Source organism: Cupriavidus sp. U2 (assembly GCF_009663685.2).
Classification (GTDB): Bacteria; Pseudomonadota; Gammaproteobacteria; order Burkholderiales; family Burkholderiaceae; genus Cupriavidus; species Cupriavidus necator_C.
In genome coordinates, this window is sequence record NZ_RCOG02000010.1 from 1 (window position 1) to 92,905 (window position 92,905).

Here is a 92,905-nt window from a genome sequence, read left to right on the forward strand (position 1 = left end):
ATAACCAGTGTGTTTGACCTGGTGGGACCCGAGTCCGCGTGTGCCACAGGCATACAACACAACCCCCTTACTACACCCCAGATTCGCTGCGCTGATGCATCTCAGCGCGGCAACCCCTCATGCCTGGTGACCATAGCGAGTTGGAACCACCCCTTCCCATCCCGAACAGGACCGTGAAACGACTTTGCGCCGATGATAGTGCGGACTACCCGTGTGAAAGTAGGTCATCGCCAGGCTCTTATACCCAGAACCCCCAAGCCCTTAAAGCTTGGGGGTTTTGCTTTTGCGCGGGCGAAAACGCAAAAGCGGTACCGGAACGTGCGTCGCCCGGGGAGATATCGCGGCCCGCCTATGCCAGGCAATTGTCCATTTGGCAATTTGCCACTATCATGGAGGCAAATGCCGGAGCCCGCCATGCAGACCATCGCCTTCCGCCCCACCGGCGCGCAAGCGCCTTACGAGCGTTATCTCGATCGATTAAGTGTTTTTCTTAGCACAAAAGTGCGCACGGGGGCAGACCTTGCCACCTTGGCCAACGATCGGCTCCCGGTTGACATCCTGGAGCGTCTGCTGGAGGCCGGGCTGTCGTGGGAAGAGATCACGTTCATCATTCCCCGCCGGACGCTCAGTCATCGCCGTGAAAAAGGCCAATCTCTTACCGTCGAAGAATCGGACAAGGCCATTCGCCTCGCCCGGATCCTGGCTCAGGCCGCCAACACCTTTGGTGACATGGAGCGTGGTCTGCGGTGGCTGCGGTCCACGCAGCAGCGGCTAGGCGGCGTTGCGCCATTGTCGTTGGCCGGAACGGAGCAGGGCGCCCATCTTGTCGAGGAGCAATTGGTGCAGATCGACGAGGGGTACTTTGCCTGATGATCCTTTGGCGAATCAGTAACTATGCCGATCTCAAAGGCGTTGGCGGATTGCGGGCGGGGGGGCGCTGGCATTTCCCAGGTCAGCCCGTTGTGTACCTGGCCGAGCATCCGGCACTAGCGTTCCTCGAGGTGCTGGTTCACCAAGAAGTGTCGCGGATCGAGGACCTTCCCACGAACTATCAACTCCTGAAAGTCGAGATTGATGACGCAGTGGCGGTGGCGAACATCCCGGACCTGCCACATAACTGGAAGGAAGACGCGGGTTGGTCGAAAAACGCCGGGACCGAATGGCTCTCCGTCCGATCCAGTCTGCTCCTGAAGGTGCCGAGTGTCCTCGTGCCCTACGCGTCGAACTATCTCTTCAATCCCGCTCACCCGGACGTGACCAAGGCGCGGATCGTTGAAGCCCAGCGGGTCGAACATGATCCGCGCATTCTGTCGTTACTGTCGGAACCGCGGTCCTGAAGTCGGTCTGGGTCCGGCTCAGCGATCCCAGACAACCGGTACTTTGGCGGAACATGCGGTGATCTTGCCCAGCCAATTTCGACTGGTGGTCAGCTCCACGCGACTGTCGTCCACGGGCGCGAGCTTCCGGTTCCAACGCTCGGCAACGCTCGTCGCCACATTGCCAGCCACCGCTTTGCACTCGGCCGCCGCGGTGCTGCGTAGCATCGTGAATTGCTGATATCGGTGGTAGACCAGCAATGTGAACCCGTCCGGCGAGTACTCGGTCGCATATTCCGTCGACATATCGTAGGTCGATAGTTGGCGACCCGTATTGGGACCGGTATGGGACGGCGCTGTTGTTGCGCAGGCCACCGACAGCAAGCAGGCTGTTGCCGCCGGAAGCGTTAGAAATCTCACCGTCCAACCGTTTTTCTTGTCCATAGTGCCGCGTGCCCGAGTAATGCGTGCTGGTTTTGCGGCAGGATGGTACCAAAAAATGCGGGCCCGAAATTCGGGCCCGGCTCCTGGATGCTTGTGCGGGACGTTCCGTGCCCGGGGCCCCAACGGCGGAGGCGCCGCCTTAGCTCAGCGGTCGAGAAATGCCCTGAGCTTGTCAGCCCGGCTGGGATGCTTGAGCTTGCGCATGGCCTTGGCTTCAATCTGACGGATGCGCTCGCGGGTCACGTCGAATTGCTTGCCGACTTCTTCCAGCGTGTGCTCCATGCTCGTGTCGAGGCCAAACCGCATCCGCAGCACCTTCGCCTCGCGCGGCGACAGCTCATTGAGCGCCGAGTCGATCTGTGCGCGCAGCCCGGCCATGATGGCGGCGTCAGCCGGTGAGCTCACCGCGTCGTCCTCGATCATGTCGCCGAGCGTCGTGTCGCCCTCTTCACCCACGGGGGTCTCAAGTGAAATGGGCTGCCGCGCAATCTTGAGCATTCCGCGTACCTTTTCCTCGGACAACTCCATACGTTCCGCCAGGACCGCCGGGTCGGGTTCCTTCCCGGTCTGCTGCAGGATTTCGCGCGAGATGCGGTTGAGTTTGTTGATGGATTCGATCATGTGGACCGGTACCCGAATCGTACGCGCCTGGTCGGCGAGCGCCCGCGTCACGGCCTGACGGACCCACCACGTGGCGTACGTGGAGAATTTCCAGCCGCGCCGGTATTCGAACTTGTCCACCGCCTTCATCAGGCCGATGTTGCCCTCCTGAATCAAGTCCAGGAACATCATCCCCCGGTTCACGTACTTCTTGGCGATGGAAATGACGAGACGCAGGTTGGCTTCGATCATTTCCCGCTTGGCCTGGCGCATTTTCAGCTCTGCGGCGCTCATCTGGCGGTTGATCTGCTTGAGTTGCTGCAGCGGCAGCGCGACCGTGGCTTCGATGTCGATCAGTTTCTGCTGCCCGGCCTGAATGGCAGGTAGATGCCGTTCGAGCGCCGGGCCGAACTGTTGCGACGTCGCCGCGGCGCGGTGTGTCCATTCCAGGTCGGTTTCGCTGCCCGGAAAGGACTGGATAAAGGCTTCGCGCGGCATCCCGCAGCGTTCCACGGCAATATCCAGAATGCTGCGCTCGATGGTCCGCACCTCGGCCACCTTGTTGTGCACACTGGCGCACAGGCTGTCGATCATTTTGGCCGTGAAGCGGATCGGCGCCAGTTCGCGCTGGATGTCCTCGCGCACGCGCGCAATGGCGGCGGTGCGGGCCTCGCCTGTGACGGGGCCCTCGGGGAGCTGTTCGAACAGGGCACGGACGCGTGCAAAAATGGCCAGGCTGTCGGTCGTCAGCTGTTCAAGACGGGCAGCGTTCGCTTTTTCAGAATCGCCGCCACCCGCGTCCTCGTCTTCATCGTCGGACGCCTCGTCGGCGTCGTCCGAGGCGTCGGTGTCCGCGTCGTCGGCAACGGCCGCGGCGTCATCGGAGATGTCGCCATCGTCCGTGGCGTCGCCCTCCGTGGGTTCGCTGATGCCGTCGACCAGTTCGTCGATGCGCAGTTCGCCGGCGATGATGCGGTCCACATCGGCCAGGATCATGGCGACAACCGACGGACACGCGGCGATGGCCTGGATCATGTCTTGCAGCCCGCTCTCGATGCGCTTGGCGACGGCGATCTCGCCGGCGCGGGTCAGCAATTCGCTGCCGCCCATCTCGCGCATATACAGCCGAACAGGATCCGTGGTGCGACCAAATTCCGAATCGACGGTCGAGAGTGTCGCTTCCGCTTCCTCATCGGCCTGGTCGTCAGGTGTCGTCGTGGCGGCATCGTTCAGCAGGAGCGTCTCGGCATCCGGCGCCTGTTCGTAGACGGCTACGCCCATATCGCTGAACGTGCTGACGATCGTGTCCATCGCCGCCGGCGTCACATTGTCCGGCAGATGGTCATTGATATCCGCATGCGTGAGATACCCGCGTTCACGGCCGAGCGCGATCAGCGCACGCATCTGGCCCTGACGCTCTGCGTCCTGTCGGGCGATGGACGCCTTGTCCGACAGCGGGCCCGTTGCCTGGTTCTTGCCTGCGGGCCGGCGGCGGGAGGGCTTCGCACCGGCCGGGTTCAAGCTGGACGGTTCAAGGTCGCGATCCGGATGAGTCAATACGTGCTCCTGGGCTGATGGCCGACGATTGCCGCGGCGATGACACTGGCGTTGGGCCTGCTGACCCATCGTGGAGGGCATTGCAGACCGGCAGCCGGACTGTCGAGACTAGCATGCCTCCCGCAGCCACCAGTGTGCGCAAAAAATTTGAATCGCGCATGATACTGGTCGCGGTGTTGCGGTGCAATATGTGCCGAGGTGTTGTCGCGCCGGCCGAATGCGCACGATGCGGGCTACCCGCAGATACTTCGACACCACACGACCGGGATAGCGTCGTCGCCTCCAACTACTTTTGGCGCGCAGGAGACGCAGACTCCATGCTGTCCCAAAAAAGCAAATGAATGTCCCACTCAGGCAAGTCGGATCGCCGGGCGCTGCAGATACTGGTTGCACAGAACACGGTGAACCCACCCGCGGATTCGCGGACTGCAGGAGACAGGACAATGAAGATCAGGCAAATCACACCGGCTATCGGCGCCGAGATTGCTGGCGTACATCTGGGCGACGCGTCGCGCGATCCGGCGCTTTTTGCGGCAATCAAGCGCGCGCTCCTTGCGCACAAGGTGCTGTTCTTTCGCCGCCAGGCGATCACACGCGCCGAGCATGTGGCGTTCGCCGGACGCTTCGGCCAGCTGGAAGACCACCCGGTAGCGGGCAGCGACCCGGAGCATCCGGGACTCGTGCGCATCTACCGGAGCGACAACCCACACAGCTACGAGAACAATTACCACTGTGATGGTTTGTGGCGTCCAAATCCCGCCATGGGTGCGGTCCTGCGCTGCATCGAATGTCCCGAGATTGGCGGCGATACCATCTGGGTCAACATGGTCAAGGCCTACGAGGAACTCTCCGAAGACATCCGGCAGAAGATCATTGGCCTGCGCGCGAGGGCGAGCATCGAGCACAGCTTCGGTGCCGTCATGACCGCGGAGGCCCGGGCGAAGCTGGTCGAAGAACATCCTTCCGTCGAACATCCGGTGGTGCGCACCCATCCCGAAACGGGCGAGAAGATCCTGTTCGTTGGAGCGGGCTTCACCACGCATTTCACCAACTACAGCACGCCGGCCAATGTGCGTCACGGCATCGACAAGGCACCGGGCGCCGCCTTGCTGCTCAACTACCTGATCAGTCGCGCCACCATTCCCGAGTACCAGGTGCGTTGGTCCTGGCAAGAAGGCGATGTCGCCGTCTGGGACAACCGGTGCACGCAGCACTACGCACTGAACGACTACTGGCCTGCGCCGCGCAAGATGGAACGTGCCGGCATCGTGGGCGACATCCCTTATTGAACCGACGGCGCGCTCAAGTGCCCTGACGCATCCTGGCGTCCCGGAAGCCATTACCTGGAGCATCGACATGCATTTTCTCGACGGTCACCTGTTTCCCGAGAACCAGCCGCCTCTGATCATTACCGCCGCACCCTACGCACCGGGCTGGCTGCCTTCGGACTTTCCCGAAGATATCCCGCTCACCATGGACGAACAGATCCAGAAAGCCGTGGATTGCTATCGCGCCGGCGCGACGGTGCTGCACTTGCACGTGCGCGAACTAGACGGCAAGGGTAGCAAGCGGCTGTCCAAGTTCAACGAACTGATCGCCGGTGTCCGCGAGGCGGTGCCAGACATGATCATCCAGGTAGGGGGATCCATCTCGTTCGCCCCCGAAGATGAAGGGCAGGCCGCCAAATGGCTGTCCGATGATACCCGCCACATGCTGGCGGACCTGGATCCCCGGCCAGATCAAGTCACAGTGACGGTCAACACGGCGCAGATGAACGTCACCGACCATGCCGAGGATGCCGACTTCCGCGGCACCTCGCGCGAGGACATGGCGCTGTTCAATGCGTACAAGAATATGACCGTCCCCGCCAATCCAGGGTGGGTCGAGGAACATGTGCGGCGTCTGACAGCGGCCGGGATTCAGAGCCAGTTCCAGTGCTACAACATCAACAGCTTCGAGTCGGTCGAGCGCCTGATGCGCCGGGGGTTCTACAAGGGCCCACTCGTCCTGAACTGGGTTGCCATTGGCGGCGGCATGGACACACCCAGCATCTATAGCCTGGCGAACTTCATGCGCGCCGTGCCGGATGGCGCGGTGGTCACGGTCGAAAGCAACGTGCGAAACGTGCTGCCGGTCAACGTGATGGGTATTGCGATGGGTCTCCACGTGCGCTGCGGCACCGAGGACGTCCTCTGGAACCTCCGGCGTACGGCCAAGCAAGGCACCGTCAGTCAAATCGAGCAATTGGTTCGCATTGCGCGCGAGATGGGCCGGGAGATCGCAACCGCCAGGCAGGCGCGCGAGATCTGCCAGATCGGTGTGTTCCACGATTCCGTCGAGGCGTCCCTGCGAGCCAATGGCTTCGCGCCGAACCGTAACGGGGGTAGCCAGGGCTTCCTGCGTAAAACGCAATGACTAGAACGCAATGACTGGACGCAGTTGGAAGACGAAGCCGATGATCAGGAGACCGTCATGCAACACAGAACCATCCGGGCGCGCCGCGCCCTCAGGCGGGCGGCCGCGCTTGGTGCGGCGCTGCTCGCCGCCGAAACTGCCATCCATGCGGCCGACTGGCCAACGAAGCCGGTGCGGATTCTGGTGGGCGCGCCACCGGGCGGCACCGCAGACATCATCGCGCGCCTGCTCGCACACGCCTTGCAGCGCCCGCTCGGGCAACCGGTGATCGTCGACTACAAGTCGGGCGCTGCCGGCACGATCGCGGTGCAGTCCATGCTGTCGGCGCCGCGCGATGGTTACACCTTCCTGCTGATCCAGAAGGGCATTGCGTCGGAAGTGCCGCTGGCCATCAAGGTGTCCTACGACCCGTTTCGCGACATCGTGCCCCTCGCGCAGCTGACGCGGCAGGGACTGATACTGGTCGGCAACCCGGCGCTGCCTGCGAAAAACCTGGCGGAGCTGGTCCGCCATATCAAGGCCAATCCGGGCAAACTGGACTATGCGAACTTTGGCATCGGCCTGCGTGGCCAGACGATTGGCGTGCAGTTCAACCAGCTCGCAGGTCTTGAGACCGGTGCCGTGAGCTACAAGGGGTCGCCCCCCGCGCTGCAGGACGTTATGGGCGGGCAGGTGCCGCTGATGTTCGATGGTCCCGCCACGTCGTTGCCGTTTATCCAGTCCGGAAAGTTGCGCGCCTACGCGGTCGCCTTTCCGAACCGGATATCGGCGCTCCCCAACGTGCCGACGTTCGCCGAACTTGGTTATCCCGAACTCAATGAGGTGGGCTGGATGGGGCTATGGTCCGCGTCCGGCGTGCCGCCCGCCGTCGCAGCGAAGATGCGCGACGCGATACACACGGCCCTGCAGTCCCCCGAACTGCGACGCAGGATCCAGGATCTTGGCATGGAGGCCGGCACGGCAGCCACCCCGGAAGAATTGGCCGCGGATGTTCGCGCGTCCTATGAGCGCCAGGGCAAGTTACTTCGCGCCATGCATTTCACGGCGCAATGATGCGGGAGCACAGACAATGAGAGCAGCAGGGCCGGGTGCCGAAGGTGGCCTGCTGGTCATCGAGGACATCGACGTGCCCACTCCGGGCAGCCAGGAGGTGTTGATTCGCGTTCGCGCGTCGGGCATCAATCTGGGCGAGATCAAGTATCTGCGTGAGCATCGGACGGGTGACCCGATGACCGCCGGCGTCGAGTTTGCCGGCGAAGTGGCGGAAGTCGGTGACAAGGTCGAGGGGTGGCGGACAGGCGACAGGGTGATGGGGCATGGTCGGGGCTGCCATGCCCAGTACGTGGTGGCATCACCGTTCGCACTAATGCCTGTGCCCGACGACGTGTCATGGGTCGATGCGGCGGCGTTTCCCAACGTGTTCATCACGGCCCACGATGCGCTGGTGAGTAATGGGGAACTGAAACCGGGCGAAACCGTGTTGATCAACGGTGCGTCGGGCGGCGTCGGCATGGCGGCAACGATGACGGCGAAAGCCTTGGGTGCGGGACGCGTCATCGTCTCGTCGCGGTCCGCGCACAAGCTGGAGCGCCTGGCGGCGTTCGGTGCCGACGTGGGAATCGACGCGTCGCGCGAAGTCCAGCACGAGGCCATCATGGCGGCTACGGACGGCCGGGGTGTGGATGTCATATTGACACCATCGGCGGCACGGTTTTCGAAGACAACGTCAGCTGCCTTGCCGTGAAGGGACGGCTGGTGAACCTTGCGCGGCTGGGCGGCGGCCAGTTTGGGCGAACTGACATCAACCGGCTTTGGCTGAATCGACTCAAGCTGATGGGTGCCACGTTTCGCACACGCTCGGAGTCCGAACGCCTTGCCTGCATCCAGGCGTGCGCGCGGGATCTGCTGTCGCATTTCCGCGCGGGGGGCCTCCGGCTGCCCATCGACAGGACGTTCTCCCTGGACGCCATCGCGGACGCGTATGCATATCTCGCACGCAGCGAGCATATGGGAAAGGTTGTCCTTACGGCCGACTGAGGGCGGGCCGGGGGCGGCGGCGGCCAGTTGTGGCGATGGGAGATCCTTGCCCCGGGGGCTGCTGCCGCCGCCATTGCGTGACGCTGCAGCCAAACTCCGCCCGAAACCAATGGCTGAAGCTACTTTGGTTCGAAAAACCCAGCAGGCTGGCGATTTCGCCAATTGGCTGGTCGCTCTCGGCCAGATGCCGGATCACCAGTTCCGAACGGACCTCGTCCAGCAGGCCGGAGAACGTCGTCTGGCCATCGGCGCTCAGATACCGATGCAGCGTGCGACGATCCACCCGCAGATGGCGCGCGACCTGCTGTGCCGTGCATCGCCCGCCGGGCAGCAGCGCCATGATGAGCTCCCGGCAAGATTCGCGCGTCCCTTCGCCACGGTTCCTGAGGGCGGCTTCCAGGTAGTCTCGCGCAAGTTGTGTGGCCCCGGAATGGTCCGGCGTGCGGGGCTTCTGCAGATCGGCGCTTGCGCACACCAGGCCGTTGAACGGCTGATTGAACATTGGCTTGCGGCCAAAGAACGTCTGATGGGCAGTCAGGCTGGCCGGGGGGCGATGGGTAAAGCAGACCTGCAGCGGACGCCACTGCGGACCGATGAGCTCGCGCAGGATGCGAAACATCATGCCGACGGCCAATTCCATGGCCTGGCGGGTCGAGTAACCGGGACTTGGCAGCAAATCCTCCCGAATGATCACCGTCTGGCCGACATCTTCCACATGCGTGACGAGCGACGTGCTCAGCAGTTTCAGGTAACGGCATAGCGTTTCCAGCCCCTGCCGTGGAGAGGGCGCTTCCTTCAACACCAGGCTGATCGGCCCGAGATTGGAGAACGTGCGGCGCGCGGCCATCTGCAGCGCAAAATCTTCCCTGCCGGTGGCGTTGACGGTGGCTTCCAGCAGTTCACGCAGGGCACTGCTTGGAATGAGAGTCTCGGGATTCTTCAGGAGCCGCGCCGACAGGCCCGCCGCGCGCAGCAAGGCCACCGGATCCTGGCCAAGCGACTCCACCAGCTCGATGTAGCCGTTGAGCGTGGCGCTGCGGACGAGCCGCCCTACATTTGACATGACGTGACTTCCACGGTCGGACGGAAACGAGTATGCATCAACTCGCCGCCTGGCTCACACGCGCGGTGCAGGCCATCGACTGGACGCGGCCGGACGAAGACAAGCCTCTGCGGCCGCCGCCCGGAGTCGTCGTCATAGCTGGGATCTCAGCAATGCGGTCAGGCGGTCCGACAGCTTCTCGCGCCACGGGCGGCTATTCCACGATGCCAATGAGACCGGACGCGAACGGGCAAGATCGTCTTCGAAAATCCTGGTCTGCTGGGCGGCAAACTCCCGGTCCAGAATATTGAGGGTCGCTTCGTCATTGAGGCGGAACGAGCGGTTGTCGAAGTTTGTCGAGCCCACGGACACCAGCAATCCGTCCACGATGAGCACCTTGCAGTGATACATGGTGGGGCCGTACTCGGCGATGGTCGCGCCGGCTGCCAGAAGCGGGCCCCACATACCGCGGGACGCCGACCGGGAGGTCTCGGCATCGATGTGCGCGCCCGGGACAATGATTCTCAGTCGGACGCCGCGTTCCAGGGCGGCGAGCAAGGCTTTGCGGGTCAGGTCATCGGGTACGAAATACGCCGCGGAGAGGTCGATGGTGTGGCTTGCCGCAGTGATGGCGAGCAGATACATGAGCGCCATGCTTTCACTGCCGCCAGTAGGCGAACTGCTGAACATCTGGGCGCGACCGTCACCGACAGGGGCCAGGGCCGGAAAGTACCGCTCCCCATGTGGCACGTCCCCGGTCACCTTGATCCAGTTGTCCAGGAAGACGGATTGCATTTGCCCGACGACCGGTCCCTCGACGCGGAAATGCGTGTCGCGCCAGTGCTGCGGATCCTCGGCATGCCCGGTCCACTCGGGGGCAATGCCGACCCCGCCAGTAAAACCGACCATGCCATCTACGATCAGTAGCTTGCGATGGGTACGGTTGTTGAGCTTGCCGATCGTATACCAGTGGATCGGGTGATATCGCTCCACCTGGACCCCGGCCCGCTTCATCTGGTCGAGGATAGTCGGGTCGATTTTCGAGCTGCCTACCCAGTCGAGCAGAACCTTTACCGCCACGCCTTGCTCAGCACGGTCGGACAGGGCGCGGGCAAATTCTTCGCCGATCGGGCCAGACCAGTAGATATACGACTCGAAGTTAATGGTCTCTTTGGCGCTGCGAATGGCAGCCAGCATCGACGGGAAGATCTCGTCGCCATTGATGAGAACGCGGTAACGATTGCCTTCGAGAATAGGCGGCCCCAGGAGTACGCCGAGCTCGCGCGCAAAGCGCGGGTCATCGAGGGAATATTCGCGGGTAAGCCGGTGCTCGATGCGTTTCTCGCTGCCAATGAAGTTATAGGCGACGACGGCGCCAAGCGCCGTCAGCAGGCAGACGACAACCGCGACCCAGGCAGTGCTACGCCTGATGCGAATGAATGACATACCACCTCCCGGCCTCTGTTCGTGTTCTGCGAATAGCTTAGAGGGGCATGGCTCGCTCCGGCACCGGATACTGTCTGACACAAGGGGCGAGGGGCGTATCGCAACCGGGGCAACGCTCGCTGCCGTGATCGCGGTGATTGGTCGGTCCTGTCACGGTTGAAAAATGCAATTAGCCGCCATGCGATGTATTCAACCTCCATGTCGGCGCCCGCATTGCCTCGATCCGCTTCGGTACGCACAGGGATCGGCCAAGCAAAAGAAAACAGCCCGATCCACTTAAAGCCGATCGGGCTGTTTCGGTCAGACTCGCATCTCGTGCGAGACGTGCAAGGGCTAACCTTTTGCCCTGCGCAATGCGCAGGACATCGCACGCTTAGGCCGATGCAGGAGTAGCAACTTGTGCCGGCGCGGGCTCTGCCGACGACTTCACGCTGGCAGCCTTGGCACGAACGACTTTCGCAACCGGCTTCGCCGCGGGCTTGCGTGCGGCGGCCTTGGGCGCCTTTACTGCCTTAGCGGGCTTCACTGCCTTGGCCGGCTTGGCCGCCTTTGCCGTCTTGAGCGCCTTCACAGCTTGCGGCTTTGCGGCCTTCTTTGCCGGCGAACCCTTAACCGCCGGCTTGGCCTTCGCCTTTGCCTTGGCGGCTGCAGCCTTTTCCTTCGTGGCGGCAAGCTTTTCCTTGGCGGCGGCCTTTTCCGCTGCGATCGCGGCGCGAGCCGATTCCTTCAGCTTCTTCAGGTCGGCGGCTGCCTGGACGATGGCCTTCTTGCCAGCCGCAACTTGCTTGGCCAGATCTGCGCGGAACTTCGCCAGCTGCTTTTCGGCAGCCTTCACTTCGCGGGCGATGACGCTTGCCTTCTTCGCGGGCGTTGCAACAGCTTTCCTGGTTACGCGTTTCACTGCAGTTGCTGCGACTTTCTTGATGGCCATGTTGGCAAACTCCGTAAAATTGGTTTTCGACGGGGGCGGAGTGTATCAGCGAAAAGTTGCGGAGGCCATGCACGCGACAGATTTCCTCGTCACAAGACAACAACGGTTTTCACATCAGCAGGCAGATCGGCGAAGACCGCCACGCGATGCGCGCAGGGGTGCCGGGCGGTAGCCGAGCGAAAGCCGTTCGCTAAACGTCTCGCAGTCATTGGCTACGCTGCACCCGCAATACCTGTCCGCCGGCACTGGTTTCCGCCAGCACATAGAGCTCGCCCGCAGCATCCCTGCCGAACGAGTACACCGTCCCAGGCAGCGGCAAAGACCAGTCAATCGATTCGTTCACGGTGCCGTCTCGATACACAAAGCTCTTCAACCGGCCCGCGCAGAGATCCGTGTAAAAATAGCGGCCATTGAGCTCCGGGATGGCATTCCCACCGTAGACAAAGCCGCCCAGGATGGCGCACCGCCCGTCGGCGTGGTCGTACTCGAACGCGGGCGGCGTCAGCCCGGTCGTGTCGCACGTTGAAGCGCCCACGCATACCGACCCTTCCGTACGCGCCCAGCCGAAGTTCAGCCCGGGTGTCGTAGCCGGGACGATATTGACTTCTTCCCGAGCATCCTGCCCGACGTCAGCGATATAGATCAATCCGCTCGTGTCAAACGAAAAGCGCCACGGGTTACGCAGACCGCGCGCCCAGATTTCCGGGCGGCCACCCGATCCGGAGGCAAAGGGATTTTCCGGGGGCACACGATAGCCGCCGCCACTCACGTCGATGCGCAGCATCTTGCCCAGCAAAGAGCCTGTGTTCTGGGCATTGCCAGCGGGGTCATTGGCGCCGCCTCCGTCGCCGGTGGCCAGGTACAACATGCCATCGGGTCCGAAGGACAACTGTCCCCCATTGTGATTTGACTGGCCCGGATGCGGAATGGAGAGGAGTACGGTCCCATTCGTGTCGGCGATATCGGCATTAGTCGTCGACACCTGATAGCGGGCCACCGTGATGGCACCATCGCTTGCCGTGTAGTAGACAAAAAACCGGCCATTGGATCCGTAGCCGGGGTCGAAGGCCATGGAGAGCAGCCCCCGTTCGCCGTCGGTCGATGTCATCGACGAGATGTCGAGAAACGGCGTGCCCAGCAGCACGCCGTTGCGAATCACCCGGATCCGGCCGGCACGTTCGACGACAAACAATCGCGTATCGTTTGCCGGTGCTGTCAGATAGATTGGGGCGTCGAGTCCGTTCGCTACCGTGGCCAAGGACAAGCGCAACGTTTCTGGAGCGGTGTATGTCACATTGACTGACGAGGCCTTGTCTGCGCTGACAGTGACCAACTGCGTGGGCTGTGCCGGCTTGAAAACGGCATTGCCATTCAACACATTGCCTGCCGTGATCGTGTAGGTGCCGGCGGCAAGGTTCGCGAAGGTAGTGGCCCGGCTCACTGTCCGTCTAAAGTCCGCCGGCCCGGTGACCGACACGTTGGCGTCGGTGCCCGAGGGCAACCCTGAGACTGTCAGGGCGAGCGACGCCGTGCCACCGCCTGGACTGGCGCCCGTGCCAGATCCGTCTGTACTGCCGCTGCCCGAGCCGTCGCCGCCGCACGCCGAAAGGGCAACCAGGCATCCGGCCAGAAGAATGGACGCTACCCACTGAAATCGGTCAGCCATGACTTGCTCCCTGGATGCTTGTGGCAGCACGCTACGCCAGCCACCCTGCCGGCGAACCTCGCCGCGTTCGCGGCGATGGGATTGAGCAAGGAACCTGCCAGGCGCCAGGCCGGAGAGATAAGGAGAGCCCGCTGCGTCAACCCTGGGCCGGATGCCACTGTGCCAATGCTCCGTAGGCCAGCGGTGGCACGCACCGCCACCGGTCTCTGGCACACGGCACCATCAGCAGGGCAAGTCGTCCGCTTAATTGAAACGGTAGCCGGTCACGGCGCTGACGATCAGACGGCGAGGCGCGCCGGATCGGTGACTTTTACAACGGCGATCGCGCCTTCTACCATCCGCAGCGTAATGCCCGTGTCGGCAGTGAGGCACTTTGAAAGTGGTAGTCTGTGTTGGGCAACGCCAGCCATGAAATAGACGAGGCCGACTCAAGGAGATCGACATGCCCAGGAAAACAGACGAACAGGTACACGCCGAGATCGAGGCCTTGAAATCGCTCCAGCCCCGGCTTCCGCAACGCGCGCAACAGGCAGTCGCCGCGGCGCTAAAGGTGCTCGAAGCAGGGCTGTCACACGACAGCGTGTATGAGATGTTCGAGGAGGGCAGCGAGGAATTCGAAGACGCCTTTGCCGCGCGTATGTGGCGCGACGGCGTTGGGGGCAGCGATTCGCTATCGGCGCTTTACCGAGAGCTGATCTAGCGCTCGGCTGGCACAGACAGACGACGCCGTTGCCGAGTGCCCACGGCAGATGGCGACCCTGCCACGATCCGACGCTGCGACGAGGGGTTCGGGCTTGCCGATTCCCTCGAAGGGATTGCGCTGGACGCCCTGCAGCAGCAGGTTGATACGTTTGAGGGTCTTGCCATGTGATTTAACATAAGCTTTATTATGTCGCATAAATCACATTTACTGGACTGCCAGATGGCGCCGCGCTTCCTCCCGTACGAGATGGAGCGCGTGCGCCTTGATGTTGCGGCATACCGGATCTGAAGCCAATACCTCGACATCCCGGGGTCCAGCCGCGACGGGGACATTGATTTGCTCCCGGATACGTCCGGGCCGTGCCGACATGACCACGATCCGAGTACCAAGCAGGATGGCCTCGTCAACATCGTGCGTGACGAAGACCACGGTGGTGCGCAGGCGGCGCCAGGTTTCCAAAAGCAGTTCCTGCATCAGCGACCGTGTCTGCGCGTCCAGCGCCCCGAATGGTTCATCCATCAATAACACTTCCGGGCGCATGATCCACGCCCGCGCTAGCGCGACGCGCTGCTTCATGCCGCCAGAAAGTTCCCATGGATTTGCATCGTGATGGCGCTGCAACCCCATCTGCTGCAGCAATTCGGTCGCACGCGGGCGCCAGTCCGCTTCGGGCAACCCTTGCATGCGAGGCCCAAACGTTACGTTGTCAAAGACAGAAAGCCACGGGTACAGCAGCGGTTGCTGGAACACCATGCCACGCGAGGGCGACGGCCCGGTCACGAGCCGATCCTGGCTCAGGATTCGCCCCTGCTGTGGCGTCTCGAAACCAGCCATCAGGTTCAGAATCGTCGACTTTCCGCAGCCTGACGGGCCCAGCAGAACCACGAATTCGCCGCGCTCCACCTGCAGGCTCACGTCCTGCAACACCGGGAGCTGCGCGGCTCGAGACGAACCAAAAGCGAACGTCACGCGTTCGAGAGCAATGTCTGCCATGTCAAGTCTTGCCCGTCCAGGGAACGATGGCCCGTTGCAACGCCACCAGCGCTACGTCCAGGGCGTATCCGATGAGTCCGAGAATGACGATGCCGATCATCACGACATCGGTACGCAGGTAGGACCCCGCATTGATGATCATCCAGCCCACGCCGGACGTGGAAGCCACCAGCTCCGCGGCCACCAGCGCCGTCCATCCGATGCCTACCGACAGCCGGATCGTCGTGAACAGGTCCGCCGCGCAATGCGGAAATACCACGCGCCAGAAAATCTGCCGGCGACCCAGCCCCAGTGTTTGCGCCACGCGTATATAGCCCTGCGGCACCCCTTGCACGGCCGCGGCAGCCCCCACCAGTACGTTCAGAAACGTGGCGATGAAGATCAGGAAGAACTTCGAGGCCTCGTCGATGCCAAGCCAGACGATCGTCAGCGGAATCAGTGCGATCTTGGGCAGCGGGCGCAGGAACTGGACAAACGGATTCAGCGCTGCGTTGAGTCCGCTATGCAGTCCCATCGCGAGGCCGAGCGGCACACCGATCATCACAGCCATCACAAACGCCGACATTGCGCGTGCCAGACTGATGCCAATATGGCGCGCCAGCGGGATCTGCCCATACCCGTGTTGCCACAGGTCAGCCAGCGTCCCGAGCAATTCGCTCGGCGGTGGAAGGAACAGCGTATCGACCCAGCCCGATCCACCCGCAATCTGCCAGAGTCCCAGCACGGCAATCACCGCCAGGGCGCTGACCGCACCCTGACGCATACGACGCGACGCCACGACTACTTCGCCGCCTTCAGTTGTTCGGCCAGCTTCAGATAGCGGGGATTGATTGACGCCGAGAAAGACGCCGGAATATCGGTGCGGCGAATCTGGTCGATACTGCCCAGGAATTCCGCCGTCTTTCGCACGGCGCCCGCCAGCACTGTCTGGTCGGTGTTGCTGCCGTCACCGAGCCACTGAGGCTTCAGTTGCTCCTCGATGGATGGATAGTTGTTACCGTTGATCGATTCCTTCACCGCCGCCGGCGTGGCGCCCAGTTCCTTGGCAATGGCTTCGGCCACGGCGTCTGGGTTGCGGCGATAGTTGGCTACCTGCTGCTCCAGCACCAGCAATAGCTTGGCCACAAGCTCCGGGTGCTTTTCGCCAAACGCCTTGCTCACTGAAATGCCGTTGAAGATCAGGTAGCCGTCCTTCTTCAGGTCCTTGGTATAGAACACCGGCTGCCCGCCATTGGCTTCCAGCGTGGAGTTGAACGGCGCCCATACGTAGCCGGCATCGATGTCGCCGCGTCGCCATGCGGCCACCAGCTCATCCGGCTTGAGCGGCACGAACCGGATTTTCGACCGATCGATCTTGTTGAGTTGAATAGCCGTATCCAGCGCATATTGCGCCGTGGAGTTTGGCGGATAGCCCACCGTGTGGCCAGCCAGGTCCTGCAACGCGTGAATGTTCTTGGCCTTGCGGCCTACCAGGCGCTCATACGTGGCGATATCCGCAGAAATGCCGGCAAGTTCGATCGGTAGCTTGCGGACGATGGCCGAGACGGTTGGACTCGACCCGAAGTTGGCAATGTCGACGCTGTTGCTCGCGAACAGGTTCAGTACATCGGCACCCGTACCGAATTGCACCCACTTGACCGGCGCCCCCAACGCTTTTTCCAGCGACCCATCGACCTTGGCGTTGACGATAAGCTGCGCGCCGCCACTGTAGGCGATGCGCACTTCCTTTGGCAGAGGCTCTGCCGCGTTGCCAATGGACATGGCCAGGGCCAGACCCGAAAACAGGAGTATTTGTAGGGATTTGTGCATCGCGGTGGAAGGGTTCCATAGACAGGACGGCCATGTTAGGCGGCAACGCCTTCCGCACAAACGACCGATTACGGATATGGAAAAGCCACCCCGACGCATATGCAATGCAGATCGCCGCTCCTGCGCCTGCGGTTTAAATCCCGAATATCCATCAAAGGCTGACAGCGGCGCCTTCCGCCGCGGCGGCCTGCCATCCCCCACCCAGTGCCTTGAAGGCAGCAATGGCCGCACGGGCCGATTGCGCTTCCGCTCGCGCTTTTGCGTCGGACGTCTTCAGCAGGTTCTCGTCGGCCAACAGGACTTCGATCAGGCGTACCACACCCTTCTCGTAAGCCGCGAACGACGAATTCCGGGCCTGGCGCAGCGCCAGTTCGCCGCGTTCGAGGGTATTGGTTTGTTCCTCGCGCTTGACCAGCGCCGTGAAAGCGTTCTCCACATCTTCGGATGCGCGGAGCACGGTTAGTCTATAGCCAGCCAGCGCCTCGGCCTCCTGTCCCTTGGCCTGCTGGATCTGCGCGCCGATGCGTCCGAAATCGAACAGCCGCCAGCGCAGTCCGGCCACGCCGCCGGCCTGGTTGGCGCCGGCCGAGAACAGATTGCCGCTGGCCACGGTCGTCGCGCTGCCCAGCAGCCCGCTAAGTGTGACCTTCGGATAGTACTCGGCGATGGCGGCGCCGATGCGGGCATTCGATGCCGCCAGCCGGCGCTCCGCCACGATGAGGTCGGGGCGCCGCCGCAGCAAGTCGGCGGGCGTGCCCGTGGCCGCTATCCGTGGAGCGGCCGGGATCGCCTTGATGTCGGCAAGTTCGGCGCGATAGGTTCCGGGCGGGCTGCCAAGCAGCACGTCCATCGCATTCAGCGCGGCATCGAGTCCCGATTCCAGTTCGGGAATGGTGGCCTCCACCTGCGCGAGCGCGCCTTCTGCCTGCTGCACTTCGAGCGCGGCGGCAAGTCCCCTGGCGTAGAGAAGCCTGACGGTCGACACAAGTTTCTGCTGTGTCTCCACCTGCTGCCGCGCGATCGACAGCCGGGTCTGAAGGCCGCGGACGGTCACGTAGGTGTCCGCCGCCTTGGCCGCCACTTCTACCCGGGTGGCCACCAGCCCGGCCTCCGACGCCAGGTACTCCGCCTGCGAAGCCTCGCGCTCGCGCCGCAGGCCTCCGAAGATATCGATCTCCCAACTTGCGGAAAGGTCGGCCTCGTACAGGCTGCCATGCCGGTCGAAATTCGGCGCCGCGTTCAGCACCCGGCCTAGCGGCGTCTCGACGGATTGGTACTGCTTCGCGGCCTGGGCACTCACTGCGCCCGATGGCAACAGCGCCGCCGTGGCGTAGCGCAGCCCTGCCCCCGCCTGCGTGACACGCGCGGAGGCTGCCGCGAGATTCAGGTTCTGGTCCAGTGCCAGCCGCACGAATCGTGTCAGTTGCGGATCGCCAAAGCCTTCCCACCAGACTTCGAGATCCACCCGGGCGGCGGCCTGGCGCTGCTCCACGTCGCGCTGGCCAAGAAAACGTTCAGCGTGAGGCACATCTGGCTTGCGATAATCCGGACCGACGGCACAGCCGGCGAGCGCCGACAGGGCGATGGCGGTGACAACCGCCGCGTAGAGATGGCTTCGGGGACGCGAACGAAGGGACGGAGAATGCATAGGCGGGCGGAATGGCATGGGAGGTTGCTGTGCGTGACTTGTGACCATAATACAAACTGGTCACTCTTTGTCAATGCCAAATCAGCGTGTAAGCTCATGCCATGACCGATACCCCCATCGATACCTCCGCCCTTCCCCCCCTGCCCCGTGGTCCTGCGGATCACAGCGTGCGCAACCAGATCGTTGACGCGGCCACCGAGCATTTCAGCCTTTACGGATACGAAAAGACCACCGTGTCCGATCTGGCGAAGGCCATCGGATTCTCGAAGGCCTACGTCTACAAGTTCTTCGATTCCAAGCAGGCTATCGGCGAGGTGATTTGCGGCAACTGCCTGGCCCAGATGCGCCAGGCAGTGGACGAAGCCGTGGCCGGCGCGGATTCCGCCACCGAGCGGCTGCGGCGCCTCTTTGCCACGCTGGCCGAGGCCGGCAGCCGGCTTTTCTTCCAGGACCGCAAGCTCTATGCGATTGCCGTCGTGGCCTGCGAGGAACAGTGGGGCTCGGCCCGCGCGTATGACGCCCACATGCAGCAGCTGATTCTTCAGATCGTGCGCGAAGGGCGCGAAGCGGGCGAATTCGAGCGCAAGACACCACTCGACGAAACCGCTCACGCCATCTACCTGGTGATGAAGCCTTACCTCGACCCGCTACAACTCCAGTACAACCTCGACTTCGTCGAAGTGGCGCCGGCGCAGCTCAGCAACCTGATCTTGCGGAGCCTGGCGCCCTGACCCGCAGATATCTGTAAGCACCCCATCTAAAAAAGGGCGCAGTGACCATTGACTATTTTGGTCACTGTTTATACAGTGAAGGCCATTCGTATGGAGGCCTTCATGCTTCAGCGCCGCTTTTTTGTATCCGCCGTCACCCACACCGCCAGCCGGGCTTCCACCTTTGCGGCCATCTGCCTCCTGCCGCTTGTATTGGCGGCATGCGGCGGCAAACCACAGGCCGATCCCCGCGTGCTCGCGCCGCTGGTCAGAGTGGAAAGCGTCCAGGACGCAGCCGCCGTGCGGCGTGCCTTCACCGGGGTCGTCGCAGCCCGGGTACAGAGCGACCTGGGCTTTCGCGTATCGGGCAAGGTGCTGGAGCGCCTGGTCGACACCGGCCAATCCGTGAAGCGTGGCCAGCCTCTGATGCGCCTCGATCCCGTCGACCTGAAGCTCGCGGCACGCGCGCGGCAGGAAGCCGTGGCCGCCGCCAAGGCGCGTGCCACGCAACTGGCGGCCGACGAGGAGCGCTACCGCGACCTGGTGGCGGCCGGAGCGGTATCGGCGTCCGCGTATGACCAGATCAAGGCCTCGGCGGACTCGGCGCGCGCCCAGCTGCGGGCGGAAGAGGCGCAGGCCGATGTGGCACGAAACGCCTCCGACTATGCCGTGTTGCTGGCCGATGCCGACGGCGTCGTGGTCGAGACCGTCGCGGAACCCGGGCAGGTCGTGAATGCCGGCCAGGTGGTGGTGCGGCTGGCTCGCGCCGGCCAGCGCGAGGCGATCATCCACCTGCCCGAAACCCTGCGTCCGCCGACGGGCTCCTCGGCACGTGCCACGCTCTACGGCAAAGACGAGGCAGTCACCGCAACCCTGCGGCAGCTTTCCGACGCCGCCGACAGGCAGACCCGCACCTATGAAGCACGCTACGTGCTTGGCGGCGCGCTGACCGATGCACCGCTTGGCGCCACCGTCACGCTGCAGGTGACCGATCCGCATGAAGCATCGCCTTCCGGCCTGCAGGTTCCCATCGGCGCCCTCCACGATCCCGGCAAGGGCCCCGGGGTCTGGGTGCTGGCAGGCAATCCGGCACACGTGACGTGGAGACCGGTAACCGTGCGCGCCATCAGCGACGATACCGCGCGCGTGGAGGGCCCGATCCACCCCGGCGACCGTGTGGTAGCGCTGGGCGCCCACCTGCTGAGCGAAGGACAGCAGGTCAGATTGGCGTCTGACGTGAAGGTGGCGGCAACCGCGCAAGCCGCCAACACCGCCCCGCCCGGCAGTGCGCCCCATACCGGAAACGGCGCAGGGGTGCAGCAATGAGTGGCTTCAATCTTTCGGCACTCGCCGTGCGCGAGCGCGCCGTCACGCTCTTCCTGATCATCCTCATCTCCATCGCAGGCGTCGTCGCCTTCTTCCAGCTAGGCCGGGCCGAGGACCCGCCCTTCACCGTCAAGTCGATGATCTTCATCACGGCATGGCCGGGCGCGACGGCGCAGGAAATGCAGGACCAGGTCGCGGAGAAGCTGGAGAAGCGCATGCAGGAGCTACGCTACTACGACCGCACCGAAACCTATACACGTCCCGGGCTGGCTTTCACTACCGTCACGCTGCTCGACAGCACGCCACCCAGGGAAGTTCCTGAGGAGTTCTACCAGGCCCGCAAGAAGCTTGGCGACGAGGCGCGGTCCCTGCCAGCGGGCGTCGTCGGGCCCCTTGTCAACGACGAATACTCCGACGTGACCTTCGGCCTCTTCGCGTTGAAAGCCAGAGGCGAGCCGCAGCGGCTGCTGGTGCGCGAGGCGGAAACCATCCGCCAGCGCCTGCTGCATGTGGCGGGCGTGAAGAAAGTCAACATCATCGGGGAACAGGCCGAACGCATCTACGTGTCGTTCTCGCACGACCGGCTGGCAACCCTCGGCGTGACCCCGCAGGACATCTTCGCTGCGCTCAACAGCCAGAACGTGCTCACCCCTGCCGGCTCGATCGATACAGACGGGCCGCAGGTTTTTGTGCGGCTTGACGGCGCGTTCGACAAGCTTGAGCGCATTCGCGACACCCCCGTGGTGGCGCACGGCCGCACGCTGAAGCTGTCCGACATCGCCACCGTCGAGCGCGGCTACCAGGACCCGGCCAGCTTCGTCGTGCGCAACAAGGGCGAGCCGGCGCTGCTGCTCGGCATCGTGATGCGCGACGGCTGGAACGGCCTTGACCTCGGCAAGTCGCTCGACGCCGAAGTGGCGAACATCAGCGCCGAACTGCCGCTGGGCATGGAACTGAGCAAGGTGACAGACCAGGCCGTCAACATCAGGTCGGCCGTGGACGAGTTCATGGTGAAGTTCTTTGCCGCGCTGGTCGTGGTGCTGGTGGTGAGCTTTGTCAGCATGGGCTGGCGGGTTGGCGTGGTGGTCGCCGCGGCGGTGCCGCTGACGCTGGCCGCCGTCTTCGTCGTGATGGCCGCGACCGGCAAGAACTTCGACCGCATTACGTTGGGGTCGTTGATACTGGCCCTGGGCCTTCTGGTGGACGACGCCATCATCGCCATCGAGATGATGGTCGTAAAGATGGAGGAAGGCTATGGGCGCATCGCGGCGTCGGCCTACGCCTGGAGCCATACGGCCGCACCTATGCTGTCAGGCACGCTCATCACCGCCGTCGGCTTCATGCCGAATGGCTTTGCGAAGTCTTCCGCGGGTGAATACACCGGCAACCAGTTCTGGATCGTCGGGATCGCGCTGATCGCCTCATGGATTGTCGCGGTCGCCTTCACGCCCTATCTCGGCGTGAAGCTGCTGCCCGAGATGAAGCCGGTGGAAGGTGGCCATGGCGCCATCTACGCGACGCCGAATTACCAGCGCTTTCGCGGGGTGCTGGCGCGGGTGATCAGGCGGAAATGGCTGGTAGCGGCAATCGTCGTCGGTCTTTTCGCCGCGAGCATCGTCGGCATGGGCGCCGTGCGCAAGCAGTTCTTCCCCACTTCCGACCGACCCGAGGTGCTGGTGGAGGTGCAGATGCCCTACGGCACCTCCATCGAACAGACCAGCACCGTAACCGCGAAGGTGGAGGCATGGCTGGACAAGCAGCCGGAATCGAAGATCGTGACGGCCTATATCGGCCAGGGGGCACCGCGCTTCTACCTGGCAATGTCGCCGGAACTGCCTGATCCGTCCTTCGCCAAGATCGTGGTGCGAACGGACAGCCAGGAAGAACGCGACGCACTCAAGGGCCGGCTCCGTCAAGCCATCGCCGATGGCCTGGCGCCGGGCGGGCGCGTGCGCGTGACGCAATTGGTGTTCGGCCCGTACTCGCCCTTCCCCGTCGCGTTTCGTGTCATGGGCCCGGACCCGGACCAGCTGCGCGCCATCGCGAAGCAGGTGGAGGATGTGATGGGCGCCAGCCCGCTGATGCGCACGGTCAACACCGACTGGGGCCCGCGCGTACCGGCGCTGCACTTCTCGCTGCAGCAGGACCGGCTGCAGTCCGTTGGGCTGACCTCGCGCGATGTGGCGCAGCAGCTTGAATTCCTGCTCACCGGCGTACCCGTGACCGAGGTGCGCGAGGACATCCGTTCCGTGCAGGTGCTGGCGCGGGCCGGGGGCGACATCCGGCTGGATCCGGAGCGCATCGCCGGTTTCACGCTGGTCGGCGCCAGCGGCGAACGCGTACCGCTCTCGCAGGTCGGCACCGTGGACGTGCGCATGGAGGACCCCATCCTGCGCCGCCGCGACCGTACGCCAACCATCACCGTGCGGGGCGACATCGCCGACGGCCAACAGCCGCCAGACGTATCCCAAGCCATTCTGGCGCAACTGCAGCCGGTCATCCAGAAGCTGCCCGCCGGCTATCGTATCGAGATGGCCGGCTCCATCGAGGAGGCGGGCAAGGCGAACAAGGCGCTGGCGCCGCTGTTCCCCATCATGCTGGCAATCACACTGCTGATCATCATGTTCCAGGTGCGGTCGATGGCTGGCATGGTGATGGTCATCCTGACGAGTCCGCTGGGCCTGATCGGCGTGGTGCCGACGCTCCTGCTGTTCCATCAGCCATTCGGCATCAATGCACTGGTGGGGCTCGTGGCGTTGTCCGGCATCCTGATGCGCAACACGCTGATCCTGATCGGGCAGATCCAGGGCAACCTGAAGGAAGGCCTCTCGCCGTACGACGCGGTGGTGGAAGCCACCGTGCAGCGGGCCCGGCCGGTGCTGCTGACGGCGGCGGCAGCCGTCTTCGCCTTCATCCCGCTGACCCACTCGGTGTTCTGGGGCACGCTGGCTTATACGCTGATCGGCGGAACGCTCGCCGGCACGCTGCTGACACTGGCGTTCCTGCCGGCGATGTATGCCATCTGGTTCAGGATCCGTCCGCCGGCGCAGCAGATGGTGCCGCAAGCCCGTGCGGACGAGGTGGCACAGGTGTCTTGAAACAGCGGGGCGCCATGCGCAACCTGCGCGCGTGCCTATCTTCGTTACGTGGAAGGCGGCGGTTACTTTGTCGCCCCCCGCATGCGTCGGCTCGCCAGCAACCTGCTGGTCGATGCCACAACTCAATAGTCCCGGATTCCCAAAGCGGTGGGCTGTGGCCGCTCTCACACAAAGCAACGGGGCGCCTGGAAGTCGATAACGCCGCGGACGATTTCCCGCATGGCTCGAATCAGCGGTCGCGTGTCATCGCGACGCCATTGCACAGCGTAGTGCAGAGGCTCCAAAGCATCGCTATCCGGCAGGATGCGCAGCGCATCCCGCTCCACTAGCGCGTCAGCCCAGAGTCGGGGGACGAACCCGAAGCCCAGCCCCTCCACTACCATGCCGACAACGGCCCCCCAGCTGTTGCACATCAGGCGCCGGCTGACCATCAGTTCCCTGCGAGCCAGCCACTGGTCGAGAACCCGCGTCCCGCCGGCACCCACGGGCAGCGTGAGCAACGTCTGTTCGCCCATGAGCACCCGCGGGTCATCGGTACCGGCCATGTCGAGGAAAGACTGGCTGGCCACCCAAGCGAAATCCACCTGACCTATCCGCTCGGCAGCCAGGCTGCTGCGGGTGGAGGGTCCGGCCAGGACACCGATATCGAGCTCCCCATCATGCAGGCGCTGCTCCAGGACCTGTCCGATATCGACATGAGGCTCCAGCTGCAGGCCGGGATGGCGTGACGACACCTCGCGCACCAGCTTTGGCAGCCAGGTCAGTCCACTCAGTTCGCCCAGGCCGATACGGCACCGGCCAGTCAAACCATGGCGTTGCCCTGCCGACTGCTGCAGCTCCGCGGCGGCGTGCAACATCGCATGAATCTGGGGCAGCATCTGCTCGCCCTGGGCCGTCAGCTCGGCGCTTCGGCCGCTACGGTCGAACAGGGCCACGCCCAGCGACGCTTCCAGCTCGGCAATCCGCTTGGACAACGACGACACCGACAGGTGGACGCGCTCCGCCGCCACGGTGAAGTTGACGCAGGTTGCAGCCCAGTAGAAGGCCTCGAGTTGCTTGAGAGTCATGGCGAATCCGAACCGGTGCATCACCGATATTTTCCCAAAAGCGAAATTATATCTTCGTTATTTTTCGCTTTTATCGTTGAGTCCGGATTGCTAGATTGGCTCCACATTCTGGCCACTGCACCCATGTCAGCCGCTCCCCTCGACGAAACCGCTCAGACCGCTGCACTGCAATGCGGTGACAAGAAGACGGAGAACGCGTCCGTTGCGGCACAAGGCGAGAGGCAGGCGGCCTGGCTAAAACGGCGCGTGCTGTCGCTGAAAGATTTCGAGCCATTGGCACGCAAACGTCTGCCCAAGCCGCTCTACGCCTATGTGAGCGGAGCGGTCGAGGACAACATAACCTTGGCGCAGAACCGACAGTCTTTCGAAGACCTGGCACTGCGGCCTCGCGTGCTGGTTGGCGTGTCGACGCGCGACATGAGCTTCAATCTGTTCGGCCGGCAGTACGCTGCGCCATTTGGCCTGGCCCCGATGGGCATCTCGGCCCTGTTCGCCTATCGCGGGGACGTCGTCATGGCAGAGGCAGCCAGCCAAGCGCGCGTACCGGCCATCATGAGCGGCTCGTCGCTGATTCGGCTCGAAGAAGTCATGGAAGCGGCACCCGGTACCTGGTTTTAGGCCTACCTGCCCGGTGACATGCGGCAAATCGAAGGTCTGCTGGCACGCGTCGAAGCGGCCAAGGTCGAAACGCTCGTCATCACCGTCGACACGCCCGTCGCGGGCAATCGCGAGAACAACATCCGGGCCGGATTCTCCACGCCGCTGCGCCCAAGTGCTGCCCTCGCCTGGCAAGGCATCACCCATCCACGCTGGCTGCTTGGCACCTTCATTCGCACCGTGGTACGCCACGGAATCCCGCACTTCGAGAACGCGTATGCCCACCGCGGCACCCCTATCGTCTCGCGAAATGTGCAGCGCGACTTCTCGGACCGCGCGCATTTCACCTGGGACCATCTGGCCACCATCCGTCGTCGCTGGAAGGGGCAGCTCGTGGTCAAGGGCATCCTGACGGCGGAGGACGCGCGCCTGGCGCAACAGCATGGCGTGGACGGCATCGTCGTGTCGAACCACGGCGGCCGCCAGCTGGATGGCGTCATTGCCGCAATGCGCGCGCTGCCGGAGGTCGTCGAAGCCGTCCCGCAGCTGCCGGTGATGCTCGACAGTGGGGTGCGCCGCGGGACCGACGTCATCAAGGCGCTAGCCCTGGGTGCCCGCTGTGTCTTCATCGGGCGGCCGTTCGCCTACGCGGCGGCAGTGGGCTCCCGCCAGGGTGTTGCGCACGGCATCAACCTCATGCAAGCCGAGATTTCCCGAGACCTGGCCATGCTGGGGATCCCCCGCGCGACGGATGTGGACGCGCAGTGCATCTACCGCCCGCCTCCGCATTGAATACCAACCTTCAACGCATCCCAACAGAACCCTTACGGTCGATACAGGAGACAAAACAATGACTTCGCCGCACGGCTTTCGTATTCATCCGCGTCCTGCGCACCTTGTCAGCGCGTCGCTGATGGAGCGGTATCGCAATTTCCCGGTCGCCAATGTCAGCGATGCCATGAGCCGTACGACGGGAACCAGTCAGTTGCGCGCATTCCATCGCCGCGACGGCAATCTGGTCGGACGAGCACTGACCGTTCGCACGCGTCCGGGTGATAACCTCATGGTGCACAAAGCCATCGACCTCTCCGGCCCCGGCGATGTCATCGTAGTCGATGCCGGTGGCGTTGGTCCCAATGCCATCATCGGCGAAATCATGTTGGCGCTCGCCATTTCGCGCGGCGCGGCAGGCTTTGTCATCGATGGCCTGATCCGCGACAGCGACACGATCGGCAAGGAGCCGCTGCCAGTCTATGCGCGTGGCGTTTCGCACCGCGGCCCCTATAAGGATGGCCCTGGAGAACTCCACGTGCCGGTCTCCATCGATGGCATGGTGGTTCGGCCCGGCGACCTGATTATTGGCGATGGTGATGGCCTGCTGGTCGTTCCCGCCGAAGAAGCCGAAGCGATTGCGGTTCGCGTGGAAGAAGTCCAGCGCATGGAAGCTGGCGTGCTGGAATCGATTGCACAGGGCCGTGCCGACCGTACCTGGGTGGACCGCTCGCTGGCTGACAAGGGGGTCCTGTGAGCCAGGCCCTTCCGACAAAGCGCCAGGTCGTGCGCTTTGACCATTGGCTGGACCCCGCCTTCAACCGCATAGTGGGCGAAGCGTCAGATGTCGCGCTGCACACGTGCCAGCGCGAAGGCGCGGACGAAGAGGCATGGGCGCGCCTCTCCGAAGCCCACGTGTATCAGATTTCGGCCGCCAAGGACGAGCTGCCCCGACGTTGGTTCGTGACGGCAGAGCTTCTCGCGCGTTGTCCCAACCTTCTGGCCGTGTCATCGAGCGGCTCCGGTTGCGACACCATCGACATCGATGCCTGCACAGCCGCGGGTGTGGCCGTGATGAACCAGGCCGGCGGAAACGCCGATTCCGTGGCGGAAATGGCGATCGGGTTGATGCTCTCTGTGATGCGGCGCATCCCGGAGTCGGACCGCCGCATGAAAACGCATACCACCGGCAGCCGAGAAGACCTGATGGGCCACGAACTCCGTGGACGTACGCTGGGTCTGGTCGGTGTCGGACATGCCGGGAGCCGCGCTGCGGCGCTCGGCCGTGCCTTCGGCATGCGCGTGATTGGTCATGACCCGTATCTCGACAATGCAGAGATGGCAAAGCGCGGCGCCGAGTCCGTCTCGTTCGACCAGTTGCTGCGCACATCCGATATTGTGTCGCTGCACTGCCCGCGCGATGCCAGCACGCTTGGGATGATGGACGCTGCGGCCTTCGCGGCCATGCGCCAGGGCAGCATCTTCGTCAGCACGGCCCGGGGCGGCATCCACGATGAGGCCGCCCTGTACGAAGCGTTGTCCGGCGGACACCTCGCGGGCGCCGGCCTGGACGTCTGGGACCAGGAACCGCCTCCGCCCGGACATCCGCTTCTGACGCTCGACAACGTCGTCGCGACCTTCCACACGGCAGGCGTGACGCATGACGCCCGGCGCAGGAACGCTACCTTGGCCGCGACGCAAATTCTGGCGCTGCTCTCTACAGGAGAGAAGCCCGAACGCCTGGTGAACCCCGCCGCATGGCCCAGGGTACGCCAGCGCATGGAGGCAGCCTTGCTCGTTGCCGCGAGCTGACCACAAGCAGTCATCACAAAAATACGCCGGCCACATGAGGGCCGGTGAGGAGACAACACCATGCACAGCAATTCCGACTCGCGTCGTCGGCGTCTATCCCTTTCCCTTGCCGCGTCTTCGCTCGTCGGCCTGGTCGGCACGCTGTTGCCAGCATCGGCCCAGGCACAAGCCGCACCGTGGCCGAATCGCCCCATCGAGATGATTGTGGCGTACGCACCGGGCGGCGGCACCGACCTGGTAGCCCGCCTGCTCGCACGGCATCTGGAGAAGGAGCTGGGTGCAACCATCGTCGTGCAGAACAAGCCGGGAGCCGGCGGCGCCATCGGCTTCGCCGAACTGGCACGCGCCACGCCGCACGGCTACACCATCGGCTTCATCAACACACCGAACTTGCTGACCATTCCAATCGAGCGCAAGACGACATTCACCTGGAAGAGCTACGACCTCATCGGCAATCTGGTAGACGACCCGGGCGCATTCACCGTCAATCAGTCCAGCAACATCGATTCGCTGGCGACGCTCGTGAAGTATGCCAAGGCGAATCCGGGCGCTGTCACCGTTGGCACCACGGGCGTCGGCTCGGACGACCATCTCGCGATGCTGCTGTTCGAAAAGGCGGCCGGCGTCAAGCTGACACATGTGGGCTACAAAGGGGCCGGCGAAGTCCGTGGTGCGCTGGCTGGTCAGCAGATTACGATTGGCGCCATCAATGTCGGCGAAGCGCTGGCTTACCAGAAGAGCGGCACGCCGCTTAAATTCCTGGGGCAGATGGGACTGTCGCGCGCGGTACTCGCGCCGAACGTCCCGACGTTCCGCGAGCAGGGCTACAACATCGAGCTCGCTTCCTTGCGCGGCCTGGCCGCCCCCAAGGGCCTGCCTGAGCCGGTCAGGAAGAAGCTTGTCGATGCGATGGCCAAGGTTGCCGCGGACCCGCAGTTCAAGCAGCAGGCAGATGCCATGTTTGCGCCGCTGCGCTACCTGGCCCCAGCCGCCTACGCCGCCGAACTCGAACGTGGCGAAGCCGGCTTCCGCCAACTGTGGAAGGAAATGCCATGGCAGGAAAAGTGAAGACATCGTGCAGCAATTCTTGCCGCCGGTAATGACGCCTTTGCATGCCCCTATGCGGCTAGTGCGTGGCGCCGCCGCMGTCCTTGAGATCGGTGGAAACCTCGAGCGCCGTGGCCACCATGATCTCGATGGCCGCGATCAACGTGCGGGCTTGCATGCTCGGCGCGCCGGGGTGGGCGGCGGCCATCTGCGGCAAGTACGGTACATGAATGAAGCCGCCACGCAGGGCTGGACGCTCGGTTGCGATGCAATGCAGCAGCGAATAGAAAATGGCGTTGCAGTTGTAGGTGCCGGCGGTCTGCGAAACCGATGCCGGGATGCCCGATTCGCGTAGACGCCGGACCAGTGCCTTGATCGGCAGCGCGGAAAAGTAGGCGGCAGGGCCCCCGGCGATTACGGGTTCGTCGATGGGCTGCCGTCCGGCATTGTCCGGGATACGCGCATCCACCACGTTGATCGCCACCCGTTCGACCGATATGTCGCTGCGGCCGCCTGCCTGCCCCAGGCACAGCACGAGAACAGGATCGACCTCGGCAATGGCGCCCAGCAGCGCCTGCCTGACCTCGGCAATCACACACGGAAGCTGGCGCGCCACCACGCGCGCGCCGCCAATCACGCGTTCATCGACGGCGCGGGTCGCTTCCCAGGAAGGATTCAGGGTTTCGCCGTCGAATGGCTCGATGCCGGTGACAAGTACGGTCTGCATTTGGCGCTGTCCGAAGGATGATCAAAGGAAGAAGGAGACCACCCATCGTACCCACGCAATGACGATTCTTGAAATGGATATCCAATATCCGTTAAATTCACGGCATGAATCTGTCCCGGATCGACCTGAACCTGCTCGTGGCATTCGAGGCGCTGTATCAGACACGCAGTGTCACCCTGGCCGGCAAGCGCCTGAACCGCGCCCAGCCGTCGGTGAGCAATGCGCTGACGCGGCTGCGGGCGCTGTTTGGCGATGACCTGTTTGTACGAACCCACGCGGGGATGCAGCCGACTGAACTGGCGCACACGCTGATGCCCGGAATTTCCTCCGCCCTCGATCACGTGCGCCAGGCCGTGGGCCAGTCGGTGGCATTTGATCCGGCCATGCCTGCCGGACGCAGCTTTACCATCGCGGCCACTGACTACGCGGACATCGTCCTGCTGCCCCATTTGATTGGACGGCTCAGGCGGCAAGCACCGGACATCGACCTGCGAATCATGGCGCTCGACCGGGCGGCCATTTACGAGCAGCTCGATCAGGGCGTGGTCGACGTTGCCATTGGCGGGCATCTCACCGCACCGAAACGCATGGTGCGAACCAGGCTGTACGAAGAGGACTTCGTCTGCATTGCCAGCCGCTCGCATCCACAGTTGACCGCGCATGGCCAGCGGCGGAGTATCGACCTGGCGACCTATCTGCAGCTGCCCCATGCGCTGTTTGCTCCCGGCGATACCGGATCGCGGCGTGGGGTCATCGATGCCCGGCTCGACAAGCTGGGTCTGCAACGGCGTGTCGCGGCGACGTTCTCGCACATCGTGGCGTTGCCGCTGGCCGTCGCGCACAGCGACCTGGTGGCGACCGTTGCCAGGCGGGTGGCACACCGGCTCTCCTCCCCCGACGTGCAGATCTGCGAGGTACCCGAAGCGCTTGCCGATACTGCCTTCGACATCGAGTTGATTCACAACCGGCGGACGCAAGCCGATGCAGCGGCCGTGTGGCTCAGGCAGGAGATCCGGGCCGCGGTCGTGGCAATGCGTTGATGCCGCGTGCTGCGGCAAGCGGGGTACCCCCCGCGGCACGTGTCAGGCCAGGTGGCAGCGAACCCAGTGATCGGCGCCAAGCAGCCGCAAGGCAGGCGCGGACGCGCGGCACTGGTCGGTCGCGTGGGCACATCGCGTATGGAAACGGCACCCCGACGGCGGGTCCAGCGGGCTGGGCTGTTCGCCTTCCATGACAACCCTTGGCAAGCGCCGGTTTGCCGGGTGGGCCGAAGGCGCCGCCGACATCAGCGATCGCGTGTACGGATGCAGCGTGCGATGCCAGACTGCATCGCGCGGACCCTGTTCCACGACCTGTCCCAGGTACATCACGGCGATGCGGTCGGACATATGCCGCACCACGGCCAGGTCGTGCGAGATGAACAGATAGGCGATGCCGAGCGTTTCGCGCAGGTCCAGCAGCAGGTTCAGTACCTGTGCGCGCACCGAGACATCGAGCGCAGACACCGCTTCGTCGCACACGATCAACGCGGGATTCAGCATCAGTGCGCGGGCGATGGCCACACGCTGGCGCTGTCCGCCGGACAGTTCGTGAGGAAAGCGAACGGCCATGTCCGGATGCAGGCCCACGCTCCGAAGCACTTCCGCTACCCTGGCTTGGCGTTCGGCGGTATTGCCGCGCCGATGCACGATCAGCGGCGCCTCGAGCGCCTGGCCAATGGTCGTACGTGGGTTGAGCGATGCGGCCGGATCCTGAAACACCATTTGCACCCGCGGCCGCACCGCGTGCAGTGCGCGGCCGCGCGCCCTGGCGATGTCCTCGCCGTCCAGCCGGACCTCGCCTTCATCGACATCCGTCAACCGCATGGCAACGCGCGCGACGGTGGATTTGCCGCAGCCGCTTTCCCCCACCAGACCCAGGGTCTCGCCCGGCGCGATGTCCAGAGAGACGCGGTCCAGCGCGCGCACCACGCCGGCCTGCGTTGGATAGTGGCGAGACACGCCCCGGAGTGACAGCAGGGGCGCGCTCATGCCACGGCCTCTTCAAACGATACGGTCCGTCGGGTCACGGGGACCAGCGGCGCGTGGCACGCCACATCGCCATTGCCTGTGTGCCGAAGCGCGGGCGTGGTCGCGCGGCAGTTGTCCTGCACGAAGGCGCAGCGCGGGGCGAAGGCGCAGCCTGGCGGCATGGCCGTCAGCGGCGGCACGGTGCCGGCAATTTCCGGCAGGCGCGCGCCCGGGGGCAGCGTCTCGATGGCCAGCGACGCCAGCAATCCGGCCGTGTACGGATGCGCGGGCCGGGTGAGCAACGCATCGACCGGACCCTGTTCGACGATCCGGCCGGCATACATGACCGCCGCACGATCGGCTGTCTCGGCGACTACGCCGAGATCGTGGGTGATAAGCAGCATGGCCATGCCGGTTTCGGCCTGCAGGCGCTTGAGCAGGCTCAGGATCTGGGCCTGCGTCGTGACGTCCAGGGCCGTCGTCGGTTCATCGGCAATCAGCAGGTCGGGCTCGCCGGCCAGCGCAATGGCGATCATCGCGCGTTGCCGCATGCCGCCCGACATCTGATGAGGATAATCGTTGGCGCGCTCGCGTGGCGATGGCATGCGTACCTGTTCGAGCAGCGCAATGGCACGCTGTGCGGCATCGGCGCGACTGGTACGCCGATGCAGGCGGATCGTTTCTGCGATCTGGTCGCCGATCCGCATCACGGGATTCAGGGCCGACATCGGCTCCTGGAAGATCATGGCAATGCGGTGGCCACGTATCCCCTGCATGGCGCGGTCGTCCAGCGAAAGCAGCTCGGTGCCGTCGAGGAACACCTGGCCGCTGGTCCGCGCCAGGCGGCGCGGCAGCAGCCGCAGCAGGGCGCAGGCGGTGACCGATTTGCCGGAGCCGCTTTCGCCGACCAGGGCAAGGGTCTCGCCACGATCGATGGTCAACGAGACATCGTGCAGCGCCGTGACGGGGCCGTCCGGCGTGGCGAAGCTGGCGCGCAGGGCGCGTACATCGAGCAGCGTCATCGGTCAGCTCCGTCGTTGGCGCAGATGAGGGTTCAGCGCGTCGTTGAGGCCATCGCCGATCAGGTTGAACGCCAGCACCGTCAGGACGATGGCGAAGCCGGGCAGGCCGCAGATGTACCAGGCATCGGCTACCTGTTCGCGGCCGCCGCCAATGATGGTGCCCCAGCTCATCACGTTGGGGTCGCCCAGGCCCAGGAACGCCAGCGATGCTTCGGTCTGGATGGCCGTGGCAACCGTCAGCGTGGCCATGGCGATTACCGGTGGCAACGCGTTGGGCAGGATCTGGGTGACGATGATGCGCAGATGGCTCATGCCAATGGTTTCGGCCGCCAGCACGAATTCCCGCCCGCGCAACGACAGGAATTCGGCGCGCACCAGGCGGGCGGTGGCCGGCCACGACACCACGCCGATGGCGACTACCACGGTGGTCACCGAGGGCTTGAAGATCGCCACCAGTACCACGGCCAGCACGAACTTCGGGACCGTCTGGAAGACCTCGGTCAGGCGCATCAGCGTCGCATCGACGCGTCCGCCGAAATAGCCGCCTAGCGCGCCCACGGTGATGCCCAGCGACGCCGCCAGGGCGGTGCTGACGAGCCCGATCAGCAGCGACACGCGCGCCCCGGCCGCCATGCCGGTGGCCAGGTCGCGTCCCATGAAATCGGTGCCCAGCGGATAGGCGGCATCGTCCCCGGGCCACAGCATCGGCGGGCCGGCCATGTCCCACGGGTCGCCAGGAAAGATGAAGGGCCCGACGATGGCGACCAGCGCCACCGCCAGCATCAGCAGGACGCCAAGCGCGATCGAGGGATGCGCAAGCGCGGCGCGCCACAGCGCGCGGGGCGCGTGGCGCGTGGGGACCCACCGGCGCGCAAGCACGGCCGGCGCGTTCATGCCCGGCTCCTGCTGCCCGCCACCGAAACCCGGGGATCGATGGCTGCGTAAAGCAGGTCCACAAGGATGTTCACAACGGTCACCAGCAGCGAGCTCAGCAGCAGGATGCCGAGCAGCAGGTTGAAATCGCGCGCCAGTACGGACTCGAAGGCGAGCCTGCCCAGCCCAGGCCAGCTGAAGACGGACTCGACCAGCACCGCGCCGCTGAGCAGCGACGCCACCTGGTAGCCGGCCATCGTGACCAGCGGCAACAGCGCGTTGCGGAGCGCATGGACCACGGTCACGCGGACCTCGCCTGCACCCTTGGCGCGGGCGGTACGCACGAATTCCGCGCCATCGAGTTCAAGCATCGCGGTGCGTACCAGCCGCGTATAGACAGCCAGATAGAACGTGGCCAGCGTGCAGGCGGGCAGGATCGCGTGCAGCGCCACGTCGCGCAGCCACGCCAGGCCCCTGTAGCCAGCGCTGACATCGGTCATGCCGCCCGACGGCAGCCAATGCAGTCGGGCCGAGAACAGCACGATCGCCATCAGCCCGAGCCAGAACGTGGGCATGGCATAGGCGGCGAGCGTGAGGCACGACACCAGCCGATCGGGCCAGCGATGGACGCGCACGGCAGACAGTACGCCCAGTGCCAGACCCAACACCAATGCAATCGCCATGGCCAGTGCCATCAGCAGCAGCGTGGCGGGTAGCCGGCTCATGATCAGGTCGAACACCGGCATGTTCTGGCGATACGAGAAGCCGAGGTCGAGGGTGGCGATCTGCCCAAGGTAGCGCACGAGCTGCAGCGACAGCGGCTGGTCGAGGCCGAAGCTGGCGCGCAGCTGGGCCATGGTCTCGGGCGTGGCTGCACCGGCTTCACCTGCCAGGACGTCGACCACATCGCCGGGTGCCAGCTGCAGGATGACGAAATTCATCAAGGCGATGCCCACGACCACCGGCACCACCTGCAGCAGGCGCTGGCGCAGGAACGCAAGGGCGACACGGCGGCGCATGGCTCAGGCCCGGGGCGTGAGCCATGCATCGGCATACGATGCAAACAGGCCGTCACCCTGCGCCGTCGCCTTGCGGAAGCGCGCCGTGGACACGGTGACCCAGGTCTGTTCCACCAGATCGAGTACCGGCACGTCGTCCTGCACGATCTGCTGCCACTGCTTGAGCAGGGCCTTGCGTTTGCCCTCGTCGGCCTCGCGCCCGGCGGCTTCCATGACGCGGTCGAGCTCCGGGTTCGAGTACCCCGAGCCGTTGGTCCATGGCGCGCCCTTGATGATGTTCTTCGTCCAGAACAGCCGCTGCACGCCCAGCGTGGGATCGGGCAGCCGATGCAGGCTGGAGATCATCAGGTCGTAGTCCTGGTCGGTAAACACGCGGCGCAGGTAGGTGGCGGTGTCGCCAGCGCGCAGTTCCACGTCCACCCCGACGCGCGCCAGCGATTGCTTGATGAACTCCGCCGGACGGCTGGCGGTGACGCCCCCGCCGCCATCGTAGTCCAGCGTGACGCGCAGGCGCTTGCCGTCCTTGCCCGGCCTGTAGCCGGCCTCGTCCAGCAGCGCAGCGGCCTTCCTGACGTCAAACGGATACTGGCGCGTATCGGGCGAATAGTAGTTGACGACCGAAGACGGCACGGGCCCCGTGGCAGGCTTGCCGTAGCCCAGGAACACCACCTTCAGCAGCGCGTTGCGGTCGATGGCGTAGGCCAGGGCCTGTCGAACCCGCCGATCGGCGAAGTACGGCTTGCGGACGTTGAACTGCGTCAGGAAGATTGTGGCCAGGTAGCGGCCATCATCGGTGTTGATGCGGTAGCGTTGCTTGTCCTGGAAGCGGCCCAGGTTCGACAGCGGAATGCTGGACCCAAGAGCCACGTCGATCTCGCCCGCCTCCAGCGCCACCGTGCGGGCCGCGGCGTCGGGGATGAACTTGAATACGACGCCGTCCAGGTATGGCTGGTCTTTCTGCCAGTAGTTCGGGTTCCGCTCCAGCCGCACATGGCTGCCCTTGACCCACTCCTTGAACACGAACGGGCCGGTGCCCACCGGCGCATTGTTCAACGGGTTGCTCAACACGTCCTTGCCCTCGTAGAGGTGGCGCGGCAGGATCTGCGCGCCGTACGTGTTGATGTAGTTGATCAGGTAGGGGGCGGGCGACGACAGGCGAATGATGACCGTGTGCGGGTCGGGCGTATCCACGGCCGTGACGTTGGCAAAGGCCGCGCGGCCAAACGGATGGAGCTTCTTCCAGACTTCAAGCAGCGTGTACTGGACATCCGCAGCCGAGAAATCCTTGCCGTCGTGCCACTTGACGTTCTTGCGCAACTGGAAAGTCGTGGTCAGACCGTCGGCCGAGGTCTTCCACGACGTTGCCAGCGCAGGCACGGGACGCAGGTTCAGGTCGTAGGCAACGAGGCCTTCCAGCACCTTGCTGGATACCTGTCCGATGTTCATCGTGGTGATGAATGCGGAGGTCAGCAGCGTCGGCTCTGGCGAGACGGCCACGTTGAGCACGCCGCCGCGGACCGGCGACCCCTGCGCTGCGGAAGCGTCTGCGAGAACGTCCGCCGAGAACGGGACACCGATGGAAAACAGCGTGGAAGCAGCAAGGAAATCGCGACGGTTCATTTCGGGCGGCAGGATGGGCGGATGGTGACAGCCATCGAGTGTAGATATCGCCCGCCGGGCCGGGAACGAAGGATTTCCTCTTTGCTATCGCGTTTGGTGCATCGTCGCCCCTGATGGACGCCTCGCGCGGAGGCGGCGAAAGAGCAGCCGCGGCCCGCGCCATGGCGGCCGGCTGAAGATGAGCGACTACTTCCAGAAGCCCGCGTGCGCGCGGGCGGCTTCTTCCTCCAGCATCGGACCGGCCACCTTCACCTTGCGCTGACCGCGTTCGAACACTTCCCGGCAGGGTAGCGAGAACGTCGGGTTTTCGGGGTGGTCTCCCGTGAGACCGAGCAGGGAATGCTCCGACAGTGCGTAGACAACGCGACCGATTCCGGTCCAGTAGACCGCACCGGCACACATGCAGCACGGCTCCGCACTCGTGTACAGCGTGCAGCGGGCGAGTTGTTCCGGCGTCCGCACACGTGCTGCTGCGGCAGCGGCGGCCAGTTCGGCATGCTGGGTCGGATCACCTTCCGGTGGCATCGAGTTGTTGCCTGCGGCCGCGATGACGTTGCCGTTTTCGTCGGCAACCAGCGCAGCGAAAGGATGGCGGCCGCGCTGCCTGGCCTCATAGGACGCGGCAATCGACTGGCGCAGCAGGTCCATATCGAGCATCGACACGTCTTCGGAAGTTTCTTCAATGTTCAGGGTTGCCATGTAGTTCTCCAGGGGAATAGGACGATAGGACTTTGTTCACCAGCGCCGGAAATGGCATCGGCAGGACCCCCAACGCTGACCGATACCGCCACGACCAACGCACCGCGGGCCCGGCATCACGCGACGCCGCTCTATTGCTCCAGGTGCATCGGTGCGGCGTGAAGATAAGCATTCTTATCACAATGGCATCGATGAATACGAAAACTGCATTCCTGGACTACCGACCTTAGTGGTTTCGCCATAACCTCAACAAGAATGACGGAGAAATCCTGATTGTTATGGCCACGAGATCGCCGAACGCAAGCCAGTCCGCGCGTGGTTGCCGTTGGTGAGGGATCAAGCCTTGTGCTTTGGGAACTGAAGCGCGAATTCGGTGAACTCGTGCTCCACCGATTGGCAGGAGATCGAAGCCCCCCAACTGCGCAAGACATCCCTGCAAAACGCCAGTCCGATACCCGTGCCGCGATGCGCGGGATAGGAAAAAAACGGCTGGAACATCCGGGCCAGGACATGGGCCGGAACTCCCGGCCCTGTATCCCGGAACAGGACATAGACGTCGCTGCCTCTCGTCTCACAGCGGATCAGAATCTTGCCCTTCCCTGCCCGCTTGATCGCCTCGAGCGCATTCTTGGTCAGATTGGTAATGACCAATTCGAACAGTTGCGCGTTGCCCAGCACGTGCAGAGGTGCCGACGCATCGATCGTGACGATATCCTGACGCGCAGGTTCGAACGGAAACCGGTCAATACTCTGGCGCACGGCGTGGACCAGGTCGAACACCTCTTGCCTGGCCGCCTTCGGGTCCTTGGAGTTCGCCACCAGCAAATCGATGCTGCTGCTGACATGCGCGAGATCGGCCTGTAAGCGGGCAATGGCCTGGAGAAGCCCCTCTCGATGCGCTGCCTGCGGATCTAGCGCCGCGGGCAACCTGCTTTGGAGCCCCGCAGCGGTCATCGTCAGACTCGTCAGGGGCGTGCGCAATTCATGCGCGACCGTTGCCAGGGCGACGGCCATCCCCCGTCGCTTTTCTTCGACCAGCAACTGGCGATCCAATTTGATCACAACGAGCACGGCGATCACGAACGCAATGATCGGCAACTGCAACAGCAGCGGTTGCCATGGAATGCCTGCAATGGAGTGACCGGCCACCACGAACAATGCAAATGCGCCGGCTGCTCCCGAGAGCAGGGCCATTGTCGCGAACGCCGAACTGAAGTGGTATAGGACCACCACGGCGATGATGACCGACTCCGCCCATACCAGCGAGCCGTGGTTCTCCAGGTAGAAGAAGATAAAAGCGAAGGGCATCCCGACGGTAATGGCAAACAGCGCATAGGTCGGCAGCCATCGCTTGTGCGACAGTGCAGAAGCGAACAACAGCGGCACAAATAGTGCCGTGCAAATCAGTCGCAGCCACAGGTTTTCGTAAGCCTGCGGAAAGACATAGGACCAGATGACGTAGTAAAGCGGATGGCCAATGACCCCCAGCGCGCCCACCATCTGGATACGACGCAGGCGCACGACGCTTTCCTCGTCGAGCAAGGTGGTCCGGGAGGCCGTCTCAAATACGGCACGCCGGGCATCCTTGACGAGCCGAATCCACAACGATTCGTCCCCTGATTGCGCTTGCGTGGCTTCCATCTCGAGCGTCTGACCCCTGCAAGATTATGGCGCTGTGCTGCCTGGTGAACAGGTGCGGCCGCGATGCGCGCGGCGCGTCGATGACCACTCCGCCAGCCTGACCTCGTCCCGAATCTTCGCGAGAACGTCGATCAGCCGGTCCATGTCGGAAGGAGTGAGTTTCGCATGCAGCGTAAGGCGCATCAATGCCCTATTTTTGGGGGTAGCAGGGGAGCAAAAGACGGCGCCGAAGATGCCGTGCCGCTGCAGTGCGTTGCGCAGAACCATGACCTGGGGTTCCGTACCCGCCTCCAGCCCGATGATCTGCTCGCTCCCGTCGCTGATGTTGTAGCCAAGCTCGGTAATGGCTGCGCGTGTAGACCGGGTGATGGCATGCAGGCGCGCCCTGCGATCGTCTGCGCGCGCAATGAAATCCGCCGCGGCATCGAACCAGGCGATTTCATGGCGCAGCAGACCGGAACTGAAAATGGCCGGACGTGCCTCCACCGCGAAGAAATCCTTGAATCGGGTCGAACAGGCCACGAACCCGGCGCGCCCGGCAAACGCCTTGGCCAGCGACGCCGTCCGGAAATGGACCCGTTCGGAAAGCCCCAGCGCGGGGACAAGCCCGCCGCCCGCAGGGCCATGCGTGCCTAGCGAATGTGATTCATCCACCACCAGGACGCTGCCTGTCGCTTCCGCCATTTGCACGTACGCTTCCAACGGCGCCACGCTGCCCGTGGTGCTATAGACGGCATCCACCAGAATGACGCCCGGACCCATGCGCTCGATCTGGCGCGCGGCGTGAGCGAAGTCGTTGTGGCGCACTGGCACGGCCTGAGCCCCGGCCGCGCTGATGCCTTCCCACAGCGAGGCATGGCCGTTCATGTCGATGTAGACGGGCACCCCCGGCCCCGCAATACACTGCACCAGCCCGACGTTAGCCGCCCATCCTGACTGGGCGATCAGGCCATCCTCGGCCTGCATGAGCGTGGCGAGTTTCCGTTCGACCTGCTGTTGTGGCGTGTCGCCGTGCCGAAACACCGAAGACATCAGCAATTCGGGCGCCTCGTCGAGTAGCGCCCGCGCTTGCGCCTGGACCAGCGCAGTTTCCCCCAGCAGGCATAGATAGTCGTTGCTGCTCAGGTGCAAGGCATCTGGGCCCGGGACGCGTCCGTGCAGCAGGTGATCGCCCCCCCAGAGTTTTTCCATTCTGTCGACGAAATGGGCAGCCATCCGATCCGAGATCCATGCCGGTAACGGCGCGGATTGTATGCGACTGACAGATTTTGTCGGTTGTGAATGAAGATTGGCGGGCGACATCGGTTTTCCTCCAAAGAAATGAGCGCCAAAATCAAAAAACGAATGACTTGAAAACTTGAGGTCTGCAGCGGAGGCCTGCCCTCATTGGATGGGAGGAACACGGCAACCGCAGGCTAAGCCAAAGCCTGTCGCGAACCCGAAAGCTCGCGCCATGCGTCGGCCGTGACGACACCGGCTTGCCGCCCCCCTTGGTTTCGTTCGAAGGACGGTACGGCACAGCATGACAGTTTGCGTCATCTATTCGACGCCCATTGGGCACGCCCGCGCTATTGCCGGATACCCAAAATCGACCGCTTCTGGCATGAGAAACGCATGCCAGCATTTGTCCGTGGCAGCGCGGCACCATGCCCGGTGGTGAGGAAAAGCAGTAGCTAACGCCCGACGAAGAAGCAATCTGCTGGCCTGCTCCGCTGAGCACTGATTGGGCCTCGCTAAATAATATTGAGGCCCTACTTTCCTAAACGCACCAACGTGCGAAATCGGATGCCATCCGATAGGCGACTTTGGCACTCAGAACCACTTGCGCCACATATTTCGGACATTGCTTTGCAAGCAGATTTGCGGAGTTCGGATTTAGGGCGGTTAATTGCTTTTCAAGAGAACGCCGTTCACGTAAGTCGCTTAACTTTCGACGAACATTAGAAGGCGCGATCTGGACGAAAGAGTTTGGTGCCAAGTCCTTGTTTTTGCAGGATTTCTATTGGAAAGACAATGAGCACTTAGACTTCAAGTGTCTCATTCATCACTTACCCGTTACGACGACATGCCGCATTCCAGATCGGGTGACGTCTGATCGCCCTCCCCTGCACTCCCGCTACGCTTCCCACTTTCGAGACCTCGGCGTTCGCGAGCAGGGAATCGCTCTGCTTCGACCCAGTTCGCCTGCACGACCGCGACGACATTCGCGCGACTTTCTGCACTGGCCTACCCTGCTCTGCGCCGGGGCGGCGGCCGTTTCCTGCGATCCATGGATCGATGGCTGAGGCAACTTCCACAGCGTCAACACTGCTGGAGCGGCTGGTTCTGACGCTTACGCCCCATGCAGAGGCTTTCGCAGCGCAAGGGTTAGCAGCGATAATGAGGCACAACTGATCGGCTCAAGAGGCACAAGGAATGGACAAGCAGGGCTTCACCACCGCCATTGTTCACGGCGACAGACTCACAGGTACCGAGCATGGTGGCGTTCATCAGCCAATCCATACCTCTGTGCAGTATGGTTTCGATCGCGTCGAGGACCTCATCGGCGTATTCCAGGGCACGAAGAAGGGTGGCTTCAACTACGCGCGCCAGGGCACGCCCACGACCGCGGCGCTTGAGCGCAAGATCACTAGCCTGGAAGACGGCATTGGCACGATCTGCTTCAGCACCGGCATGGCCGCGATCACGGCAACGTTTCTCACGCTGTTGCGTGCAGGCGATCATCTCGTGGCGAGCCGTTATGTGTTCGGGAACACCAACAGCCTGTTCGGAACGCTGCGTACGCTCGGCATAGACGTGACGACGGTCGATGCGTGCAATGTCGAAGAGGTCAAGCAGGCCATCCGTCCGAATACCCGGATGGTGTTCGTCGAAACCATCGCGAACCCGGGCACACAAATTCCGGATCTGCAAGGCATCGGCAACGTGTGCCGCGAGCGCGGTATCGCGTATGTCGTCGATAACACGATCACCTCGCCGGCCTTGTTCCGGCCGAAGACAGTCGGGGCCAGCCTCGTCATTAGCTCGCTGACGAAGACGATTGGCGGTCATGGCACCGCACTTGGGGGCGCCGTAACCGATACCGGCTTGTTCGACTGGAGCACATATCCCAACATTGCCGAGGATTATCGGCGTGCAGTGGGCAAGGAGCAGGGGCTGCTGCAAATCCGCAAGAAGGGCTTGCGCGACATGGGCGCGGCATTGTCGTCCGAGCAGGCACATGCGATCGCCATCGGGGCCGAAACGCTCGCGCTGCGCGTGAAGCAAAGCAGCGACAACGCGCTCGCGCTCGCACAGTTTCTGGAGCGGCATCCGGCTGTCGGAAGGGTGTACTACCCGGGCCTGCCGAGCCATCCGCAGTATGAAATCGCGCAATCGCTTTTTTCCGGCGCATCGTGGCTCCTGTCTTTCGAACTGAAGAACGCGGACCGCATGATTGACATCGTCAACGCGCTTGCGCTGCCCATCAAGGCAACCGGTCTTGGCGACACCCGAACGCTGATCATTCCCGTGGCTCCTACGATCTTCTTCGAAGCCGGCCCCGAGACACGCAAGGCAATGGGGATTTCCGATGGCATGCTGCGCCTGTCGGCCGGCATTGAGGACATCGACGATCTGATCGCGGACTTCTCACAGGCGCTGAAACTGGCCGCGTAGAACGGCAGCGCCAGAAGAAAGTGGCACCGCTGTCTGCATGACCAGCATTGCGTGATGGATTCGGGCTCACCAGACGGTGAGCCCAACGTCATCAAGGTGCCCGAGCCTGCAGTCCGTTCCCTCCCGACCTCACCGGCCGAACCGCTGTACGACTTACTTGAAGGGCGTCTGCAAGATTCCCATGATGGTCTGGATGCCATCGCGGTAGTTGCCAAGCCGCATGTTCTCGTCAAAGCTGTGCTGATTATTGTCGGCATTGACCAGCGGCACGATCACGAACGGGGACTTGAGCGCCTGCACCGCAGCACCGGTGGGGACGGTTCCGCCCATCATCCGGATCTGCACGGGCGACTTGCCGTAGGTATCGTGCATCACGCCCTGTAGCCATTTGCTGATCGGCGCGTCCAGATCGGTACGGGCCGCCGAACTCGAAGCAGACACTTCACCGGCCGTGAGCGATGCCAGTTTCGGATAGCGCGCTCGCTCTTCTGCCGTCGGCTCGCCGTTCACCAGGTGGTAGCCCTGCTTCTCGATGTGCTTGCGCAGCAGCGCCACCAGCGACTCGGGCGGCGTCTCCGGTACCGTACGCAGATCGATATCAGCGATGGCCACTTCGGGAATGATGGTCCGCGCCTTGGGGCCGACGTCACCCGCGGCAATGCCGCGTACGTTCAGGCTGGGATACTGCATCGCCTCCTGGTAATTGGCGCCGACCTTTTCTGCGCTGGCAATGCCCAGCCGGCGCTTAAGCGCCGCCTCGTCGTCTGGCACCGCCGCCATGATCTTCCGGGCCCGCTCGTCGAACTTTACCGGTGTGTAATAGCCGGGGATGGTCACGCGGCCATTCTCGTCCTTCATCGACGCCAGCAAGCTCGCCAGGCGTTGCACCGGATTGGCGGAGTAGTTGCCGTAGTGTCCGCTGTGCAGTCCCTGGCTTGCACCGAAGACTTTCAGCTGCACGAGCTGGATGCCCCGGTTGCCGAATACCAGCGTCGGCTGATTGCTCTGGTGCATCGGGCCATCGAAGATGACCATGCCGTCATTTCGCAATAGCGCAAGATTCTGGGCAATGACCTGTCCAAGCGAGGGTGAGCCCTTTTCCTCCTCGGAATCGAGCAGCACCTTGATGTTGACGCCCGGCTCCACGCCCGCCGCCTTGAGCGCATCGAAGGCTGCCAGGAACATCACGATGGGTCCCTTGTCGTCCGATGAGGAACGTGCGAAGAGGCGCCACTCGGGGTCCACCTGGCCACCGTACAGTTTGTCGAGCGGCAGGGTTTCCCATTTGCCGTCGGCAGCGCGGGCCTTGAGCGTGGCTTCCCATGGACTCTTCTGCGCCCACTGGGACGGTGTCACCGACTGGCCATCCAGGTGCATATAGAACAGTACAGTTTTGCGCGGTGCGGTCGCGCTTGCTTCGGGCGCCGTGTACTCGGCGTACATCATCGGCTTGTCGCCATTTGCGAGCGCCTGCGCCTGGAATCCGCGTCGGGAAAAGGCCTTGGTAAGCCAGTCCACGTTCTTTTGAATATCGGCCGGCACGGTTGCATCGTTGGGAATCGCCAGCAGCTCCACCCATTCGCGATAGCTTGCTGCTGCCGCACGGCCAGCCGATTGCTCAAGCTGTGCGCGGTCCAACGTGGTGGCGCTCACCACAGTCCCATACGCCAGGATCAGCGACGCAACAAGCGCCAGTCTGCGGGAACGATGCGGAATTCGCGAGGGGGTGCGCATGTCTTTCTCTCTGTTGGTTGTATGACGGCATGCATTATGACGGCAGCCTCCGTGAACCAAAAGGGACTATGCGCCGCAATCAGCGGCAGAAGGACCCATCACCCCCCTCCCCCGGAGCCCTCCGCGCCCCGTGGCTTTCGCCTTGCGGCACGCTTCGCTGTCACGGCCCACTTACTGGGATGTCTTTCGTCGATGAGGGCCCTATTCAACCGACAGCATTGAAGGGATAGGTACGCGACTGCGGCGCCGGTTCAATGCCATCGCCCGAGGGCAGGTTGTCCGCGGCAACGGAATGGTCTCCGCCAGGATTTTCACCAGACCGAAATGCGTCCGCAGCCTGGTGTTGCTTTCGTTTTCGCGTCTCCTGGTAAGCAGCGAAGCCTACTCCGGCACCCGCTGCTGCGATATACGTGATGAGTGGCAACGCCAGATGAACGAGTTTCCCGTTGAACATGATCTGCTCCTGCGTTGTTCCAGGGATCGGCAGCATCGAAAGCTGCAGAACTGCGGCATACCATCATCAGCATGGAGCATGCCACCGGCAGATAGCCGGGATACCACCGCGCCGCCGTCATCACCGCGGCCATCGGAAATGGAAAATCCGGCTCAATCCGGGACGGGCGCCGGCTATCACGTGTTGTGGAACGCTTGACGCACCGGCTGCTTTCTACAACCGATGGCAAAAAAGGAGCGCACTCGATGTTCCGCCACGCGGCGGTCAAGTGAAGGGCCGCCGACTTGCCGAGGCTACGGCTGCGCCGGCCATCAGGGCGATGCGGCGGGCTTTGGCGTTACGCAACTGCCCACGACGACTGCCACACCACATTAAGGCGTGCGCGCGGCTGGCCGCTGATCTTGAGCGGTGTTGGGCGCAGGATAGACTTCATCGCTGCGGGAGAACGACTCACGCGGCGGCGGAGGCGTCGCGGTGGTATCCCTGGGAACGCCCTCGCATCCACCCATCGTCGTGGCCAGCAGGGCAACCGCTAACGCAGTCGCCATACCGCGACACCACGTTGTACCAGTGCAAGCTCTCAGTGTGTCAAACATAGACGGATTCCCTGAAGACATATCCGAAGCATAGGTGTCTTCGGCAGGCGTGCATAACAGAAACCGCTCAGCGCGATGGATCCCTGGTCCCCAGCGGTACGGGCTGCGTCAGCGTTTCAGGTCGCAGAATCCGGTCCAGTTCCTCTTTCGATAACAAGCCCTTTTGCAGCACGATCTCATAGACGCTACCACCGGTGGCATGCGCTTCCTGCGCGACGGCAGTCGCATTGGCGTATCCAATGTATGGGTTCAACGCCGTGACAATACCGATGGAATTCTCCACGATTGCGCGAAGCCTTTCCTCATTCGCGGTAATGCCCTTGACGCATCGTTCCGCCAGCGTCAAACAACCATTGCGCAGATGACTCACGCTTTTGAAGAGGCTGTGGGCAATGATCGGCTCGAACGCATTGAGTTGGAGCTGCCCTGCCTCTGCCGCGAAGGTCACGGTGACGTCATTACCAATGACTTCAAAGGCGATCTGATTGACGACCTCCGGAATAACGGGATTTACCTTGCCAGGCATGATGCTGGAACCTGCCTGCATCGGTGGCAGGTTAATCTCATTCAGACCTGCTCGTGGGCCGCTCGACAGCAGGCGCAGGTCATTGCAAGTCTTCGATAGCTTTACCGCTACACGCTTTAGGACCCCCGAGAGCTGGACGAAGGCGCCACAGTCTTGCGTTGCCTCGATCAGATTCGGAGCCGTCTGCAGCGGGATGCCAGTAATGTCACGAAGCCGCTGCAATACCAGGGGCGCGTAGGAAGGGTGCGCGGTGATGCCCGTACCGATCGCGGTGGCACCCAGATTGATTTCGCAGATGAGCATTGATGCTTCACGCAAGCGCTGCTCGTCCTCACCTAGCATCACCGCGTACGTACTGAACTCCTGACCCAGCGTCATCGGCACGGCGTCCTGCAGTTGGGTACGTCCCATCTTGATAATGTGCGCGAACTCCGCCGCCTTGGCTTCGAATGCGTTGCGCAGCGTCGCCATCGCGTCAATGAGTCCAGCGATACCAAACCACGTCGCCACTTTCAGCGAACTCGGATAGACATCGTTGGTGCTTTGGCCGATGTTGACGTGCTCGTTGGGATGAAGATGCTCGTATTCGCCTTTGTGGTGCCCAAGCAGTTCCAGCGCACGGTTGGCGATGACCTCGTTGGCATTCATGTTTGTCGAGGTACCCGCTCCGCCTTGAATGACGTCCACGACGAATTGGTCATGCAGATGACCAGCGATGATTTCCTTGCAGGCGTCCACGATCGCATTGCAACGCCGCTCGTCCAGGAGCCCCAACTCATGGTTGGCAAGGGCAGCCGCCTGCTTGATCGCCGCAAGCGCCTTGATTAACTCCGGGTAGATGGAGATTGGTGTCCCGGTGATTGGAAAATTCTCAACGGCCCGCAGGGTGTGTACGCCATAGTAGGCATCCGAAGGGACTTCTTTGTCCCCAATGAGGTCGTGTTCAGTACGAAACGATGTGGCGGCCATGGCTCGTCTCCCTCAGCAGCATGCGTATCGTGAAGTGTATGAAGTTACACCGCCCGAGTGGGTCTTATGCAAAGAGAGTATTACGCCGACCACGATGGTGACGGTTATGCACAAGGAACATCGGCTGTCACACGTTGCCCGTGGCGAAGTGGCGGGATGCCGTCCCGCCGGCAGGGCTTCCGTGACGATGCAAAGAAGGCCTGTCATGGCCCGCCAGCGGCTCCGCCATCGATCCAAAATAATTTGCATTGCCATTTGGCCGGTAAAACGGTCCGGCGCATTTCGGAAGCATTGTTTTTTAGAATGAAAACAATGGGTTACGTCGATTGTCGCTGTATGAACAAGGGGCAAATCGCCTGATTTGCTTCCCCGCGTTGCCGCCGTCGCCTTCTCTTCGGTGAATGCAAGGACTTGTCGCAATACACCTGGTACCACATTGCCTGAACACCGGCACGGCAGGACGCGGCCAGGCTGGGCACTCGACCATGATGCCGCTGCTCTGCGCACAATTTTGCAGACCCCGGGGTGCCATCAGGCCGATGCAGGCTATGCGCCGCTGCGGAGCGAATCGACTGACTCTATATCGAAGAGGCGGTGTAGATCTTTTCTCCGAAGACGCGCGGCGACGAGCGGAGCGTGACGTCTTTTCGCAAGTACAAGTTTGCGTCGCTCTTGCTGGCATCGCGACATGGACTCGAGCATGCGCCCCACCCCCGCTGTTTCGGCACGTGCTTCCAGCCGCTCAGTGACAGCGCTCGCGTTTGGCGACTTGAATATGTTGATTCTCGCTGCCGGCGCCAGACGCGCCTCACGTTGCCTCTGCTCACCATAGAATGGTACTTGGCATTAAGCGCGACTCTCACGAGCGCAGCGCAGAGTCGTCCGTAACCCGACCGCTTTCAAATCGGGCCCCGAATTCCCGCTTCAATGCCAGATCGCCAAGGGGGCCGCGATCGCCCCAAGCCTTCTTCCCCGCCTTGCTCAGTGGCCGCCGGGGAACTCCGAAAGATGCTACGCAAAAGATCCCCGCTGATACGATCCCTTCAGTGTCCGTCTGCGTACCAGCAACCGCAGGGTTCTCTTTCCAATAGAAACCCTTACAAATCAAGAAGTTAGGACTGTCCACCGGAAAGTCCGCAAAAATTCAGGCATTCCATGGGAACGTAGATCTTTATAACTCATTGATTTGATTGACTTTCTACTAGAAACCAGTCGTTAGCCCTACAAAGAATTGCGGAGACCTGTGGAACGGTATCCGTCCGCCAGGCTCGACATCCCATTCGTCGCTCGCGAATCAATCTCCTATGTAGCGAATAGGGCAGTAGCAGCCGACACCGTTTGATGGCCATCCCCCATGCCCGGGCTAGGCGAGCGATGACCGTTGGATGCTCACCTGCCCTTTTTGCACGGCCAAGGCGAAGCGCAGGTTCAGGGGCAACGAGCCATCCCGCCCCATGACTACCTGGGCATGCGCATCGATCCGTCCCAAGCTGGTCCCGTCGCGTCTCACGACCGTCAACCCGTGCGACTTGGCGAGAATCGAATTCAAAAGGTTCTTCGCGCTTTGCGCCTCAGTGGCAGCACGGGTCGTCGCTTCCTTGCCCGAGGCAATCGCAGCGAAGTCCAGAGCCTTCCCCGCAAGCGACCGGATGTATGCGTATGCCTCCCGGCCAGAAAGCGTCGACAGGCGTTCGCGGAATGCCGTGACAATGGCCTCTAGTCGCTTGCCATGACGCTTGGCAATGCTCATGAGCGAGAACACGGCACGCGCAGTCAATCCGAGCTTGAGAAGCCAAGCCAACGAAAGTGGTACCTTGGAAACTGAATCAATTCCCGCCGGCGGCTCGCTTGCGAATGAATTCTGTAAAGACTTCTGCTCGTTGGTATGTTCCTTATATTGGCCGTCTTCCATTGTGAGAGACGGTTCCTTGTGGATAACTTTTTGACGCCTGTCTTCCTTTGATGACCTGCCGACGAGGCCAAGAAGAATCTGTGCCTTCTCTGTGAGTCGAACCGGCGAGACGTGGAACCGCCCCGAGCGCGCAATGCGGATCTGCTCACGAACGACATAACCGTGGCGCTCCAAATCGGCCAGGCCACGATAGAGGGACGACTCGCTGTTGAGCAGAGACTCGGCGCGCAGCAAATCCCGGCGCGGCCAGATAGACGAGGAGGGGCGAGTTAAATTGAAGAATCGCAGAATGCCAAAAAGGACCCGGCGGGCGGTAGTCCCAAGGTCCAGGCAATTAAGCGGATCGAATACGGCGGCTCGGGCTTCGATGAGCGCGAGGGGTAGGGTAGAAGGGCGAGCAATAGCCTCGCCCGGCGCGTAGCGTTGCGCAATAGTCATACTGACTCCGATTTTCCAAGGACGAACGCCCTCCGGAGCTTGACTAGGCAAAATGACTCGCTACACTGAACACTCGTTGCGACTCGTGTTCACGGTTCCCGCCGTAGATACGTGTAGGTTGAGTTTTGAGCTATCAAACTCCACCAAACCGAGTTTCGGATTCCCGTCCGAAACTCAGCAGAGGCCTGGGTTCCCGCCCAGGCCTTTGTCTTTGTGGTGAGGGATGTGTCAAAAATGCGATTTACTTCATTCGCTTCGCTCTCTCAATGAGTTGTAAAAGGCAGAAGTTCTGCCTTTTAGTTGCCCGTCTGCGCGTTGGCCTCGATAAACTCCCGCAGCCGCTTTTCCCAGGCTTGGGCGTCTTCGGCCTTCTTGAACTTCAGCGTGACCGTCCCATTACGGGTGGTCACCGCACACAGTTCACGCGTTCCCACCTTGATCCGATGTGTTTCACCCGCCGCCGGGGCGACAGCTCTTTGCCGCACCCGCGCATGGAGAAGGGCGATCGCCTGCTTCTGCGTGATCTTTTCGTCGCTCAGAAGCTTCGTTACGACCTCCGTGACCGCGGCTTCCTGGTCCGGGTGCTCGCCCAAAAACGTTGCCATCTCGTAAGCCGCGTTAACCCCCAAGCGGCCACGATCCTCTGCCGCATCCAGCGCCGCGATGGCGGGTTCGGGCAAACGTGCATACGAGAACAGCTTGCTCAGGTGCCCTGCGGAAATGCCCGCGGCCGCCGCAATATCCTGTTGCGACTGGCCCGTACGATCGAGGTGCTTCCGAAACCCAAGGTACTTTTCGAAGTCGGGCAGCGACGGCGAGAGCAGGTTCGAATAGAACGCGGCTTCCTCGATCTGCTCGACGTCCGCGAGATCGGCAAACACCGCCGGAATCGCGTCCCGGCCGAGTTCCTTGAAGACGTAATAGCGGTTGTGACCGGCTACGAGTTCCTTCTTGCCGTCTCCGCGCACGACGAGCGTGATCGGGTGAACCAGCTTGTTATTACGCAGGTTCTCCCGCAGCTCGGCGTACTGTTCAGGCGTAAGCTTGCGCCGACGCCCGGGGACTTCGGTAATCTCGTCGAGCGCGACTTCGACGGCCTTGCCGATGCTCGCCTCGAGCTCGGCAACCCGGCGTTCGGCCGCCGCGACGGCAGACTGCGCGGCCAGCATGCGCCCTGGCGAGGTCTTGGGCTCGTTGGCTTCGGATTTAGGCGTATTGGATTTGACTGCGATGTTGGCGGTCTTCGCCAACAACTTGTCGCCGATTCTCATACTTCTTTCCTTTCTGTCCACGCCCTGACGAACTGGTCGTCGATATGCAGGGCGAGCTTGTCCAGCGGATCGCGGAAACGCTGATACGCTTCGACGCTGCCGTCGGGCTTGGAGAGGTCATAGACGGTCGCCAGTTGTGCCGAGGCGCCCTTGGGGACCGATGACTCGGGAATTTCGATGCTCAGTACACGATTGCCGTAGGCCTTGACCATCCACTCGCGCACGACCCGCGAGACTGCATCCTGCTTCACCTTGGTGAGCACGATGTTGATGAAGTCATAACGTTTGGATTCCAGTACGCCAGGCAGCTTCTTCGCGATATCCGAGAACAGGTGCCAGAACTGCGTCGAGCTGGCAAAGTCCAGTCCGTCAGGCGGGCAGGGCATCAGAATGCCATCCGAGGCAATCAGCGCATTGATCGTGATGTAGCTCAGTGCAGGCGGCGTGTCGATGACAATCACGTCGTACTGCTCGGACAGCGGCACCAGAGCCTTGCGCAGGATGTCCCAGAACTCGAACCCCGACTCGGACAGCACCTTCGACGGAATCTCGAATTCCGCATCGAACAGTGCCGACGAGGCCGGGATCAGATCCAGGTTGTGCCAATAGGTCGTCTGGACGGCATAGTCCAGCGTCGTCTGGTCGCCATAGATCAGCGGCAGCAGCGTCTGCTCTTCGGCAATCTCGGCATCCGGTGCCCAGCCGCAAAGCTGGGTCGTCGTGCCCTGCGGATCGCAGTCGACGATCAGGACCCGTCTGCCGAGCAGCGTCAAGGCTTGCGCCAGGCAGACCGCGGTCGTGGTCTTGGCGACACCGCCCTTGAAGTTGCCGACCGTGACGATCCGCCCGCGCTGGCCTTCGGGCCGCTTCATTCTGCCGTTCGCGTGCCGTACCCACGTAATGGCATCTTCCAGGCTGAAGACCTTCGCCCGTCCGTTGCCCTGTGAGGTACCCGTCGGCAAACCACCTTTGGTAGCAAGATAATGGAAGCGCGCCTTGTCGACCCCGCAAAGCGTGGCGATCTGGCTGCTCGTGAACGAGGGCGGAATCTTACGGGGATAAGGTTCCAGCATGGCATCCCGAATTTGCCCAAAGACGTCGTTAGCCTGCGCCGCAACGGCCGCAAGCCCGTCGATGGACAGGCCGTGGTCGTCTAAAAAGTCTGGGCGCGGGAGTTCTGCCTTGAGTAAGCTCGTGCGTGCCATAACAGTCGTAAATCCGTTGGAAAGGCCCGGAAGCGCCTGAACGGCGCTGAACCCAAAACTTAGACGCTTTCCGTCAATTAAATGGTTGGCCGTAGAATAGCGACCGTATACGTAAACCGCAAGAAGTTTACGTCACACCGATGCGTATACGCGTCATTTTCTTGTCCGCCGCGATGGATGCAGATGTCGCGTGTGGGGGCTGCAAGCGCGAATTGCATTTTGCAGAAGCAGCGACCCGCTGGATCGGTCGCCGCCGGCCTGTCGGGCTCCGACACCACGGACCTGGATCGCGTCGAATACAAAACCTGTAGCGAACGGAGAGTGATTGCTCACATATCGCGCGGAAGAGGGCGGCCGACCGTTCGTCGACGCCAAAACCGGCCACTACCTGTGGTCGGCAGCGTGTCTACCTGGAATGGGTTTCGCGATCTCGTTAATCGCGCGCCGCGCCGCCTGGCGAGGGCGACTGCACCCGCGCACGACGCTGCAAGGTCGGTGGGTGCGTTGCGCCCGCCAGATCGCTCAAGCAAACGGGAAGGGCCCCTCGAACTGGCCCACGTAGCTGAGGTGAGTGACACCCTCGCCCGTATCCGGCGCCCAACGGTGCAGCAGGAAGGCGGCGGGTTCCAAATAAGAGGCCGGCAGGGCGTCGTCATGGACACGCAGGGCAATCTGCGTTGTGGTGCTCGGACACGTTGACACCGGCACTGCACCGATGCGCGTCTGCATCGTACGGTGAACATGTCCCGCGATAATGCGGTCGATATTGTCGTGTCGAGAGATCAGGTCGCGGAAGGGAGCGAGATCGCGCAATCCGTACTTGTCGAGATAGGGGATGCCGGTGCTGAACGGCGGATGATGCATGGCAATGACACACCGTCGGCCGTTGTTCGAACCAAGTTCGTGACCGAGCCACGCCAGCGTCGAACGATCCAGCTCGCCATGGTGGAATCCTGGAACGGTGGTGTCGACGGCAAGGAAGCGAATGGCGCCGATGTCAAAGGCGAAGTTGAGAGGGCCGTCTTCTGATGCCGATGGCCAAGGCTGGTCGGGAAAAGCCTCACGCAAATGTCGTCGGTCGTCGTGGTTGCCTGGCATCAGCAAGTATCGAGGTTCCAGCCCGCCAAGAATGGCTTTCAGCATGGCATAGGCCTCAGGCGAGCCGTCGTCGGTCAGGTCGCCGGTAATCAGGACGGCATCCGGGGCAGGGCGCAGGCGATTGACGGCTTCTACGGCCGACACCAGCATTGCATTGGAATCCACGAGGTTTTGATACAGCAAGCCTTTGGGTCGCACATGGACATCCGAGAGTTGCGCAACGACGGTCATGAGATTTCCCTCTTGTTGTTGCCTCCGTCCGAGATGAAGCCGACGGCTTTCATTGCCTCCAGAGCCGCCGTAGCGACGCTTACCGTGCCCGCATGGTGATCCTGGCCGGCGCCCACCTGCGTTGGGTATTACTGGTCAGCTGGCTGAGTCGGTCCGGTACGTTGTCAGAAGCCGCCTCGGTCATCGTACTCCATAGTGAGTTCGACCAGCTTGCGCGTCGCGTGACCATAGCGTTGCGCGATGTCGATCAACGTGCTGTGCAGTTGCCTGGCCGGCAATGTGTCGGGTTCCAAACGTACCCGATAGGCGTTACCGTGGGCAGCGGGCGATGCCGGCTCAAGCGTCAAGCCGCTGCGCATCCGTACGAGACCTGATGCTACGGCGACGGCCGTGGATCTGTAGGTCCGCGACCAGGCGTCCGCGGCCAGGGCGAGCTGAATGTCATCGATGCCATCCATCACGGGAATCGCCATGGTTTCGTGTCGCCAGAACGTGAGGGTATTGGTGACGAGCGTCCGGAGGCTGCGCGCATCGATGCGGAATGGGGCGGCATCATGGGTGGTCCCCCAATCGCTCACGCCAATCGAAGCGGCCACCGATCTCGCCTGCGCCCGGCCGGCGATGGCTTGGACAATGGCCACACTGATCGGCACGGATGCGCTGACGCCTGTTGTCGAGATGATGCCGCGGTCGGCAACGTAGCGGCGATTGGGCACGTGGGAGGCACCCGGATGTCTGCCAAGCAGTGTGGCCCTGTCATACCAGTGCCCGGCGAACCGACGATGATCGAGAAGTCCCGCGTTGCCCACCACCCGCGCGCCTGAGCATATCGCTACGATTACCGCACCTTTTGCAGCCTGGGCGCGAATCCAGCCGATGATGACGGGGTCATCGTCGGCATGCATCGCCGGCACGATGACGTAGTCCGCGCCCTTTGGATATCGGCTGTCAAAAGACGCCACGTCATTGGGCAGGTGGACGGCGAGGGCGGGCATCAGATTTACGCGTCCCGGTTTTGACGCCACGGCCTCTACGGTGGCAACGTTTGCCCGGCGCAATACGGCGTAGGGCACCAGAAAATCAGTGGTTTCCGTACCTTCGTTAAGCGCAAGCACGGCAATGACGGGCTGTTTCTGGCGTGGGGAAGGGATCGGCATGTCCCCGGCGGAGATAGAATCCCCGCCGTGGGCTGACCCGCTGGCCATCTGCAGACTGGCCATCACAACGATCCAGACGAACCTGAACGGGAATGCCACGCTATTTTCTCGAAATCCTGAACATGCCCGCAGGGTACGGAGCACGCTGATGGCGAGCAAGGACAACATTGCCGCACTTTCTGCCAGCGTTGGCACCGGCGCGGTGTCGACCCGCCACGTTGTTGTGGTGGCATTCGACGGGGTCGAAGCCATCGACGTGGCCGGGCCGGCCAGTGCACTGAGCAAGGCAGCCGAGTACGTTCCGGGTGCTTATCGACTGACGATTGCCTCGCCGAGCGGCGGGGATGTCAGAACCAACGCTGGCCTGACCATTGCCGCGACCGAAGCCCTGAGCGCAGTAGCGGCGCCCATCGACACCCTTATCGTGGCAGGCGGCGATGAGCCTGCCTTGCGTGCTGCCATTGTCGAGCAAGGGGTTGGCGAATGGGTGGCGCACATGGCCCCCGAGGTCCGACGCGTGGCCAGTGTGTGTACCGGTGCGTTTGCGCTGGCCGCAGCCGGCCTTCTCGACGGCAGGCAATGCACGACGCACAGGAATGCGTGCGCGATGCTGCAATCGATGTTTCCCAAGGCCCACGTACTGAACGACCCCATCTATGTGTGTGACGATGGTCTCTGGACTTCCGCTGGCGTTACCACGGGACTCGACATGACCCTCGCGATGATTGAGGCCGATCTGGGTCAGCCCGTGGCGATAGAGATCGCACGCAATCTGGCCGTCTACATGCTGCGCGGCAGCACCGAATCGCAGGACAGTCGCACGTTGGCGGCACAGGCCGGCGCAACGCCGCGCGTGCGAGGGTTGGTGACCTGGGTCATGAACAATCTGGCAGGCGATCTTTCGGTCGAAGCGATGGCGCGTAGGGTCCTCATGAGCCCGCGCAATCTGGCCAGGGCATTTGTGGCCGCGACCGGCAGCACGCCTGCAGCCTTTGTCATGCGGGCGCGATTGGACCGGGCCACGACGTTACTTCTGCAAACGGATTGGCCGCAGGAAAAGATCGCCTCGGCGAGTGGCTTCCGGTCAGTGGACGCCTTTCAGCGCAGCTTCGGTCGAGAGAAGGGCTGCACTCCTGACTCGTACCGCTCGAATGGCGGAAAGTCGGTTTGAATGCATGAGGTCTCCCCCGGTAGCCCTCTCCATGGCAGAGAGCTCCCGCTGGGCGAGGCTGGTTGCGTCCGGCGTCTCGCGGATTCGCGGCTGCGCAATCCACAGCATGGCGACGGGAATAATGGCCAGGCACAGCAAGCCCGGGACAGAGGCCGCCACCGCCCATTCGAGCCAATTGATGGAAACACCCTGATCGGCTGCAAGCTTGACGGCGAGCGGGTTACCCGCCATGGCCGTGATGAACATGCCCGCTGTAATGATGTTGGCATGAAAGGCACATAGGATCAGATAGGTGCCGACCTTGCCGCGGGATTCGGGATCATTCGCATGGCTGCCGAGGATTTCCGAAATGGCCCGGGTGATCGGCAACATCACGCCGCCTGCGCGGGCGGTGATGCTCGGCACCGCCGGCGAGATAATCAACTCGGTTAGCGCAAGACCATAACCGAGTCCCAGTGTCCGCTTGCCCAGTAGACGCATGAACATCAGCGCGATGCGGCGGCCAAGTCCGGTCTTGATCACGCCCCGCGAGATGAAAAAGGCGAGCATCACCAGCCAGACCAGATCTGTGCCCGTCGATTTGGTAACGTCGGCAAAGGCGAGTACGCCGACGAGCACGCCCACCGTGGACCCGATTAGGGCCACCGCCGACATCGGCAAGGGCGCAGTCGTGATACCGGCGATGGTTGCCACGAACACGGCGAACATGTGCCAGGCTTTGGGCTGGAGCCCATTCGGTGACGGCAGGTACCACAGGACGATGCCAAGTCCAACCGGCACAAGCAAACGCCAAGCCTTGCCCAAATGTCCCGCCGGCGGCGATGCCTTGCTGGTCGGCGAACTTCCGGCCGGGGAGTCCTTGGGGGGAGATGGCCATGATGAACCTCCTGGTTGGCTGCTGATGCGGCCGGTCCGGTGCACTGAAAAAAGGGCTACCGGCCCTGGAGCACACTGTGAGTCGTCTCTTTGACGATGCGTGCACTGCGTTGCAGGGCCGCACGTTCGTCGGGGCCGAGTTCCGGATATGCCAGCAACCCTGCGCCGCTGCCGTTGACCACGGTCGGTAAGGACACCCTCCGGTCGATGTCAGAAAGCCACGCCAACCGATAAGTGGCGCGGGCATTCCCGTCGCGTCTACGGCTCCATGTCGACGCCAGGCAGCGTACGACGCGACATCTGCGTCTAATTTGGTGGACTATGCCGCTTTCGCCATTGGACCTTGGGCTAATCCCGTCGAAAGTACTCACTGTTTGCTTTTCGGGCCTCAATAATGAGACTCAGGGCGGCCCGGAAAGGGCGTATCCGGGATATGACCTGACCGAAATTGCGGACGGGTTCTCCAGAGCGATTCGTACGCTCTGGATCGGCCTGTTGGGTTGAACTGGAAGGAGGAAAGCAAAGATGGCCTCGTCGACCGCGCTGACACCCCCCCTTTGTTTCCACTGGCAATCTGCCCGGGCACGACGCGGTCAGGTCGCTGGTCGAAGCGGCTTACGAGCGCTTCCGCGATGAAGCCGGCGGCAAGCTGGCCGACTACATCCCGGCGCTGGCCGAAGCGGATGCCTCCGCCTTCGGCATTTGCGTTGCCAACACGCGGGGGGACACGTTCATGGTCGGCGATGCGGCACAGCCGTTTTCGATCCAGAGCGTGTCCAAGCCTTTCATATTCGCGCTGATATGCGACGCGCTTGGCGCCGAAGAGGCCGCGGCGCGGCTTGGCGTAGACGCTACCGGCCTGCCCTTCAACTCCATCATGGCGATGGAACTGCGCGCCGATGGCACCAGTAATCCCCTCGTCAACGCCGGGGCGATTGCCGCGACAAGCCTGGTGCCAGGCACTGACGCCGAAGACCGCTGGGATCAGGTTCGCCAAGGGTTGTCTCGCTTCGCCGGGCGGGAACTGGAATGCGATGCGCGCGTCTACGCCTCGGAAGCGGCCACCAACCAACGCAACGCGGGCTTAGCACACCTCCTGCGCGGGCATGGCCGGCTTTATTGCGATCCGGATGAAGCTGTGGACGTCTACACGCGGCAATGCGCCCTGCTGGTCAGTGCGCGCGACCTTGCGCTGATGGGTGCTACCTTGGCCAGCGGGGGGCGTCCATCCAGTGACGGGCGAGCAGGTCGTCAGGGCCTCGACATGTCAGCGTGTACTGGCGGTCATGGCGACAGCGGGTCTGTACGAGCGCTCGGGGAGCTGGCTGTACGACGTGGGCCTGCCAGGCAAGAGCGGCGTCAGTGGGGGCATCCTGACGATCGCACCCGGCAAAGGCGCAGTGGCGACATATTCGCCCCCACTGGATGCCGCCGGCAACAGTGTGCGTGGTCAGCTGGTCATGCGGTTCCTGTCCGAGCATCTGGGTCTCAACTTGTTCATTTCCGAGCCTGCGGCCCCTAGATCCGGATAGCCCAGTCCGGCCCGGTGCGAGGCACGCCCGGTAGCCCTGTTTGAGAGCCCTGCAGGGTACGGGCAATCGAATCCTTGCTGGCCGGCCGTCCACAATGAGGCGGTCCGTCGGCGCAAGGCATGGCATTCCCGGGCCTGAATCGTCCGCGGCAGCGGTCAGATCCCCGCGCCGCTACGCTCAATTCAGGTGCACGTTTGCACTTTTGACGATCTTGCCCCACTTTGCGACGTCCGATTGCATCAGCATGGACAACTGCTTCGGCGTGCTGCCTTCCAGGATGACGCCCTGGTCGGCCAGCCGCGCAGCAAAATCCGGCGCGGCCACTGCCTTCTGGACCTGCGTGTTGAGCAACTCGACGATCTCCGGCGATACGCCTGCAGGTGCCAGTAGCGCGAACCAGTTCTTCACGTCGAACCCGGGAAGTCCGGCTTCGGCCAGCGTCGGAATGTCCGGGCTCATTGGCAGGCGCCTGGCCTCTACGACGCCAAGTGCTTTCAGCTTGCCGCTCTTCACCAGCGGCATGGAAGACGGCACGCTATCAAAGAACACCGAGACATTGCCGGCAAGCAGATCGGGCATGACGTTATTGCTGCCTTTATACGGGACATGAAGCATGTCGGCGCCAGTGGACAACTTGAACATTTCCAGTTCAAGGTGAGACAGCGTGCCGTTTCCTTGCGAAGCGGCGCTGATTTGTCCGGGCTTCGCCTTGGCCAGCGCGATCAGTTCCTTGACCGAATTCGCCGGGACCGAAGGGTTCACGACCAGCATATGGGGTACATGGCCCACCAGCGAGATTGGCGTGAAGCTTTTCAGAATATCGAAGCCCAGCCTGGGGTATAGGTTCGATGCGATGGCAAGCGAGCCTGACGCCAGCAATAGCGTGTAGCCATCCGGTGCCGCTTTCGCAACGATGTCCGATCCGATGGTGCTGCCTGCACCAGGCCGGTTCTCGACCACCACCGGCTGTCCAAGGCCTTCGGACAGCTTCTGCGCAATGGCCCTGCCCAGGACGTCAGTGGCGCCGGCTGGCGGAAAAGGCACCACCAGCCTGATCGTCCTGGATGGATACGTCTGCGCCAGTGCGCAGCCGGCACCGACAGCCAGCACGCCAAAGGACAGCGCCAAGGCTGCCCAGTGCGCAATCTTCTTCTTCATCAAACGCTCCCTGAAAGACCAGATGCCAATAAGTCTGTGTTCAACATGCAGTGGCGGATCAGGGAGCAACGTCCGTGCCAGCTTCGGACGCCCGGCTACAGGTTCATATCGAAAGCGACGGCAGCTGCCGCGGCGGCACGGTCAGGCGAACACCTCGGCCTCGTCAAGGGTACGCCCGGCAGCGTCCTTGGCAGCCACCATCGGCGTGCCCGCTAGCGGCCATTCGATGGCGACACGCCCGTCGTTCCATCGCAGTGAGCGTTCGTGTTCCGGGTGCCAGGTATCCGTGGTCTTGTAGAGGAATTCCGCGGAGTCCGACAGCACGAGAAACCCGTGCGCAAATCCTTCCGGAATCCACAACTGGCGCTTGTTTTCGGCGGACAACACCTCGCCGACCCACTGACCGAATGTTGGCGAACTGCTGCGCAGGTCCACGGCCACGTCAAACACTGCGCCCGACACGACGCGCACGAGCTTGCCCTGGGGATGTCGAATCTGGTAGTGCAGTCCGCGGAGCACGTTCCGGGCCGACCGGGAGTGATTGTCCTGGACGAAATTGCGCTTCAACCCGGTGGCGGCTTCAAACTCGATGCCGTTGAAGCTTTCGAAGAAGAATCCTCGCTCGTCGCCAAACACCTTCGGTTCGACGATCAGCACATCGGGGATCCGGGTAGGAACAAGGTTCATGGTCATGGCGCACCTCTAGGAGGATGTCTCGGAGAACATTTGCCTCATGACGAGGCTTAATCCGTCTCGCCAGTGCGGCAGGTGCAGGCCGAACGTCTCCCGCAGCTTTCCCGTGGCAAGCCGGGAGTTCGCGGGGCGACGGGCCGGCAATGGATAGTCCGCCGTGCCAATCGGCTGAATCTTGCCGGGATCGGCTTTGAGCACTGCCCCGAGGGCGGTGGCCTTGCTCAGCACTTCCACTGCATAGGCATGCCAGTTCGTGTATCCGCCAGCGGCAAGGTGATAGAGACCCGACGGGAACGCCGCACGGTCCCCGGAGAGCCAGTGTCCGGCCACGATGTGCGCAGTGACGTCGGCCACAAGGCTGGCAGGCGTGGGCGCGCCAAACTGGTCCGACACGATGCGCAGCGTGTCGCGGTCACGACCGAGTTTCAGCATGGTTTTCGCGAAGTTGCGGCCATACGCGCCGAAGACCCAGCTGGTGCGCAAGACCAGCGATGTCGCCTGGGTTGCGAGCACCGCTTCTTCGCCGGCCAGCTTGCTTTCTCCGTAGACCGATAGAGGATTGGGTGCATCCGTTTCGGAGTACGGGCCATCCGCTGTGCCATCGAACACGTAGTCGGTGGAATAGTGCACGAGCATCGCGCCAAGCACGCCTGCCTCTTCGGCGAGGATGCCGGGTGCATCGCCATTGATGGCAAATGCCAGATCGGCGTCATGTTCGGCCTTGTCGACGGCCGTATAGGCTGCCGCATTGACGATGACGCTGGGCGCAATGTCCCGCACGATATCGCGCAATCGGGCGGTATGGGTGAGGTCGCATGCCGCGTGGTCCAGCGCGATCACGCGACCGAGCGGGGCGAGGCTACGACACAATTCAAAGCCAATCTGGCCGTTGCAGCCCGTCACGAGCAGCGTGGGCACGCCGAGGTTGTCACGCGGCATATTGGGTCTCCACCCACTTGCGGTACTCGCCTGACATGACGTCACGTACCCATGGCTGGTTGTCGAGGTACCAGGCGACTGTCCTGGCCAGGCCGGTCTCGAAGGTTTCGGCGGGGCGCAAGCCCAGTTCGCGTTCGAGCTTGCGGGCATCGATGGCGTAGCGGCGGTCGTGGCCGGGGCGGTCCTTCACGAAGCGGATCAGGTCGCGATAGGAGCCTGCGGTGCGCGGTTGCAGCGCGTCGAGCTGGTCGCACAGCGCGTGGACGACTTCGAGGTTCGTTTTCTCGCTCCAGCCGCCCACGTTATAGGTCGCGCCAACCTGCCCGCGCGCAAGCACTTCGCGGATCGCGGCGCAGTGGTCGCCGACATAGAGCCAGTCGCGCACGTTCGCGCCGTCGCCGTACACCGGCAGCGGCTGTCCCGCCAGCGCGCTGGCGATCATCAGCGGCACCAGTTTTTCCGGAAACTGGTACGGGCCGTAGTTGTTCGAGCAGTTTGTCGTCAGGACGGGCAAGCCATAGGTATGGTGCCAGGCGCGCACAAGATGGTCGGAAGCCGCCTTCGACGCCGAGTAGGGGCTGTTCGGCGCGTAGCGGGTGGTCTCCGAGAACGGGGCGTCAGCGGGCCCCAGGGAGCCGAACACCTCGTCGGTGGAGACGTGCAGGAAGCGGAAGCCCGCCTGTTCGGCGTCGGGCAACGCACTCCAATAGCCGCGCACGGCTTCCAGCAGCGTATAGGTGCCGCCGATATTGGTATCGATGAAGGCCGCCGGCCCGCGGATGGACCGGTCGACGTGGCTCTCCGCCGCAAAGTGGATGACCGCGCGCGGGCGGTACCGGGCAAGCAGGCTGTCCATCGCTGCCCGATCGCCGATGTCGGCCTGGACGAAGATGTGGCGCGCGTCGCCATCGAGTTCGTCCAGGCTGTGCCGGTTTCCGGCGTAGGTGAGCTTGTCGACGTTGATGACGCGGTCGGCCTCGGGCGGACGCGCGGGCGGACCTCGCAGCCAGTCGAGCACGAAGTTCGCGCCGATGAAGCCGGCCCCGCCGGTGACGAGTATGGATGACATGTGACCCCCTTGCGCCGGTCAGCGGCCTACGATGCGTCGCGCGAGGGCCTTGGCGTAAGGCGGGGTAATGCCGGTCAGGATGTCGCGTGCCGTCAGCGGAAAGCGGGCGCCGGGTGCCGCCTGGAAGCGCGTCGTGTGGACGTCTGCCACCTCGTCCTCGGGGCGACCGTTCGAATAGTAGTAGAGCGCGATCGAACGCCGCGAGACGCCTTGCGGGCAGGCCAGCGGCACGGGGTGCCCGTGCCAGGAACATTCGTTCGTATTGAAGACGACCAGCCGGTTGCCGATGGGCGCGATCTTCTGCACGCAATGCTGCACGCCCTCGTCCCACAGTTGCAGGTGGCCGCCCCAGCTATCGTCCCAGGTGTCGTTCAGGTAAAGCAGTACGTTCACCCGTCGGTCGAGCTTCCATTCCAGGTGGTAGTTGTAGTCGATATGCAGGCCCAGATGGCCGCCGGGCAGCGTCTGGTGCAGCCCGCCGCCGTGCAGGTGGGGGTCCGGCACCAGCCCGCGCACGCCGGTCAGCGTCTCCAGGAACCGAATGAAGCCAGGGCCGTTCAGTTCGACGATCAAGGCGCGCAGCGCAGGCGGAATGGCGTAGAAGTCCTGGATCTGGAGCTTGAGGTTTTCGGCAGCCGACTGATACTTGAACCAGCTGCCCTCCTTCCGGCTCGGGAACGCATCGCTGGCTTCGCGGTAGATGTCCGGGTCAAGGAAGTCGTCGATACAGGCATGCGGGAAGGGCGGGGCGGTCTTGTACGGCTCGGCGAGTTCGCGCGCCATCCAGTCGAGTTTGGCCAGGTCAAGCAATTCGTTACGCATGCTCAGCACTCCTCAGGTTGCGGTGGGATCCGACCCCGGGCTCGCCGGCCCCTGGTTCCGATACTCGGTGGGCGACAATGCAAACCGCTTGCGGAAGATCTTGCCAAGCCGGTCGCCGTTGCCCATGCCGCAGCGCCGGGCAACCTTGTCCACCGGCAGCGTTGTCTTGACCAGCAACTGGCAGATCATGTCGAGCCGCGTCTGCAACAGGTATTCCGACGGCGTCACGCCCATCGTGAACTTGAAGCGGCGCAGGTAATTGCGCTCGCTCATCGCCGCAAAGCGGGCGGCGTCGGCAACCGAAATGGGCTCCATGTAGTGCTCGGCGATCCAGCGCGCCGAGGCCAGGATCTTGTTTGCCGTGGCGGTCGAGAGGTCTGGCGTCTCGTCGGTGTCGTAGGGCTCGATCTCGGCCATCGTCTCGCGGCGCGGATCGAGTTGCCTGGCCACTTCGTCGGCCACCTCGGCGCCCAGGTCGGCCTCGATCTGGGCGAGCGCCATGTCGATGGCCGACGGCATGATTTCGGGCGCATGGTCCGCGCCGCCCCGGCACCAGAAGACTGACGCGGCCGCCGCGGCATTCCCTTCCTGGCCGCTTGCCGCCTCGGCGCGCGACACCCGTGGCGCCAGCAGTCCGCGGCCCCACGTGCTGCGCTCCAGCGCCGATGCACTGACTTCCATGATGGCGCTGGTCACACGGGCATCGCGCTCGCTGGCTGGCTCGCGCTCGCTGCAGGCGATGAACACGGCCCCAAAGCCCCGCTGCCCCGCCGCATCGAGACCCTGGGTCCAGATGCGCACCGACGACGAACACGCGATGTTGCCGCCGCGATACGACAGCAATGACAACTGGTAGAACGGCCGGCCGTTGCGTTGCAGTTCCAGCTCGTTCGCCACGCGAAAGGCCTCGGCAATGATGCCTGCCGTCAGGAGCGAGCATCCGTCGAACAACAGCAGGCCAATGCGTTGCGTGTTGGCATGTCTGGCGATGGGAAAAGGCCCCGGGGGCCGGGTCGGCGCAGGCATCTCGACAAGGTGATCCATGGCTTGTCCACCCTTTGCGAAGGCGATTCGAAGGCGAATCTATTGCATTGCATCATATCCAACTTGCCGCAATGCACAATGGTCCGTGGCCGATTTTTCCGTGATGTTGGCCGATTGGCGCGGGTGCCATTAAAAATCAGCGAGAAAATGCGCAATACGCCGCAACACGATTATCAGAAATGAATCAATTTTAGTAATTGTTACGCCACGTCCAGCCGTCCCTGCATGTGGATATGCGAATAACATCAACCAAATCAGAGACTTCACTGCCATTGTGCAATGCGGATTCTGCTTGGATGCGTTGCGGTGCATTCGCGCACCGCAGACGGGAATCGTGCACGCATATCAGTAAGGCCGCGTGATGACATAATGGTCTTGTATCACCGCGAATACGTTTTATTGCCGGTTTTCAAGTTGCATCGGTCAAATCCTCTGCATTATCGGCCATCGGTCAAATGGTGCATTCCTGCGCATCTATGCTTCGGTGCAGCAAAGCGGTTTCATGCCGCAAGCGCTGCCCGAACAGGAGCCCAGCATGCCTATCACTGACCCCGCCGATCTCCCTTCCCATGCCGCCGTCACGCCCGGCGGCGTCCAGAGCGCGCTGCGGATCCGCCCCGTGGTACTGGCCGGGGGGGCGGGTACACGGCTTTGGCCGCTGTCCCGCAAGCACTATCCGAAGCAGCTGATCGATGTGATCGGGCGTGACTCGCTGCTGCAGTCCACGGTGCGGCGCATGGCGGTGCTGCGCGATGGTCGTCCCGGCGATGCCGCTGCGATCATTGTGTGCGGCGAGCCGCATCGGTTCATGACGGCGCAGCAGCTTGCCGCGTCCGGCACAGCGGCACAGATCGTGGTGGAGCCGGCTGGGCGCAACACGGCGCCGGCGCTCACACTGGCTGCGCTGCTGGCGATGGGGCAGGGTGAAGACGGCATCCTCGTGGTCATGCCAGCCGACCATGTCATCGCCGATACGGAGGCATTCGGCTACGCCATCGCGCATGCCGCCCGGTTCGCGGAGCAGGGCGCCATCGTGACGCTCGGCGTGCCGCCTACCCGCCCCGATACCGGCTACGGCTATATCCGCATCGGCGCTGCGCTGGGCGGCGTGGCGCGCGCCATCGACAGCTTTGTCGAAAAGCCGGCCGCCGAGCTTGCGCAGCAGTACGTGGCGTCTGGCGAGTACTGGTGGAACAGCGGCATCTTCGTCGTACGCGCCAGTACGTGGCTGGCGACGCTGCAGCGCCTGCAGCCAGACATGCACGCGGCGTGCGCCAGTGCCTTCGCGCAGGGTCGCCAGGACGGCACGTACTTCCACCCGGATGCCACGGCGTTCGCCGCAATCCCGTCTGACTCGATCGACTACGCCGTCATGGAGCACCTGGCGCGCACCGATGGCGTGCAGGGCGTGGTGGTGCCGTTGGTGGCGGGCTGGTCGGACCTGGGCTCTTGGGACGCCGTATGGGATGCCATCGACAAGGACGGCGACGGCAATGCCGCGCGCGGCCGGGTGATGTACGAAGGCGCTACCTCGTGCTATGTCCACGCCGACGGCCGGCTGGTGGCGTGCGTAGGTACCACGAACCTGATCGTGGTGGAAACCCCCGATGCCGTGCTGGTCGTGGACCGCTCCCAAGTGCAGGGCGTCAAGGGGCTGGTGGAACGGCTTGCCCGGCAGCAGGGCAGCGAGGCCGAGAACCATCGCAAGGTGCAGCGGCCGTGGGGATGCTACGACTCGCTCGATCAAGGCGAGCGCTTTCAGGTCAAGCACATCGTCGTGCACCCTGGGGCATCGCTATCGCTGCAGCTACACCACCACCGCGCCGAACACTGGACCGTGGTGCGGGGCACGGCACGCGTCACGCGTGGCGAAGAGCAGTTCCTGCTGAGCGAGAACGAGTCGACCTATATCCCGATTGGCGTCACGCACCGCCTGGAAAACCCCGGGAAGCTGCCGCTCGAAGTCATCGAGGTGCAATCGGGCGCCTACCTCGGCGAAGACGACATCGTCCGCATCGCCGATACCTACGGGCGCTGCGCCTGAACATCGCGCGGCTTACGGGAGAAGGCTATGCGATTCATCAAATCACTGCTTGCCAGATCCGGCATCCTGCCGGCGCGCTTTACCGCGGCAGCGCCGGCCCTGTCTCCGGCCCTGGCCGATGTCTACACACCGTCGCACGACGCCGGGCGGCGTTACGCCGGCGCTTACGGCCATGCCGCCAAGCGCGCGTTCGACGTCGGCGCGGCGCTGGTGCTGTTGCTGCTGCTGTCGCCGCTGATGCTGACGGTGGCCCTGCTCGTGATGCGCGACGGCGGCCCGTGCGTGTTTGGCCATACCCGGGTCGGGATGGATGGCCGGAAGTTCCGATGCCTGAAGTTTCGCTCGATGGTGCGCAATGCCGATGCGGTACTCAAGGAGCTGCTCGCCAGCGATCCGGTGGCACGCGCCGAGTGGGAAAAGGATTTCAAGCTGCGCAACGATGTCCGCGTCACGGCGTTGGGGCGCTTCATCCGCAAGACCAGTATCGACGAGCTGCCGCAGCTATGGAACGTGGTGCGCGGCGACATGAGCCTGGTGGGGCCGCGTCCGGTCGTGGAAAAGGAGCTGGAACGCTACGGCGAATCGGTGTCGTACTACCTGCGCGTGCTGCCTGGCATCACGGGGCTCTGGCAGGTCAGCGGACGCAACGACGCCGACTACGACAAGCGCGTGACGCTGGATGTCGCCTACGTCCGCAACTGGACCTTTGCCGGCGATATCGTGATCCTGTTCAAGACAATAGGTGTGGTGATCCATGGTCGTGGCGCATACTGACCTGCCCTGGCGCAAGCGCCTGGCTGCCGTCCTGCTGTGGGGCGTGGTACTGCACTTCGTGGGCGGCTGTGCCATGGCGCCTGGCATGACCTACAAGGCCACCACGCCGGCGCCGCAGCCGGGCAGGGAATCGGCGCAGCCAGCCGCGCCGGCAACCAGTCTGCCGCCGATGCAGGGCGTGCAGTCCGTGTCGCGCGACAGCCTGGTCGAGATCGACAGCGCGCTGCTTGCGTCGCAGCGTGCGGCGCAGCCCGAGGGCGTGCCACCGGAGGTGCGCGCGCTGTTCGACAAGCCGCGGCCCTACGTGCTGGGCCCGGGCGATGTGCTCAGCATCGTGGTCTGGGGGCACCCGGAACTGAACCTGCCTGCGCTGCAGGTGACCAGCGGCGTCGATACGTCGGGATCGAATGCCGTGGTCACGGGATACACCGTCGATGCACGCGGCAATGTTCAGTACGCGTTTGTCGGCATGGTGCCGGTCGCAGGTCTGACCGAGGCCGAAGCGCGCGACCGGCTCACGCAGCGGCTGGCCGAATACGTGCGCAATCCACAGGTGACGCTGCGTATCCAGGCATATCGCAGCAAGCGCGTGTACATGGACGGCGCCGTGCAACAGGCCGGCCTGCAGATCATCAACGACGTGCCGATGACGCTGCCCGAGGCCATCAACCGCGCCGGCGGGTTCAGCGCGGCGGCCGACCGCTCGTGGATCGCCGTCACGCGCGGCGAGCAAACGGCGCGCGTGAACCTGCCCGACCTGATCGCGAAGGGCGCGAATCCGTCCGACATCCTGCTGCGCGATGGGGATCTCGTGCGTGTCTATGCCGCGAACGACAGCAAGGTCTATGTGATTGGCGAGGTGGCCCGCAACGCCGCGCTGACGATGAACAATGGCAAGTTGAGCCTGAACCAGGCGCTGGGCGATGCCGGCGGTGTGAGCCAGTATTCGGGCGATGCGCAGCAGGTGTATGTGGTGCGCGGCAACGGCGGCACGCAGCCCCGGGTCTTCCATCTGGATGCCAGCACGCCTTCGGCGATGGCGCTGGCCGACGGGTTCGCGCTCCAGGCGAACGACGTGGTGTTCGTCGACACCTCTTCACTCGTGCGCTGGAGCCGGGTGGTCAGCCTGCTACTGCCGACCGCGCAGACCGCGACGGCAAGCCGTGCGCTGGCGCCGTAGGCCTTGCGAATTCCAGGAGACACCCGTCATGAACACTTCGTACCTGGCAAATCCCGCGTATGAGCCTGCGCCCCGCCCGGCGGTGCGTGCCATGAACCCGCTGACGACGCTGGCGGCAAGCCGATGGCTGATCGTGGGGACGACATCGACCTGCCTGCTGGCCGGGATTGCCTATGCGGTGTTCACGCGTCCGGTCTACCGCTCGGACATGCTGATCCAGGTCGAGCCGAGCACCATCGAGAACCGTTCCACGTCCGGAGACCCGAAGCTTACGCCCGAGATCAAGCCCGACACCACGTCCGAGATCCAGGTGCTCAGTTCGCGCATGGTGGTATCCCGCGCGGTCGATACGCTCCGGCTCCATCTCGACGTGACGCCGCGCTACCTGCCGGTGATCGGCTGGTGGCTGGCCGAGCGCGCCGAAGGCTATTCGCGCCCGATCGGCGGACACGTCTATGGCAAGGAACGGATCGACGTCACGACCTTCGACGTGCCCGCAGCCTATCAGGGCCAGCCATTCACGCTTACGCTGGGCGAGCATGGCGCCTTCACCCTGGAGTTGTCCTCGACGTTCGGCGCCCCGGTGGTGTCGCTGCCAGGCCGCGTTGGCATACTGCTGCGAGCCAACACGCCGCGCGGGCCGCTGGCGCTGCTGGTACGCACGGCGGCCGGGCGGCCCGGCGCCAGCTTTACGCTGAAGCGTTACTCCGAGACCGCCACGACGGAATGGCTGCAGAAGACCCTGGCGATTGGCGAACGCGGCAAGCAGTCGAACATCATTGGCGTATCGCTGGACAGCGCTGATCCCGTGCAGGCGTCGCGCATCCTCAACGAGATCGGCCGCGAGTATGTCGACCAGAACGTGCGCCGCCGGTCCGAGGAAGCGGACAAGTCGATCCGCTTCCTGGACGAGCAATTGCCGCAACTGAAAAAGCAGCTGGGGGAATCCGAAAGCCGCTACAACTCCTTTCGTGCCCAGCAGGGCACCGTCGATACCAGCCAGGAGGCGCGGGCGCTGCTGCAGCAAAGCGTGGAGACCGAGACCCGGCTTGTGGACCTGCGCCAGAAGCGCCAGGAACTGCTGACCCAGTACACCGAGAAGCACCCGGCATTGCTGGCCATTGACGGGCAGTTGCGCGAGGCGCAGGCCGCGTTTTCCGTCGTACAGGGGCGGACGCGCCAGTTGCCGTTGATCGAGCAGAAGGTGCTGCAACTGCAGCGCGACATGCAGGTGGATACCGAGCTGTACACCAACCGGCTGAACGCGCGTCAGCAACTGACGCTGGTGCGGGCCGGCAAGGTGGCGAACGTGCGGCTTATCGATCCGGCCACCCCGCCCGAGACACCGATCAAGCCCCGGCGCGGCGTGGCCGTGGCGGGGTCGCTGTTGACGGGGCTGTTGGCGGGCGTCGTGCTGGCGATGGCACGTCGCCGTATCGTGGGCACCGTGCAGGATCGCGAGGAGATCGAGATTGCCACGGGCATTCCGGTCTATGCGACGGTGCCGCGCAGCCGCCTGACCGGGCCGCTGGGCACGGCGCGTACCCACCTGCGCGGCGGGCACGCGAAACTGCCCGATGCGGCCATCGAAAGCCTGCGCGCGGTGCGAACGACCCTGCATTTTGCGCTCAGCGATGCGCCCAACCGCGTGGTGCTGATTACAGGGCCCACCGCGGGCGTGGGCAAGTCGTTCGTGGCGGCAAACCTGGCGACACTGGCCGGCGCGTCGAAGCGGCGTGTGCTGCTGATCGATGCCGATCTGCGTAATGGCGTGCTGCACAAGCGTTTCCGGGTCGATCGCGGACCCGGCCTGGCCGAAGTGCTGGCCGGCACCTGCGAAGCCGGCGACGCGATCCGGCGTGATGTGGCGCATGGCCTGGACTTCCTGTCGACTGGCGCGCTCACGGCCGGCCCAAGCGAATTGCTGCTGCAGCCCGAGTTGTCGTCACTGGTCCAGCGGGTGGCCGCGCAATACGACATGGTGGTGCTGGACGGCCCGCCGCTGTTGCCGGTGGCCGATGCGCTGGTCCTGGGCCGCCTTGCCGGCACGGTGTTCATGGTGGCGCGCCACCGGGTGACCACGGTCGAACAGATCGATGAAAGCACGCGGCGGCTGGCCCAGGCCAGTGTTGCAGTGCGCGGTGTGATCTTCAACGACTTCACCGGCGCGCTGCATCGCTACAGCTACGCCTACGGCGCTGCCGAAAGCCATCCTGGCACGCCAGCCTGATACGGAGAACCGTCATGGCGCATCTGCACCACAAGCGCATCACGCTGGTAACGGTCACCTACGGCGACCGCCTGCACTACTGCGCCGAACTGCTGCGGCGCAGCTTCGAGCACGAAGGCGTGTCGCACGCCATCGTCGTCAGCAACAACGCCACCGCCGATCTCTCGCCGCTGGAGGCTGCCTGGGGCAAGCGCGTCACCATCGTGCGGCTGGCCGCCAACACCGGGTCGGCCAACGGCTATGCGGTGGGCATCGCCCGGGCGCTGGAGCGCGATACCACCGACTACATCTGGCTGATGGACGATGACAACGCACCATGCGAGGGCGCGGTCGACGTGCTTTGCCATCAACTGGACCTGCTCACGCGCAAGCTGGGCCGTCGCCGCGCGGCGGTGCTGGGGTTCCGTCCCGATCACCAGGGCGACATCGCGGCGGGCGTTCCGGTGGGCCTGGCGATGCCGCCGCGCTCGAGCTATTTCGGCTTTCACGTGGGTCGCATCCCGTACAAGATCTGGCGCCGTACGCCGTGGGGCGCGCCACGGCCCGATGCGATTCCCGATGTGGTGCATCTGCCGTTTGCGCCGTACGGGGGCCTGCTCGGACATCGCGAGATGTACGTGGACCTGGGGCTGCCGGTACCCGAACTCGTGCTGTACGCGGACGATACCGAGTACACGTGGCGGCTGACGGCGCGGGGCGGATGTATCGCGCTGGTAACGGCTGCGCGGCTCGAAGACCTGGAAGGCTCCTGGAACGTCAAGCGCAACTGGAAGAACCACTTCGAATGCATGTTGCTGAGCGGTTCGGATTTCCGCGCCTACTACAGCAGCCGCAACCAGGCGTGGTTCGACCGCAACCACTGGTCCACGTCCGGACTGATGTACCGGCTCAACCGCTTCGTGTTCCTGCAACTGCTGCGCCTGTATGGCAGGCGCCGCAACGCCGGGGCGCGGCTGCGGCTGCTGGAGCGGGCCATTGCCGATGGCGAGGCCAGCCGGCTCGGCTTCCACGCCGACTACTCGCTGTAGCGCCACGCTCACGGAGGCCACCATGCCGGACCCTGTCGCATCGCCCGCGCTCACCGTTGTGATTGCCAACTACAACTATGCACGGTACGTGGCGGGCGCCATTGATTCGGCGCTGGGCCAGTTCACACCGGTGCATGTCATGGTGATCGACGACGGCTCCACCGATGGCTCCCGCGCGATCATCGAGGGCTATGGCGCGCGCGTGGAAGCCGTGTTCCAGCGCAACGGCGGGCAGGTAGCGGCGTACAACCATGCGCTCGAACGCGTCCGCACGCCGTATGTCCTCTTTCTGGATGCCGACGACACGCTGTATCCCGAAGCCGCTGCCACCGTCCTGGCGGCTTTCGCCAAGGGCGAGCCGGTGAAGGTGCAGTACCGGCTCGATGTCATGACGGCCGATGGGGCGCCCACCGGCGTCCAGGTCCCGCAGTCGATCCGCGCAGACGGTTGCGGACGGATGCTGCGAGCCGGATGGCTGTATCCGTCGCCACCCGGCTCGGGCAATGCGTATCGCGTGGATGCGCTGCGCCGCATCTTTCCGGTGCCGGTGGGTGCTGACAACATGCACGGCGCGGATTTCTACGCCATCTATGGCGTGGCGCTGCTCGGCGACGTTGGCGCGGTGGAGACGGCGCTGGGCGGCTACCGGGTGCATCGGAACACGCGCGGCGATGCACCGGGCAGTGACCTGTCGCTCGCCAACGCCGAGGACGCGATGGCCGGTGCCCGGCAGTCGGCACGGCGCTGGCAGATCCTGCGCGGCCTTGCCAAGGACCGCCTCGGCATCGATCTGCCGCCGGGCGTGCTCGATTTCTCGCTGGAGAAGGCCCGCTTCGCGCAGCATGTGTATGGCGCGACGCTGGCGCGTCGGTGGCACTGGTTCCAGCATGAATCGGGACGGTATTTCCACACCATCGCCGCCAATCCGTTCTGGAGCCTGCGCAAGAAGGTGGCGGTGGGATGCCTGACGACGCTTTGCCTGTTGCCGGTGGCGTCGTTCAGCAACCGTGTGGTGCGATACATCGCCAACCCGCTCGCGCGGGCCGGCCACTAGGAGCTCACGCGATGCCAAAGACCATCGCCATCAATGGGCGCTTCCTGGGGCGGCGCGCCACCGGAGTCGACCGCTTTGCGCACGAGGTAGTGCGGGCGATTGACCGATTGGTGGCCGACAACGATCGCACTACGGCGGGCCTGTCGTTCGAGCTGCTCGTGCCGCCAGGCGTGGAAGTCGATCCGGGCGAGTTCCCGCACCTGCAGGTGCGTACGGTGGGGCCTGCCATCGGGCGCCGTAGCCGCCAGCTTTGGGAGCAGGTCAGCCTGCCGCTGGCGGCGCGCGGGGCGCTGTTGCTCAATCTGTGCAATGCAGCGCCGTTGCTGTACCTGAACCAGGTGACGGTCATGCACGACGCGGCGCCGGTGCGGGTGCCGCAGGCGTATTCGCGCGCGTTCCGCTCGTGGTATCGGATCATGGCGCCGTGGGTCGGGCGTGTGGCACGCAGGGTGCTGACCGTATCGGAGTTTTCCCGCCGGGAAATTGCGGACGCCTATCGCATCCCGGGCCGGAAGATCGGCGTACTGCCGCTCAGTGGCGACCATATGTTGCGCTTGCCGGAGGTGAGCGGCATCCGGCGCAAGTACGGACTGTCGGATCGGCCCTATGTGCTGGCGGTCAGCAGCGCCAGCTACCACAAGAACTTTCGGCTGGTAGTGGAGGCCGTGAGCATGCTGCACGGGGCCGACTACGACGTGGTGATCGTGGGTGGCTCGGCGAGCGTGTTCCGGCCGCAGAACGACGAGGACGCGGCGCCGGTCACGCGGCTTGGCTATGTCGACGATGCCGACCTGAAGGCATTGTTTCGTGATGCTGCCTGTTTCGTGTTTCCGTCGTTGTATGAAGGCTATGGCCTGCCGCCTGTGGAGGCCATGACGCTGGGCTGCCCCGTGCTGGCGTCGAACCTGCCGTCGGTGCGCGAGGCGTGTGGCACTGCTGCGCTCTATTTCCGGCCGACGAGCCCGGCCGAGTTCGGCGAGCTGCTTACGTATGTGATGCAGGACGGCACGTTGCGTGACGCGATGCGGCAGCGCGGCTACGCGCACGTGCAGCGGTATTCCTGGCGCGACACCGCCGCGCGGCTACTTGACGAGATATCTCCATGCCTTCCACAACGATGAGCCCACGACACGACACCGATGACGCCGCCTTCGGCAAGGTCGCGGTCGTCCACGAATGGCTTGCCACGTATGCCGGTTCAGAACGGGTACTGGAGCAGATCCTGAAGATATGGCCCCAGGCCGACCTGTTCAGCGTGGTGGACTTCTTTCCCGATGCACAGCGCGGGGCGCTGCAGGGCAAGCATGCGACGACGACCTTCATCCAGAAGCTGCCCCGCGCCCGCAAGTCGTTCCGGTCGTACCTGCCGCTGATGCCGCTGGCCGTGGAGCAACTGGACCTGTCCGCCTACGACCTCGTGATCTCGTCCAGCCACGCTGTTGCCAAAGGGGTAATTACCGGGCCGGGGCAGCTGCATGTCAGCTATGTCCATTCCCCCATCCGCTACGCATGGGACCTTCAGCATCAGTACCTGAGCGAGTCGAAGCTGACGCACGGCCTGAAAAGCTGGGTGGCTCGGGCCATCCTGCACTACATGCGGATGTGGGACCATCGCACCGCGCATGGCGTGGACGTATTTGTCGCCAACTCGGCCTATGTGGCGCGGCGTATCCGCAAGGTCTATGGGCGCGATGCGGCGGTGGTCTATCCGCCCGTCGACATCGATCAGTTCAGCCTCTGCGAGCAGCGCGAGGACTTCTTCCTGACCGCATCGCGGCTGGTGCCCTACAAGCGGGTGAGCCTGATCGTCGAGGCGTTCGCGGCGATGCCGGACAAGCAACTGGTGGTGATTGGCGATGGCCCGGACCTGGACCGTATCCGCGAGATGGCGACCCCTAACGTGCGCATCCTGGGATACCAGCCTGCCGACGTACTGGTGGCGCACATGCAGCGCGCCAAGGCCTTTGTGTTTGCAGCGGAGGAGGATTTCGGGATCGTTGCCGTGGAGGCCCAGGCCTGCGGGACGCCTGTGATTGCGCTGGGGCAGGGCGGAGCGCGCGAAACGGTGATCGACAGCCGCGATCGCGATTTGCGCACCGGCGTGTTCTTTCCGCGCCAGACCGTGGAGGACATCGTTCGCGCGGTTTGCCGGTTCGAGGAAAGTGGCCCTTTCCAGCCGGCGGCGTGCCGCCGCAATGCGCTGCAATTCTCTCCCGAGAGGTTTAGGCGGGAACTCCGGGCGCTGGTGCATGCGGCCATGAGCCGGGATGCGCTAGCCGTGCCGCCTGCGGTAGCTTCGGCACCTTCGGTACCGGGCCTGCCGGTGGCCGAACCGATGGTGGTGGCGTCGAACTGAGTCGCGACGATGACGATGCCTGGCGCCCGTCATGCGTACGACGGCTACTGGTGGGACGATCCTGCACGGCTGCTCCTGTGCTTCATCCTGCCGCTGTATGGGCTTGTGTCGCTGGAACTGCTGGGTGACCAGAAGTCCATCGACCATATCTACTTCAACGGTACCTATGCGATGGCCGGCGCGCTGTTCCTGCTCGCGGTGGCGGCGGGTGCGCTGGGGGAGCGTGTGCTGGCCCCGCGCGCGGCCGACACGCCGGTGGTGCTTTCTGTGCGGGTGCTCGATGCGCTGTTCTGGCTGGCCTGCATCGGCTACGTGGTGATGATGGGCGGCGTGATCGCCCGGCCGGCGATGCTGCTTTCCTATTTGAATGGGGGCGCCAGTACCTACGACGTGCTGGAGCTGAAAGGGCGCGTGGTAGGCATCAGTACGCTGACCCAGGCGTCGGTGGCCTACGTGCCGCTTTACTTCGTCATCTTCCGCACGGCACCTCGCGGCCTGAACCGTTACCAGGTCTACCTGGGCGTGCTGTTCGTGCTGACGTTATTGCGCAGCTTCATTTTTGCCGAGCGGCTGGCGTTGGTGGAAGTGGTGTTGCCCTGGGCGCTGATGATGGCGCGCTTCCGCCTGCGGCCGCCGCGCGGGTCGCTGCGCGCGGCGCTGCTGGCACTCGGGCCATTTGCCGCCATCCCGCCGCTGATCGGGTTCTTCATCGCAAACGAGTACAACCGGTCGTGGGAGACGTACTACGTCAACATCTACGACAACATCTTCGACTTCGCGCTGGAGCGGCTGGGCCTGTACTACTCGACGGCGATCAACAACGGTTCCGGCCTGCTGACGATCATGGGATGGGGCACCGGCGCACCGACGTTTACGTTCGACTGGCTGATCCGGTTTCCGATCGTCGGCGAAAGCTTCCGCCCGCTGGTCGGTGCGGACGATGGATACAGCCTGTTCCTCAACACCTTCGGCGATCCGGAGTTCAACAACCCGTCGGGCATCTTCGTGCATTTCTACGAGTGGGGCGGATTCGCACTGCTGGAAGCCGCGCTGATGGGGTGGCTGCTGGGCCGCAGCTACACGGGATGGCGTGCCGGCCACGGATTCTGGTGCTGCGCCCATGCTGTACTGCTGGTGTCGCTGATGGAAATCCTGCGCGTGCCGAACCTGTTCAGCGGCCGCAACTTCGTGCCGCTGGCGCTGCTGTGGCTGGTGTTCCGGTGCCTGGGGAAACCGGCCGCCAGCGTGTCGCCTGCGGGCGTGCGCTCGCTCTACGGCCGCCCGAACCTGCCGGCCGCCGGTCCACGCTGAACCCCGAGGCCCGCGCCCGATGCCGCCATCCATACGCTCCACCGCCACCTATCTGCTGCTGATCCAGGGCAGCAACTACCTGTTCCCGCTAGTGCTGTTGCCTTTCCTCGGTCACAAGCTCGGCGTGCGCGAGTTCGGCGTGCTGGCCTACTGCCAGGCGCTGGCGCAGTACCTGATCCTGCTGACGGACTACGGCCACAATCTGTCGGCGACACGGCTGGTATCGCTCAGGCGCGATGATCCGGCCGCGGTCGCGGCGGTGTTCTCCGCCACGATGGCGGCCAAGCTGCTGCTCACGCTGGGCGCGGCGTTGCTGCTGGCCGGCGCGTTGTGGTGGGCGCCGGACCTGCGCGAACATCGGGCCATCCTCGCCGCGGCCTTCGTGGGCGTGGTGGCCAATGCCGTGACGCCCATCTGGCTCTACCAGGGCCTGGAACGGATGAAGGTGCTGGTCGTGCCGAACTTCGCGTCCAAGGCCGTCAGCCTGGCATGCGTGGTGGCATGGGTGAGATCGCCCGGCGACGCTGCGCTGGCCGCGCTGGGCATCAGTGTCGGCACGCTGATCCTGGCCGTCGCGGCGCTTTGGGCCGTATGGCGCAGGCGACTGGCGACGCTGGTCAGGGTGCCGGCGGCAGCGGCGATGGCGTCGTTGCGCGAAGGCTTCCCGATGTTCCTGTCGCTGGTGCTGGTCAGCTTCTACGTCAACTTCAACGCGATCCTGCTGAACCATTTCCACGGTCCCGTAGCGGTGGGACAGTTTTCGATGGCCGACAAGATCCGCATTGCCGGGCAGACGATCTTTACGGTGATCGGCACGGCGTTCTATCCACGCATCAGCCAATACAACGTCACGGACCCGCCCGCCGCGCGGGCGCTGATGCGTCGCGCGATGATGGTTGTCTTTGGCTGTTCGGGTGCGATGTTCGTGGCCGTGGAGCTGTTTGCCGGCGTCGGCATCCGCATATGGCTGGGCGATCCGTTCCACGACACCATTCTGCTGCTGCGGCTGGAGGGCGTGCTGCTGCCGCTGACCAGCGTGGCATTCATCTTCGGCAATCTCGGCCTGATGGCGTCGGGGCGGCACCGCACCGTGCGAAACATCTATGCTGCCGTGACAGTCATGCACCTGATCTACGCCGTGCCCTTCGTGATGCACATGGGCGCCCGGGGCACGGTGATATCGGTGCTGATCACCGAGGCCGCTGGCGCCATCGCCTTCTATCTCTGCTACCGGCGCGAGTCCGCTTCCCGCGCGCCGGCGCCCCCGCTGGTCGCACAGGAATCCCCCACTGCCAAGGAGATGCAGGCATGACGCGCAAAGGCATCATTCTCGCCGGAGGCTCCGGCACCCGGCTCTATCCCGTCACGCACTGTGTCTCCAAGCAGCTGCTGCCGGTCTATGACAAGCCGATGATCTACTATCCGCTCTCCACGCTGATGGTGGCCGGCATCCGCGACGTGCTGGTCATCTCCACGCCGCAGGACACTTCGCGCTTTGCAGCCTTGCTCGGCGACGGCCGGCAGTGGGGGCTGAACCTGCAGTACGCGGAGCAGCCGTCGCCAGACGGCCTGGCACAGGCATTCCTCATCGGCCGCGACTTTGTGGGGCGCGATCCCTCGGCGCTGATCCTGGGCGACAACATCTACTATGGGCATGACCTGGCGCGCATGCTCGCTCGCTCCAGCCGTCGCGAGGACGGCGCCACCGTGTTCGCGTATCACGTGCACGACCCCGAACGATATGGCGTGGTGGAATTCGACGAAGACTTTCGCGCGCTGTCCATCGAGGAGAAGCCGGCGCAGCCGCGATCGAACTATGCTGTGACGGGGCTTTACTTCTATGACAACCGTGTTTGCGATATTGCCGCCGACATCCGACCGTCGGCCCGTGGTGAACTGGAAATCACCGAAGTCAACGCCCGTTATCTGGAGGCCGGCAAGCTGGCCGTCGACATCATGGGGCGCGGCTTCGCGTGGTTCGATACCGGCACGCACGACTCGCTGATCGATGCCGCGCAGATGGTGGCGACCCTGCAGAAACGGCAGGGCTTGATGGTGGCGTGTCCCGAGGAAATTGCCTACCGGCGTCGCTGGATCGACGAGGAGCAGGTCGCGCGGCTGGCCGCGCCGTTGGGCAAGAGCCATTACGGCAAGTATCTGCAGCGGCTGCTGGCGGAATCGCCGCGCGTCAGGTGAGCGGGCATGGGCAGCCTGTGTCGAAACGGTGTGCGCTGCCAGGCCCGCACGGGCCTGGCAGGTATTACCGCGCGCGCCGCAGATAAGTTCGCACCTGAGGGAGGCGGTTCGCGTCCGCGCCGGCGGCCTGGATCGATACCGCGCCGGAGCATCCTGACGGTGGGGGCAGCGGTGCGCCATCGAGCGTATTGGTGCCGCAGGTGAACTGATCCGCCGTGCAATTGCGATACTGCAGCGCGATGGCCGCGCCGCCGATGGCCGCGAAGCGGTTGTTGGTGATGTCGGCCTGGCAGATATTGCCCTGCGCGCGATAGCCGTCAAAGCGTGTGCGCGTGACCTGGTTGCCCGTCACCTGCACGCGCGTCACGCTGCCGCTGCCGGTATTGATGTCGATGGCGGCATGCCCCGTTGCCAAGCGGTTGTTGCCGGGCGCCGTGGCGTTCTGGTCATCGGCTATCGTGTTGCTGGCGATCAGCACATTGCTCACGTCTGCGGTGCGATAGCCGTCTTCCTGTGCGACCATCACTGCGGCCGCCTTCTGCACGCCTTCGATCCAGTTGCCGGCGATGGTGACATCGGCACCCCCGACGACGGCCACGCCGCGCCCCCAGGCATTGCCAGCCAGGTAGTTGCTTGTGACGTAGATGTTCCGGGTCTGCGCGTTGTCGCGCTGGTAGCTGACGATGCCCACCATGTCGTCGCCGGTGGCCGTGACGGACGAATCCTGCACGAGCACGTCCTGCGAGCCGCCCGTGATATGGATGCCATCGGCCAGCGTGCCACTGACCTTGTCGCCAACAAGGGCGATACCCACACCGCGCGACACGAAGATGCCGGCACTGGCGCCGCCTTCGATGGTTACGTCCAGCACCTGTATGCCTGTGCCATCGACAATCACCTTGGCCGACGTGGCGGATTCGAGCCGCTGCGAGCCTGTGCCCTTGAGCGTCACGCCTACCAGCGTCGAGTTCGCCCCGGTGATCTGGATGGCCTGCTGGTCCGGATTCGACGCAACCAGCGTGGCGTCGTAGCCCGATACCGCGACCTGTTCGCGGCGCACCGCCAGCACGCGGCCGACCAGATAGCTGCCGGGTGCGAGCACCAGCCGTTGTCCCGGCTGGAGGTTGTCGAGCGCGGCCTGCAGGACATCGGCCTGGTCGACGCCGATGGCGCCTGGCTGCACGATCACATCAGCCGGCGCGCCAGTCGCGGGGGATACCGGCATCGACATTTGCGGCCATTGCGCCAGGAGCGCGATCCCGCCGGCGACTCCGACGACGATTGCGGCCGCAATGCCGAGCCGGCGGCGCCTGGGGCGGCTGCCGGGCTTCATCCGCGGCCACCCGCCGTGGCCACTACCGCATGGGTGACCGCTTCGCAATGATGTTTCATCGTTGCTACCTTTTGCGTGCCCCGGGGCGTTGTGCTGCCGGGGTTCAGCGCAGCATACCGGCCTGCCGCGGCGCGCAGGTGGTGAGACAGGCGCCCGAAAGCATGTTGTCGGAAAAGGGCGATAGGTTGGCGGAAACGCAAGACGGCACCTGATCCGTCAGAGACGATTGCCCCTGCAGTGGATAGGGTTCACGGGCGAGTCGATCAACGGAGCGGTGGTCTGGCAGCAAATCGCCCGGGAGAAGGTGAACGTATTACTCTGCGGCGGCGCCTTGCAATCGCGTGATAGCGGTGTCGCGCTCACGTAGCTCTTCCATTGCCTGTTGTCGCTCGATCAGGTCGGCGGCTTGTCGCGCAAGGAGGTCAAGGTATCGCAGTTCGCGATCTCCGGGGCGATAGTGACGTCGCCAGTGCGTGGAAAACATGCCGATCGGCCGTCCGCGTCGAGTGACCAATGGCGTGGATTGCGCGGAGAGCAGCCCGCCCCGCAGGTGAATGCCGTTGGAATCGTGGACATCCGGTCCATCAGGATTATCGAAATCAAGGAAGACCCGCTTGCCGCGCGCCAACGCAATGCCGCAGGGGGTGCTGGACCCGGCGGGCACGCGCATGAAGTGGTGCGCCACCCCTTCCAGATTGCGCTGCGCCAGGATCACGAGTTCGCCGGTGCTTTCGTCCAGTATCTGGACCGTACCCGCGTCTGCCTGCATCAAGGCGATGGCCGTGTCGAGGATGTCGAGGTAAAGCGAGTGCATCTCGCTTTCGCCATCGGGTTGGCTGCTCACGCGATGCAGCAGCAGCGTGTCGCGCAGGTCGGCGGCCAGGGCGGCCTCGCTGGCGGCCAGCGCAGCAGTTCGTTCGGCAACGCGACGTTCCAGCTCTTCGTTCATGGTCTGAAGCGCTCGTTCGGCGCGCTTGCGGTCTGTGACGTCGAGAAACGCGCTCACGGCTCCCATCAGTCGTCCATCCGCGTCGTGCAGTGGGCGGATGTTGACGAGGATGTCGCGTCGGCTGCTCCCGTCTGGCCGGACGATAACCAGCTCTTCATCCATCACAACTTTGCCGCTTTGCAGCACTCTGGCCATCGGCGCGGCCTCTGGCTCGACAATGCTCCCGTCCGGATGCAGAACATGAGGTCCGCCGCGCAGCGCCCATTCGCGGTCCTGGACCGGGGGCTCGGCACCCCATAACTCGATAGCCCTCCGGTTGACCACCTCGAAGCGGCCGTCCTGGTCGCACGCATAGACCGCCACCGGCATCAGCGTCAGCAGTTCTCGCACGCGCTCCTCGCCATGACGACGGATGCGTGCCAACTCCAGTTGCGCGCCGACACGCGCGACGAGCTCTCGGGATGCGAATGGCTTGGCAATATAGTCGTCGGCGCCGGCCAGCAGGCCTTCGATCGCTGCCTCCTCGTGCGCGCGCGCAGTGACCAGAATCACCGGCGTGGCTTTGAGCTCGTTGTCCGCGCGCAGCAGGCGCAGCAGCCCGAAACCGTCCAGACCCGGCATCATGACGTCGGTGAGCACGAGATCCGGCCGATGACGTCGTGCAAGCGCCAAAGCGGCTTCTCCATCGTTCGTCGCCAGCACTTTCCAATGCATGCCGAGCATGCGGGTCAGGTAATCGCGCATGTCGGCGTTGTCATCGACCACCAGGACGCAGGAATCGGGAGCGCGTCCTGGCTGACTGGGGCGCGCAGGTCCCAGGACACCCTCGACGACATCTGTCGGCGCCGGTGTTATCGTTGGACCGCCTTGCGTCCACTGGTCCGCCTCGGCGGCAAGCTGTTTCGCGATACTCCGCGCAAGGGATCGTGTTCCAGACGCTTGGGGCGACTCCGGCCGATAGTGCCGATGGATCCAGAGGGTAAATGTGCTGCCTTGCCCCGGGGCGCTGCGCGCCCGTACCCGTCCATGGTGCAGGCGAACCAGCTCGTACACCATTGCCAGGCCGATGCCAGCGCCTTCGTCGGTTCTGGAGCGCACGTCGCGCACCCGATGAAATCTCAGGAAGATATTGGACAGCTCTTCTTCGGGGATGCCGACCCCGGTGTCCGACACGGTGAGCTCTACGTGCTGATCGATGGCGGCCAGGCGCACCGAGATGCTGCCTTCGAAGGTATGTTTCAAGGCGTTGGACAGCAGGTTTGAAACAATCTGCTCCCACATCTGGCGATCGACGGAAACGAACGCGGGCAAGGGAGGGCAATCGACGTGAAGCGAGAGCCCTACACGTTCTGCCGCGCTGCGGAAGAGGCTGGCCACATCACGGGTCAATGCCGCCAGATCGAGGAGTTCGAACTGTGCGCGTAGCCGCCCCGCTTCGATTTTCGAAAAATCGAGCAGCGTATCCACCAGGTTCAACAGCCGCTTTGCGTTGCGCGCGGCGACTTCCAGCTCGCCTTGCAGATCGGCTTCGACGTTCGCGCGCAGCTGCATGTCTTCGAGCGGGGCAAGAATCAGCGTTAGCGGCGTTCGAAACTCGTGGCTCACGTTGGAGAAGAACTCGGTTTTGGTTCGATCGAGTTCGGCGAGTTGCTCGAGCCTATCCCGTGCAGACTCCCGCAGCCGCGCATCGGTCAAGCTGGCACCCAGCTGTTGCGCCAATTGCTCTGTGAATTCCTGGTATAGGCGATCGAAATCGAGTCGCGGACTCAGACCCAATACCAGAACGGCGCCTGCGGGGTCGTTTTCCAGGCGTACCGGAAGCAGAAGGGCGCTTGTCGGCGGCTCGGGCCAAGGGCCAGCATGGAAGGCGCGGAGGCGGGAGGCGAGATCGATCACGCTGAGTGCTTCGCAATGTCTGGCCACTCGTCCGAGTGGCCAGACTGTGGACGTCGAATGCAGCTCGACCGAGTATGGCGCAGCAGGAGATCCGGCGAGAACGCCCGCGGCAGCACACAGGCTACATCGCTGCCGTGCTTCATCTACCCGGTAGATGAGCACGAACGGCAAGTCCTTCGCCTGCTCCGCGAGTGCCTGCTCGGCGAGCCGGCAGGCATCGGTCACGGTTGCTGCGCCCGACGTGGCCGAGGTCAATGCCCGCAACGCAATGAGTCTGCGCTCCAGGAGCACCCGCTCCGTCGTCTCGGCCGCGATGGTCATCACCCCGCGCACGATCCCGGCTTCGTCCGTGAGAGGGCTACACGACCAGGTGAAGTAGGCTTCCTCGGGATGGCCGTTGCGCGCCAGTTCGAGCTGCCTGTCCTGGGTGAAGCTCGTGTGAGATGTCTCGCACACCTCCCGATAGACGCTTGCGAGGCCGGGCCAGTGTTCCTGCCAGGTGACGTGCGACGGCGCCCCGGCTGCGTCCGGATGCTTGCTGCCCAGCACGCCGATCCAGGCATCGTTGTAGAACTGGATAAATGATGGACCCCAGGCAATGCAGGTCGCGAACCCGCTGCCGAGCATGCTGGACAGGGCCGCTTTTAGCGCAGTGGGCCAGGACATCACGCGCCCCATCACGCTTTCATCCCAGTTGATACTATGCAAGACCGCGCGCGCAGCCCCCGGCCCGGCAAAGAGAACGTCGCGCGCCTCCTGCTCATTGCGAGGGTGCGGAAACCGTCCGCCGGCCACGATGCGGGCGATTGTCGGGCCGATGTCGCACAGCGGCAGCACAAGATCCACTGCGCCGGCCTGGACGGCCGCGCGCGGCATGTCAGGATGGTCTGCGGTGTCTTCACTCTGTGCGATCACGGCGCCACCTGCGGCTCGCACCGCCGCGGCACCGGCGGCACCGTCGTTGCCCATGCCGGTCAAGACCACTGCCATGCCTCGCTCGCCAAAACTCTCGGCAAGCGAATGCAGAAGCGCGTCTAGCGCGTGATCGAGTGGAGAGACGTTGGTGCGTCGCAGCGCGCAGGTCCGATCGGGATTCACCTCGAGGGCTGTTCTTGGCGGCGCGACGTGGATACGCCCTGGCTGAAGGAGCATGCCCTCGGTGGCCCAGACTACCTGCAATGCGGTGCGCCTTGACAGGATTCGGGCGAGATCGCTTGCACTTCCCAGATGCTGCCCCACCACAACGGCAACCGGAAAGTCGGGTGCGAGGTCGCCGACGACGGTAGAGATTGCGGGAAGGCCGCCGGCCGATGCCACGAGGCAAAGGACATCGAAGGTCGATGGGTGCTCGGCGTTCATGGGCGGTGGCTCCATGTGACGTGACCATCTGAAATGGTGCGCCTACGCAAGCGCCGTGTCCAGATTTGCCTCTCATCCCGGGAAATGTGCGGTGCGATGAACGCGTGACAGCGGAAAGGTGGCGAAACGGGGATCACAGGGCACGCTCCCATGATCTTCAGGGCGGATGCGTGTTCACATGCTCGGGGAGGCAATGAACACGTAGTGAATGGAGCGACGATGGATCATGCGGCAAGCGCGTGCCGTGAATCCTGCTCTATTCAGACCCGTCCTCCAGGCCTTGCGCGCCAGTTGGTATTGACGGCGGCTGGACAGCTTGCCGCTTTCGGTTGATGTGATAGGGCGTCAGCACTGCATGGGCCACCATGTCGAGGGCGGGGCGCGTATCGCCGTTCTTGTCGGTCCATACCTTCGGTGTCAGTGTGCCAGACAGGGCAACGGAATCGCCGTCATCCAACGCCAGCAGGGCCGCCCGCGCATTGTCGCCAAACGCGATGACGTTGACGAACAGCGACTCGCCGTCGCCAGCGGGGGCGAGCACCTTCGTTGTGACATAGGCCTTGCCGCCTTGCCCTTGGCGCTCCGCGGACTTTCCATAGATCCTGCCGCCGATCAGACCATCAATCATTCTTCACCTCTCTATCCCGGGCGACTGCCGCCCAGACTTCGGTTGAACCTTCACCACTCCCCCTGGGCATGTGGCAGTTGTCTACCGCCCCGCCTGCCCCAAGGTGTGCAGCATCTGAATTTCCGCGGCAGACTACCACGCCACAAACGATGTGGGGTCACGCCATCCCGTGCAGGTCGGGCTCGTCTTCGCTTCGGCATGTCGCGGCCGGCCGGCGTCAGACGCGATGGCCGCCTCAAGTTACGGCGCTTACGAAGGCCTCGAACGCGCTGGGGTCCACCGGCGGACAGAAATAGTAGCCTTGCCCGTAGTCACAGCCGGCAGCCAGCAGGATGTCGCGCTGCAACTCGGTCTCGACACCCTCTGCAATCACACTGATGCGCAGGGCATGCGCCATGCTGATGATGGCGCGGCACAAGGCTACGTCGTCGGGACCCCGCGTCAGCGATCGGATAAAGGACCGGTCGATCTTGATGTAGTCAATGTCGAGGCGCCGCAGGTACGACAAAGAGGAGTAGCCAGTCCCGAAGTCATCGAGTGCGATCTCGATGCCCGCCGCCTGAAAGCGGAACAGCTGGTCTATGACGCCGGCGCTCTGCTCCATCACCGAGCCTTCGGTGATCTCGATGACCAGGCTGCCAACCGGCACGTTCATGCGCTCGATCATGCCGGACCAGGATTCCGGCCCGCTCGCGGGCGCGCAAAACTCCATGGGGGATTTGTTCACCGAAATCTGGAAACCCTTGCTCATGAGCGCCTGCCAGCGTACAAGCTGCTCCAACGCTTCCGCGAGAACCCAGCGACCAATGTCGATGATGAGGCCGGATTCCTCCGCAACGGCAATGAAATCGGCCGGATGTATTGGTCCGCGTACCGGATGGTTCCAGCGAATCAGGGCCTCGGCCTTGCAAACCTTGCCCGTGCGCAGATCGACAATGGGCTGGTAGTGCAGCGCAAATTGCCCGGCCGCCAGCGCTGTGCGCAAGTCCTGCGTGATGCGCAGGCGCTCTCTCTCCGCTTGGAGCAGCGCCTTGGTAAAGACCTTCGAGCGATTGCGGCCCTCCTTCTTGGCCGCAAACATCGCCTGGTCGGCGCACACCAGCAGCGCCTCGGCGTTGTCCGCGTCCTTGGGGTAGATGGCCACGCCAATGCTGGCCGACACTGCCACCAGCTCGCCCGCCAGCGTGTAAGGGGCTGCGATCCGCTCCAGGATCGCCTCGGCAATGCCCGCGGCGACGTCGGTATCGCCAACCGCAGGAAGGATCACCGTGAATTCGTCGCCGGCCAGCCGTGCCACGGTATCCGAAGCGCGCACCGATGCCGCGATGCGACGCACGACCTCCAGCAGCAATAGGTCACCCTGGTCGTGGCCGAGGGTATCGTTGACCTCCTTGAATCGATCCAGATCGATGAACAAGAGCGCCAGCTCATCGTGGGTGCCGCTTGCGTGTTCGATCTCCTGCCCCAGCCGGTCGAAGAAGAGTCGGCGGTTGGGCAGATCCGTGAGCGCGTCGAAATTCGCCTGGTGCCGGATGACATGCTCCGCCTGCCGCTTCTCTGTCATGTCATGGATCAGCGCGACGCGCCGGCGCTCGCCATGCGCGTGGGCAAGGTAGGTATCCACGGTGAGGTAGGCGGGAAACTCGCTGCCGTCCTTCCGACGGATCGAGATTTCTCCGCTCCATTTGCCCGTGGCTTCCACGCTGAGCCGCAAGCGTTCGGCCACCAGCCCGGCCGTATGGTCTGTCCCACCGATGCTATAGCCGGAGCGGCCCTTGATGTCCGCGATGGTATAGCCGGTGGCGGCGGAAAAAGCCGGATTCACGTCGATGATGGTGCCGTCGAGAGACGTCACCACCATCGCCTCGCTGCTGGACGAATAGACCAGCGACGCCAGCCGCATTTCTTCGATATGACGCCGTCGCTCCGCCATGGATCGGCGCAGGCTGTAGTACAACAACCCCAGCAGCAGCGTGGAAGCGATGGCACTCGCCAAGGCAACGCGCCGATAACGCTCGTAGGGCACCAGCACCAGATCAACCGATTCGCCCACCACGAAGTTCAGCCCAAACTCCGGCATACGGGAGTAGCCGAAGATCCGCTCCACGCCTTCGGAGCCCGACACCGCTCGAAAGCTGCCAGCCAGCGGCGCGTCGCCGGCGAGGTAGGGTCGGTTGGCGACGGCCCTTGCCAGGGAGCCTTCCAGCGATGGCACGCGCGCGAGGAGCTGGCCGGAATTCTTGATCACCGATGCCACTTCGCCGTCGACAGTCGTAAAGGTCTGCGCAAAGCTGGCGAACTGCTCTGGGCTGACCGAAACCACAATGACGCCATCGAAGTTGCCTGCGCGAAGGATAGGGCGGGTGAACTGGATCGACCATTTGCCCGAGACCTTGCCCTTCACTGGATCGCTGATGAACAGCATGTCGCGACCGCCGGCGTTCTGATGGACCTGAAAATGCTCGCGCTTGCTCAGATCAACCTTCTCGCCGGCCTGGGGCGAACCGATGGACGAGTAGACGAGCAACCCATGCTTGTCGATCACCGCCACCTGGAACGACAGGTCTACCACCAGGTTTTCGCGCTCGCGTACCAACTCGTTGAATCCCGACTGGCCGACGAGCCAGCTGGCGCGCAGGTCGAGAAGAAATTCAGACAGCCGCAGGATGCTGGATTTGGAGTACGCACCGAACGCGCGGGCCTCCGCCTGGGTGCGCTGGGCGGCGTCATGGAGCAGCCGGTCCCGCTCGGTCACGAGCTGAAACGTTGCGAACGACCATGTTGCGACCAGCCATGCTGCCGCCCCCAGGTTCAATGGGGAAAGAACTTGGCGCAAGTGCTGCAGCGCCTTGCCATATCGAATGGTCGAGCGTTCTGGCATCAAAAGAATATCGCTGCGCAGCGAAGAATCGGCATCGATAGCAGGCTAGTCGAGGTCAGCGAACCCCACAAGCGGCTCGCTGCGGGGTCCTGTACTTGCCTTCGGTATTTGACGATTGATGCGCCCAATGCAGCACGTTTTATTTATCGTACGCGCTGCGCCTGGGTCAGATGCGGGATCGCGTTGCCCTCAATAACGGCAATTGTGGCGTCCACTGAAGCGACCCGCGCGGGGTCGTCGAATCAGCCTTTTGCTGCGGAATTTGGCGATGACGAGAAGCGCATCGGGCGGGTAGCCACCGGTCAATGCGGACAACCGGGCGGCCAGAAATCAAGCGGATGCCACCCAAAAGGCAGGCCCTGTCAGACATCGGGTATTCTCCGCGGTGCATTTTGTTGCTTTGTGAGGAAGTTGTGTCGCGCAGCGGTTGGACGGTGGCGGTTGGGCCACTTTTAGGGTTGTTCATTGTTAGCTTGGGAAGTGGGTTCATGGCTTCCCTCACGTCTCTCCGGCTCGATGCCGCCAATGTTTCCGCAACGATGATCGGCGCCATTTCGTCGGCGTATTTCGTTGGGCTGACGCTGGGCGCGGTGACCAGCGACCGCCTGATTTCGCGGATCGGCCACATTCGCTCGTACAGCAGCTTCGCCTCCCTGGTCGCGATTACGTATCTGCTACAGGGCTTGATTGTCGATCCCTGGTTTTGGCTCGTTCTGCGACTCGTGAACGGCTGGGCCATGGTGGGCATCTACCTCGTCGTGGAGAGCTGGCTGTTGCTGGTGGGGGATACGAAGTCCAGGGGGCGGCTGCTGGCGATCTATATGATCGCCCTCTACGGATCGATCATGCTCGCGCAGATGAGTCTGGGCGCCATTGGATCGGTGGCGGAGAGCGTGCCGTTCATGGTGGCCGGCGTACTGGGCTCGATGGCGGTGCTGCCCATGGCCGTGCTACCGAAGACTGCGCCAGACGTGGCGCATGCCGAACCGCTCATGCCGCAGGATCTCGTTCGCATGACGCCCGCAGGCGCGATCGGCAGCTTTGGATCTGGCGTGGGCATCGCGGCGGTCTACACGTTGTTGCCTATTTACCTGCAACGCGAGGGCATGAGCGTTGCCCAGGTCGGTCAATTGATGGCCTGTGCCATTTGCGGCGCCATGGCACTGCAATACCCGGTAGGCCGGTGGTCCGACAGGCAGGACAGGCAGACTGTACTGCTTGCGCTCAGTGCGGGATGCGCGGCCGTCTCGCTGGCCGTCCTGCTCCTGCCGAGCTATCCACCGCTGCTCATGGTGCTGATGTTCCTCATCGGCGGCGGAATTTTCGCGATCTATCCGGTGGCGGTGAGTCACTCTGCCGACCGTGCAGAGGCTAGCGAACTCGTACGCGTCATCCAGGGCATGCTCCTGATCAACTCGGTGGGCGCGGCCATCAGTCCTTTGATTATCTCGCCGCTGATGAATTCGCTCGGCGCGAGCGGGCTGTTCTGGGCGTTTCTCGTCCTGCACGCGGGCCTGGCCTCCTTCTTCCTCTGGCGGCGCAATCGCCATCCTTCGCCAACATCGGCGGCACCATTCGCGGCGACGGCGCAGATGACCCCCATTGGGGCGGAAATCCGCGTCACCGAGCAGTTGGCACAAGCCATCTCGGAGGCAGGAGCGGGGGAGGCGGTCTCGTGATCCTTCCGTCGGCGCGGCGAGTCCGGCAGGAACCTTCCGAGCCGAACGAACTCTCAGGCAACGTCACCTTTACCCCAGCCACCCGCGCACCGGGCGATGGCAATTGACCAAGCGGTTTCCGATATGAACAGCAAGCAGCGCCGCAAGGCATACCGAAATAGTCCCTTTCAGATCGAGACGACGTGGACGTTTCGGGGGGCACCGGTGACCATCACCCGCGTTGCCAGCCCCACCGCCGTCATTGTGGAATTCGAAGGGGCCGGGGCGCGTACCCATGTTCCCACGCGAGCGTTGGAACCGCGGAGCTACCGCGGTGCCACCGGTGGGTCAGCGGGCGTGTCGGTTGGCAACACGCACCCCATCGCTGTCGAAGAGCATGCAAGCTAGCTGAGGCGACCGCCTTCGCAGGTGTGCCAGTCGCGCCGCTCTCGCGCCTTGGCCGCTGGAATGCGCGTTGGACTGGTTCAGCATCCAGTCCAACCCGCGCGCTTACTCGAGCTTGGCGCCCGACCGCTCCACGATGGGTTTCCACGCCTTGTATTCTGACGTCACGAGATCGGAAAACTGCTGGGCGGTCATTAGCTTGGGCTCGGCACCTTGCTCGTGGATGGCACGGATGACGTCGGGCTTGGCGAGCACCTTGTTGACCTCTGTCCCAATGCGCTCGACGACATCGGCGGGCGTTTTGGCCGGGGCAAAGATGCCGTACCAGGTGCTGACGTCCACGTTCTTGTAGCCGCTTTCCGCAACAGTCGGAACACTGGGCAGCGATGTGCTGCGGGTGGCCGACGTTACCGCCAACGCGCGCAGCTTTCCCGCCTTGACCTGGGCCAGCGCGGACGGCACGGAGGCCACCATCAGGTCGACATTGCCTGCCATGGCGTCCATCATTGCCGCGTTGGACCCCTTGTAGGGAACATGCAGCAACTTGATGCCGGCCGCCTGGCTGAAGATCTCGGCAGCCAGATGGATGGTCGTCCCGTTGCCGGGCGATCCATACTTGATGGATTCCGGATGCGCCTTCGCTGCGGCTACCACGTCGGCCAGGGTCTTGAAGCGCGAGTTGGCCGACGTGACGATGGCGATGGGCGTGTAGGCGACGTGGCTGATTGCAATCAGGTCGCGACCCGGCACGTAGGACACCGACTTATAAAGCCACGGCGCGACCACCAGGTTGTCCTTCTGACCCATGACGAGTTCGTAGCCGGTCGGCGCGGCACGGACGATTTCGGCGATGCCGAGCGTGCCGCCGGCTCCAGGCTTGTTATCGGGGACAAAGGTCCATTTGGTATCCTGCGACACCTGGTTGGCCACCAGGCGGGCGAGGATATCGGTACCGCCGCCCGGCGGGAACGGAATCACCAGGCGGATGGGCTTGGTGGGCCATTGGGCCTGGGCGGATTGGGCGTGTACGGGCGTGGTGGTGAGACCACAGGCCACCAGCATGGCGGCCAGCATTGCCTTCAGCATTGCAAGGATCCTTGTGAAGCGAATCCTGAGCCGAACGTTCGCCGTCTTTTGGCGCGGGCTGATGGGGGGTAGGTGATGACGCCGCTGCTCACGCGTTCATTTCGCGCTGCGGGTGGCACAGGCGCGAAGATTCGAGACATCACTTCAGACAACAGGAATTCGGATAAATAGATGCGGGCGGAATTATACCGGCGGCGCGGCACTGGCCCCCCCGCACGCGCAGCCGGGGGAAGGGCCGGTGGTCGGGGTGCCCGCCTATTTGGCTTGATACGTATTCGATCAGGGGGTGTTGTCTTCCCGTGACTGGTGCTGGGCCGCCATCTGTTCCTGCTGGGCGGGCGGCACGGGCTCGTAGTGGCTGAATTGCATCGCGTAGTGCCCGTGGCCGCCCGTAATGCTGTTCACACGCGATTGGTATTCGTTCAGTTCAGATAGCGGCACCTGTCCCATAACGGTGACGTTGTTGCCAGCCGCGCTTCGCGTGCCGCGAACCTGTCCGCGTTTGGTCGACAGGTCACTGATGATGTCGCCCATTGCCGCTTCTGGTGTCGTCACTTCGATATCCACGATCGGTTCGAGTACGCTCGGCCTTGCCTTGAGCACGGCGTCGATGAAGGCCTTGCGGCCCGCCACCGCAAAGGCCACTTCCTTTGAATCGACGGAATGGCTCTTGCCGTCGAACACGGTGACGCGTACGTCCTGCATGGGAAAGCCTGCCAGCGGGCCGCTGTCGAGCACTTGGCGGATGCCTTTTTCGACGGCGGGAATGAATTGGCCCGGAATAGCGCCGCCCTTGACTGCATCGACGAATTCGAAGCCCTTGCCACGCGCCAGTGGCTCGACGCGCAGAAACACCTCGCCGAACTGCCCGGCGCCACCGGTTTGTTTTTTGTGGCGGTGGTGGCCCTCAGCCTTGCCGTCGATGGTTTCGCGATAGGCGATCTTCGGCGGTCGTGTCACGACATCGAGCTTGTAATGATCGGTCAGGCGCTCCAGCGCACAGCGCAGCTGGAATTCGCCCAAGCCAAGCATGACCGTTTCATTGGTGCCGGCGGGATGCTCGATGCGCAGGCACGGGTCGGCCGCCGTGAGCTTCTGCAACAGTTCCGACAGGCGCTGCTCGTTGCCCCGCCGTGCTGGCTCAATCGCCAACCCGTAGATTGGCGTTGGAAAATCAAGCGGAAACAGATGGATGTCGCCGTCCTCGGTGGCATCGTGCAGCACGGCATCGAACCCGATTTCGTCGATCTTCGCCACGGCGCAGATGTCCCCGGGCCCCGCGTGTGGCACTTCCACGCGCTCCTTGCCCTGCAGCATCAATAGGTGCGCCACCTTGAACGGCTGCCGCCCATCACCGATATAAAGCTGACTGTCGCGCGTGACCGTGCCCTGGTGGATGCGAAATACCGCCATTTTTCCGAGGTACGGGTCTATCGTGATCTTGAAGACATGCGCCAGCACGTGCTTGTGGGGCACGGGCTCGGCTTGAACCGTTACCTTGTGCTCTCCCTCCTCACGGAAAAACAGCGGGGGATTTCCTTCGGTCGGATTGGGCAGCAACCGCAAAAATACCTCCAGCAATTCGGCGATCCCGGTACCGTTGGTGGCCGAGGTGAAGCAGATCGGTACCAGGTGGCCCTCGCGGAGTGCCCGCTCGAATGGTGCGTGCAACTGGTCCGGAGCGATTTGCTGGCCTTGCTCCAGATACAGCTCCATCAGTTCCGGATCCATCTCGACGACCTGATCGACGAGCGCCTCATGAGCCGATGCCACTGACAGGAAATCGGCGTCGCCCGCCGGGTTGAAGAAGCAATCGACGACCTGGGTGGCTCGCCCGGCCGGGAGATTGATGGGCAGGCATTCCTTGCCGAACGCTTCCTGAATGTCGATCAGCAGCGCGGGAAGATCGACTTTTTCCTTATCGATGCCGTTGACAATGATCATCCGGCACAGGTTGCGCGACTGTGCCCACGCCATCATGCGACGCGTCGTCATATCGATGCCGGTCTGCGCGTTGACGACGATGGCGGCAGTCTCGACCGCCGCCATGCCGCTCATCGACAGGCCAGAGAAATCGGGATAACCGGGCGTGTCGACCAGATAGATGCGGGTGTCGCGATAATCGAGGTGGGCGATCGCGCTGGTAAGCGAATGCCGGTATTTGTGTTCGAGCGGATCGAAATCGCAGACGGTCGTGCCGCGCTCGACGCTGCCGGGGGTGTGCAGCGCGCCGCCCTTGTGAAGCAGCGATTCGATTAGCGAGGTCTTGCCGCCTCCCGCGTGCCCCAACAGGGCGATCGTACGAATAGCGTCGGGACCATATAGCATGGGCGCCCCCGTGTGGCCGTCGGTGTTCCCCCATTATTGGCGAGACGGGTCGCAAACACCATGTGCGGCGCGACGTGCGCAATTCCTCTTCGCCGCTCGGCGTTCGGCTGCAGGTGGATTGTCACGCACAGTTTCTGGTCCGCCGAGTGTTCCATGCGCATCTTTTTAAAATTGCTTGCAAGCGCGGCGTGGAGGCATTAATATTCGCTCCCCGCTGCCGGTGCAGGTGAAAAGCCTGACGGCGGCGGGGGAAAATATCTTCAGGTTTTCTGCCAAGTAACAATCGGCGGCAGCAAAAAAGAAATTCTCCGAAACGCTTGACGAATTAGGGAAAACCCTTAATAATCTCGTTTCTCCGCTGCGACGAAAGACGCAGCGACAGCGAACGGCAAAGCCGGTCGCTCGGGTTCTTTAACAAACAAACAACCGATAAGTGTGGGCGCTTGATGGCGAACGCCACGGAGCTTCGGCTTCGTGATGCTTCAAAAGTTATCAGTGCTCGCRCAGTAAAACATGTTGGTTTGCGTCGCGAGACGCGAGCCAGTCAGTTTTCTGAGAGTGAGCGACCGCTCGAAAGAGCGAGGTGCTTCGGCACCACACAGAGATTGAACTGAAGAGTTTGATCCTGGCTCAGATTGAACGCTGGCGGCATGCCTTACACATGCAAGTCGAACGGCAGCGCGGACTTCGGTCTGGCGGCGAGTGGCGAACGGGTGAGTAATACATCGGAACGTACCCTGTTGTGGGGGATAACTAGTCGAAAGATTAGCTAATACCGCATACGACCTGAGGGTGAAAGCGGGGGACCGCAAGGCCTCGCGCAGCAGGAGCGGCCGATGTCTGATTAGCTAGTTGGTGGGGTAAAGGCCYACCAAGGCGACGATCAGTAGCTGGTCTGAGAGGACGATCAGCCACACTGGGACTGAGACACGGCCCAGACTCCTACGGGAGGCAGCAGTGGGGAATTTTGGACAATGGGGGCAACCCTGATCCAGCAATGCCGCGTGTGTGA

The 92,905-nt window shown here is 63.4% G+C and carries 68 protein-coding genes, 2 rRNA genes and 5 pseudogenes; 33 read left to right on the forward strand and 42 right to left on the reverse strand.

Annotation, left to right across the window (positions count from 1 at the left end; genetic code table 11):
- Window positions 1-122: 122 nt before the first annotated feature.
- The 3 genes from rrf (at window position 123) to D9X30_RS08630 (ending at window position 1,337) form a co-directional block, all read left to right on the forward strand.
- Window positions 123-236, forward strand: a 5S ribosomal RNA gene (gene rrf / locus D9X30_RS08620).
- Window positions 237-414: 178 nt separating this feature from the next.
- Window positions 415-870 (forward strand): Xre family toxin-antitoxin system antitoxin, encoded by a 456-nt coding sequence (locus D9X30_RS08625; protein WP_153949623.1) that lies wholly within the window; start codon window positions 415-417, stop codon window positions 868-870.
- Window positions 867-1,337 (forward strand): RES family NAD+ phosphorylase, encoded by a 471-nt coding sequence (locus tag D9X30_RS08630; protein WP_153949700.1) that lies wholly within the window; start codon window positions 867-869, stop codon window positions 1,335-1,337. Before D9X30_RS08625 ends, D9X30_RS08630 begins: the two co-directional genes overlap by 4 nt.
- A gap of 18 nt (window positions 1,338-1,355) precedes the next feature.
- Here D9X30_RS08630 and D9X30_RS08635 read toward each other — a convergent pair whose 3' ends face one another.
- Window positions 1,356-1,760 carry a hypothetical protein gene (locus D9X30_RS08635; RefSeq protein ID WP_153949624.1) on the reverse strand — a complete coding sequence of 135 codons (405 nt, stop codon included), beginning with the start codon at window positions 1,758-1,760 and terminating at the stop codon, window positions 1,356-1,358.
- Window positions 1,761-1,904: 144 nt separating this feature from the next.
- Window positions 1,905-3,764 carry an RNA polymerase sigma factor RpoD gene (gene rpoD, locus D9X30_RS08640; protein WP_228771070.1) on the reverse strand — a complete coding sequence of 620 codons (1,860 nt, stop codon included), beginning with the start codon at window positions 3,762-3,764 and terminating at the stop codon, window positions 1,905-1,907.
- A gap of 596 nt (window positions 3,765-4,360) precedes the next feature.
- On the opposite strand from rpoD, the gene D9X30_RS08645 reads away from it, so the two are divergent.
- The 4 genes and pseudogenes from D9X30_RS08645 (at window position 4,361) to D9X30_RS08660 (ending at window position 8,369) form a co-directional block, all read left to right on the forward strand.
- The gene (locus D9X30_RS08645; RefSeq protein WP_153949626.1) at window positions 4,361-5,206 is read left to right on the forward strand and encodes a TauD/TfdA dioxygenase family protein; all 846 of its coding nucleotides are present in this window, start codon (window positions 4,361-4,363) and stop codon (window positions 5,204-5,206) included.
- Window positions 5,207-5,273: 67 nt separating this feature from the next.
- On the forward strand, window positions 5,274-6,332 hold the full coding sequence (locus tag D9X30_RS08650; protein WP_153949627.1) for a beta-keto acid cleavage family enzyme: 1,059 nt from the start codon (window positions 5,274-5,276) through the stop codon (window positions 6,330-6,332).
- Between the two features lie 57 nt (window positions 6,333-6,389).
- Entirely contained in the window at window positions 6,390-7,385 is a 996-nt protein-coding gene (locus tag D9X30_RS08655) for a tripartite tricarboxylate transporter substrate binding protein (RefSeq protein WP_153949702.1), read from the forward strand.
- A 16-nt stretch (window positions 7,386-7,401) separates the two neighbouring features.
- Window positions 7,402-8,369 (forward strand): annotated as a pseudogene (locus D9X30_RS08660) (quinone oxidoreductase family protein).
- Here the strand turns inward: D9X30_RS08660 and D9X30_RS08665 are convergent.
- From D9X30_RS08665 to D9X30_RS08680, 4 genes are all read right to left on the reverse strand, one after another.
- Complete coding sequence (locus D9X30_RS08665) at window positions 8,356-9,432, reverse strand: AraC family transcriptional regulator (protein WP_153949628.1); 1,077 nt, start codon at window positions 9,430-9,432, stop codon at window positions 8,356-8,358. The pseudogene D9X30_RS08660 and the gene D9X30_RS08665 overlap by 14 nt on opposite strands.
- A gap of 132 nt (window positions 9,433-9,564) precedes the next feature.
- Window positions 9,565-10,857 carry a phospholipase D-like domain-containing protein gene (locus D9X30_RS08670; protein ID WP_153949629.1) on the reverse strand — a complete coding sequence of 431 codons (1,293 nt, stop codon included), beginning with the start codon at window positions 10,855-10,857 and terminating at the stop codon, window positions 9,565-9,567.
- 373 nt (window positions 10,858-11,230) lie between these two features.
- The gene (locus D9X30_RS08675; protein ID WP_153949630.1) at window positions 11,231-11,788 is read right to left on the reverse strand and encodes a fumarate hydratase; all 558 of its coding nucleotides are present in this window, start codon (window positions 11,786-11,788) and stop codon (window positions 11,231-11,233) included.
- Window positions 11,789-11,993: 205 nt separating this feature from the next.
- Window positions 11,994-13,454: a PQQ-dependent sugar dehydrogenase gene (locus D9X30_RS08680; RefSeq protein WP_153949631.1), complete on the reverse strand. Its 1,461-nt coding sequence runs from the start codon at window positions 13,452-13,454 to the stop codon at window positions 11,994-11,996.
- Between the two features lie 442 nt (window positions 13,455-13,896).
- Here D9X30_RS08680 and D9X30_RS08685 point away from each other — a divergent pair, with 442 nt between their 5' ends.
- Window positions 13,897-14,154: a hypothetical protein gene (locus D9X30_RS08685; RefSeq protein WP_153949632.1), complete on the forward strand. Its 258-nt coding sequence runs from the start codon at window positions 13,897-13,899 to the stop codon at window positions 14,152-14,154.
- A gap of 75 nt (window positions 14,155-14,229) precedes the next feature.
- On the opposite strand, the pseudogene D9X30_RS08690 reads toward D9X30_RS08685, so the two are convergent.
- The 5 genes and pseudogenes from D9X30_RS08690 to D9X30_RS08710 form a co-directional block, all read right to left on the reverse strand.
- Window positions 14,230-14,352, reverse strand: a pseudogene (locus tag D9X30_RS08690) (type II toxin-antitoxin system YoeB family toxin); the annotation flags it as partial.
- 9 nt (window positions 14,353-14,361) lie between these two features.
- On the reverse strand, window positions 14,362-15,150 hold the full coding sequence (locus tag D9X30_RS08695) for an ABC transporter ATP-binding protein (RefSeq protein ID WP_153949634.1): 789 nt from the start codon (window positions 15,148-15,150) through the stop codon (window positions 14,362-14,364).
- 1 nt (window position 15,151) lies between these two features.
- Window positions 15,152-15,928, reverse strand: coding sequence for an ABC transporter permease (locus tag D9X30_RS08700; RefSeq protein ID WP_249640918.1), 777 nt, complete (start codon window positions 15,926-15,928; stop codon window positions 15,152-15,154).
- A 2-nt stretch (window positions 15,929-15,930) separates the two neighbouring features.
- Window positions 15,931-16,911, reverse strand: a complete 981-nt coding sequence (locus D9X30_RS08705) for a taurine ABC transporter substrate-binding protein (protein ID WP_228771064.1) — start codon at window positions 16,909-16,911, stop codon at window positions 15,931-15,933.
- A gap of 199 nt (window positions 16,912-17,110) precedes the next feature.
- Window positions 17,111-18,607 carry an efflux transporter outer membrane subunit gene (locus D9X30_RS08710; RefSeq protein WP_153949706.1) on the reverse strand — a complete coding sequence of 499 codons (1,497 nt, stop codon included), beginning with the start codon at window positions 18,605-18,607 and terminating at the stop codon, window positions 17,111-17,113.
- A 101-nt stretch (window positions 18,608-18,708) separates the two neighbouring features.
- Between D9X30_RS08710 and D9X30_RS08715 the strand changes: the two genes are divergently transcribed.
- From D9X30_RS08715 to D9X30_RS08725, 3 genes are all read left to right on the forward strand, one after another.
- A complete protein-coding gene (locus D9X30_RS08715; RefSeq protein ID WP_153949636.1) occupies window positions 18,709-19,338 on the forward strand; it encodes a TetR/AcrR family transcriptional regulator in 630 nt (209 codons plus the stop codon).
- Window positions 19,339-19,440: 102 nt separating this feature from the next.
- Entirely contained in the window at window positions 19,441-20,643 is a 1,203-nt protein-coding gene (locus D9X30_RS08720; protein WP_228771066.1) for an efflux RND transporter periplasmic adaptor subunit, read from the forward strand.
- Window positions 20,640-23,741, forward strand: a complete 3,102-nt coding sequence (locus tag D9X30_RS08725) for an efflux RND transporter permease subunit (RefSeq protein ID WP_153949637.1) — start codon at window positions 20,640-20,642, stop codon at window positions 23,739-23,741. The genes D9X30_RS08720 and D9X30_RS08725 overlap by 4 nt, the downstream gene beginning before the upstream one ends.
- A gap of 164 nt (window positions 23,742-23,905) precedes the next feature.
- Here D9X30_RS08725 and D9X30_RS08730 read toward each other — a convergent pair whose 3' ends face one another.
- On the reverse strand, window positions 23,906-24,808 hold the full coding sequence (locus tag D9X30_RS08730; protein WP_153949638.1) for a LysR family transcriptional regulator: 903 nt from the start codon (window positions 24,806-24,808) through the stop codon (window positions 23,906-23,908).
- Between the two features lie 165 nt (window positions 24,809-24,973).
- Between D9X30_RS08730 and D9X30_RS08735 the strand changes: the two are divergent.
- From D9X30_RS08735 to D9X30_RS08750, 4 genes and pseudogenes are all read left to right on the forward strand, one after another.
- Window positions 24,974-26,197: pseudogene (locus tag D9X30_RS08735) on the forward strand (alpha-hydroxy acid oxidase).
- A gap of 58 nt (window positions 26,198-26,255) precedes the next feature.
- Window positions 26,256-26,933: an RraA family protein gene (locus D9X30_RS08740; RefSeq protein WP_153949639.1), complete on the forward strand. Its 678-nt coding sequence runs from the start codon at window positions 26,256-26,258 to the stop codon at window positions 26,931-26,933.
- Window positions 26,930-27,988, forward strand: coding sequence for a hydroxyacid dehydrogenase (locus D9X30_RS08745; RefSeq protein WP_249640919.1), 1,059 nt, complete (start codon window positions 26,930-26,932; stop codon window positions 27,986-27,988). The genes D9X30_RS08740 and D9X30_RS08745 overlap by 4 nt, the downstream gene beginning before the upstream one ends.
- A gap of 60 nt (window positions 27,989-28,048) precedes the next feature.
- Window positions 28,049-29,056, forward strand: coding sequence for a tripartite tricarboxylate transporter substrate binding protein (locus D9X30_RS08750; protein ID WP_349632229.1), 1,008 nt, complete (start codon window positions 28,049-28,051; stop codon window positions 29,054-29,056).
- Between the two features lie 58 nt (window positions 29,057-29,114).
- Here the strand turns inward: D9X30_RS08750 and pcp are convergent, their stop codons facing one another.
- Window positions 29,115-29,762 carry a pyroglutamyl-peptidase I gene (gene pcp / locus D9X30_RS08755; protein WP_249640920.1) on the reverse strand — a complete coding sequence of 216 codons (648 nt, stop codon included), beginning with the start codon at window positions 29,760-29,762 and terminating at the stop codon, window positions 29,115-29,117.
- Between the two features lie 104 nt (window positions 29,763-29,866).
- On the opposite strand from pcp, the gene D9X30_RS08760 reads away from it, so the two are divergent.
- Window positions 29,867-30,802, forward strand: a complete 936-nt coding sequence (locus tag D9X30_RS08760; protein WP_153949641.1) for a LysR family transcriptional regulator — start codon at window positions 29,867-29,869, stop codon at window positions 30,800-30,802.
- Between the two features lie 42 nt (window positions 30,803-30,844).
- Here the strand turns inward: D9X30_RS08760 and D9X30_RS08765 are convergent, their stop codons facing one another.
- The 8 genes from D9X30_RS08765 to cqsA all read right to left on the reverse strand — a co-directional run bounded on the left by D9X30_RS08765 (window position 30,845) and on the right by cqsA (window position 39,947).
- A complete protein-coding gene (locus tag D9X30_RS08765) occupies window positions 30,845-31,792 on the reverse strand; it encodes an ABC transporter ATP-binding protein (RefSeq protein WP_153949642.1) in 948 nt (315 codons plus the stop codon).
- A complete protein-coding gene (locus D9X30_RS08770; protein ID WP_153949643.1) occupies window positions 31,789-32,793 on the reverse strand; it encodes an ABC transporter ATP-binding protein in 1,005 nt (334 codons plus the stop codon). Before D9X30_RS08770 ends, D9X30_RS08765 begins: the two co-directional genes overlap by 4 nt.
- Window positions 32,794-32,796: 3 nt before the next feature.
- Window positions 32,797-33,687, reverse strand: a complete 891-nt coding sequence (locus D9X30_RS08775; RefSeq protein WP_153949644.1) for an ABC transporter permease — start codon at window positions 33,685-33,687, stop codon at window positions 32,797-32,799.
- Window positions 33,684-34,685: an ABC transporter permease gene (locus tag D9X30_RS08780; RefSeq protein ID WP_153949645.1), complete on the reverse strand. Its 1,002-nt coding sequence runs from the start codon at window positions 34,683-34,685 to the stop codon at window positions 33,684-33,686. Before D9X30_RS08780 ends, D9X30_RS08775 begins: the two co-directional genes overlap by 4 nt.
- A 3-nt stretch (window positions 34,686-34,688) precedes the next feature.
- Window positions 34,689-36,305 (reverse strand): ABC transporter substrate-binding protein, encoded by a 1,617-nt coding sequence (locus D9X30_RS08785; RefSeq protein ID WP_153949646.1) that lies wholly within the window; start codon window positions 36,303-36,305, stop codon window positions 34,689-34,691.
- A gap of 186 nt (window positions 36,306-36,491) precedes the next feature.
- Complete coding sequence (locus D9X30_RS08790) at window positions 36,492-37,004, reverse strand: nucleoside deaminase (protein WP_153949647.1); 513 nt, start codon at window positions 37,002-37,004, stop codon at window positions 36,492-36,494.
- A 336-nt stretch (window positions 37,005-37,340) separates the two neighbouring features.
- Complete coding sequence (locus tag D9X30_RS08795; RefSeq protein ID WP_153949648.1) at window positions 37,341-38,645, reverse strand: sensor histidine kinase; 1,305 nt, start codon at window positions 38,643-38,645, stop codon at window positions 37,341-37,343.
- Window positions 38,646-38,669: 24 nt separating this feature from the next.
- Window positions 38,670-39,947 (reverse strand): alpha-hydroxyketone-type quorum-sensing autoinducer synthase, encoded by a 1,278-nt coding sequence (cqsA, locus tag D9X30_RS08800; protein WP_153949649.1) that lies wholly within the window; start codon window positions 39,945-39,947, stop codon window positions 38,670-38,672.
- Window positions 39,948-41,060: 1,113 nt separating this feature from the next.
- Here cqsA and D9X30_RS08805 point away from each other — a divergent pair.
- On the forward strand, window positions 41,061-42,302 hold the full coding sequence (locus tag D9X30_RS08805; protein ID WP_153949650.1) for a cystathionine gamma-synthase family protein: 1,242 nt from the start codon (window positions 41,061-41,063) through the stop codon (window positions 42,300-42,302).
- 153 nt (window positions 42,303-42,455) lie between these two features.
- Here D9X30_RS08805 and D9X30_RS08810 read toward each other — a convergent pair whose 3' ends face one another.
- From D9X30_RS08810 to D9X30_RS08845, 8 genes are all read right to left on the reverse strand, one after another.
- Entirely contained in the window at window positions 42,456-44,036 is a 1,581-nt protein-coding gene (locus D9X30_RS08810) for a M20/M25/M40 family metallo-hydrolase (RefSeq protein ID WP_153949651.1), read from the reverse strand.
- A gap of 205 nt (window positions 44,037-44,241) precedes the next feature.
- Window positions 44,242-44,526 carry a hypothetical protein gene (locus tag D9X30_RS08815; RefSeq protein WP_153949652.1) on the reverse strand — a complete coding sequence of 95 codons (285 nt, stop codon included), beginning with the start codon at window positions 44,524-44,526 and terminating at the stop codon, window positions 44,242-44,244.
- Between the two features lie 627 nt (window positions 44,527-45,153).
- On the reverse strand, window positions 45,154-46,581 hold the full coding sequence (gene aspA, locus D9X30_RS08820) for an aspartate ammonia-lyase (RefSeq protein WP_153949653.1): 1,428 nt from the start codon (window positions 46,579-46,581) through the stop codon (window positions 45,154-45,156).
- Between the two features lie 1,363 nt (window positions 46,582-47,944).
- Window positions 47,945-48,931, reverse strand: coding sequence for a hypothetical protein (locus D9X30_RS08825; RefSeq protein ID WP_153949654.1), 987 nt, complete (start codon window positions 48,929-48,931; stop codon window positions 47,945-47,947).
- 296 nt (window positions 48,932-49,227) lie between these two features.
- Window positions 49,228-50,202 (reverse strand): ParB/RepB/Spo0J family partition protein, encoded by a 975-nt coding sequence (locus D9X30_RS08830; RefSeq protein ID WP_153949656.1) that lies wholly within the window; start codon window positions 50,200-50,202, stop codon window positions 49,228-49,230.
- A complete protein-coding gene (locus tag D9X30_RS08835) occupies window positions 50,199-51,407 on the reverse strand; it encodes a ParA family protein (protein ID WP_153949658.1) in 1,209 nt (402 codons plus the stop codon). The genes D9X30_RS08830 and D9X30_RS08835 overlap by 4 nt, the downstream gene beginning before the upstream one ends.
- Window positions 51,408-51,929: 522 nt before the next feature.
- Window positions 51,930-52,736, reverse strand: a complete 807-nt coding sequence (locus D9X30_RS08840) for a phosphodiesterase (RefSeq protein WP_153949660.1) — start codon at window positions 52,734-52,736, stop codon at window positions 51,930-51,932.
- Between the two features lie 164 nt (window positions 52,737-52,900).
- Window positions 52,901-53,992: a DJ-1/PfpI family protein gene (locus D9X30_RS08845; protein WP_194946588.1), complete on the reverse strand. Its 1,092-nt coding sequence runs from the start codon at window positions 53,990-53,992 to the stop codon at window positions 52,901-52,903.
- 49 nt (window positions 53,993-54,041) lie between these two features.
- On the opposite strand from D9X30_RS08845, the gene D9X30_RS08850 reads away from it, so the two are divergent.
- Window positions 54,042-55,064 (forward strand): GlxA family transcriptional regulator, encoded by a 1,023-nt coding sequence (locus tag D9X30_RS08850; protein ID WP_153949663.1) that lies wholly within the window; start codon window positions 54,042-54,044, stop codon window positions 55,062-55,064.
- Here the strand turns inward: D9X30_RS08850 and D9X30_RS08855 are convergent.
- Window positions 54,978-55,985, reverse strand: a complete 1,008-nt coding sequence (locus D9X30_RS08855; protein ID WP_283780783.1) for an SLC13 family permease — start codon at window positions 55,983-55,985, stop codon at window positions 54,978-54,980. The genes D9X30_RS08850 and D9X30_RS08855 overlap by 87 nt on opposite strands.
- Window positions 55,986-56,640: 655 nt before the next feature.
- Here D9X30_RS08855 and D9X30_RS29705 point away from each other — a divergent pair.
- A pseudogene (locus D9X30_RS29705) lies at window positions 56,641-57,096 on the forward strand (glutaminase); the annotation flags it as partial.
- Window positions 57,097-57,172: 76 nt separating this feature from the next.
- The gene (locus tag D9X30_RS29710) at window positions 57,173-57,472 is read left to right on the forward strand and encodes a glutaminase (RefSeq protein WP_283780784.1); all 300 of its coding nucleotides are present in this window, start codon (window positions 57,173-57,175) and stop codon (window positions 57,470-57,472) included.
- Between the two features lie 177 nt (window positions 57,473-57,649).
- Here D9X30_RS29710 and D9X30_RS08865 read toward each other — a convergent pair whose 3' ends face one another.
- The 6 genes from D9X30_RS08865 to D9X30_RS08890 all read right to left on the reverse strand — a co-directional run bounded on the left by D9X30_RS08865 (window position 57,650) and on the right by D9X30_RS08890 (window position 63,197).
- Window positions 57,650-58,699 carry a Bug family tripartite tricarboxylate transporter substrate binding protein gene (locus D9X30_RS08865; protein ID WP_228771067.1) on the reverse strand — a complete coding sequence of 350 codons (1,050 nt, stop codon included), beginning with the start codon at window positions 58,697-58,699 and terminating at the stop codon, window positions 57,650-57,652.
- 72 nt (window positions 58,700-58,771) lie between these two features.
- The gene (gene rfbC / locus D9X30_RS08870) at window positions 58,772-59,323 is read right to left on the reverse strand and encodes a dTDP-4-dehydrorhamnose 3,5-epimerase (protein WP_153949664.1); all 552 of its coding nucleotides are present in this window, start codon (window positions 59,321-59,323) and stop codon (window positions 58,772-58,774) included.
- Window positions 59,324-59,332: 9 nt separating this feature from the next.
- On the reverse strand, window positions 59,333-60,262 hold the full coding sequence (gene rfbD, locus D9X30_RS08875) for a dTDP-4-dehydrorhamnose reductase (protein ID WP_153949665.1): 930 nt from the start codon (window positions 60,260-60,262) through the stop codon (window positions 59,333-59,335).
- Entirely contained in the window at window positions 60,252-61,331 is a 1,080-nt protein-coding gene (gene rfbB / locus D9X30_RS08880; RefSeq protein WP_153949666.1) for a dTDP-glucose 4,6-dehydratase, read from the reverse strand. Before rfbB ends, rfbD begins: the two co-directional genes overlap by 11 nt.
- An 18-nt stretch (window positions 61,332-61,349) precedes the next feature.
- Window positions 61,350-62,153, reverse strand: a complete 804-nt coding sequence (locus D9X30_RS08885; RefSeq protein WP_153949667.1) for a 2OG-Fe(II) oxygenase — start codon at window positions 62,151-62,153, stop codon at window positions 61,350-61,352.
- A 12-nt stretch (window positions 62,154-62,165) separates the two neighbouring features.
- Entirely contained in the window at window positions 62,166-63,197 is a 1,032-nt protein-coding gene (locus D9X30_RS08890) for a GlxA family transcriptional regulator (RefSeq protein WP_153949668.1), read from the reverse strand.
- A gap of 535 nt (window positions 63,198-63,732) precedes the next feature.
- On the opposite strand from D9X30_RS08890, the gene D9X30_RS08895 reads away from it, so the two are divergent.
- The 11 genes and pseudogenes from D9X30_RS08895 to rfbA all read left to right on the forward strand — a co-directional run bounded on the left by D9X30_RS08895 (window position 63,733) and on the right by rfbA (window position 77,370).
- The gene (locus tag D9X30_RS08895) at window positions 63,733-65,241 is read left to right on the forward strand and encodes a mannose-1-phosphate guanylyltransferase/mannose-6-phosphate isomerase (RefSeq protein WP_153949669.1); all 1,509 of its coding nucleotides are present in this window, start codon (window positions 63,733-63,735) and stop codon (window positions 65,239-65,241) included.
- Between the two features lie 150 nt (window positions 65,242-65,391).
- A pseudogene (locus tag D9X30_RS08900) lies at window positions 65,392-66,015 on the forward strand (sugar transferase); the annotation flags it as partial.
- Window positions 65,996-67,195, forward strand: coding sequence for a polysaccharide biosynthesis/export family protein (locus tag D9X30_RS08905; protein ID WP_153949672.1), 1,200 nt, complete (start codon window positions 65,996-65,998; stop codon window positions 67,193-67,195). The pseudogene D9X30_RS08900 and the gene D9X30_RS08905, both read left to right, overlap by 20 nt.
- A 28-nt stretch (window positions 67,196-67,223) precedes the next feature.
- Window positions 67,224-69,425, forward strand: coding sequence for a polysaccharide biosynthesis tyrosine autokinase (locus D9X30_RS08910; RefSeq protein ID WP_153949674.1), 2,202 nt, complete (start codon window positions 67,224-67,226; stop codon window positions 69,423-69,425).
- Window positions 69,426-69,439: 14 nt separating this feature from the next.
- Entirely contained in the window at window positions 69,440-70,453 is a 1,014-nt protein-coding gene (locus D9X30_RS08915) for a glycosyltransferase family protein (protein WP_153949675.1), read from the forward strand.
- 22 nt (window positions 70,454-70,475) lie between these two features.
- Window positions 70,476-71,507 carry a glycosyltransferase family 2 protein gene (locus tag D9X30_RS08920; protein WP_153949677.1) on the forward strand — a complete coding sequence of 344 codons (1,032 nt, stop codon included), beginning with the start codon at window positions 70,476-70,478 and terminating at the stop codon, window positions 71,505-71,507.
- Window positions 71,508-71,518: 11 nt separating this feature from the next.
- A complete protein-coding gene (locus tag D9X30_RS08925; protein ID WP_153949679.1) occupies window positions 71,519-72,628 on the forward strand; it encodes a glycosyltransferase family 4 protein in 1,110 nt (369 codons plus the stop codon).
- Window positions 72,610-73,863, forward strand: coding sequence for a glycosyltransferase family 4 protein (locus tag D9X30_RS08930; protein WP_153949680.1), 1,254 nt, complete (start codon window positions 72,610-72,612; stop codon window positions 73,861-73,863). Before D9X30_RS08925 ends, D9X30_RS08930 begins: the two co-directional genes overlap by 19 nt.
- Window positions 73,864-73,872: 9 nt before the next feature.
- Window positions 73,873-75,174 (forward strand): oligosaccharide repeat unit polymerase, encoded by a 1,302-nt coding sequence (locus D9X30_RS08935; RefSeq protein ID WP_194946589.1) that lies wholly within the window; start codon window positions 73,873-73,875, stop codon window positions 75,172-75,174.
- A gap of 19 nt (window positions 75,175-75,193) precedes the next feature.
- On the forward strand, window positions 75,194-76,486 hold the full coding sequence (locus D9X30_RS08940) for an oligosaccharide flippase family protein (protein WP_153949682.1): 1,293 nt from the start codon (window positions 75,194-75,196) through the stop codon (window positions 76,484-76,486).
- Window positions 76,483-77,370, forward strand: coding sequence for a glucose-1-phosphate thymidylyltransferase RfbA (gene rfbA, locus D9X30_RS08945; protein ID WP_153949684.1), 888 nt, complete (start codon window positions 76,483-76,485; stop codon window positions 77,368-77,370). Before D9X30_RS08940 ends, rfbA begins: the two co-directional genes overlap by 4 nt.
- A gap of 64 nt (window positions 77,371-77,434) precedes the next feature.
- On the opposite strand, the gene D9X30_RS08950 is transcribed toward rfbA, so the two are convergent.
- From D9X30_RS08950 to D9X30_RS08965, 4 genes are all read right to left on the reverse strand, one after another.
- Window positions 77,435-78,595 carry a right-handed parallel beta-helix repeat-containing protein gene (locus tag D9X30_RS08950; protein ID WP_228771068.1) on the reverse strand — a complete coding sequence of 387 codons (1,161 nt, stop codon included), beginning with the start codon at window positions 78,593-78,595 and terminating at the stop codon, window positions 77,435-77,437.
- A 421-nt stretch (window positions 78,596-79,016) separates the two neighbouring features.
- Window positions 79,017-82,907 carry a chemotaxis protein CheB gene (locus D9X30_RS08955; RefSeq protein ID WP_194946590.1) on the reverse strand — a complete coding sequence of 1,297 codons (3,891 nt, stop codon included), beginning with the start codon at window positions 82,905-82,907 and terminating at the stop codon, window positions 79,017-79,019.
- A 256-nt stretch (window positions 82,908-83,163) separates the two neighbouring features.
- Entirely contained in the window at window positions 83,164-83,535 is a 372-nt protein-coding gene (locus D9X30_RS08960) for a single-stranded DNA-binding protein (RefSeq protein ID WP_153949690.1), read from the reverse strand.
- 235 nt (window positions 83,536-83,770) lie between these two features.
- Window positions 83,771-86,416, reverse strand: a complete 2,646-nt coding sequence (locus D9X30_RS08965; RefSeq protein WP_153949692.1) for a bifunctional diguanylate cyclase/phosphodiesterase — start codon at window positions 86,414-86,416, stop codon at window positions 83,771-83,773.
- 434 nt (window positions 86,417-86,850) lie between these two features.
- On the opposite strand from D9X30_RS08965, the gene D9X30_RS08970 reads away from it, so the two are divergent.
- Window positions 86,851-88,095 (forward strand): MFS transporter, encoded by a 1,245-nt coding sequence (locus D9X30_RS08970; protein WP_283780785.1) that lies wholly within the window; start codon window positions 86,851-86,853, stop codon window positions 88,093-88,095.
- 489 nt (window positions 88,096-88,584) lie between these two features.
- On the opposite strand, the gene D9X30_RS08975 is transcribed toward D9X30_RS08970, so the two are convergent.
- Both D9X30_RS08975 and fusA read right to left on the reverse strand, forming a co-directional pair.
- Entirely contained in the window at window positions 88,585-89,565 is a 981-nt protein-coding gene (locus tag D9X30_RS08975) for a Bug family tripartite tricarboxylate transporter substrate binding protein (RefSeq protein WP_153949696.1), read from the reverse strand.
- A gap of 279 nt (window positions 89,566-89,844) precedes the next feature.
- Window positions 89,845-91,893: an elongation factor G gene (gene fusA, locus D9X30_RS08980; RefSeq protein ID WP_153949698.1), complete on the reverse strand. Its 2,049-nt coding sequence runs from the start codon at window positions 91,891-91,893 to the stop codon at window positions 89,845-89,847.
- A gap of 607 nt (window positions 91,894-92,500) precedes the next feature.
- Between fusA and D9X30_RS08985 the strand changes: the two genes are divergently transcribed.
- Window positions 92,501-92,905: ribosomal RNA gene (locus tag D9X30_RS08985) — 16S ribosomal RNA — on the forward strand; the annotation flags it as partial.

What these genes read in the sequence shown, in the direction of transcription:
- D9X30_RS08625 (WP_153949623.1), top strand. Translation starts at nt 415, where the DNA reads ATGCAGACCATCGCCTTCCGCCCCACCGGCGCGCAAGCGCCTTACGAG.
- D9X30_RS08635 (WP_153949624.1), bottom strand. Translation starts at nt 1,760, where the DNA reads ATGGACAAGAAAAACGGTTGGACGGTGAGATTTCTAACGCTTCCGGCG.
- rpoD (WP_228771070.1), bottom strand. Translation starts at nt 3,764, where the DNA reads ATGCGTGCGCTGATCGCGCTCGGCCGTGAACGCGGGTATCTCACGCAT.
- D9X30_RS08645 (WP_153949626.1), top strand. Translation starts at nt 4,361, where the DNA reads ATGAAGATCAGGCAAATCACACCGGCTATCGGCGCCGAGATTGCTGGC.
- D9X30_RS08650 (WP_153949627.1), top strand. Translation starts at nt 5,274, where the DNA reads ATGCATTTTCTCGACGGTCACCTGTTTCCCGAGAACCAGCCGCCTCTG.
- D9X30_RS08655 (WP_153949702.1), top strand. Translation starts at nt 6,390, where the DNA reads ATGCAACACAGAACCATCCGGGCGCGCCGCGCCCTCAGGCGGGCGGCC.
- D9X30_RS08665 (WP_153949628.1), bottom strand. Translation starts at nt 9,432, where the DNA reads ATGTCAAATGTAGGGCGGCTCGTCCGCAGCGCCACGCTCAACGGCTAC.
- D9X30_RS08670 (WP_153949629.1), bottom strand. Translation starts at nt 10,857, where the DNA reads ATGTCATTCATTCGCATCAGGCGTAGCACTGCCTGGGTCGCGGTTGTC.
- D9X30_RS08675 (WP_153949630.1), bottom strand. Translation starts at nt 11,788, where the DNA reads ATGGCCATCAAGAAAGTCGCAGCAACTGCAGTGAAACGCGTAACCAGG.
- D9X30_RS08680 (WP_153949631.1), bottom strand. Translation starts at nt 13,454, where the DNA reads ATGGCTGACCGATTTCAGTGGGTAGCGTCCATTCTTCTGGCCGGATGC.
- D9X30_RS08685 (WP_153949632.1), top strand. Translation starts at nt 13,897, where the DNA reads ATGCCCAGGAAAACAGACGAACAGGTACACGCCGAGATCGAGGCCTTG.
- D9X30_RS08695 (WP_153949634.1), bottom strand. Translation starts at nt 15,150, where the DNA reads ATGGCAGACATTGCTCTCGAACGCGTGACGTTCGCTTTTGGTTCGTCT.
- D9X30_RS08705 (WP_228771064.1), bottom strand. Translation starts at nt 16,911, where the DNA reads ATGTCCATTGGCAACGCGGCAGAGCCTCTGCCAAAGGAAGTGCGCATC.
- D9X30_RS08710 (WP_153949706.1), bottom strand. Translation starts at nt 18,607, where the DNA reads ATGCATTCTCCGTCCCTTCGTTCGCGTCCCCGAAGCCATCTCTACGCG.
- D9X30_RS08715 (WP_153949636.1), top strand. Translation starts at nt 18,709, where the DNA reads ATGACCGATACCCCCATCGATACCTCCGCCCTTCCCCCCCTGCCCCGT.
- D9X30_RS08720 (WP_228771066.1), top strand. Translation starts at nt 19,441, where the DNA reads ATGCTTCAGCGCCGCTTTTTTGTATCCGCCGTCACCCACACCGCCAGC.
- D9X30_RS08725 (WP_153949637.1), top strand. Translation starts at nt 20,640, where the DNA reads ATGAGTGGCTTCAATCTTTCGGCACTCGCCGTGCGCGAGCGCGCCGTC.
- D9X30_RS08730 (WP_153949638.1), bottom strand. Translation starts at nt 24,808, where the DNA reads ATGACTCTCAAGCAACTCGAGGCCTTCTACTGGGCTGCAACCTGCGTC.
- D9X30_RS08740 (WP_153949639.1), top strand. Translation starts at nt 26,256, where the DNA reads ATGACTTCGCCGCACGGCTTTCGTATTCATCCGCGTCCTGCGCACCTT.
- D9X30_RS08750 (WP_349632229.1), top strand. Translation starts at nt 28,049, where the DNA reads ATGCACAGCAATTCCGACTCGCGTCGTCGGCGTCTATCCCTTTCCCTT.
- D9X30_RS08760 (WP_153949641.1), top strand. Translation starts at nt 29,867, where the DNA reads ATGAATCTGTCCCGGATCGACCTGAACCTGCTCGTGGCATTCGAGGCG.
- D9X30_RS08765 (WP_153949642.1), bottom strand. Translation starts at nt 31,792, where the DNA reads ATGAGCGCGCCCCTGCTGTCACTCCGGGGCGTGTCTCGCCACTATCCA.
- D9X30_RS08770 (WP_153949643.1), bottom strand. Translation starts at nt 32,793, where the DNA reads ATGACGCTGCTCGATGTACGCGCCCTGCGCGCCAGCTTCGCCACGCCG.
- D9X30_RS08775 (WP_153949644.1), bottom strand. Translation starts at nt 33,687, where the DNA reads ATGAACGCGCCGGCCGTGCTTGCGCGCCGGTGGGTCCCCACGCGCCAC.
- D9X30_RS08780 (WP_153949645.1), bottom strand. Translation starts at nt 34,685, where the DNA reads ATGCGCCGCCGTGTCGCCCTTGCGTTCCTGCGCCAGCGCCTGCTGCAG.
- D9X30_RS08785 (WP_153949646.1), bottom strand. Translation starts at nt 36,305, where the DNA reads ATGAACCGTCGCGATTTCCTTGCTGCTTCCACGCTGTTTTCCATCGGT.
- D9X30_RS08790 (WP_153949647.1), bottom strand. Translation starts at nt 37,004, where the DNA reads ATGGCAACCCTGAACATTGAAGAAACTTCCGAAGACGTGTCGATGCTC.
- D9X30_RS08795 (WP_153949648.1), bottom strand. Translation starts at nt 38,645, where the DNA reads ATGGAAGCCACGCAAGCGCAATCAGGGGACGAATCGTTGTGGATTCGG.
- cqsA (WP_153949649.1), bottom strand. Translation starts at nt 39,947, where the DNA reads ATGTCGCCCGCCAATCTTCATTCACAACCGACAAAATCTGTCAGTCGC.
- D9X30_RS08805 (WP_153949650.1), top strand. Translation starts at nt 41,061, where the DNA reads ATGGACAAGCAGGGCTTCACCACCGCCATTGTTCACGGCGACAGACTC.
- D9X30_RS08810 (WP_153949651.1), bottom strand. Translation starts at nt 44,036, where the DNA reads ATGCGCACCCCCTCGCGAATTCCGCATCGTTCCCGCAGACTGGCGCTT.
- D9X30_RS08815 (WP_153949652.1), bottom strand. Translation starts at nt 44,526, where the DNA reads ATGCTGCCGATCCCTGGAACAACGCAGGAGCAGATCATGTTCAACGGG.
- aspA (WP_153949653.1), bottom strand. Translation starts at nt 46,581, where the DNA reads ATGGCCGCCACATCGTTTCGTACTGAACACGACCTCATTGGGGACAAA.
- D9X30_RS08825 (WP_153949654.1), bottom strand. Translation starts at nt 48,931, where the DNA reads ATGACTATTGCGCAACGCTACGCGCCGGGCGAGGCTATTGCTCGCCCT.
- D9X30_RS08830 (WP_153949656.1), bottom strand. Translation starts at nt 50,202, where the DNA reads ATGAGAATCGGCGACAAGTTGTTGGCGAAGACCGCCAACATCGCAGTC.
- D9X30_RS08835 (WP_153949658.1), bottom strand. Translation starts at nt 51,407, where the DNA reads ATGGCACGCACGAGCTTACTCAAGGCAGAACTCCCGCGCCCAGACTTT.
- D9X30_RS08840 (WP_153949660.1), bottom strand. Translation starts at nt 52,736, where the DNA reads ATGACCGTCGTTGCGCAACTCTCGGATGTCCATGTGCGACCCAAAGGC.
- D9X30_RS08850 (WP_153949663.1), top strand. Translation starts at nt 54,042, where the DNA reads ATGGCGAGCAAGGACAACATTGCCGCACTTTCTGCCAGCGTTGGCACC.
- rfbC (WP_153949664.1), bottom strand. Translation starts at nt 59,323, where the DNA reads ATGACCATGAACCTTGTTCCTACCCGGATCCCCGATGTGCTGATCGTC.
- rfbD (WP_153949665.1), bottom strand. Translation starts at nt 60,262, where the DNA reads ATGCCGCGTGACAACCTCGGCGTGCCCACGCTGCTCGTGACGGGCTGC.
- rfbB (WP_153949666.1), bottom strand. Translation starts at nt 61,331, where the DNA reads ATGTCATCCATACTCGTCACCGGCGGGGCCGGCTTCATCGGCGCGAAC.
- D9X30_RS08885 (WP_153949667.1), bottom strand. Translation starts at nt 62,153, where the DNA reads ATGCGTAACGAATTGCTTGACCTGGCCAAACTCGACTGGATGGCGCGC.
- D9X30_RS08890 (WP_153949668.1), bottom strand. Translation starts at nt 63,197, where the DNA reads ATGGATCACCTTGTCGAGATGCCTGCGCCGACCCGGCCCCCGGGGCCT.
- D9X30_RS08895 (WP_153949669.1), top strand. Translation starts at nt 63,733, where the DNA reads ATGCCTATCACTGACCCCGCCGATCTCCCTTCCCATGCCGCCGTCACG.
- D9X30_RS08905 (WP_153949672.1), top strand. Translation starts at nt 65,996, where the DNA reads ATGGTCGTGGCGCATACTGACCTGCCCTGGCGCAAGCGCCTGGCTGCC.
- D9X30_RS08910 (WP_153949674.1), top strand. Translation starts at nt 67,224, where the DNA reads ATGAACACTTCGTACCTGGCAAATCCCGCGTATGAGCCTGCGCCCCGC.
- D9X30_RS08915 (WP_153949675.1), top strand. Translation starts at nt 69,440, where the DNA reads ATGGCGCATCTGCACCACAAGCGCATCACGCTGGTAACGGTCACCTAC.
- D9X30_RS08920 (WP_153949677.1), top strand. Translation starts at nt 70,476, where the DNA reads ATGCCGGACCCTGTCGCATCGCCCGCGCTCACCGTTGTGATTGCCAAC.
- D9X30_RS08925 (WP_153949679.1), top strand. Translation starts at nt 71,519, where the DNA reads ATGCCAAAGACCATCGCCATCAATGGGCGCTTCCTGGGGCGGCGCGCC.
- D9X30_RS08930 (WP_153949680.1), top strand. Translation starts at nt 72,610, where the DNA reads ATGCCTTCCACAACGATGAGCCCACGACACGACACCGATGACGCCGCC.
- D9X30_RS08935 (WP_194946589.1), top strand. Translation starts at nt 73,873, where the DNA reads ATGACGATGCCTGGCGCCCGTCATGCGTACGACGGCTACTGGTGGGAC.
- D9X30_RS08940 (WP_153949682.1), top strand. Translation starts at nt 75,194, where the DNA reads ATGCCGCCATCCATACGCTCCACCGCCACCTATCTGCTGCTGATCCAG.
- rfbA (WP_153949684.1), top strand. Translation starts at nt 76,483, where the DNA reads ATGACGCGCAAAGGCATCATTCTCGCCGGAGGCTCCGGCACCCGGCTC.
- D9X30_RS08950 (WP_228771068.1), bottom strand. Translation starts at nt 78,595, where the DNA reads ATGCCGGTATCCCCCGCGACTGGCGCGCCGGCTGATGTGATCGTGCAG.
- D9X30_RS08955 (WP_194946590.1), bottom strand. Translation starts at nt 82,907, where the DNA reads ATGAACGCCGAGCACCCATCGACCTTCGATGTCCTTTGCCTCGTGGCA.
- D9X30_RS08960 (WP_153949690.1), bottom strand. Translation starts at nt 83,535, where the DNA reads ATGATTGATGGTCTGATCGGCGGCAGGATCTATGGAAAGTCCGCGGAG.
- D9X30_RS08965 (WP_153949692.1), bottom strand. Translation starts at nt 86,416, where the DNA reads ATGCCAGAACGCTCGACCATTCGATATGGCAAGGCGCTGCAGCACTTG.
- D9X30_RS08975 (WP_153949696.1), bottom strand. Translation starts at nt 89,565, where the DNA reads ATGCTGAAGGCAATGCTGGCCGCCATGCTGGTGGCCTGTGGTCTCACC.
- fusA (WP_153949698.1), bottom strand. Translation starts at nt 91,893, where the DNA reads ATGCTATATGGTCCCGACGCTATTCGTACGATCGCCCTGTTGGGGCAC.